Source organism: Roseococcus pinisoli (assembly GCF_018413645.1).
GTDB lineage: Bacteria > Pseudomonadota > Alphaproteobacteria > Acetobacterales > Acetobacteraceae > Roseococcus > Roseococcus pinisoli.
In genome coordinates, this window is record NZ_JAHCDA010000002.1 from 834,936 (window position 1) to 947,890 (window position 112,955).

103 protein-coding genes (1 of these 103 only partly in view) are annotated in these 112,955 nt (G+C 69.7%); 37 read left to right on the top strand and 66 right to left on the bottom strand.

The window, feature by feature from the left end:
- Positions 1-1,788: the 5' portion of a CRISPR-associated helicase Cas3' gene (cas3, locus tag KHU32_RS12700; RefSeq protein ID WP_213670449.1), read on the bottom strand. The gene continues 516 nt to the left of window position 1, outside the view; the window shows 1,788 of its 2,304 coding nt (coding positions 1-1,788); its start codon is at positions 1,786-1,788; the stop codon falls past the left edge of the window.
- Positions 1,789-2,043: 255 nt separating this feature from the next.
- Between cas3 and KHU32_RS12705 the strand changes: the two genes are divergently transcribed.
- Together KHU32_RS12705 and KHU32_RS12710 are read left to right on the top strand one after the other, a co-directional pair.
- Positions 2,044-2,739, top strand: a complete 696-nt coding sequence (locus tag KHU32_RS12705) for a M24 family metallopeptidase (RefSeq protein WP_213670450.1) — start codon at positions 2,044-2,046, stop codon at positions 2,737-2,739.
- 190 nt (positions 2,740-2,929) lie between these two features.
- Positions 2,930-3,286 carry a GNAT family N-acetyltransferase gene (locus tag KHU32_RS12710; protein ID WP_283771069.1) on the top strand — a complete coding sequence of 119 codons (357 nt, stop codon included), beginning with the start codon at positions 2,930-2,932 and terminating at the stop codon, positions 3,284-3,286.
- A gap of 131 nt (positions 3,287-3,417) precedes the next feature.
- Here the strand turns inward: KHU32_RS12710 and KHU32_RS12715 are convergent, their stop codons facing one another.
- Complete coding sequence (locus KHU32_RS12715; protein ID WP_213670452.1) at positions 3,418-4,491, bottom strand: histone deacetylase family protein; 1,074 nt, start codon at positions 4,489-4,491, stop codon at positions 3,418-3,420.
- A gap of 258 nt (positions 4,492-4,749) precedes the next feature.
- Here KHU32_RS12715 and KHU32_RS12720 point away from each other — a divergent pair, with 258 nt between their 5' ends.
- Both KHU32_RS12720 and KHU32_RS12725 read left to right on the top strand, forming a co-directional pair.
- A complete protein-coding gene (locus tag KHU32_RS12720) occupies positions 4,750-6,333 on the top strand; it encodes an ABC transporter substrate-binding protein (protein WP_213670453.1) in 1,584 nt (527 codons plus the stop codon).
- Between the two features lie 112 nt (positions 6,334-6,445).
- Entirely contained in the window at positions 6,446-8,026 is a 1,581-nt protein-coding gene (locus KHU32_RS12725) for an ABC transporter substrate-binding protein (protein WP_213670454.1), read from the top strand.
- Between the two features lie 10 nt (positions 8,027-8,036).
- Here KHU32_RS12725 and KHU32_RS12730 read toward each other — a convergent pair whose 3' ends face one another.
- Positions 8,037-8,489: an Rrf2 family transcriptional regulator gene (locus KHU32_RS12730; RefSeq protein ID WP_213670455.1), complete on the bottom strand. Its 453-nt coding sequence runs from the start codon at positions 8,487-8,489 to the stop codon at positions 8,037-8,039.
- A gap of 341 nt (positions 8,490-8,830) precedes the next feature.
- On the opposite strand from KHU32_RS12730, the gene KHU32_RS12735 reads away from it, so the two are divergent.
- Entirely contained in the window at positions 8,831-10,024 is a 1,194-nt protein-coding gene (locus KHU32_RS12735; protein ID WP_213670456.1) for an acyl-CoA dehydrogenase family protein, read from the top strand.
- Between the two features lie 351 nt (positions 10,025-10,375).
- A complete protein-coding gene (locus tag KHU32_RS12740) occupies positions 10,376-11,950 on the top strand; it encodes an ABC transporter substrate-binding protein (RefSeq protein ID WP_213670457.1) in 1,575 nt (524 codons plus the stop codon).
- Between the two features lie 21 nt (positions 11,951-11,971).
- Here the strand turns inward: KHU32_RS12740 and KHU32_RS12745 are convergent, their stop codons facing one another.
- From KHU32_RS12745 to KHU32_RS12765, 5 genes are read right to left on the bottom strand one after another with little or no spacing between them, the layout of a single operon-like run.
- The gene (locus KHU32_RS12745; protein ID WP_213670458.1) at positions 11,972-12,916 is read right to left on the bottom strand and encodes an ABC transporter ATP-binding protein; all 945 of its coding nucleotides are present in this window, start codon (positions 12,914-12,916) and stop codon (positions 11,972-11,974) included.
- Positions 12,913-13,908 carry an ABC transporter ATP-binding protein gene (locus KHU32_RS12750; protein WP_213670459.1) on the bottom strand — a complete coding sequence of 332 codons (996 nt, stop codon included), beginning with the start codon at positions 13,906-13,908 and terminating at the stop codon, positions 12,913-12,915. The genes KHU32_RS12745 and KHU32_RS12750 overlap by 4 nt, the downstream gene beginning before the upstream one ends.
- Positions 13,909-13,912: 4 nt before the next feature.
- On the bottom strand, positions 13,913-14,791 hold the full coding sequence (locus KHU32_RS12755; RefSeq protein ID WP_213670460.1) for an ABC transporter permease: 879 nt from the start codon (positions 14,789-14,791) through the stop codon (positions 13,913-13,915).
- Positions 14,791-15,801 (bottom strand): ABC transporter permease, encoded by a 1,011-nt coding sequence (locus KHU32_RS12760; protein ID WP_347265548.1) that lies wholly within the window; start codon positions 15,799-15,801, stop codon positions 14,791-14,793. The genes KHU32_RS12755 and KHU32_RS12760 overlap by 1 nt, the downstream gene beginning before the upstream one ends.
- Entirely contained in the window at positions 15,783-17,387 is a 1,605-nt protein-coding gene (locus KHU32_RS12765) for an ABC transporter substrate-binding protein (RefSeq protein WP_213670461.1), read from the bottom strand. Before KHU32_RS12765 ends, KHU32_RS12760 begins: the two co-directional genes overlap by 19 nt.
- A gap of 547 nt (positions 17,388-17,934) precedes the next feature.
- Between KHU32_RS12765 and KHU32_RS12770 the strand changes: the two genes are divergently transcribed.
- Positions 17,935-18,819, top strand: a complete 885-nt coding sequence (locus KHU32_RS12770; RefSeq protein WP_213670462.1) for a sulfurtransferase — start codon at positions 17,935-17,937, stop codon at positions 18,817-18,819.
- Positions 18,820-18,839: 20 nt separating this feature from the next.
- Here the strand turns inward: KHU32_RS12770 and KHU32_RS12775 are convergent, their stop codons facing one another.
- A complete protein-coding gene (locus KHU32_RS12775; protein ID WP_249681006.1) occupies positions 18,840-19,853 on the bottom strand; it encodes an extracellular catalytic domain type 1 short-chain-length polyhydroxyalkanoate depolymerase in 1,014 nt (337 codons plus the stop codon).
- Between the two features lie 127 nt (positions 19,854-19,980).
- Between KHU32_RS12775 and KHU32_RS12780 the strand changes: the two genes are divergently transcribed.
- On the top strand, positions 19,981-20,283 hold the full coding sequence (locus tag KHU32_RS12780) for an alkylphosphonate utilization protein (protein WP_213670463.1): 303 nt from the start codon (positions 19,981-19,983) through the stop codon (positions 20,281-20,283).
- A 101-nt stretch (positions 20,284-20,384) separates the two neighbouring features.
- Complete coding sequence (locus KHU32_RS12785) at positions 20,385-21,386, top strand: Bug family tripartite tricarboxylate transporter substrate binding protein (RefSeq protein WP_213670464.1); 1,002 nt, start codon at positions 20,385-20,387, stop codon at positions 21,384-21,386.
- 7 nt (positions 21,387-21,393) lie between these two features.
- On the opposite strand, the gene KHU32_RS12790 is transcribed toward KHU32_RS12785, so the two are convergent.
- From KHU32_RS12790 to KHU32_RS12800, 3 genes are all read right to left on the bottom strand, one after another.
- Positions 21,394-22,275 (bottom strand): isocitrate lyase/PEP mutase family protein, encoded by an 882-nt coding sequence (locus tag KHU32_RS12790; RefSeq protein ID WP_213670465.1) that lies wholly within the window; start codon positions 22,273-22,275, stop codon positions 21,394-21,396.
- A 171-nt stretch (positions 22,276-22,446) separates the two neighbouring features.
- Positions 22,447-24,027: an ABC transporter substrate-binding protein gene (locus tag KHU32_RS12795; RefSeq protein ID WP_213670466.1), complete on the bottom strand. Its 1,581-nt coding sequence runs from the start codon at positions 24,025-24,027 to the stop codon at positions 22,447-22,449.
- Positions 24,028-24,056: 29 nt separating this feature from the next.
- Positions 24,057-24,983: an amidohydrolase family protein gene (locus tag KHU32_RS12800; RefSeq protein WP_213670467.1), complete on the bottom strand. Its 927-nt coding sequence runs from the start codon at positions 24,981-24,983 to the stop codon at positions 24,057-24,059.
- A 296-nt stretch (positions 24,984-25,279) separates the two neighbouring features.
- On the opposite strand from KHU32_RS12800, the gene KHU32_RS12805 reads away from it, so the two are divergent.
- The 8 genes from KHU32_RS12805 to KHU32_RS12840 are packed head-to-tail and all read left to right on the top strand — an operon-like array spanning position 25,280 to position 31,756.
- Positions 25,280-25,744, top strand: a complete 465-nt coding sequence (locus KHU32_RS12805; protein WP_213670468.1) for an SUF system Fe-S cluster assembly regulator — start codon at positions 25,280-25,282, stop codon at positions 25,742-25,744.
- A 10-nt stretch (positions 25,745-25,754) separates the two neighbouring features.
- Complete coding sequence (sufB, locus tag KHU32_RS12810) at positions 25,755-27,209, top strand: Fe-S cluster assembly protein SufB (RefSeq protein WP_213670469.1); 1,455 nt, start codon at positions 25,755-25,757, stop codon at positions 27,207-27,209.
- A gap of 1 nt (position 27,210) precedes the next feature.
- Positions 27,211-27,951 (top strand): Fe-S cluster assembly ATPase SufC, encoded by a 741-nt coding sequence (gene sufC / locus KHU32_RS12815; RefSeq protein ID WP_213670470.1) that lies wholly within the window; start codon positions 27,211-27,213, stop codon positions 27,949-27,951.
- Positions 27,948-29,243 (top strand): Fe-S cluster assembly protein SufD, encoded by a 1,296-nt coding sequence (sufD, locus tag KHU32_RS12820; protein ID WP_213670471.1) that lies wholly within the window; start codon positions 27,948-27,950, stop codon positions 29,241-29,243. The genes sufC and sufD overlap by 4 nt, the downstream gene beginning before the upstream one ends.
- Positions 29,244-29,245: 2 nt before the next feature.
- Complete coding sequence (locus KHU32_RS12825) at positions 29,246-30,505, top strand: aminotransferase class V-fold PLP-dependent enzyme (RefSeq protein WP_213670472.1); 1,260 nt, start codon at positions 29,246-29,248, stop codon at positions 30,503-30,505.
- Between the two features lie 37 nt (positions 30,506-30,542).
- Positions 30,543-31,016, top strand: a complete 474-nt coding sequence (gene sufU / locus KHU32_RS12830; RefSeq protein ID WP_213670473.1) for a Fe-S cluster assembly sulfur transfer protein SufU — start codon at positions 30,543-30,545, stop codon at positions 31,014-31,016.
- A 43-nt stretch (positions 31,017-31,059) separates the two neighbouring features.
- On the top strand, positions 31,060-31,371 hold the full coding sequence (locus tag KHU32_RS12835) for an SUF system Fe-S cluster assembly protein (protein ID WP_249681181.1): 312 nt from the start codon (positions 31,060-31,062) through the stop codon (positions 31,369-31,371).
- 13 nt (positions 31,372-31,384) lie between these two features.
- Complete coding sequence (locus KHU32_RS12840; RefSeq protein WP_213670475.1) at positions 31,385-31,756, top strand: HesB/IscA family protein; 372 nt, start codon at positions 31,385-31,387, stop codon at positions 31,754-31,756.
- Positions 31,757-31,774: 18 nt separating this feature from the next.
- On the opposite strand, the gene KHU32_RS12845 is transcribed toward KHU32_RS12840, so the two are convergent.
- The 4 genes from KHU32_RS12845 to KHU32_RS12860 are packed head-to-tail and all read right to left on the bottom strand — an operon-like array spanning position 31,775 to position 35,179.
- Positions 31,775-32,626: a metal ABC transporter permease gene (locus KHU32_RS12845; protein ID WP_213670476.1), complete on the bottom strand. Its 852-nt coding sequence runs from the start codon at positions 32,624-32,626 to the stop codon at positions 31,775-31,777.
- Entirely contained in the window at positions 32,623-33,477 is an 855-nt protein-coding gene (locus tag KHU32_RS12850) for a metal ABC transporter permease (RefSeq protein ID WP_213670477.1), read from the bottom strand. The genes KHU32_RS12845 and KHU32_RS12850 overlap by 4 nt, the downstream gene beginning before the upstream one ends.
- Entirely contained in the window at positions 33,477-34,256 is a 780-nt protein-coding gene (locus KHU32_RS12855) for a metal ABC transporter ATP-binding protein (RefSeq protein WP_213670478.1), read from the bottom strand. The genes KHU32_RS12850 and KHU32_RS12855 overlap by 1 nt, the downstream gene beginning before the upstream one ends.
- The gene (locus KHU32_RS12860; protein ID WP_213670479.1) at positions 34,256-35,179 is read right to left on the bottom strand and encodes a metal ABC transporter substrate-binding protein; all 924 of its coding nucleotides are present in this window, start codon (positions 35,177-35,179) and stop codon (positions 34,256-34,258) included. Before KHU32_RS12860 ends, KHU32_RS12855 begins: the two co-directional genes overlap by 1 nt.
- 284 nt (positions 35,180-35,463) lie before the next feature.
- On the opposite strand from KHU32_RS12860, the gene KHU32_RS12865 reads away from it, so the two are divergent.
- From KHU32_RS12865 to KHU32_RS12880, 4 genes are read left to right on the top strand one after another with little or no spacing between them, the layout of a single operon-like run.
- On the top strand, positions 35,464-36,372 hold the full coding sequence (locus tag KHU32_RS12865) for an SDR family NAD(P)-dependent oxidoreductase (protein WP_213670480.1): 909 nt from the start codon (positions 35,464-35,466) through the stop codon (positions 36,370-36,372).
- Between the two features lie 39 nt (positions 36,373-36,411).
- Entirely contained in the window at positions 36,412-38,448 is a 2,037-nt protein-coding gene (locus tag KHU32_RS12870; RefSeq protein ID WP_213670481.1) for an acetate--CoA ligase family protein, read from the top strand.
- Positions 38,445-39,260 (top strand): nitroreductase family protein, encoded by an 816-nt coding sequence (locus KHU32_RS12875; protein WP_213670482.1) that lies wholly within the window; start codon positions 38,445-38,447, stop codon positions 39,258-39,260. Before KHU32_RS12870 ends, KHU32_RS12875 begins: the two co-directional genes overlap by 4 nt.
- 4 nt (positions 39,261-39,264) lie before the next feature.
- Complete coding sequence (locus tag KHU32_RS12880) at positions 39,265-39,993, top strand: NUDIX hydrolase (protein WP_347265549.1); 729 nt, start codon at positions 39,265-39,267, stop codon at positions 39,991-39,993.
- Between the two features lie 15 nt (positions 39,994-40,008).
- Here KHU32_RS12880 and KHU32_RS12885 read toward each other — a convergent pair whose 3' ends face one another.
- From KHU32_RS12885 to KHU32_RS12905, 5 genes are read right to left on the bottom strand one after another with little or no spacing between them, the layout of a single operon-like run.
- Positions 40,009-40,878 carry an MBL fold metallo-hydrolase gene (locus tag KHU32_RS12885; RefSeq protein WP_213670484.1) on the bottom strand — a complete coding sequence of 290 codons (870 nt, stop codon included), beginning with the start codon at positions 40,876-40,878 and terminating at the stop codon, positions 40,009-40,011.
- A complete protein-coding gene (locus KHU32_RS12890) occupies positions 40,875-41,783 on the bottom strand; it encodes a DMT family transporter (protein WP_213670485.1) in 909 nt (302 codons plus the stop codon). Before KHU32_RS12890 ends, KHU32_RS12885 begins: the two co-directional genes overlap by 4 nt.
- A complete protein-coding gene (locus tag KHU32_RS12895; RefSeq protein WP_213670486.1) occupies positions 41,767-42,708 on the bottom strand; it encodes a DMT family transporter in 942 nt (313 codons plus the stop codon). Before KHU32_RS12895 ends, KHU32_RS12890 begins: the two co-directional genes overlap by 17 nt.
- Positions 42,701-43,525: an FAS1-like dehydratase domain-containing protein gene (locus KHU32_RS12900; protein ID WP_213670487.1), complete on the bottom strand. Its 825-nt coding sequence runs from the start codon at positions 43,523-43,525 to the stop codon at positions 42,701-42,703. The genes KHU32_RS12895 and KHU32_RS12900 overlap by 8 nt, the downstream gene beginning before the upstream one ends.
- The gene (locus KHU32_RS12905; RefSeq protein WP_213670488.1) at positions 43,522-45,087 is read right to left on the bottom strand and encodes a hypothetical protein; all 1,566 of its coding nucleotides are present in this window, start codon (positions 45,085-45,087) and stop codon (positions 43,522-43,524) included. Before KHU32_RS12905 ends, KHU32_RS12900 begins: the two co-directional genes overlap by 4 nt.
- A 133-nt stretch (positions 45,088-45,220) precedes the next feature.
- Here KHU32_RS12905 and KHU32_RS12910 point away from each other — a divergent pair, with 133 nt between their 5' ends.
- The 3 genes from KHU32_RS12910 to KHU32_RS12920 are packed head-to-tail and all read left to right on the top strand — an operon-like array spanning position 45,221 to position 47,258.
- The gene (locus KHU32_RS12910) at positions 45,221-45,964 is read left to right on the top strand and encodes a class I SAM-dependent methyltransferase (RefSeq protein WP_213670489.1); all 744 of its coding nucleotides are present in this window, start codon (positions 45,221-45,223) and stop codon (positions 45,962-45,964) included.
- The gene (locus KHU32_RS12915; RefSeq protein WP_213670490.1) at positions 45,961-46,920 is read left to right on the top strand and encodes a glycosyltransferase family 2 protein; all 960 of its coding nucleotides are present in this window, start codon (positions 45,961-45,963) and stop codon (positions 46,918-46,920) included. Before KHU32_RS12910 ends, KHU32_RS12915 begins: the two co-directional genes overlap by 4 nt.
- Complete coding sequence (locus tag KHU32_RS12920; protein WP_213670491.1) at positions 46,917-47,258, top strand: DMT family transporter; 342 nt, start codon at positions 46,917-46,919, stop codon at positions 47,256-47,258. Before KHU32_RS12915 ends, KHU32_RS12920 begins: the two co-directional genes overlap by 4 nt.
- 154 nt (positions 47,259-47,412) lie before the next feature.
- Here the strand turns inward: KHU32_RS12920 and KHU32_RS12925 are convergent, their stop codons facing one another.
- Positions 47,413-47,883: a hypothetical protein gene (locus KHU32_RS12925; RefSeq protein WP_213670492.1), complete on the bottom strand. Its 471-nt coding sequence runs from the start codon at positions 47,881-47,883 to the stop codon at positions 47,413-47,415.
- Between the two features lie 609 nt (positions 47,884-48,492).
- Positions 48,493-49,425 (bottom strand): SphA family protein, encoded by a 933-nt coding sequence (locus tag KHU32_RS12930; protein WP_213670493.1) that lies wholly within the window; start codon positions 49,423-49,425, stop codon positions 48,493-48,495.
- A gap of 210 nt (positions 49,426-49,635) precedes the next feature.
- Here KHU32_RS12930 and KHU32_RS12935 point away from each other — a divergent pair, with 210 nt between their 5' ends.
- Entirely contained in the window at positions 49,636-50,193 is a 558-nt protein-coding gene (locus tag KHU32_RS12935) for a hypothetical protein (protein WP_213670494.1), read from the top strand.
- Positions 50,194-50,197: 4 nt separating this feature from the next.
- Here KHU32_RS12935 and KHU32_RS12940 read toward each other — a convergent pair whose 3' ends face one another.
- Complete coding sequence (locus KHU32_RS12940; protein ID WP_347265550.1) at positions 50,198-50,785, bottom strand: response regulator; 588 nt, start codon at positions 50,783-50,785, stop codon at positions 50,198-50,200.
- Positions 50,786-51,148: 363 nt separating this feature from the next.
- On the opposite strand from KHU32_RS12940, the gene KHU32_RS12945 reads away from it, so the two are divergent.
- Together KHU32_RS12945 and KHU32_RS12950 are read left to right on the top strand one after the other, a co-directional pair.
- A complete protein-coding gene (locus KHU32_RS12945; protein WP_213670496.1) occupies positions 51,149-52,552 on the top strand; it encodes a PAS domain-containing protein in 1,404 nt (467 codons plus the stop codon).
- Between the two features lie 165 nt (positions 52,553-52,717).
- The gene (locus KHU32_RS12950) at positions 52,718-53,386 is read left to right on the top strand and encodes a response regulator (RefSeq protein ID WP_213670497.1); all 669 of its coding nucleotides are present in this window, start codon (positions 52,718-52,720) and stop codon (positions 53,384-53,386) included.
- A gap of 32 nt (positions 53,387-53,418) precedes the next feature.
- On the opposite strand, the gene KHU32_RS12955 is transcribed toward KHU32_RS12950, so the two are convergent.
- From KHU32_RS12955 to KHU32_RS13040, 18 genes are all read right to left on the bottom strand, one after another.
- Positions 53,419-54,417, bottom strand: coding sequence for an HAD family hydrolase (locus KHU32_RS12955; RefSeq protein WP_249681009.1), 999 nt, complete (start codon positions 54,415-54,417; stop codon positions 53,419-53,421).
- Positions 54,418-54,425: 8 nt separating this feature from the next.
- Positions 54,426-55,643, bottom strand: a complete 1,218-nt coding sequence (locus KHU32_RS12960; protein ID WP_213670499.1) for a BatD family protein — start codon at positions 55,641-55,643, stop codon at positions 54,426-54,428.
- On the bottom strand, positions 55,640-57,115 hold the full coding sequence (locus tag KHU32_RS12965; RefSeq protein WP_213670500.1) for a VWA domain-containing protein: 1,476 nt from the start codon (positions 57,113-57,115) through the stop codon (positions 55,640-55,642). The genes KHU32_RS12960 and KHU32_RS12965 overlap by 4 nt, the downstream gene beginning before the upstream one ends.
- Positions 57,112-58,050, bottom strand: a complete 939-nt coding sequence (locus KHU32_RS12970) for a VWA domain-containing protein (protein ID WP_213670501.1) — start codon at positions 58,048-58,050, stop codon at positions 57,112-57,114. The genes KHU32_RS12965 and KHU32_RS12970 overlap by 4 nt, the downstream gene beginning before the upstream one ends.
- Entirely contained in the window at positions 58,034-58,438 is a 405-nt protein-coding gene (locus KHU32_RS12975; protein WP_213670502.1) for a DUF4381 domain-containing protein, read from the bottom strand. The genes KHU32_RS12970 and KHU32_RS12975 overlap by 17 nt, the downstream gene beginning before the upstream one ends.
- A gap of 38 nt (positions 58,439-58,476) precedes the next feature.
- Positions 58,477-59,418 (bottom strand): HlyD family secretion protein, encoded by a 942-nt coding sequence (locus KHU32_RS12980; protein WP_213670503.1) that lies wholly within the window; start codon positions 59,416-59,418, stop codon positions 58,477-58,479.
- Positions 59,415-59,663 carry a DUF3302 domain-containing protein gene (locus KHU32_RS12985; RefSeq protein WP_213670504.1) on the bottom strand — a complete coding sequence of 83 codons (249 nt, stop codon included), beginning with the start codon at positions 59,661-59,663 and terminating at the stop codon, positions 59,415-59,417. Before KHU32_RS12985 ends, KHU32_RS12980 begins: the two co-directional genes overlap by 4 nt.
- A gap of 37 nt (positions 59,664-59,700) precedes the next feature.
- Positions 59,701-61,173 carry a DUF1254 domain-containing protein gene (locus KHU32_RS12990; protein ID WP_213670505.1) on the bottom strand — a complete coding sequence of 491 codons (1,473 nt, stop codon included), beginning with the start codon at positions 61,171-61,173 and terminating at the stop codon, positions 59,701-59,703.
- 30 nt (positions 61,174-61,203) lie between these two features.
- Complete coding sequence (locus KHU32_RS12995) at positions 61,204-62,592, bottom strand: DUF1254 domain-containing protein (RefSeq protein ID WP_213670506.1); 1,389 nt, start codon at positions 62,590-62,592, stop codon at positions 61,204-61,206.
- A 10-nt stretch (positions 62,593-62,602) separates the two neighbouring features.
- Positions 62,603-63,532, bottom strand: coding sequence for a DUF58 domain-containing protein (locus KHU32_RS13000; RefSeq protein ID WP_213670507.1), 930 nt, complete (start codon positions 63,530-63,532; stop codon positions 62,603-62,605).
- 1 nt (position 63,533) lies between these two features.
- Positions 63,534-64,526 (bottom strand): AAA family ATPase, encoded by a 993-nt coding sequence (locus KHU32_RS13005; protein ID WP_456315944.1) that lies wholly within the window; start codon positions 64,524-64,526, stop codon positions 63,534-63,536.
- A gap of 8 nt (positions 64,527-64,534) precedes the next feature.
- A complete protein-coding gene (locus KHU32_RS13010; RefSeq protein ID WP_213670508.1) occupies positions 64,535-64,885 on the bottom strand; it encodes a hypothetical protein in 351 nt (116 codons plus the stop codon).
- Positions 64,882-66,513, bottom strand: coding sequence for an arylsulfatase (locus KHU32_RS13015; RefSeq protein WP_213670509.1), 1,632 nt, complete (start codon positions 66,511-66,513; stop codon positions 64,882-64,884). The genes KHU32_RS13010 and KHU32_RS13015 overlap by 4 nt, the downstream gene beginning before the upstream one ends.
- Before the next feature lie 66 nt (positions 66,514-66,579).
- Positions 66,580-68,223, bottom strand: coding sequence for an arylsulfatase (locus tag KHU32_RS13020; protein ID WP_213670510.1), 1,644 nt, complete (start codon positions 68,221-68,223; stop codon positions 66,580-66,582).
- Positions 68,220-69,200 carry a formylglycine-generating enzyme family protein gene (locus KHU32_RS13025; protein ID WP_213670511.1) on the bottom strand — a complete coding sequence of 327 codons (981 nt, stop codon included), beginning with the start codon at positions 69,198-69,200 and terminating at the stop codon, positions 68,220-68,222. The genes KHU32_RS13020 and KHU32_RS13025 overlap by 4 nt, the downstream gene beginning before the upstream one ends.
- A gap of 146 nt (positions 69,201-69,346) precedes the next feature.
- Positions 69,347-70,342: a hypothetical protein gene (locus tag KHU32_RS13030; RefSeq protein WP_213670512.1), complete on the bottom strand. Its 996-nt coding sequence runs from the start codon at positions 70,340-70,342 to the stop codon at positions 69,347-69,349.
- Positions 70,339-71,076: a DUF2092 domain-containing protein gene (locus KHU32_RS13035; RefSeq protein ID WP_213670513.1), complete on the bottom strand. Its 738-nt coding sequence runs from the start codon at positions 71,074-71,076 to the stop codon at positions 70,339-70,341. Before KHU32_RS13035 ends, KHU32_RS13030 begins: the two co-directional genes overlap by 4 nt.
- Positions 71,077-71,260: 184 nt before the next feature.
- Positions 71,261-72,631, bottom strand: a complete 1,371-nt coding sequence (locus KHU32_RS13040; protein ID WP_249681010.1) for an aminotransferase-like domain-containing protein — start codon at positions 72,629-72,631, stop codon at positions 71,261-71,263.
- Positions 72,632-72,737: 106 nt separating this feature from the next.
- Between KHU32_RS13040 and KHU32_RS13045 the strand changes: the two genes are divergently transcribed.
- A complete protein-coding gene (locus KHU32_RS13045) occupies positions 72,738-73,157 on the top strand; it encodes a DUF983 domain-containing protein (protein ID WP_213670515.1) in 420 nt (139 codons plus the stop codon).
- Between the two features lie 3 nt (positions 73,158-73,160).
- Here KHU32_RS13045 and KHU32_RS13050 read toward each other — a convergent pair whose 3' ends face one another.
- Positions 73,161-73,763 carry a TetR/AcrR family transcriptional regulator gene (locus tag KHU32_RS13050; protein ID WP_213670516.1) on the bottom strand — a complete coding sequence of 201 codons (603 nt, stop codon included), beginning with the start codon at positions 73,761-73,763 and terminating at the stop codon, positions 73,161-73,163.
- A 97-nt stretch (positions 73,764-73,860) separates the two neighbouring features.
- Between KHU32_RS13050 and KHU32_RS13055 the strand changes: the two genes are divergently transcribed.
- Together KHU32_RS13055 and KHU32_RS13060 are read left to right on the top strand one after the other, a co-directional pair.
- A complete protein-coding gene (locus tag KHU32_RS13055) occupies positions 73,861-75,024 on the top strand; it encodes an acetyl-CoA C-acyltransferase (RefSeq protein WP_249681012.1) in 1,164 nt (387 codons plus the stop codon).
- A gap of 1 nt (position 75,025) precedes the next feature.
- Complete coding sequence (locus tag KHU32_RS13060) at positions 75,026-75,949, top strand: ketopantoate reductase family protein (RefSeq protein WP_213670517.1); 924 nt, start codon at positions 75,026-75,028, stop codon at positions 75,947-75,949.
- Between the two features lie 11 nt (positions 75,950-75,960).
- Here KHU32_RS13060 and KHU32_RS13065 read toward each other — a convergent pair whose 3' ends face one another.
- Complete coding sequence (locus KHU32_RS13065; protein ID WP_213670518.1) at positions 75,961-77,346, bottom strand: aminotransferase-like domain-containing protein; 1,386 nt, start codon at positions 77,344-77,346, stop codon at positions 75,961-75,963.
- Positions 77,347-77,410: 64 nt separating this feature from the next.
- Here KHU32_RS13065 and KHU32_RS13070 point away from each other — a divergent pair, with 64 nt between their 5' ends.
- Genes KHU32_RS13070 through KHU32_RS13085 form a run of 4 tightly spaced genes read left to right on the top strand, consistent with a single transcriptional unit; the run spans position 77,411 to position 82,623 of the window.
- Entirely contained in the window at positions 77,411-78,202 is a 792-nt protein-coding gene (locus tag KHU32_RS13070; RefSeq protein WP_213670519.1) for a BtpA/SgcQ family protein, read from the top strand.
- 3 nt (positions 78,203-78,205) lie between these two features.
- On the top strand, positions 78,206-79,714 hold the full coding sequence (locus tag KHU32_RS13075) for an FGGY-family carbohydrate kinase (protein ID WP_213670520.1): 1,509 nt from the start codon (positions 78,206-78,208) through the stop codon (positions 79,712-79,714).
- Between the two features lie 57 nt (positions 79,715-79,771).
- A complete protein-coding gene (locus KHU32_RS13080) occupies positions 79,772-81,364 on the top strand; it encodes an ABC transporter substrate-binding protein (RefSeq protein WP_213670521.1) in 1,593 nt (530 codons plus the stop codon).
- 56 nt (positions 81,365-81,420) lie between these two features.
- Entirely contained in the window at positions 81,421-82,623 is a 1,203-nt protein-coding gene (locus tag KHU32_RS13085) for an LLM class flavin-dependent oxidoreductase (protein WP_213670522.1), read from the top strand.
- A gap of 48 nt (positions 82,624-82,671) precedes the next feature.
- Here the strand turns inward: KHU32_RS13085 and KHU32_RS13090 are convergent, their stop codons facing one another.
- From KHU32_RS13090 to bioB, 8 genes are all read right to left on the bottom strand, one after another.
- A complete protein-coding gene (locus KHU32_RS13090; protein WP_213670523.1) occupies positions 82,672-83,358 on the bottom strand; it encodes a response regulator in 687 nt (228 codons plus the stop codon).
- Positions 83,355-86,027, bottom strand: a complete 2,673-nt coding sequence (locus KHU32_RS13095) for a sensor histidine kinase (RefSeq protein WP_213670524.1) — start codon at positions 86,025-86,027, stop codon at positions 83,355-83,357. Before KHU32_RS13095 ends, KHU32_RS13090 begins: the two co-directional genes overlap by 4 nt.
- A gap of 25 nt (positions 86,028-86,052) precedes the next feature.
- The gene (kdpC, locus tag KHU32_RS13100) at positions 86,053-86,592 is read right to left on the bottom strand and encodes a potassium-transporting ATPase subunit KdpC (RefSeq protein ID WP_213670525.1); all 540 of its coding nucleotides are present in this window, start codon (positions 86,590-86,592) and stop codon (positions 86,053-86,055) included.
- Between the two features lie 3 nt (positions 86,593-86,595).
- Positions 86,596-88,632 (bottom strand): potassium-transporting ATPase subunit KdpB, encoded by a 2,037-nt coding sequence (gene kdpB, locus KHU32_RS13105; RefSeq protein WP_213670526.1) that lies wholly within the window; start codon positions 88,630-88,632, stop codon positions 86,596-86,598.
- Between the two features lie 5 nt (positions 88,633-88,637).
- On the bottom strand, positions 88,638-90,332 hold the full coding sequence (gene kdpA, locus KHU32_RS13110) for a potassium-transporting ATPase subunit KdpA (RefSeq protein ID WP_213670527.1): 1,695 nt from the start codon (positions 90,330-90,332) through the stop codon (positions 88,638-88,640).
- A gap of 1 nt (position 90,333) precedes the next feature.
- A complete protein-coding gene (gene kdpF / locus KHU32_RS13115) occupies positions 90,334-90,423 on the bottom strand; it encodes a K(+)-transporting ATPase subunit F (protein ID WP_213670528.1) in 90 nt (29 codons plus the stop codon).
- Positions 90,424-90,692: 269 nt separating this feature from the next.
- Positions 90,693-91,358 (bottom strand): aspartate/glutamate racemase family protein, encoded by a 666-nt coding sequence (locus KHU32_RS13120; RefSeq protein ID WP_213670529.1) that lies wholly within the window; start codon positions 91,356-91,358, stop codon positions 90,693-90,695.
- 75 nt (positions 91,359-91,433) lie between these two features.
- Positions 91,434-92,414, bottom strand: coding sequence for a biotin synthase BioB (gene bioB, locus KHU32_RS13125; RefSeq protein ID WP_213670530.1), 981 nt, complete (start codon positions 92,412-92,414; stop codon positions 91,434-91,436).
- Between the two features lie 140 nt (positions 92,415-92,554).
- On the opposite strand from bioB, the gene KHU32_RS13130 reads away from it, so the two are divergent.
- The gene (locus KHU32_RS13130; RefSeq protein ID WP_213670531.1) at positions 92,555-93,193 is read left to right on the top strand and encodes a GntR family transcriptional regulator; all 639 of its coding nucleotides are present in this window, start codon (positions 92,555-92,557) and stop codon (positions 93,191-93,193) included.
- 4 nt (positions 93,194-93,197) lie between these two features.
- Here the strand turns inward: KHU32_RS13130 and KHU32_RS13135 are convergent, their stop codons facing one another.
- A complete protein-coding gene (locus KHU32_RS13135; protein WP_213670532.1) occupies positions 93,198-94,589 on the bottom strand; it encodes an amidohydrolase family protein in 1,392 nt (463 codons plus the stop codon).
- Positions 94,590-94,690: 101 nt separating this feature from the next.
- On the opposite strand from KHU32_RS13135, the gene KHU32_RS13140 reads away from it, so the two are divergent.
- Complete coding sequence (locus tag KHU32_RS13140; protein WP_213670533.1) at positions 94,691-95,590, top strand: LysR family transcriptional regulator; 900 nt, start codon at positions 94,691-94,693, stop codon at positions 95,588-95,590.
- Between the two features lie 61 nt (positions 95,591-95,651).
- Here the strand turns inward: KHU32_RS13140 and KHU32_RS13145 are convergent, their stop codons facing one another.
- From KHU32_RS13145 to KHU32_RS13200, 12 genes are all read right to left on the bottom strand, one after another.
- Positions 95,652-97,226, bottom strand: coding sequence for an ABC transporter substrate-binding protein (locus tag KHU32_RS13145; protein ID WP_213670534.1), 1,575 nt, complete (start codon positions 97,224-97,226; stop codon positions 95,652-95,654).
- Positions 97,227-97,292: 66 nt separating this feature from the next.
- On the bottom strand, positions 97,293-98,873 hold the full coding sequence (locus KHU32_RS13150; protein ID WP_249681018.1) for an ABC transporter substrate-binding protein: 1,581 nt from the start codon (positions 98,871-98,873) through the stop codon (positions 97,293-97,295).
- Between the two features lie 14 nt (positions 98,874-98,887).
- On the bottom strand, positions 98,888-100,282 hold the full coding sequence (locus KHU32_RS13155; protein ID WP_213670536.1) for an amidohydrolase family protein: 1,395 nt from the start codon (positions 100,280-100,282) through the stop codon (positions 98,888-98,890).
- Between the two features lie 221 nt (positions 100,283-100,503).
- Positions 100,504-102,135, bottom strand: a complete 1,632-nt coding sequence (gene groL, locus KHU32_RS13160; protein WP_213670537.1) for a chaperonin GroEL — start codon at positions 102,133-102,135, stop codon at positions 100,504-100,506.
- Positions 102,136-102,168: 33 nt separating this feature from the next.
- Entirely contained in the window at positions 102,169-102,489 is a 321-nt protein-coding gene (locus KHU32_RS13165) for a co-chaperone GroES (RefSeq protein WP_213670538.1), read from the bottom strand.
- A gap of 71 nt (positions 102,490-102,560) precedes the next feature.
- On the bottom strand, positions 102,561-103,577 hold the full coding sequence (locus tag KHU32_RS13170) for an alpha/beta hydrolase (RefSeq protein ID WP_213670539.1): 1,017 nt from the start codon (positions 103,575-103,577) through the stop codon (positions 102,561-102,563).
- 445 nt (positions 103,578-104,022) lie between these two features.
- Positions 104,023-104,748 carry an ABC transporter ATP-binding protein gene (locus tag KHU32_RS13175; protein WP_213670540.1) on the bottom strand — a complete coding sequence of 242 codons (726 nt, stop codon included), beginning with the start codon at positions 104,746-104,748 and terminating at the stop codon, positions 104,023-104,025.
- On the bottom strand, positions 104,729-106,510 hold the full coding sequence (locus KHU32_RS13180; protein WP_213670541.1) for a branched-chain amino acid ABC transporter ATP-binding protein/permease: 1,782 nt from the start codon (positions 106,508-106,510) through the stop codon (positions 104,729-104,731). The genes KHU32_RS13175 and KHU32_RS13180 overlap by 20 nt, the downstream gene beginning before the upstream one ends.
- Positions 106,510-107,367, bottom strand: coding sequence for a branched-chain amino acid ABC transporter permease (locus tag KHU32_RS13185; protein WP_213670542.1), 858 nt, complete (start codon positions 107,365-107,367; stop codon positions 106,510-106,512). The genes KHU32_RS13180 and KHU32_RS13185 overlap by 1 nt, the downstream gene beginning before the upstream one ends.
- A gap of 28 nt (positions 107,368-107,395) precedes the next feature.
- Positions 107,396-108,583, bottom strand: a complete 1,188-nt coding sequence (locus KHU32_RS13190) for an ABC transporter substrate-binding protein (RefSeq protein ID WP_213670543.1) — start codon at positions 108,581-108,583, stop codon at positions 107,396-107,398.
- 55 nt (positions 108,584-108,638) lie between these two features.
- A complete protein-coding gene (locus tag KHU32_RS13195) occupies positions 108,639-109,721 on the bottom strand; it encodes a mandelate racemase/muconate lactonizing enzyme family protein (protein WP_213670544.1) in 1,083 nt (360 codons plus the stop codon).
- Positions 109,718-110,848 carry a mandelate racemase/muconate lactonizing enzyme family protein gene (locus KHU32_RS13200; protein ID WP_213670545.1) on the bottom strand — a complete coding sequence of 377 codons (1,131 nt, stop codon included), beginning with the start codon at positions 110,846-110,848 and terminating at the stop codon, positions 109,718-109,720. The genes KHU32_RS13195 and KHU32_RS13200 overlap by 4 nt, the downstream gene beginning before the upstream one ends.
- 123 nt (positions 110,849-110,971) lie before the next feature.
- Here KHU32_RS13200 and KHU32_RS13205 point away from each other — a divergent pair, with 123 nt between their 5' ends.
- Positions 110,972-111,943 carry a LysR substrate-binding domain-containing protein gene (locus KHU32_RS13205; RefSeq protein ID WP_249681020.1) on the top strand — a complete coding sequence of 324 codons (972 nt, stop codon included), beginning with the start codon at positions 110,972-110,974 and terminating at the stop codon, positions 111,941-111,943.
- A gap of 87 nt (positions 111,944-112,030) precedes the next feature.
- Here KHU32_RS13205 and radC read toward each other — a convergent pair whose 3' ends face one another.
- Complete coding sequence (radC, locus tag KHU32_RS13210) at positions 112,031-112,675, bottom strand: RadC family protein (RefSeq protein ID WP_347265551.1); 645 nt, start codon at positions 112,673-112,675, stop codon at positions 112,031-112,033.
- Positions 112,676-112,955: the final 280 nt, after the last annotated feature.

Consider the following 112,955-nt stretch of genomic DNA (forward strand, 5'->3'; position numbering starts at 1 on the left):
GGGCTGCGCCGCCTGCCAGAACTGCGCGATCTCGTGCGGCGGCTTCTTCCCCTCCGCCTCGAAGACCACCACGCGGCCCCTTTCCCGTTCGCCATGCCGGTTGCAGCGGCCGGCCGCCTGGATGATCGAGTCCAGCCCCGCCGAGGCGCGCCAGACCTCGGGAAAGCTGGCATCCACGCCAGCCTCGATGAGGGAGGTGCTCACCACCCGCACCGGCTCGCCTGCCTTCAGCCGCTGCCGCGCCTGCTCCAGCACCTGCCGCCGGTGCCGGGGGCACATCAGCGTGCTGAGATGCGTAGCGCCCGGCAGGTGACGTATCGCCTCGAACAGCTCCCGCGCGTGGGCGCGGCTGTTGACGATGCACAGCATCTGCGGCTGTTCCGCAAAGCGCGCAGCGATGACTTCGTCGGATACCGGCACCGGCAGCCGCTCAACCTCGACGCGCTTCAGCTCCGCGAAAAGCGCCTTCGGTTCCGGCGCCAGCTCCCGCTCCTCGCCGATGGGAAAGCCGCCCGGAAAGCCGTCCTTCTCGCGCAGCGCCGGCTGCGTCGCCGTGCAGAGCACGATGCTGGCGCCGTAGTTGAGCGCGAGCTCCTCCAGCGCTGCCATGCAGGGGCGCAGGAGAGGCAGCGGCAAGGTCTGCGCCTCGTCGAGCACGATGACGGCCTTCGCGAGATTGTGCAGCTTGCGGCAGCGCGAGGTGCGGTTGGCGAAGAGGCTCTCGAAGAACTGCACCGCCGTGGTGACGACGATGGGCGCCGCCCAGTTCTCCGCCGCCTTCTGCAGCTTGGCCAGGCCGTCCCGCCCCTCGTCATCCTCGGCCAGATTGCGCGCCGTCTCCCAGTCGAAGCTCGCGTGGTGCTCCAGCACGTCGTCCTTCGTGCCGAGCGCCTCGCGGAAGACGGCGGCCGTCTGCTCGATGACGGAGGTGAAGGGGATCACATGGACTACCCGGCGCATCCCGTGCCGCAGCGCATGCTCCAGCGCGAAGGAAAGCGAGGTCAGCGTCTTGCCGCCACCGGTGGGCACGGTGAGCGTGAAGAGCCCCGGTGCCAGTTCCGCCCGTTCGACGGCGTGCCGCAGGACACGGCCGCGAAGGGCCTGGACGGAATCCGTGCCCTCGCTGCGGAGACCGCCTGCCATATAGGCGCGCAGGCGGTCGCGGAGCTCAGGCAGCGCGGTGAAGCCCTCACGCTCGACCTCCTCGCCCTTCGACGCCGCGTAGAAGCGCTCCGTCTCCAGGAAATCCGCATCCACGAGGCAGGAGAAGAGCATGCGGGTCAGGAAGGCCTGGCTGAAGCCGGCATGGCGGCCCCGCTGCAGGGGCCGGCGCGGCTTGAGCTCGGTCAGCGGCGGCAGGGGCCCGGCCTGCGCCTCCCAGCCCTGATAGGGCTCGATGCGGCGCTCGGGCCCGAGGCGCTGCTGCAACTCGACCGCATCCGCCAGGCCGGCGTGATGACCGGCAATGGCGAAGGCCATCATCTTGCCGACCATCGGCCCATAGGCCTCGACCGCGATACGCGCGCCGGCGGTGGAATGGTCGGGCCCCTTCACCGTCCTGCCCGGCTCGCGGGGCGTGGCGATATAGGCCTGGTAGCCCTCCGACACCTTGCCGATGTCGTGCAGCAAGCCGATGGCCCGGGCCACGACATCCCAGCCGAAGCTTTCGGCGAAGCCGGCGGCGCGGGTGGCGACGGCGGCAAGATGTTCCGGCAGCGGTTCCCAGCCGCTGCGATCGGCGGTCTCCAGCGAATGGGCGTAGAGAGGCGTGGTCCTCGGGTTGGGCACGACGATCTTCCTCGGCTCAGCTTTGGAAGGTCCATGAAAGGCCATCGCTGGCGCACCCGCCAAACATTCCTATCTTGGTAATTTCTGGTCGCCCGGCCGGCCCTCGCGATCATCGCGAGCTCGCGACGCCATCCTGTCATCTCGCCCGCTGTCCGTGGCTTGACGTTCAAAGCGCCGCCATCGCTATATCCCTTCAAATATAACGGCTGCCGGGCGAGGATTTCGCCCCGCGGCGACTCACGGAAAGGAGCCTCGATGAACGAAGAGAATGTCCGGCTGGCCGCCTTGCGGCACGCGGAGGAGCAGGCCCAGCAGCTCTTCGACGCCATCGAGGCCAAAGGCCTGATTGCGCCGGGCCGCACAGAGCGCGAGGTCGAGAAGGACATCTACGCGCTCGCCGCGCGCGACTTCAATGTGGAGAAGCACTGGCACAAGCGCATCGTCCGCGCCGGCATCAACACGCTCACCATTGCGGCCGATAATCCGCCGGTCATCGACATCCTGGCCGACGACATGGTCTTCGTCGATCTCGGGCCGGTCTTCGAGGAGTGGGAGGCCGATGTCGGCCGCACCTACGTACTTGGCGACGATCCGGTGAAGCATCGCCTCAAGGCGGATCTGCCGCGCCATTTCGAGAAGCTGCGGGCCCATTTCGACGCCCACCAGGACATCACGGGCGCCGAGCTCTTCGCCGCGGCCGAGAAGTTCGCGGCCGAGGATGGCTGGCTCTGGGGCGGCCAGATCGCGGGCCATCTCGTGGGCGAGTTCCCGCATGCCCGCATCCCTGGCGACAAGGACCTCTACCGGATCAGCCCAGACAATCCCTCCCGGATGCGCGATCCGGATGCATCGGGGCAGACGAAGTACTGGATCCTCGAGGTGCATCTCGTGAACCAGGACCGGAGCTGGGGCGGCTTCTACGAAAGGCTACTCCTGCCCGATCCCGTCTGACGGGAAACATGCCTCGCGCGGCGTTGCGGTTATGTATGCCGTCGCGCGGGGCCGATGCCCGTTAGGCGCTCGTCACACCCCTGGAACCGACTTGCCCCCTCCTTCGCCGCCGCCTGTCGCCGTCGCTTCGCCGAGACCTGGCGACACGCCCGTGCTTGCCGAGATCTATGCCACTGTCCGGCGGGAGACGATGCATTGGCTGGACTCGGACCACTTCCGGTTGTCCGATTTTTCCCACGACAGCCAGGGCGAGGACATCCTGGTGGCGCGATCGGCAGCAGACGACATCCTGGGCTTCGTCTCGGTCTGGGCGCCGGACGCCTTCATCCACATGCTCTATGTGCGTCGGGAGTGGCGGGGGATGGGCGTCGGCAAGGCACTCCTGGCCGCCCTGCCCGGATGGCCCGAGCGTTCCTACCGCCTCAAATGCCTCACCAGGAGCACCGAAGCGCGGCTGTTCTATCTCTGCCAAGGCTTCGTCGCGACCGGCTGCGGCACCTCGCCGGAGGGCGACTACGAGGAACTGACCCGGCTGAGGATTGCCTGAGCGGATAACCGGCGCCTCGAAATGAGGTCGAGGCTCGAATTCACCTATATGTATCGTTAATTATCCCCGCCGTGCTCCGATGAGGCAGCATGGGACCGGGCCGGCATGCCCGATCCCTTTCGCCGATCGGACTAGGCGCGCGCGCTCAGAAATCCTTGCAGGAAGGCGGTCAGGTTGGCTTCCAGCTTTTCGATCAGGTAGCCGCCCTCCTGGATGATGACGGTGGGCAAGCCGAGATCCGCAATCCGGCGGCCCGCGCCCCGGAACCCTTCGGCGGTCACCGCGAGGTTGGCGGTGGGATCGCCCGCCTGGGCATCGAAGCCGAGGGAGAGCACTAGCACATCGGGCAGGCCCGGCCGGCGCAGCGCTTCCAGGCCACGCTCGACCGCGTCCAGCCAGGCCTTGTCCGTCGCGCCCGGCGGCAGCGGAAGGTTCAGGTTCCGCCCCGCGCCCGCAGCTGCGCCCGTCTCATCCGCATAGCCCGCATAGAAGGGATAGAGCCCGGCCGGATCGCCATGCACGGAGACGACGTGCACATCCTCGCGCTCGTAGAAGATCGCCTGGGTCCCGTTGCCGTGATGCACGTCGATGTCCAGGAGGCCGACGCGCGCGACGCCGCCGTCGCGCAGCCGCTGCGCCGCGATCGCCGCATTGTTCAGGAAGCAGAAGCCGCCCGCGAGGTCGGCATGTGCGTGATGGCCGGGCGGCCGGGTCAGCGCATAGGCCTGCCGCGCGCCGGCGAGCACGGTGTCCGCCGCCTCCACCGCGGCATGGGCGGAAGCCACCGCCGCGGACCAGCTGTGCTGCAGGAGCGGCGCGCCGTGCCCCGCGAGATACCAGCCCGCCAGGCCCACGACGGAGCTCGGCTTGCGGTGCAGCGGCCGCACGGCGAAGGCAGTGGGCCGCACCACCGGGTCCGAGGCGAAGCCAGGCTCCGCGCGCCAGGCGTCGTAGGCGCTGGCCAGGAAGCGCAGATACCCCTCCTCATGCAGCGCCTCGATGGGCGCCAGCCCGTGGTCGCGCGGAGCTTCCGCCTGCAATCCCGCGGCGGTCACCGCGCGCAGCAGTGCGTCGATGCGGGTCGGACGCTCGAAATAGGGGCGTGCCGCGGCGCCGCTGCCGATCACGCTGTCAGGATCGTGCCGGGCGTGGGCGGGAGGCAGGAAGACGCGCAGGGCTGGCGCCTGCCGGGAGCTGTGGGACATGGAGCCGAGGTCCGTCGAGGTTGTCGGGAAAGTTTTTCACATTTAAAATTCGCATAACAATAGTTGAACTAAAATTATAGGTTGTTATCTTCCCGCTCGTGACCACGCTCCGCCCGGCCCCGATCGCCGTCCCCTCCCAGCCGCTCTTCCCCGCGGCCGACCGGCGATGTCGCGCCCGCGCCTGACGCGCCGATCCGCCTCCCTTCCTCGCCGAACTCATGAGCGCAGCCGCGACCGCCGGCCTGCGAAGGACATCCCATGCCCACCCGACGTTCCGTTCTTCTTTCCGCCGGCAGCGTGCTGGCGGCGCCGACCCTCGCCCAGGCGCAGGACAACCGCGTGCTGCGCTTCGTGCCGCAATCCGATGTGGGCGTGCTCGATCCGGTCTGGACTGGCGCCTATGTCACCCGCAATCACGCGGCCCTGATCTTCGACACGCTCTACGGCCTCGACAGCCAGTTCCGCGTGCAGCCGCAGATGGCCGAGGGCCACACCGTCGAGAATGACGGGAAGCTCTGGACCATCCGCCTGCGCGACGGCCTGCTCTGGCATGACGGCGAGAAGGTGCTGGCGAGCGATGCGGTGGCGAGCATCCGTCGCTGGGCCGTGCGCGATGCCTTCGGCGACGCGCTGATCGCCGCCACCGACGAGCTCTCCGCCCCCGACGACCGTACCATCCGCTTCCGGCTGAAGCGCCCCTTCCCGCTGCTGACCTATGCGCTGGCCAAGCCCGGCTCGCCCCAGGCCTTCATCATGCCGGAGCGAATCGCCCGCACCGATCCCTATCGCCAGATCACCGAGCTGGTGGGCTCGGGCCCCTTCCGCTTCAACACGGCGGAGCGGGTGGTCGGTGCCCGCCTCGTCTACGACCGCAACGATCGCTACCGCCCGCGCGAGGACGGCACGCCCGACTTCCTGGCCGGTCCGAAGCGCGCGCAGATCGAGCGCGTCGAATGGCAGGTGATCCCGGACGCCTCCACCGCGGCCGCCGCCCTTCAGCGCGGCGAGGTGGATTGGTGGGAGGCGCCGGGCTTCGACCTGCTGCCGCTGCTGGGGCGCAACCGGAACATCAGCGTGGCGGTGCAGGATCCCACGGGCTCCATGCTGACGCTGCGCTTCAACCAGCTGCAGCCGCCCTTCAACAATCCCGCGATCCGCCGCGCCATCCTGCCGGCGCTGAACCAGGCCGACTACGTGATGGCCGCCGCCGGCGAGAACAGCGACTACTGGCGCACTGGCGTCGGCGTCTTCCCGCCGGGCACGCCGCTCGCCAACCAGGCCGGCCTCGACGCGCTGGCCGGCCCGCGCGACCTCGACAAGGCGCGCCGCGCGCTGGAGGTGGCGGGCTATCGCGGCGAACGCGTGGCGCTGCTCGTGCCCACGGACCTGCCCGTGCTGAAGGCGGCCGGCGAGATCGGCGCCGATCTCTTCCGCCGCATCGGTTTCAACCTGGACCTTCAGGCCCAGGACTGGGGAACCACGCAGCAGCGGCTGGCCAAGCGCGACCCCGTGGACCAGGGCGGCTGGAGCGCCTTCCACGTCACCTGGGCGGGCGCCGACCAGCTCAACCCCGGCGTCCACCAGTTCCTGCGCGGCAACGGCGCCGCCAGCCGCGTGGGCTGGCCGGACTCGCCGCGGATCGAGGCGCTGCGGGACCAATGGCTCTCAGCGACGGATGATGAGGCGCGGCAGCGCCTCGCCGCCGATCTGCAGCGCCAGGGTCTGGAGGACCTGCCCTATGTCCCGCTCGGCCAGGTGATCCCGCGCACCGCCTATCGCCGGAACATCAGCGGCATCCTGAGCGGCGGATACCCCGTCTTCTGGAACCTCCGGAAGGGATGACCGGACAGGCGCCGCCGTCCCCGACGGCGCGCGCCGCGACCGGCCGCCAGCCCTTCACCTCACCTCCCGCGCGACGCGCGGGCATTCCTCCATGGCATCGATAGGACTCCAGATGCATCGCAGAACCATGTTCCAGCTGGCCGCCGGCGCCGCCTCCGGCGCGCTCGCCGGACCGGCCATCGCGCAGGACCGCCGAACGCGCACGCTGCGCTTCGCGCCCAATGCCAGCGGCCTGACCGCAGCTGATCCGGTATGGACCACCGCCGCCGCCACCGGCACGCATGCCCAGCTCATCTACGACACGCTCTACGGCCTCGATTCCGCCAACCTGCCGAAGCCGCAGGCCGCCGCGGGGCATGAGATCTCCGATGGCGGCCTGCGCTGGACGGTGACGCTGCGCGAAGGCCTCTTCTTCCACGATGGCGAGCCCGTCCGCGCCGTGGATGTGATCGCCTCGCTGCGCCGCTGGGCCCGCCGCGACGGCTTCGGCCAGCGCCTCTTCGCGCAGCTGGACGAACTGAGCGCCCTCGACGACCGGCGGCTGGAATTCCGCCTGAGCCGCCCCTTCCCCCTCCTGCCGGACGCCCTGGCGCGCGCTGCCATCATGCCGGAACGCGTGGCACGGACCGATGCCTTCCAGCAGATCACCGACTATGTCGGCAGCGGCCCCTGGCGCTTCCTGCGTGACGAATGGGTGGTGGGCGGCCGTTCGGCCTATGCACGGTTCGACCGCTACAAGCCCCGCGACGAGCCATCGGACGGCTATACCGGCGGCAAGATCGCGCATTTCGAGCGCATCGAATGGAGCAGCCTGCCTGACCCCGGCACGGCGCTCGCCGCGTTGCAGGCCGGCGAGGTGGACTGGGTGGAACAGCCGCTCTTCGACCTGGTGCCGCGCATCCGCCGCACGCGCGGGCTGCGCCTGGACGTCTTCAACACGCTCGGCCGCATCGGGCTGGTGGCGCTGAACCACCTCCACCCGCCCTTCGACAATCCGGAGATCCGCCGCGCGGCCCTGGCCGCGATCAATCAGGAGGATTACGTCGCGTCGGTGGTCGGCGATGAAAAGGAGTACGGCCAGGCCGGCGTCGGCTACTTCACCCTGGGCAGCCCGCTCGCGAGCCGCGCCGGGCTCGAGGGGCTGTTCACCGGGCCACGCGATCTCGCGGCGCTGCGCGCTCGGGTCCAGCGCGCCGGCTATCGGGGCGAGAAGGTCGTGCTGCTCGCGCCCGCGGACATGGAGAACATCAAGGCGCTGTGCCAGGTGACCGCGGCGACCTTCCAGGCGATCGGCCTCAACGTCGAGTATCTCAGCATGGATTGGGGGTCGCTGCTGACGCGCCGCGCCAATCGCGCCGCGCCGGACCAGGGCGGCTGGAACGCCCATGCGACGACGTGGATCGGCGCCGGCATGCTGAACCCCGCGACCAACACGCCGCTCCGGACCAATGGTCCACAGGCCTGGTCGGGCTGGCCCAACAGCCCCGAGCTCGAGCAGCTGCGCGACCGCTGGTTCGACGCGACCGACCTCGCCGCGCAGCAGGAGGCCGCGAGGCGGCTCCAGCAGGCGGCGGTCGAGGTGGTTCCCTACCTGCCCGTGGGCCAATGGGCGGAGCCCACGGCGTTGCGCACGGACCTGACGGGCCTGGCCAAGACCCCGCTGCCCGCCTTCTGGGGGCTTCGCCGGGGCTGAGCGCCGGCGATCAGATGACGAAGTGCAGCGGTTCGGAGACGGACCGCCGCAGCCCGGCCGCGGCCGCGCGCTTCAGCAGGTCCTGCAGCGAAAGCGATTGCAGCCGCTTGGCCAGCAGCTCGTCGAGCTCCGTCCACAGTGGCAGCGTGACGGCCGCGGCGAGCTTGCCGGGCGGCGGCGGGGCGTCTTCCTCCTCGGTTTCCGTCACGGCGGCGACGATCTCGGAGAGCTTCACCTCGCGTGGCGCGCGGGCCATCCGATAGCCGCCGCGCGGGCCGCGCACGCTGTCCAGCAGGCCGGCACGGACCAGGGCCTGGAGCAGCGGCTCCATCCCCCGGCGGGCGGCGCCCAGTCGATCGGCGATCTCGGCCGCGCCGGTCACCTCGCTGCCGCGCCCGGCGTGGAAGGCGATGTCGAGCGCGATATCGAGCGCCAGCAAGGCGCGGTCTCGCCGAAGGAGCATGGCAACGAATCCCCAATTATTTCATGTGAAATTTGCCAAATGCCGAAGATGAATCCAACCCCTCATTCGCCACGCCTGTAAATTTGCTCCGCGGACATGGAGAACTCTTTCAGGGCCGCTTCCATCCTCTGGGGCTCCCGGGGTGTACCTCCCCATTCGACCCGCCAGCCCCCCAATGGCTCAGCGGCTTACGTTCTTCCGCAGACGGGCGACGCCCGTTGATAAAACATTTATTTATGGTAAATATATAAACAACTATAATTTATGGTGTAAATTATCAGTCATTGGTCTGCACCGTTAGCCTCAGGGCCAAGCCGTATCGACCTGTCGAAGGGGTATCCGTGAGAGCATTTGATGACGACCGCGCCGCGCTCCTGCGGCGAGCGGCGCAGGTAGCCACCGGCCTCGCCGCGACAGCCGCGACCTTCGATCGCACCGCAGCCTTCCCCTTCGAGCATATCGAGGCACTTCATGCCGCCGGGCTTCTGGCGCTGGCTGTCCGGCGCGAGGCCGGCGGCCATGGCGCGGGCCTCGGCACGGCGCAGGCCGTGGTGGGCGAGGTCGCGCGGGGCGATGCCTCGACGGCGCTCTTCCTGGTCAACCACTACATGCTGTACGCCGCCATCGCGAAGCGGGACAACTGGCCCGAGGATCTCGCCAGCCGCCTGGAACGGGAGGCCGCAAACCACCCGGCGCTGATCAACGCCCTGCTCGCCGAGCCGGAGCTGGGCTCCGCCTCGCGCGGCGGCCTGCCGGGAACGCTCGCCCGTCGGGTCGAGGGCGGCTGGCGCCTCTCGGGCCGGAAGGCCTATTGCACCGGCATCCCCGGCCTGGCCTGGCTCTATGTCCTCGCGCGCACCGACGAGGCCGAGACGCGGGTCGGCAACTTCGTTATTCCCGCGCGCTCCCCTGGGATCTCCGTCATCGAGAACTGGGACCATGTCGGGATGCGGGCGACCAACAGCCATGAGGTCGTGCTCGACGACGTCTTCGTGCCGGCCGCCGACGTCACGGTGCTGCGCCCCGCCGGCAGCCCACCGGACCGCGCCAGCACGACCCTGCTCTGGAACGCCGGCCTCCTGGCGGCGCTCTATGATGGGATCGCCCGCGCCGCGCGCGACTGGCTCGTCCGCTTCCTGAACGGCCGCGTGCCGAGCAGTCTCGGCGCGCCCCTCGCCACCTTGCCCCGCATGCAGGAGGCGGTCGGCCGCATCGAGACGCAGCTGTCCCTCAATGCCACGCTGCTGCGACTCTTCGCTCAGGACGTCGATGGCGGCGCGCCGCCCGACGTCACCCTGCCGCTGAGCAATCTGCTCAAGCAGCTCGTCGTCGATACCGCGGCCGAGGTGACAGCCGCGGCGCTCGACCTCACCGGCAATCACGGCCTTTCGCGATCCCATCCGCTCGAGAGGCTGCATCGCGACGCGCTGTGCGGCCGCATCCACGCACCGCATAGCGAGTTGCTCCGCACCACCGCGGGACGCGCGGCGCTCGCCGCGGGACAGCCGGGCCCCGCGCGTATGGCCGCCGAGTAACCGCTTCCCGCCGCGAATAACAACTACTTTGAAATGTTAATTTGGTGTCCGCCCGCTCGGGATTCGAGGGGCACGAACGCCGGCCTTCAGATAGGAAAGCCTTGGGTTTTTCATATTTTATCGTATTTTTTTGCATATTTAACTTTTATACGATTATAAAATGTTGATATCCGTCAGGGCATGTCCGTCGCACCACACCAGAAACGGCGACCGCCCTTCGGCATGGCCGGGATTCGCCGCCGCTGTCGCGGGGCCTCGTGTCTCGCCGGAGCTCCAGCGCGCCTCCGCTAACGGCACCCGACCGGCGCCCCCATCCCGGATACCCCTTCCGCCTCTCACGGAGCCCTCATCATGAACAGGCGACAGCTTCTCGCCACGCCCGCGGCCGCCCTGCTGGCGCGCCCGGCCCTTGCCCAGAACACGCGCAACCGCGTCCTGCGCTTCGTCCCGCAGGCCAATCTCAGCTCGCTCGATCCCATCTGGACCTCCGCCCATATCGCGCGGAACCACGGCTACCTGGTCTACGACACGCTCTACGCCGTGGATCGCGCCTATCAGGTGCATCCGCAGATGGCGGCCGGCCATACGGTCGAGGATGACGGTCGCCGCTGGATCATCACCTTGCGCGAGGGCCTCGTCTTCCATGACGGGGAGCCCGTTCGTGCAAGGGATGCGGTGGCGAGCATCCGCCGCTGGGCGCAGCGCGTGCCCTTCGGCCAGAAGCTGCTCAGCGTGACCGAGGAGCTCTCCGCCCTCGACGACCGGCGGATCCAGTTCCGGCTGCGCAAGCCCTTCCCGCTGCTGCCGAATGCCCTCGCCCTCTCGGGGCAGCCGCCCTTCGTCATGCCCGAGCGCGTCGCGCAGACCGACGCCTTCCGGCAGATCACCGACCCCACGGGTTCCGGCCCCTTCCGGTTCAAGGCCGATGAGTACATCTCCGGCGACCGCGCCATCTATGAGCGCCATGCGGGCTATGTCCCCCGCGAGGACGGCACGCCGAGCTTCGTCTCCGGCCCGAAGCGCGCCTTCCTCGACCGGATCGAGTGGCGCATCATCACCGATGCCGGCACGGCCTCCGCAGCCTTGCAGGCCGGCGAGATCGACTGGTTCGAGCAGCCGCCCTTCGAGCTGACGCAGCTTTTCGCCCGCAACCGCAACATCCGCGTCACGGCGCTGGATTCCGCGGGCAATAACGGCTTCCTGCGCCTTAACCACCTGCACGCGCCCTTCGACGACAAGCGCGTGCGGCAGGCCGTCCTCCTCGCGACCAAGCAGGAGGACTTCCTGATCGCCGATTACGGCACCGACCCGGCCTTCTGGCGGACAGGCACCGGCGTCTTCACGCCCGGCAGCCCGATGGCCAACGACGCCGGCCTGGAATGGGTGCGCGGCCCGGAGATCGACCGCGCCAAGGCCCTGCTGCGCGAAGCCGGCCGCACTGGCGCGCCGGCGCGCCTGCTGGGGGCGACCGACATCCCCTCCATCGCCGCCCGTGGCCCGGTGGCCGCGGATCTGCTCCGGCGCCTGGGCTTCAACCTCGACTTCGCGGAATCCGACTGGGGCACGCTGCTGCAGCGGCGCAACAGCCGCGAGCCGCTGGACAAGGGCGGTTGGTCCGCCTTCTTCAGCGGCTTCACGGCCTATGATTTCGCCGATCCCGCCCAGCATCCCCTGCTGCGCGGCAACGGGACGGAGGGCTATCTCGGCTGGCCGGTGATCCCGGAGCTCGAGAGCCTGCGCGAGCAGTGGTTCGACGCGCCCGACGAGGCCGGACGCAAGGCCATCGCGCGCGACATCCAGCGCGTGGCGCTGGAGGAGGTCTGCTACGTGCCGACGGGCACCGGCCTCTCCCGCACCGCGCTGCGCGCCGACCTGCAGGACCGGCTGGAGGGCTTCCCGATCTTCTGGAACATCCGGCGGGGCTAACCGCCCGGGCCGCCGCCGCCCTCAGGCCAGGTGGCAGGCGACCTCCGTTGCGCCGACCCGGCGCAACGCGGGCGCCTCTTCCCGGCAGCGGGGCTGGGCAAGTGGGCAGCGCGGATGGAAGCGGCAGCCGCGCGGCGGGTCGATCGGGCTTGGCAGGTCGCCCTGCAGCATCAGCCTCTCGCGCCGGCGGGCGGCGGGGCTGGTGCTCGGCGTGGCGGCGATCAGCGCGCGCGTATAGGGGTGCAGCGGCCGGTCCCAGAGGCTGTCGCGATCGGCCTGCTCCACCACCTCGCCCAGATACATCACCGCCACGCGGTCCGACATGTGCCGGACCACCGCGAGATCGTGCGAGATGAAGAGCGCCGCGAGGCCGAGCTCCGCGCGCAGCTCCAGCAACAGGTTCAGCACCTGCGCTCGCACCGAGACGTCCAGCGCGGAGACCGCCTCATCGCAGACGATCATGCGCGGATGCAGGATAAGCGCGCGCGCGATGCCAACGCGCTGGCGCTGCCCGCCGGAGAGCTCATGCGGATAGCGCGCGGCAATCTCCGGCCGCAGGCCCACCCGCTCCAGCAGGGCGTTCACGCGGTCCCGCCGTTCGGCCCGGCCACCGCGCCGATGCACCACCAGCGGCTGCTCCAGGATGCGGCCAATGGTCTCGCGCGGGTTCAGCGAGGCGAAGGGGTCCTGGAAGACCATCTGCAGGCCGGAGCGATACTCCGCCACCGCGGCGCGGTCGGCCGTGGTGAGATCGGTGCCGTCGAAAAGGATGCTCCCGTCGCTCGGCGGGAAAAGCCGCATGACCAGCCGCGCGAGGGTGGACTTGCCGCAGCCGCTCTCGCCGACCAGGCCCAGCGTCTCGCCCGGCGCGACCTGGAGGCTGACATCGTCCACCGCCCGCACCATGCCGCCATTCGCGGGGAAGTGCTTCACCACGCGGCGCATCTCCAGAAGCGGCGCAGTCATGCCGGCACCCTGCCCTCCACCGTGCTGAGCCAGGGGTTGAAGCAGGCGTGCAGGCGCCCTTCCCCACCGGCGCGCATCGCGGGCGGCCCGGCGTCGCAGGCGGGCGTGGCGCGCGGGCAGCGGGGCGCGAAGGCGCAGCCGGGCGGCAGGGCCAGCAGCGAGGGCACCATGCCGGGGATCTCCGGCAGCCGGCTGCCGGGCGGCAGCTCCTCGATCCGCACGGCGTCCAGCAACCCGCGCGTATAGGGATGGGCCGGCGCGTCGAAGAGCGTCTCGACCGGCCCCTGCTCCACCACCCGCCCGGCATAGAGCACCGCGACGCGATCGGCGGTCTCCGCCACCACGCCGAGGTCGTGGGTGATCAGCAGCATCGCCATGCCGAGCCGCCCCTGGAGCTCGCGCAGCAGGTCCAGGATCTGCGCCTGGGTGGTGACGTCCAGCGCCGTGGTCGGCTCGTCGGCGATCAACAGGTCCGGCTCGCAGGCGAGCGCGATGGCGATCATGGCGCGCTGGCGCATGCCGCCGGAAAGCCGGTGCGGATACTCCTCCAGGCGCTCGCGCGGCGAGGGCATGCGCACCAGCTCGAGCAGCTCCACGGCCCTTTCCCGCGCGGCGCGGAGGCCGATGTCGCGATGCAGGCGCAGCGCCTCCACGATCTGCGTGCCGATGCTCTGCACCGGGTTCAGCGCCGACAGCGGCTCCTGAAAGATCATGGCGATGCGGTTGCCGCGCACGGCGCGCAGGCTGGCGAGATCGAGGCGCAGCATGTCGGTGCCGTCGAAGAGCACCTCGCCGCCGGCGATACGGCCGCCCGCCGCCTCGATAAGCCGCAGGACGGAATAGGCGGTGACGGACTTGCCGCTGCCGCTTTCGCCGACCAGCGCCACCGTCTCGCCGCGCTCGATGGAAAGATCCACGCCGTTCACGGCCTTCACCGTGCCGGCGCGCGTCTCGAACCAGGTCTGCAGGCCGCGGATCTCGAGCAAGGGCATGGCGTCAGCGCCTCTGCAGATGCGGGTTGAGGGCGTCGTTCAGCCCCTCGCCCAGCAGGTTGAAGGCGAGCACGGTGACGATGATCGCGATGCCGGGCAGGCCGCAGACGTACCAGGCCTCGGTCAGCTGCTCCCGCCCGCCGCCGATGATGGTGCCCCAGCTCATCACGTTCGGGTCGCCGAGGCCGAGAAAGGAGAGCGCCGCCTCGGTCTGGATGGCATGGGCGATGGTGAGGGTGGACATGGCGATCACCGGCGGCAGCGCATTGGGCAGGATCTGCGTCAGGATCAGGCGCGGGGTGCTCATGCCCAGCGTCTCCGCCGCCAGCACGAATTCGCGGTCGCGCAGCACCAGGAACTGCGCGCGCACCAGACGCGCCGTGGCCGGCCAGGAGACGATGCCGATGGCCAGCACCGCCGTCGTGACCGAAGGGCGGAACACGGCCACCAGCACCACGGCCAGCACGAAGGTCGGCACGGTCTGGAACAGCTCCGTCACGCGCATCAGCACGGCATCGGTGCGGCCGCCGTAGAAGCCGCCCAACGCGCCGAAGAGCGTGCCGATCGTGGCCGCGATCAGCGTGGCGACGAGGCCGATCAGCAGCGAGACGCGCGCGCCGGAGACCAGGCCGGTGGCGAGGTCGCGGCCCATGACGTCGGTGCCGAGCGGATTGGCCATGTCCTCGCCGGGCCAGAGCATGGGCGCGGCCACCATCTCCCAGGGATCGCCGGGCCAGAGCAGAGGGCCGACCACCGCGAAGCCCAGGACCAGGGCCAGCAGCACCCCGCCCAGCGCGGCAGAGCGGTTCCCCGCGAGGCGGCGCAGCAGGCCGGGGCTGTCGGAAGCCGCGGGGGGCGCCGCAGTGAGCGCGATACCGGACATCAGGCCCTCCTCGCCGTCGGGTCCACGCGCGGATCGATCAGCACATAGACCAGGTCCACCAGCAGGTTCACCAGCACCACCACGACGGAGCTGAAGAACAGGATGCCGAGCAGCAGGTTGAGGTCACGGGTGCGGATCGCCTCGAAGGCCAGGCGCCCGAGGCCGGGCCAGGAGAAGACCGTCTCCACCAGCACCGCGCCGCTGAGCATCGATGCCGACTGGTAGGCCAGCATCGTCACCATGGGCAGCAGCGCGTTGCGGAAGGCGTGCACCAGCGTGATGCGCCACTCGCCCGCCCCCTTGGCGCGGGCGGTGCGGATGAAGTCCGCGCCGTAGAGCTCCAGCATGGAACTGCGGACCAGACGGGCATAGACGGCGAGGTAGAAGGTGGAGAGGGTCAGCGCCGGCAGCAGCAGATGCGCGAGCACGTCGCCGACCAGCGCGAAGCCGGTCAGGCCGGCCCCCACGGTGTACATGCCGCCCGAGGGCAGCCAGCCCAGCACGGCCGAGAACAGCACGATGGCCATCAGCCCGAGCCAGAAGGTCGGCACGGCGTAGGTCAGCAGCACGAAGCCGGAGAGCAGCGTATCCACCCAGCTGCGCACCCGCGTCGCCGCCACCACGCCGATCAGCGAGCCCAGCGTCACCGCGATGGCGAGCGCGGCGAGCATCAGCAGCAGCGTCGCCGGCAGCCGGCTCATGATCAGCTCGAGGACGGGCATGTTCTGCCGGAACGAAAAACCGAGATCGAGCGTGACGAGGTTCCAGATGTAATGCGCGAACTGCACGGGCACCGGCTGGTCCAGCCCGAAGGCCGCGCGCAGCTGAGCCATGTATTCCGGCGTGGCCGCGCCGGCCTCGCCGGCCAGCACGTCCACCACATCGCCGGGCGCGACCTGCAGGATCAGGAAGTTCAGCGCGGCGATGCCGAAGAGCACCGGCACCACCTGCCACAGCCGCCGCAGCAGGAAGGACCGCAGGCCGCGCCGCTTCACCGCGGCGCCAGCCACGCATCCTCCAGCCCCGCGAACATGCCGTCCCCCTGCACCCGCTCCTTGCGGAAGCGGGCGGTGGAGACCGTGGTCCAGGTCAGCTCCACCAGGTCGAGGATCGGCGCGTCCTCCTGCACGATCTCCTGCCAGCGGTTCACGAGGTCCCGCCGCTTTGCGAGGTCGCCTTCCGCGGCCGCGGCCTCCATGATCCGGTCGAGCTCGGGGTTCGAGTAGCCAGAGCCGTTGGTCCAGGGCGCGCCGCGGACGATGTTGCGCGTCCAGTAGAGCCGCTGCACGCCGAGCGTCGGGTCCGGCAGCTTGTGCAGGCTGGAGGTCATGATGTCGTAGTCGCCATCGGTGTAGACGCGGCGCAGATAGGCCGCGGAATCCTCGATGATCAGCTCGAGATCGACGCCGATGCGCGCGAAGGCCTGCTTGATGAACTCGCCGGCGCGGCCGGATTCCAGGCTGTTGCCGCTGCCGGACACCAGGTTGATCCGGAAGCGCTTACCGTCCGCCCCGCGCCGCAGACCGGCCTCGTCGAGCAGCTGCTCCGCCCGCCGCGGGTCGTAGGCCTGCGGATTGCCGCGGTGGTAGTATTGCGTGACCGAGGACGGGATCGGCCCGGTCGCGGGCTTGCCGTAGCCCTGCCAGACCAGCCGGACCAGCCCCGCGCGGTCAATGGCGTGGGAGAGCGCCTGGCGGACCCGCTTGTCGCCCAGATGCGGACGGCGAACGTTGATCTGCGCCAGGAAGATCGAGGCGAGGAAGCGCCCGTCATCGGTGTTGATGGTGTACTTCGCCCGGTCCGAGAATCGCCGCAGGCTGGTGACGGGAATGAGCGAGCCGATGGTGACGTCGATCTCCCCGGCCTCCAGCGCCACGCTGCGCGCCACGGCATCGGGGATGAAGCGGAAGATGATGCCGTCGAGATAGGGCTTGCCCGCCTGCCAGTAGTCGGGGTTGCGCTCCAGCACGAGGTGGCTGCCGCGCTGCCATTCCTTGAATCGGAAGGGACCGGTCCCGATCGGCGCGACATTGGCCGGGTTCTTCAGGATGTCCGTGCCCTCGTAGATGTGCCGGGGCAGGATCTGGGCGCCGTAGGTGTTGATGTAGTTGAAGAGGTAGAGCGCAGGCGCGGAGAGCACGACCGTCACCGTGTAGGGATCGGGCGTCTCGACCTCGGTGACATTGGCGAAGACCGCGCGGCCGAAGGGATGCAGCTTCTTCCAGACTTCCAGCAGGCTGAAGCGCACATCGGCGGCGGTGAAGGGCGTGCCGTCATGCCACTTGGCATTCTGGCGCAGGCGGAAGGTGGTGCGCAGGCCGTCCGCGCTCGTCTCCCAGGATTCCGCGAGCGCCGGCACGGGCTTCAGGTCGAGGTCGTAGCTGACGAGGCCCTCGAGGATCTTCGACGAGACCATGCCGATGTTCATCGTGGTGATGAAGGCGGAGGTCAGGATCGGCGGTTCCTCCACCACGATGCGGGCGACACCGCCGCGCGTGGGGGTGACGGGTTGCGCCAGGGCCGTGCCCGGCTCGAAGGTCGGCAGGGCGGCGAGGCCGAGGCCGAGGCCCCCCACCATCAGATCGCGGCGATGCATCGTTGAAATCCGTCGGTTTGAAGTCAGCAGACTTGGGAGGGCGCGAGGGGTGTCGCGGAGCGGCACGGAACGGCGACCGGCATGGACGCCGGGCCGCGACATCGACGTGGCCGGGAATGATCTTCCTGCATGCCGTCAGGGTGATGGAATAAAATACTTTTGTAAAGAGTGATATTTATAAATCACCATATACTAAGAGGTACGCGATCGTTGTGATTTTTGTTGAAATTACAGCCTTTAAACGGCATGGCGAGGCGCCGGAACCGTTCCGCCCTGGATCGCATGCGGTCAACTGCGTAGATGACTTTTAGATTATATACTATTTTTATTAGTGTAATTTGACCTCTGTTCAGCGCTTATCCGCCTGCTCGTCACGACGCCTCAATCGAGCCCGGCAGCCCTCCTTTCCGCGAAGCCTCGCCGCGATCCTGGGCATATGCCCGTGCCACGCGGTTTCGCCTGTTATCGTCGAGCGATGGCGGTGGCAGTCTCGACCGCCCGCACCGGCGCATCGGCCGCGCCCAAGCCCCGTATCGGAGGATCACCCATGTCGACTGCCGCCCATTACGGTCATCCCGAGGCCATCGTCAGCACCCAGTGGCTCGCAGACCATCTGCAAGATCCGTCGCTGCGCGTGTTCGACTGCACGACCTACCTGATCTACGAGGCCAACACGGGGCGCCCCTATCGCGTCGAAAGCGGCCGCAGGGACTACGAGGCGGCGCATATCCCGGGCTCGGCATTCCTGAACCTGCAGGGCGAGCTCTCTGACACGTCGAGCCCGTTCAACTTCACCATGCCGTCCCCGGAGGATCTGGCGGCGCGCCTGGCCGCGAAGGGCATCGGCAGCGGCCATCGGGTCGTGCTCTACGCGCGCAAGAACATGCAATGGGCCACGCGCATCTGGTGGATGCTGCGCGCCATCGGCTTCGACGAGGCGGCGGTGCTCGATGGCGGCTTCGACAAATGGCAGGCCGAAGGACGGCCGACCCAGTCTGAGATTGTCCATTATCCGCCGGCCACGCTCGTCGCTCGGCCGCGCCCAGGCCTGTTCGTGGGCAAGGACGAGGTGAAGGCGGCCATTGGCGATGGCGGCACCTGCACGATCAATGCGCTCGCGCCCGACCTGCATAGCGGGGAAAACCCGCGCTACGGGCGCCCAGGCCGCGTCCCGGGTAGCGTCAACGTGCCGGTGGGCTCCCTGGTGGATGCCAAGTCGATGACCCTGCGGTCGCCGGAAGTGGTTGCCGGGACCTTCGCCGCCGTCGGCGCCGACCGGTCGAAGCGGATCATCCTCTATTGCGGCGGTGGAATCGCGGCCACGCTGGACGCGTTTCTTCTGCACCAGCTCGGTTACTCCGACATCACGGTCTACGACGCCTCCATGAACGAATGGGCGAAGGACGAGACGCTTCCCATCGAAGTGGGATAGCCGGCGGGAGCCGCGGCTTTTTAGCCGTCGCCAAGCCCCCAGAACCCGGCGATGCGGCGTGTCGCCGAGACCCCGGCCTCCACCACCCAGGGGCCGGGACGCCCTTCATCCACCACCGGGTCGATCGGGTAGCCATGGGCCAGCTCCGCCAGGGTCCAGACCTCCACCCGTTCGCCCGACCGCCCGCGCCAGGCTCGGCGTCGTAGCCCCGGCGCGGGCTCGGTGTCCGAAGCGGGCAGCAGCTCCAGCCCATGCACGCCGCTCCATTGCGCGGCGAGCAGCTCGGCATTGGCGGGGTCGACGGTCCGGTCCGCGCTGCCCTGCCAGATGGAGATGCGGGGAAACCGGCCGCCCTTCCGGACAGGCGACGCGGCCTGGACGGCATTGATGAGGGCGGCGCGGCTCCCCAGCGGATCGGCACGGTGCATGCGATGCAGCGCCATGAGAGAACCACTCGCCGCGCCGACGGGCATGCCCGCCACGATCGCCCCGCCGGCGAAGAGGGCCGGATAGGCGGCCAGCATCGCGCCGGCCATCGCCCCGCCGGCCGAAAGCCCCACGACGAAGATGCGCCGGCGGTCGCTGCCGAACCTCCGCGCCGCCAACGCGATCATCTGCCGGATGGAAAGGCTCTCCCCGGCCTGACCGACATCGCCGGGGCGATACCAGTTGAAGCAGCGATTCCGGTGATTGGCGTGCACCTGCTCCGGCAGGACCAGGGGGAAGCCCTGCCGCCGCGCCAGCGCGATCCATCCGGAATGCGTGGCGAAGGAGGCCGCATCCTGCCCGCAGCCGTGGAGCACCACGACGAGCGGCGCCGCTTCCACCAGCTGCGGCGGCGCGTAGACGAACATGCGCAGCGCCCCCGGGTTGGAGCCGAAGCGGCGCAACTCCGTCACGCGATCGGCTGGCGGCGGCGGATCGGCGAGAGGCCGGGCCACGACGCGGCGGGGGCGCGGCGGCAGCTTGAAGACCGAGGCCTGCAGCCGGACCATGCGCCGCATCAACCGGAAGGCTTTGGATAGCCGTGCCATGAGACTCCTCGAGTGGCGGCATTGGAACGCCCGGCCAGGACATCGGTCGCCGGTCCCGGAGACGCGTGCGGCGCGGGGCTGCTAGACCGGCCGTGAACAAGGTTCCCCATTCCCAGGAGAGGCGGACATGCCCGACGACGAATATGTGTATGACGAGGCCACGGGCGAGTGGCGCCCGGCCAGCGAAGTTGCGGCCGCCGCAGCGGCGACCTCGCAGCGGCAGGTCCGCGACGCGGCCGGCAACATCCTGGCCGACGGCGATTCCGTCTCCCTCATCAAGGACCTGAAGGTGAAGGGCGCCAACCAGACCCTGAAGCAGGGCACGGTCATCCGTTCGATCCGCCTCACCGACAATGACGAGGAGATCGACTGCAAGCACGAGAGCATCAAGGGCCTGGTCCTGCGGACGGAATTCGTCCGCAAGCGCTGAGGATGCGATCCCACTTGGCGGGGAGCGTCGCGGGGTGACAAGCTGGGCGGGAGGAAAGCCGACGAACACGGCCATCGGACCCATCAGAGGATTCCGCCAGGATGTTCCATGCCTCCCGCCGCGCCCTGCTCGGCTCCCTGCCCCTGGCCCTGGCATCGCCGCTCCTCCTGCCCGGCCGGGCCAAGGCCGCCTTCCCCGAGCGCGTCGTCACCCTGGTGAATGGCTTCGCGGCCGGCGGCTCCTCGGACATCGCGGCCCGCATCGCGGCACCCCGGATCTCCCAGGCCCTGGGGCAGACCGTGGTGGTGGAGAACCGGCCGGGCGCGGGCGGCGCGCTGGCCCTCGCCTGGATCCGCCGCCAGCCGGCCGACGGCCACACCGTCATCCTCGCCGACCCCTCCTCGCTCGTCATCGCGCCGATGGTGCAGCCCGAGACGGTGACCTACCGGCCCACCGAGGATTTCACGCCCCTCTCGGTCTGGGGCACGACGCCGATGGTGCTGGTGGTCGCGACGGACCACCCGGCGCGCGATGTCGCCGGCCTCGTGGCCTGGATCAGGGCCCAGCAGGGGCGCGCCTCGTATGCCTCCTCCGGCATCGGCTCCACGCCGCAGCTGGCGGCCGAGCTCTTCCTGCAGCGGGCGGGCGGCGACCCGGCCGTAACCCATGTCCCCTATCGCGGCGGCGGCCAGATGCTGGAGGCCGTCATGAAGGATGAATGCGGCTTCGGCTTTCCCGTGCTCAGCAGCGCCGCCGGGCATCTGCGCGGCGGCGTGCTGCGGGCGCTGGCCGTCAGCGGCCCCACCCGCTCGGCTTCCTTTCCCGAAGTACCGACCATGGCCGAGGCAGGGTTCCGGGATTTCGACCTGATCACCTGGTACATGTTGCTGGGCCCGCCGGGCATGGCGCCGGCCGTGCAGTCGGCCTGGTCCGCCGCGATGGCCGCCACCTTGGCCGATGCGGCGACGAAGGAGCGCCTGGAGCAGTCGGGCCTTGACCCGGCCCCGCCCTCGCCTCCTTCGGCCGCCGCGGCCTATCTGGCGCGCGAAACCGCCGGCTACGGCGCCATCATCGCCGCCGCCGGGGCGCGCCTGCGGGGTTGAGCCCCGCCTATTCGGCGGCCTTGCGCTCGATCGGGTCGCGGAAGCGGGTGCGCAGCGCATCCCATTCGTCGGCGCCCCAACGGCGGAAGCGGTCGCGCACGGAGGGAACCCCCACCGAGGAGGGCGGCGCGTCGGTCTCCCGCACCTGCTTCAGCACCTCGTCGCAGGCCATCATGGTGGTGGTGAGCAGCAGGCCGGGCAGGATGGTGAGGCGGTAGCCCATCGCCTCCCCCTCGCCGAGGCTCAGATCGGGCGTCTTCCCGGCCCGGACCATGTTCAGCAGGCAGGGCCCGCGCACCCGCTTCGGGATCTCGGCGAGCTGCTCCAGCGTCCGCGCGGCCTCGACGAAGGCCATGTCCGCGCCCGCCTCCAGCGCGAGGTTCGCCCGCTCGATGGCCTCGTCCCAGCCGATCACGGCTCCCGCATCGGTGCGCGCGATCAGGAGGAAGTCCGGGTCCCGACGGGCGGCGACGGCAGCGCGGATCTTGGCGATGTATTCGTCGCGCGGGATGACCTCCTTGTCGTCGAGATGGCCGCAGCGCTTCGGGAACACCTGGTCCTCGAGATGCAGGCCGGCGAGGCCCGCGCGCTCGTATTCGCGCACGGTGCGGGTGACGTTGAGCTCGTTGCCGTATCCCGTATCGGCATCGGCGATGACCGGCACGCTCACCGAGCGGGTGATCACCGCGCCGGCGCCCGCCATCTCCGACAGGGTGACCAGGCCGAAATCGGGGTAGCCGAGCGAGGCCGAGGTGCCCGCGCCCGTCATATAAAGGGCGGGAAAGCCCGCCTGCTCGGAGAGCTTGGCGGTGATGCCGTCATAGACGCCGGGCGCGCGGATCATGCGCGGTTCGGCCAGCAGGGCGCGGAGCCTGGCGGTCGGGGTCACTCTCGGTCCTCCTTCGCTGCCGGCTTCGGCCGGCTTGCCCGCCATGTTCGGCCCGCGCCAGAGATCCGTCCAGCGATCATGAACCGAAGAGGGCGCGGCCAGCCGACCGCGGCACGGCGCGAGGCCACCGACCTCGCGCCGCGCTGCCGGTATCAGCGCGCCGGGCTAAGCTCAGCCCTTCTCCAGCCCCCAGAACACCGGGAAGCCCTTGCCCACGCCGGTCAGGCTGGTCCGGTAGCTCGTGGCGAAGAGGTACTGCCCGAGCGGGCAATAGGGCACGTCCTGGAAGGCCTGGAGCTGCAGCTCCTCCGCCACGCGGCGCTGCGCCGCGAGGTCGGGCGCATCGATCCAGGCGCTGCGCAGCGCCTCGATGCGCGGGCTGTCCGGCCAGCCGGGAGCAGCGTTGGCGCCGTTGCTCCACAGCGTGGTGTTGGTGACGGGGCTCGCCTGGTCGAGGCCGCCGGTGAAGAAGCTCAGGGCGCTCCAACCGCCGCGCGCGACGGGCTCCTTGCTGGTGCGGCGCTGGATCAGCGTGCCGAAATCCGTCGCGACGTATTCCACGCGGAAACCGAGCCGCGTCAGCAGGTCGCGCGTGACTTGGCCGGCCGCATCGAGGATGGCCAGGTCGGTCGCCGCCAGCACCGTGACCGGCGCGCCGGCGTGACCCGCGGCCGCGATCTCGGCCTTCGCCTTCTCGATGTCGCGCGGACCGGTCAGCGCTTCCATCCCCGCCGCATTGGCCATGGGGGTCTCGGGGCAGAAGAAGCCCACGCCCTCGCGCCAGGCGCTGCGGTCTTCACCCGCGGCGGCCAGCATGAAATCGGCCTGATTGACGACCGACAGCACGGCGCGGCGCACCCGCACATCGTTGAAGGGCGCCTGCAGATGGTTCATGCGCAGCACGCCGATATAGCCGTTCGGATCCTGCACCTCGACCTTCACGTTGCGCGTGCGGCGGAGCATCGGCAGCAGATCGGGCGGCGGCAGTTCCCACCAGTCGATGCCGCCGGAGCGCAGCGCACCTGAAGCACTGCTCGGATCGGGCATGGTGGTCCACTCGACCCGGTCGAGCTTCGCGATCTTCGGGCCGGCGAGGAAGCTCGCCCGACCCTCGCGAGGCACGTAGTCCTCGAAGCGGGTATAGACGTTCGTCGCCCCGGGCACGCGCTCGGCCGCCGCATAGCGGTAGGGTCCGCTGCCGACCATCTCGGTGACCTGGCGGAACGGATCGGTGGCCGCCAGGCGCTCGGGCATCATGACGCAGATGTTGTTGGTTCCCTTGCCCAGCGCTGCCGGGAGCTGGGGGAACGGGCGGCTCAGCCGGAAGAGAATGGTGCGGTCGTCGGGCGCGCTCAGCTCGGCGGTGGCGGCCAGCAGCTGCTGGCCGAAGCCGTCGCGCACGCCCCAGCGCCGGATGCTGGCCACGCAGTCCCTGGCCAGCACGGGCGAACCGTCGTGGAACTTCAGGCCCGTGCGCAGCTTCAGTGCCCAGCGCAGCCCGTCCGCGGCGACGTCGTGACTCTCGACCATCTGGGGCTGGGCCACATAGGCCTCGTCGTGGCCGTACAGCGTGTCGAACACCAGCAGCGCGTGGTTGCGGGTGACGTAGGCCGTGGTCCAGATGGGGTCGAGGACCGCCAGATCGGCAAAGGGCACGAAGCGCAGCGTCCTGCGATCCTGGCCGAGGGCGATGCCGGGGGCGGCGAGCGAGGCGGCGGAAAGGGTGCCGAGCAGGGCACGTCGACGGATCATACTGAGGTCCTTTTGCGGTGGGATAAGGGTCAGCCGGCCTCGATGCCGTAGAGGCGGGCGGCATTGTCATGCAGCAGGGCGCGCTGGGCGGCGGCCGGCAGCGTCGCGATGGCGCGGCGGAAGAGGTCGAGCGTGGCGGCATAGCCGAGCTCGCGCCGGGCGACCGGGTAGTCGGACCCCCAGAGGCAGCGCTCGGCCCCGAAGGCGTCCAGGCAGGGCTGCAGCACCGCACGCGCAGCCTCCGGCGTGAAGGCGGGGGCGTATCGCGCGAGGTTCGACAGCTTCAGATGGATGCTCGGGCGCCGGCCGAGCGCGGCCAGCCCTTCGTGCCAGCGACGGATCCCTGCCTCGTCCCGGTCCATCGGCGAGCAGCAGTGATTCACCACGATCGGCAGGTCGGGGAAGTCGGCGGCCAGCTCGGCGATGGCGGTCGCCTGCCAGGGGTTGGTCAGCACCTCCAGCAGCAGGCCGTGATGCGTCAGCCGTCCGACGCCGCGCCGCCAGGCCGGGTTTTCCAGGAGGTTCTCACCGCCCCAGCGCATCGCCGGGTCGGGATGCCAGCGCAGGGTCTGACGAATGCCCGCGACCCGCGGGTGGCGCGCCTGAGCGGCCAGCACCGTCTCCACATGGGGATCGGCAAGCGGCGCCGCGGCGACGCAGCGCGCGGCGATGCCCGGTGGCAGGGCGAGCGTATCCAGCCAGGCGGTTTCGCCAACCGGATCCGTCTCATCCCACAACGCCTCGACATGGACGGAGGCGACCACACCGGTGCCGGCAATGTCCGCCGCGATCTCCGCCGGCCCATAGTCGCGGCGCAGATAGGCGAGGTCGCCAAGTCCCGCGAGGCCGGCCTCCGGGCTCAGCCAGGCATGTTTGCCGAGCGAGAGGTCCCACAGGTGGTGGTGGCAATCGATGACGGGGCCGCCATCCATCGCCCCTTCGGGCGGAATGGGCATGCGTGTTCTCCAGCGGCAACGCGTCCGTACTGCAATGCAGCACATCCAGAACTACCCGGAACGACCCAGCCTGTCATCAGCGTGAGATATTCAATCGTTATTCACCCGGAGGTTGGGGACGCGGCGCAAGATTACGTCGGGCGGCGAGGCCGCCGCCAGGCCCGCGACTAGGCCCGGTCCCAGCCATGCCTTGAGCCGAAAGGTTTTTTTATTGAAAAGTATGGCTGAGAGCGACTCGCCCCCTTCAAAGCGGACGCAGTTGGTCCTATTTGGAGCTCATCGCAGGAGTATGGGCGGTGCTGAAGCTTTCGAGATTGACCGACTACGCCGTGGTCGTTCTGTCCCGCATGGGCCAGAGCGATGCGCCGCTATTGAGCGCCCCAGGTCTCGCCACCCGGACGGGCCTGGCGGAGCCTACCGTGGCGAAGGTCCTCAAGATACTCGCCCAATCCTGCATCGTCGAGGGGCTGCGCGGCGCGCGCGGCGGCTACCGGCTGACCCGCCCCCTTACCGAGATCAAGCTTTCCGAGGTGATCGTGGCCTTCGACGGCCCGATCGCCCTCACCGCCTGCGTCGAGGGCGGTGCGGGCGGCTGCGAGAGCGAGCATTGCTGCCCCGTCCGCGGCCGATGGGACCCCGTGAACCGCGCCATCCGCGAGGCGCTGGCCAATATCTCCGTCGCCGATCTGGTGGGAGGAGGCTGCCTTGGCGGCTTCATGCCCCTTCCGGCCCCCCACCACCTCGTCGCCAAGTCAAGCTAGGAGCGTCGTAATGGCTGCCGTTGCAGAGACTCTCGAAACCGTCCAGGCCGCGAACGATGGCGGCTACAAGTGGGGCTTCGAGACCGACATCGCGATGGAGTTCGCGCCGAAGGGGCTGAACGAGGATATCGTCCGCTTCATCAGCGCGAAGAAGAACGAGCCGGAATGGCTGCTCGAATGGCGCCTCAAGGCCTATGCGATGTGGCTGAAGATGGAGGAGCCCGAATGGGCCGCCGTCAAATATCCGAAGATCGACTACCAGGACGCCTATTACTACGCCGCACCGAGCAACAAGACCGTGCCGAAGTCGCTGGACGAGGTCGATCCCGAGCTGCTGCGCACCTATGAGAAGCTCGGCATCCCCGTGCAGGAGCAGCAGCGCCTGCAGGGCATCGCCGTCGACATGGTGTTCGACAGCGTCTCGGTGGCGACGACCTTCAAGGATCGCCTCGCCAAGGAAGGCATCATCTTCTGCTCGATCTCCGAGGCGGTGCAGAACCACCCGGAGCTGGTGAAGCAGTATCTGGGCAGCGTGGTGCCGCAGGGCGACAACTACTTCGCCTGCCTGAACTCGGCCGTCTTCACGGATGGAAGCTTCGTCTTCATCCCCAAGGGCGTGCGCTGCCCCATGGAGCTGAGCACCTATTTCCGCATCAACGCGAAGAGCACGGGCCAGTTCGAGCGCACGCTGATCATCGCCGAGGCCGGCAGCCATGTGAGCTACCTCGAGGGCTGCACCGCGCCGATGCGCGACGAGAACCAGATGCACGCCGCCGTCGTCGAACTCGTCGCGATGGACGACGCCACCATCAAGTACAGCACGGTGCAGAACTGGTACCCCGGCGACGCCGAGGGCAAGGGCGGCATCTACAACTTCGTGACCAAGCGCGGCGCCTGCCGCGGCGCGCGGAGCAAGATTTCCTGGACGCAGGTGGAGACCGGTTCGGCCATCACCTGGAAGTATCCGTCCTGCATGCTGCTCGGCGACGACAGCGTGGGCGAGTTCTACTCGGTGGCCATCACCAACAACCACCAGCAGGCCGATACCGGCACGAAGATGTGGCATGTGGGCAAGAACACCCGCAGCACCATCGTCTCGAAGGGCATCAGCGCCGGACAGGGCCAGAACACCTATCGCGGCCTCGTGAAGGTCAGCCCGAAGGCGACCGGCGCGCGCAACTTCACCCAGTGCGACAGCCTGTTGATCGGCGACCAGTGCGGCGCGCATACGGTTCCCTATATCGAGAACCGCTGCGCGACGGCCAAGGTGGAGCACGAGGCCACGACCTCGCGCATCGCCGAGGACCAGCTCTTCTACTGCCGCAGCCGAGGGCTGACGCAGGAGGAGGCAGTGGGCCTCATCGTGAACGGCTTCTGCCGTGAAGTCCTCAAGGAGCTGCCCATGGAATTCGCCGTGGAGGCCCAGAAGCTTCTGGCGATCTCGCTCGAAGGGAGCGTTGGTTAGTATGTTGAAGATCGAAGGCCTCACCGCCGAAATCGATGGCAAGCAGATCCTCAAGGGGATCGACCTCGAGGTGCCGACCGGCGAGATCCACGCCATCATGGGCCCGAACGGCTCTGGCAAGTCCACGCTCTCCTACGTGCTGAGCGGGCGCGAGGGCTATGAGATCACCGGCGGCAGCGCGACCTATAACGGGCTCGACCTCCTGGCCATGGAGCCGGAGGAGCGCGCCGGCTCGGGCGTCTTCCTGGCCTTCCAGTACCCGGTGGAGTTGCCCGGCGTGGGCAATGCCAATTTCCTCCGCACGGCGGTGAATGCGGTGCGCAAGCATCGTGGCGAGCCCGAGGTGGACGCCATGCAGTTCCTCAAGCTGGCGCGTGCCAAGATCAAGGCGCTGCAGATGTCGGACGACATGCTGAAGCGCAACGTGAATGTCGGCTTCTCGGGCGGCGAGAAGAAGCGCAACGAGGTTCTGCAGATGGCGCTCCTCGAGCCCACGCTCGCCATCCTCGACGAGACGGATTCCGGCCTGGACATCGACGCGCTGAAGATCGTGGCGGATGGCGTGAACGCCATGCGCGGCCCGAACTTCTCCTCCCTCGTCATCACGCACTACCAGCGCCTGCTCGACTATATCGTCCCCGACCGCGTCCATGTCCTGATGGGCGGCCGCATCGTGAAGTCCGGTGGACCGGAGCTCGCTCTGGAGCTGGAGGCGGAGGGCTACGCGAAGGTGGCGGCATGAACGCCCAGACCTCCAGCGCCGCCTCTTCCACCGCGGGGGCCTTCCTCGCCCGCTTCGAGGGGCTGCGCGAGCATCTTCCCGGCGGCCGCCTGCCCTGGCTCGCGAAGCTGCGCGCCGAGGCCGCCGCGTTCTTCGCCGCCGCCGGCCTGCCCAACCGCCGCATCGAGGCCTGGCGCTACACCGACCTCGCGCCCATCGCGCAGGCGGGCTTCTCCGAGGCGCTGACGCTCGCGGCCGAGGCTCCGGCCCTGCCCCCGATGCGTGCGCCCTATCGCGCCGTCTTCGTCGATGGCCGCTTTGCGGAAAACCTTTCCGTGATGCCGGAGGCCTATCCCTGCGGCTCGCTGGCCGCCGGGCTCGATGGCACGGAATCCCGCCTCGGCGCGCTGGCCGAGGATCTGCCGCTGGTGGCGCTGAACACCATGCTGTTCGAGGACGGGCTGCTGCTCGACCTCCCGGCCGGCGCCGAGGGCGGCGTGATCGAGATGCTGAGCGTGGCGAGCCATGCCAGCCGCCCCATCGCCTTCCATCCCCGGCACCTGATCCGCCTGGGCGACGGCGCCTCCCTCACTTTGATCGAGACCAGCCTGGGCCCGGCCGAGGCGACCTATCTGCACAACCCGGTCTTCGAGATCGCGGTGGGCGCGGGCGCCACGCTGTCCCATGTGCGCATCCAGCGCGAGGGGCGCGCGGGCTTCCAGCTCTCGACCGTCCATGCGGCGGTGCAGGCGGGCGGCACCTATGACAACTTCACGCTGAACGCCGGCGCGCGCCTCGTCCGCAACGAGATCCATGCCAGCCTTCTCGGGCCCAAGGCGGCCTGTCACATGAACGGCGCGCAGCTCGCCGGCGACGGCCAGCATGCCGACACGACCACCTTCCTCGACCACGCTGCCCCCGACTGCGCCAGCCGCCAGACCTACAAGACGGTGCTGGCCGGCAAGTCGCGCGGCGTGTTCCAGGGGAAGATCCTGGTCCGCCAGGCGGCGCAGCGCACCGACGGCTACCAGATGAACCAGGCCCTCCTCCTCTCCGAGGAGGCCGAGATCGACGCCAAGCCCCAGCTCGAGATCTACGCCGACGACGTGAAGTGCAGCCACGGCGCGACGGTCGGCGCGCTGGACGAGGCGCAGCTCTTCTATCTCCGCGCCCGCGGCATCCCCGCCGAGCAGGCCCGCGCCATGCTGGTGCAGGCCTTCCTGGTGGAAGCCGTGGAAGGTGTCACCGACCCCATCGCCCAGGCCGCCCTGGCCGAGGCGACCGAGGGCTGGTGGGAACGAGAGGCCGCCTGAACATGGACACGATCATCGCCCCCGGGACCGCCGCGACCTTCGACGTCGCGCGCATCCGCCAGGATTTCCCGATCCTGTCGACGACGGTGCACGGCAAGCCGCTCACCTTCCTCGACAGTGGTGCCTCGGCCCAGAAGCCGCGCGCGGTGATCGAGGCGATGACGCGCTGTCTCGAAACCTCCTACGCCAACGTCCATCGCGGCGCCTATGCGCTCAGCGAGGCGGCGACCGAGGCCTATGAGGCCGCGCGCGTGGCGGTGCAGCGCTTCCTCGGCGCGGCCGAGCCGGAGGAGATCGTCTTCACCTCCAACAGCACTGTGGCGATCAACCTTGTGGCGCATAGCTACGGGCGCGGGGTGCTGAAGCCCGGCCAGTTCGTGCTGACCTCCGAGATCGAGCACCACGCCAACATGGTGCCCTGGCAGATGCTGCGCGACGAGAATCGCGGCATCGGCCTGCGCTATGTCCGCGTGAACGACCGTGGCGAGCTGGACCTCGATGACCTCGCGGCCAAGCTGGCGGACGGCAAGGTCGGCCTGGTCGCGGTCACGCATATGTCCAACGTCCTGGGCACGGTGACGCCGGCCGCGCAGATCGCCCGCATGGCGCATGCGGCGGGCGCCAAGGTCCTTTTCGACGGCAGCCAGGCCGCCGTGCACCGCCATGTGGACGTGGCGGCGATCGACGCCGATTTCTACGTCTTCACCGGCCACAAGCTCTACGGCCCGACGGGAATCGGCGTGCTCTACGGCAAGCGCGCGCTGCTCGACGCCATGCCGCCCTTCCTGGGCGGCGGCGACATGATCGGCAGCGTCACCCTCGAGCGCACCACCTATGCCGAGGCCCCTGCCCGCTTCGAGGCTGGCACGCCGCCGATCGTCGAGGCCGTCGGCCTGCATGCCGCGATCGACTACGTGACCACCCTCGGCATGGGCGCCATCGAGGCGCATGAGCGCGCGCTGGTGGACCACGCCATGGCCGTCCTGCCCCGGATCGAGGGGCTGACGCTGATCGGCGGCGCGCAGGATCGCGGCGGCGTCTTCGCCTTCTCCCTGGACGGGGTGCATCCGCACGATCTTTCCACCTATCTCGACCGCCACGGCATCGCCGTGCGGGCCGGCCGCCATTGCGCGGAGCCGCTGCATGCGCGCTTCGGCCTGGAGGGTGGCACGACGCGAGCCTCCTTCGGCCTCTACACGACGGCGGAGGAGATCGACCTCCTGACGGTGAAGCTCACGGAGGCCCGGAAGTTCTTCGCATGACCCCGCCCGATCGCCAGAGCAACCAGGGAGCGGCGCCGTGAACGAGGCGGCCAGCCCCTCCGGTGCCGGCGATATCGCCGACCTCTATTCGCGGACCCTGCGGGAGCTCGCGCGGGATCCGGCCCATCAAGGCAGGCCCGCGAGCTTCGATGCCACGGCGCGCGGCGACAATCCGATGTGCGGCGACCGGGTGGACATCTATGTAAGCCTGGACGGCGAGCGTATCCGCGAAGCGCGCCACGTCGCGCGCGGCTGTGAGATCTGCCAAGCCAGCGCCTCGCTGCTGACGGCGCTGGTCCCCGGCATGACCCGCGCCGAGACCACCGACCTCGGCCGCCGCGCGGCCGGGATCGCGAAGACGGGGATCGGCGATGACAGCAATGATGGGCTTCGCCGCTTGTCTGTCTTCGCTGTCGTGCACAAGTTCCCCAGCAGGGTAAAATGCGTGACCCTGGCCTGGAATGCGCTGGACGCCGCCCTGGCCGGCGTCAAGGAGACGAGCAGTGAGTGAACCGGCCACCACGAACCATGGGAGTTGGACCCCCGAGGGCGAGATGCTCCCGCAGGTCACCGAGGAGGGCGTGATCGCCGCGATCAAGACCGTCTTCGATCCCGAGATTCCGGTCGACGTGTATGAGCTCGGCCTCATCTACGCCATCGAGTTCGACGATGCGGGGAAGGTGAAGGTCGAGATGACGCTGACCACCCCCTCCTGCCCCTCGGCGCAGGAGCTTCCCGGCATGACCGAAGAGGCCATCCGACAGGTGCCCGGCGTCACGGACTGCCAGGTCGAGATCGTCTGGGATCCGCCCTGGGACCAGTCGCGCATGAGCGAAGACGCGCGCCTCGCCCTCAACATGTACTGACAGGAGACACGCGATGAGCATCACCTCCGCCCCCAGCCCGCGGGTCAAGCGCGAACTGCCCCCACTGATGAGCGTCTCCGATGGCGCAGCCGAGCGCCTGCGCGCGCTCTACGCCAAGGCCGAGGCCGGCAAGCTCCTGCATATCGGCGTGAAGACGAAGGGCTGCTCCGGCCTCGCCTACGACCTCAGCTTCGTTGACACCCAGGCGCCCGGCGACGAGCGCGTGACCGACAAGGGCGTGACCATCCTCGTGGACCGCAAGGCCAGCCTCTACCTCATCGGCACGATGATGGACTACGAGGTCCGGGCGATGAGCGCGGGGTTCACCTTCGTGAACCCTAACGAGAAGGGCCGCTGCGGCTGCGGCGAGAGCTTCCACGTCTGACGTGAAGGCCGGTCCGGCTCAGTCCGGATCGGCGATGACCGCGCGCGGGCGCCGGCGCAGCAGGCCGTGGCGCGGCGAGCCCAGCAGGGCCAGGACGAAAAGCCCCGTCAACACCACCACGATCGAGCCCGCCGTCGAGGCATTCATCATGAAGCTCATCTGAATGCCGGCGATGACCGAGAGGCAGGCCGCCGTCACGGCCACCATCACCATATGGCCGAAGCGCACCGTCAGCAGAAGGCCGATCGCGCCCGGCGTGATCAGCAGCGCCACGACCAGGATGACGCCGACGGCCTGAACGGCGGCCACGATGCTGGCGGCCAGCACGACCAGCAGCAGCAGGCGCAGCCGCCCCACATTCAGGCCGATCGCGCGGGCCTGGCCCGGGTCGAAGCAATACAGCACCAGGTCCCGCCCGCGGATGGCCAGGATCAGCAGGGCCGCGGTCGTGATGCCCAGGACCTGCCAGAAATCCTCCTGCTCGATGCCCAGGATGCTCCCGAACAGCACATGCGAGAGATGTACGTTCGACCGCACCTGGGAGAGCATCACCAGGCCCAGGGCGAACATCCCGCTGAAGGCCACGCCCATGGCCGTGTCCTCCTTCACGCGGCTGAACTGCCGGATCGCGCCGGCGCCCAGCGCGCAGGCGAGGCCGGCCACGAAGGCCCCGAGCACCAGTGGGATGCCGAGGAGATAGGCGCCGACGACCCCGGGCAGGATGGCATGGCTGACCGCATCGCCCATGAGCGACCAACCCTTGAGCACGACGAAGCAGGAAAGGATCGCCGACAGCACGGCCACCAGCAACCCGACGACCAACGCCTGCTGCATGAAACCGTGCGTCCAGGGCTCGAGCAGCGCCGTCATGCGGAAAGCGTGCGCCGCACCGCCCGGCGGGAGGCCAGGATGCCGTGCCGGGGCGCAGCGACGAGCGCGACCAGGAAGATCAGCGCCTGGGACACGACGATGACGCCGCCCGTGGAGCCGTCCAGGAAGTAGCTGAGATAGGCGCCCAGCAGGCCGGTGCCCGCGCCGATCGCTGCGGCGATGGCCGTCATCCGGCCGAAGCGGTCTGTCAGCAGGTAGGCCGTGGCGCCGGGGATGACCAACATGCCGATTACCAACACCGCCCCCACCGCCTGCAGCCCGGCCACCGCCGTCGCGGCCAGAAGGGTGAGCAGGAGCAGCCGCATCGCGCCCGGGCTGCCGCCGATGGCGACCAGCTGCACCGGATCGAAGAGCGAGAGCATCAGGTCTCGGCCCTTCACGGCCAGCGCCAGGACCACCATCACCGAGATGATCGCCATCTGCAGGATGTCGAGGTCGGCGATGCCGAGCACGTTGCCGAAGAGGATGGTCTGCAGCCGCACGTTGGACGGGAAGAGCGAGAGCAGGAACAGGCCCGCGCCGAAGAAGCCGGTGAAGACCACGCCGATGACGGCATCCTCGCGCAGCGGCGTGCGGCCGCGCAGGCCGGCCATTGCCGCCGCCGCCAGCAGGCCGGAGGCGAAGGCGCCGATCGCGAAGGGAATGCCGCCCAGCCAGGCCAGCACCACCCCCGGCACCACCGCATGGCTCAACGCATCGCCCATGAGCGACCAGCCCTTGAGCACGACGTAGCAGGAGAGCAGCCCCGCCACGGCGCCGATCAGTGCCGCGATGGCCATCGCGCGCAACATGTAATCGTACTGGAAGGGGATCAGCAGCTCCTCGGCCATCAGGCGGGCTGTCCCTGGATTTCCCGCGGCGCGAGGCCCGGCCGCCGCAGGGCGCTGCCGAAGGCGAGGCGCAGGTTCTCCTCGGTGAAGGCCTCCGCGGTCGGGCCCGCCGCCACCACCGTCCGCTTCACCAGCACGACCCGGTCGCAGAAGGTCGGAATGCTGTCGAGGTCATGCGTGGAGACGAGGACGATGCCCCCTTCCCCGGCAAAAGCGCGCAGCAGGGCGATGATCGCCTGTTCCGTCGTCGCGTCGACGCCGGTGAAGGGCTCGTCCAGCAGCAGCAGCCGTGCGCCCTGCGCCAGGGCGCGTGCCAGGAAGACGCGCTTGCGCTGCCCGCCCGAGAGTTCGCCGATCTGCCGGTCGGCCAAGGTTTCGAGGCCGACCCGCGCCAACGCGGCCGTCACCGCCTCGCGGTCCGCCGCACGGGGAATACGCAGGATGTTCATGTGCCCGTAGCGGCCCATCATCACCACGTCGCGCACGCGCACAGGGAAGGTCCAGTCGACATCCTCACTCTGCGGCACATAAGCCACGCGATTGCGCCGCAGCGCTGCCTCGACCGGCTCGCCCGCGATGAGCACGCGCCCGGCGCTGGGGCGGGCAAGGCCCATGATGGCCTTGAACAGCGTGGACTTGCCGGCGCCGTTCACGCCCACCAGCCCGCAGACCGTGCCGGCGCCGAGACGAAAGCTCGCCTCGCGCAGCGCCGTGTGGCCGTTCGGATAGACGACGGTGAGATCCTCGACGGCGAGGTCGAACGGCCTCTCCGCCGCCATCAGCGGGAGGCCTGCTCGGCGCCGAAAGCCTGGAGGATGGTATCCGCATTGGCCTCAAGCAGCCGCAGATAGGTGGGCGCCGGCCCGTCGGCGGCGGTGAGGCTGTCCACATGCAGCACGCCGCCGAAGCGGGTCCGGGCCTCGCGCGCCACCTGTCGCATCGGCCGATCGTTGACCGTGCTCTCGCAGAAGACGGCGGGCGGGCGGCTGCGGCGCAGCTCGTCGATCAGCGCGCGCACCTGCCGCGGCGTGCCCTCCTCCTCGGCATTGATGGCCCAGAGATAGGCCTCGCGCAGGCCGTAGTCGCGGGTCAGGTAGCTGAAGGCGCCCTCGCAGGTGGCGAGGACGCGCCGCTCCTCCGGAATGGTGGCGAGGCGGGCCTGGAGCGTCGCGTCCAGGGCACGGATGCGCTCGGAATAGGCGGCCGCATTGGCGGCGAAAAGCTCGGCGCGCGCGGGGTCCAGCTCCGTCAGCGCCTTGCGGATATTCTCCACATAGGTCAGCGCGAGGCGCGGCGACATCCAGGCATGCGGGTTGGGCTGGTTCTGATAGGGCCCCTCGCCGATGCCGATGGGCGTTACGCCCTCGGTCAGCACCGCCTGGCGCACCTGGCCCACGCGGCTGAAGAAGCGCTCGAACCAGCGCTCCAGCCCCATGCCGTTCCAGAGCACGAGATCGGCGCCGCGCGCCCGGGCGACGTCCTGCGGCGTCGGGTCATAGTCGTGGATCTCGGCGCCCAGCCGGGTGAGGCTCTCCACGACGGCGCCCTCGCCCGCGACGTTCCGCGCCATGTCGGCCAGGACGGTGAAGGTCGCGACCACGCGCTTGGGGGCGCCAGGGGCCTGGGCGCGCGCCAGGCGCGGGCTGGCGATCCCGGTCAGAAGAGCGCCGAGCAGGACCCGGCGGGAAGCGAACGGCGCCATCACAGTCTCCTATCGCGCCGACCGAACAATCACGCCGCCGGATCACATTCGGGTGAGACAAGCACAATTTAGTTTGTGCTATATTTGGAAGCCGAAGGAAAGCCGTCAAGCGCCCTGGCCTGCCTCGCGCCAGGAAGCGCGGGCGCCGGGCACCCACATTCGCGACCATCCGGCGGTACCGAGCTCCAAACCAGGCGTGGCCGACAAAGCGCCCCCCGGGCCTTCACGCTTCCCGCTCTGCGTTCTAGCTTCCGACCGACCATTCGGTAGGAGGAATCGCGACTATGATGCTCAAGGACAAGGTTGCCGTCGTCACCGGTGCGGGTGGCGGCATCGGGCGTGAGATCGCCATCGCCATGGCCGAGGCCGGCGCGAAGGTCGTCATCAACGACATCGGCGCCTCGCTGGGCGGCGAGGGCTTCTCCGCCTCCCCGGCCGAGCAGACCAAGGCGATCATCGAGCAGAAGGGCGGCCAGGCCGTCATCAACACGGACAGCGTCTCCGAGTGGGACAACGCCAAGAAGATCATCCAGACCGCGATCGACGCCTTCGGCAAGATCGACATCGTGGTGAACAACGCGGGCATCCTGCGCGACCAGATCTTCCACCGCATGACGCCGGAAGAGTGGCTGTCGGTCATCAACGTGCACCTCAACGGCACGTTCTTCATGAGCCGCGCCGCCGCCGAGCATTTCCGCAAGCAGGAAAGCGGCAGCTTCGTCCACATCACCAGCACCTCGGGCCTCATCGGCAACTTCGGCCAGGCGAACTACTCGGCGGCCAAGCTCGGCATCGTCGCGCTGTCGAAGTCCATCGCGCTCGACATGAAGCGCTACAACGTGCGCTCCAACTGCCTGGCGCCCTTCGCCTGGTCGCGCATGACGAGCTCCATCCCGGCCGAGACGCCGGAGCAGAAGGCGCGCGTCGAGCGCATCATGCGCATGGGCCCGGAGAAGAACGCGCCGCTCGCGGTGTTCCTCGCCTCGGACGCCGCGAAGGAGGTCACCGGCCAGATCTTCGCGCCGCGCATGCATGAGCTGTTCCTGTTCAGCCAGAACCGTCCGATCCGCTCCGTGCACAGCGAGCCGGGCTGGACGCCGGAGAAGATTGCCGAGATCGCGCTGCCGGCCTTCCGCTCCAGCTTCGTGCCGATGGAACGCTCGGGTGACGTGTTCAGCTGGGATCCCGTCTGACGTGAGGCCCACGTCCGGGGCGCCGGGGCGCGTTTCGCCATGAGGGCGCTGCTCGCGCCCTCCAGCATCGCGCTCATCGGCGCCTCGGGCGACCCCGCGCGCCTCACGGCGCGCGCACAGATCTACCTGCGCAAGCACGGCTATGGCGGTGCCCTTCACCCGGTCAATCCGCGCGCGTCCGAAGTATTGGGCGAGCGCGCCTTTGCCCGGGTGGAGGACATCCCCGGCTCCATCGACTTCGCCTATATCTTGCTCGGCACCGGGCAGGTGGAATCGCAGATTGCCGCGGTCGCGGCCAAGGGCGCCAAGGTCGCCTGCATCCTGGCCGACGGCTTCGCCGAGGCCGGGCCCGAGGGCCAGGCGCTGCAGGACCGCTGCGTTGCCGCCGCGAAGGCCGCCGGCCTGCGGCTGCTCGGCCCCAATTCCATGGGCATCATCAATATCCCCGAGAAGATCGCGGCCAGCGTGAACGCGGCGCTGGAGGCGGAGACGCTGCCGCCCGGTCGCCTGGCGCTGGTCAGTCAGTCGGGCTCCATGCTCGGCGCGATCATGAGCCGCGGCGCCGCGCGCGGCCTGGGCTTCAGCCACCTGATCGCGACCGGCAACGAGGCCGATCTCACGGCCGGCGAGATCGCCGCCATGCTGGTCCAGGATCCGGGCGTGGATGCCGTGATGCTCTTCCTGGAGGCGATCCGCGCGCCCGAGCATTACGTCGAGGCCGCGCGCCTCGCCCATGCGGCCGGCAAGCCGCTCATCGCCTACAAGCTCGGCCGGTCGAGCTACGGCGCCGAGCTCGCGACGAGCCATACCGGCGCGCTGGCCGGCAGCGATGCCGCGGCCGAGGCCTTCTTCCGTGCCAACGGCATCCTGCGCGCGACCATGCTGGAGAGCTTCCTGGAGCTGCCGGCACTGGTGCTCGGCCGCAAGCCCCTCGCCCAGCCGCATCGCGCCGTCTCGGTCCTGACGACGACGGGCGGCGGCGGCGCCATGGTCGTGGACGCGCTGGGCGTGGCCGGCATCGAGGCGCGCGCGCCGGATGCCGCCGCGACCGAAAAGCTGCACGCCGTCGACATGCATCCGCATGGTCGGCTGCTCGACATGACGCTGGCCGGCACCAGGCCCGAGCGCATCGAGGCCGCCATCACCGCGCTGGCCGCCGCCGGCGATACGGATGCGGTCATCCCCGTCATCGGTTCCTCCGCCCAGTTCCGCCCCGCCGATGCGGTGGCCGGCATTCTGCGCGGCCGCGACGCGGTGGGCGCGGAGAAGCTTGTGGCGGCCTTCCTGGTTCCCCAGGCCGATGCCTCGCTGCGGCTGCTGGCCGAGGCCGGTATCCCCGCTTTCCGCACGCCAGAAAGCCTGGCCGACGCCCTGCGCGCCTATCTCGACTGGCGTGCGCCCGTCCCGGCCGACATCTCGATGCCGCCCTTCTTCGATCTGGCCGAAGCGCCCGACGAGGGCGATGCACGCGACCTCTTCGCCGCGCTGGGCCTCGCCACGCCCTATGCGCGGATGGGCGATGTCGCGGATGTTCCGGAGGGGATGAGCTACCCCGTCGCGTTGAAGATCCTGTCGCCCGATATCGCGCATAAGACCGAGGCCGGCGGCGTCGCGCTGAACCTCCCCGATGCGGAAGCTCTTGCCGAAGCCGCGGCGCGGATGGAAGCGCGCGTGAACGTCGCTGCCCCGGAAGCCCGGCTCACCGGCTTCCTCGTCCAGCCCATGTCGAGCGGCCTGTCCGAGGTGATCCTTGGCTTCCGGCGCGATGCCGAGGTCGGCCCCGTGGTGCTGCTCGGCGCCGGCGGCGTGCTGGCGGAACTGCACCGCGACGTGGCCCTGCGCCTCGCCCCCGTCGACGAGGCGGGCGCGCGCGAGATGATCGCCGAAGTCCGGGCGCTGCGCGTCATCGAGGGCTGGCGCGGCCTGCCGAAGGGCGATGTCGAGGCGCTGGTGAAGGCCATCGTCGCCGTCTCGCGCCTCGCGACCATGCCCGACATCGCCGAGGCAGAGGTCAATCCCCTGATGATTCACGAGAGCGGCGTCACCGTCGCCGATGCCTGGGTGGTACGCGCATGACCGATCCTCGTCCCCTGATCGAGGCCCGCTTCGGCCACCTCCCCTTCGAGCCGCCGGCCGATATCCCGCCCGCGCTGGCCGCGATCCTCGATCGGCGCGTGACGCGCCGCTACAAGCCCGACGCCATCCCGGAGCCGCTGCTCGCCACCGTGCTCGCCGCCGCGCAATCGGCGCCGAGCAAGAGCGACATGCAGCAGCTCTCCATCGTCGTGCTGGAGGACAAGGCCCGCATCGCCGCCATCGCCGACTGGATCGGCAGCATGCCCTGGATCAAGGACGCGCCCGTCCTGCTGATCTTCTGCGCCGATATCCGCCGCAACCGCGACATCACCGCCCGCGCCGGCCGCGAGCACGCGAACGACAACCTCGACACCCTGCTGAACGCGACGGTGGATTCCGCGCTGGCCCTGGGCATGACCATCGCGGCTGCCGAGGCTGCGGGCCTCGGCACCTGCCCCATCAGCTATGTGCGCAACCACCTGGAGAAAGTCGGGCCGCTGCTCTCGCTGCCCAAGGGCGTTTTCCCCATCGCGGGACTGACCCTGGGCTGGCCTTCCGCGCGCAACGAGCCCAGCGCGCGCCTGCCGCCCTCCGTGGTGATCCATCGCGACCGCTACTCGACCGAGGGCGAGGAAGCCGCCCTCGCCGCCTATGACGCGCGGCGCGAGAAGGCCAAACCGCGCTATCCGGAAGTGCATGGCTCGGCGCCGGAAGGCTGCAGCTGGACCGAGAACGTGGCCCGGCAGCTTTCCGTACCGGAGCGGGCGGGGTTCAGGACATGGCTCAGATCGCGTGGCTTCGCGCTTGACTGACCACGTGAAGCAACCCGCCGCCGCCCCGACGCAGGACGACAATCCCGGCGGCGCCGACCAGGGCGGCCGCCCGCCGAGGCGGGCCGTACGGCCCAAGGACGCGGCCAGCCTGATCCTCTGGAAGGATGGCCCGCGCGGCATCGAGATCCTGATGGGCCGGCGGCACCACAATCTGCGCTTCATGCCGGGCGTGCTGGTCTTCCCCGGCGGGCGCGTGGATCACGACGACCACCGCGCGCAGCCGATCAGCGCCCTTTCCGCCGAGACACGCCGCCTGCTGGAGATCAGCGGCACGCCGGCCCGCGCACGGGCGCTCGCCTATTGCGCGCTGCGCGAGCTGCATGAGGAGGCCGGCCTGGTGGTGGGCCGGATGGAGGGCGAAACGCTGCGCCCGGACTTCGCGCCGCTGAGCTATCTGACACGCGCGATCACGCCGGCCGATCGCCCGATGCGCTTCCACGCGCGCTTCCTGATCGCCGAGGCGCGCCACGCGACGGGCGAGATCCGCGGCTCGGGCGAGCTCGAGGAGATCCGCTTCTTCGCGCTGACGGAGCTGCACGCGCAGCCCGTGGCCAAGATCACTGCGATGATCCTCGAGGAATTCGAGGCTTGGCTGGCGACGCCGGCGGCGGAGCGCGTGCACCGCCAGTTCATCCGCATCCAGGGCCGCGATAGTCGCCTCCCTGAAAAAACCCCAGGGTCCAGGGCCAAAAGCCCTGGCAGGGGAGTTTGAGGGGGCAGAGCCCCCTCAATTAAGCTTCCAGACCTCGCCGTCCCTGGCCGCTGCGCCTTCTTCCTCCAGCATGAGGAGCTGCGCCAGCATGCTGCGCCCCGCTGCTGCGACGAGCTTTGGATCGAGCGGGCCGTAGACCGGCCCGACCAGCGCCTCGACCGTGGAGGGCCCACGATCGCGCAGGGCCGCGACGATGCGCTCTTCGCGCTTCTGCCGGTGCGCCGAAAGGCCATCCAGGAAGGGCATCGGGTCCGGCAGGCTCGGGCCATGGCCCGGGAGGTAGAGCGTGTCGATGCCCTCGCGCGCGCGGAGCTTCGCGATGCTGTCCATATAGGCGCGCATGCTGCCATCGGGCGGGCTGACGACGCTGGTGGACCAGGCCATCACGTGGTCGGCGCTGAAGAGGATGCCGGTGCCGTCCAATGCGAAGCAGAGATGGTTGCCACAATGGCCGGGCGTGAACAGCGACGTCACCGCACGGCCGCCGATCTCCGCCGTCTGGCCGTCGGCCAGGCGGATCTCGGGGACGAAGCTCTCGTCGCCGCCGACGCCAGGCGTCGCGTGCGGGCCGTAGCCGTAGGTCGTGGCGCCGGTGATCTCCTTCAGCGGCGCCACGCCGGGCGAATGGTCCCGATGCGTGTGCGAGACGACGATCTGTGTGATGGTCTCGCCGCGCGTGGCGTCCAGGATCGCGGCGAGATGCGCCTCGTTCACCGGCCCAGGATCGAGCACCGCGACGGAGCTGCCGGTGCCGATCAGATAGGTGTTGGTGCCGCGGAAGGTGAAGGCGCTCGGATTATCGCAGAGCAGGCGGCGCACGCCGGGGGCGATGGTCTCCACCTCGCCGGACACCAGCGCGTCCTCGCGCCGGAAGGGAATATTCAAGGCCTGGCTCCTGACTTCTTCTGCGCGGCGCGGATCATCTCGCGGCGCAGGATGTAGAGGGCGGCAAGAACGATCAAGCCCGCGCCCAGGAAGGTCGGCCAGCCGGGCTGCTCGCCGAAGAACAGCCAGCCGATGACCACGGCCCAGAGGATGCCCGTATAGGAATAGGCCCCGAGCGAGGAGACCTGCGCGCTGGCATAGGCTTCCGTCAACATCACCTGCGCCACGCCGCCCACGCCGCCGATAGCGATCAGCACCAGGAAGGTCTCCCACGAAGGCGTCGTCCAGACGAAAGGCAAGGCCAGGGCAGTGAGGGCCGTGGTCAACAGGGACTGCCAGATGACGATGGTGGTCGACCGCTCGGTCCCGGAAAGGGTGCGCACCAGCAGCGTGCTCGAGGCGGAGAAAAGGCCGTGGATGGTGGCGAGGCCCATGCCGATGGCGATCCACGGATCGACCTGCCCGCCGAAAGCCCCCTGCCCCAGCGCGATCACCAGCACGCCCACGAAGCCAAGGCCGACCGCGCTGAACCGGTGCACGCCCACTTTCTCGCCCAGGAAGGGGATGGCCAGCAGCGTCGCGAAGATGGGCGTGGTGTAGGTGAGCGCGGTCTGCTCCGCGAAGGGCAGCAGGGTCAGCGAGTAGAAGGAGCAGGCCATGGCCGCCGCGCCGGTCAGGGCGCGCAGCACATGGGCCGGCAGCCGCTTCGTCGCGAGCTGCGGATTGCCCATGCGCAGCACGATGGCCAGCACCACCGGCATCGCGAAGAGGCTGCGGAAGAACATGATCTCGAAAAAGTGGACGCGGTCGCCGATCAGCTTGATCAGCGCACCCATGATGGTGAAGAGCGCGGTCGCGGCCAGCATGAGCAGCGCGCCGCGGCGCGCGTCATGCCTCAGCGGCACGTTTCGCCCTTTCCTCGGCGCGGCGCACGCGCTCGCGATGAACGTTGTAAATGCCGGCGCAGATAACGATGGCCGCACCGCCGAGCGTGGTCCAAGCCGGGACCTCGCCGAAGATGACGAAGCCCAGGGCCAGGCCCCAGAGGAGCGGCGTGTATTCCAGCGGCGCGAGGGTCGCGACGCTCGCCAGCGCATAGCCGCGCGAGAAGAGCATATGCGCCACCGCGTTGGACGCGCCGAAGAAGCAGAGCAGCAGCACCAGGGTGAAGGACGGGAATAGGTTCGGCCCTCCCCCCACCTCCGGCCAGAAGATCGGGAAGGGCAGCACCGCGAGACCGAAGGGAATGTGGATGAGCATGAGCCAGAAGGCGATGGTGGTGGGGGTGTCGGTGGCGGCCAGCACGCGCGTCCAGATGCGGCTGACGGCCATGGCGCAGACCGCGACGAGCAGCAGCGCCGTCTCCCAGCGCCACAGGTCGCCCCCGGGCTGCAGCATGACCAGCACGCCGCAGAAGCCGACGAGACAGGAGGTCCAGCGCCGCCAGCCCACCTTTTCGCCGAGCATGGGAATGGCGAGCAGCGTCATCAGGAGCGGTGCGGCGGCCGCGACGGCATAGGAATCCGCGAGACGGTAGCCCCGGACCCAGACGACATACCAGATGATGGAGCTCGCGCAGTGCAGCGAGGAACGCAGCAAAATCAGCCGGAGATTGCGCGGCCAGAGGTTGCGCCCACGCGACATCAGCGCAACCGCCGTCGCCCCGGCACACCCACGCCACAGCAGCGCGCCGACAACGCCGATGGTCGGCAGGGCAAATTTCACCGCGACGTCGGCCAGCGTGATGATGACGAAGCCCGTCAGCGCGATGGTGAGGCCTCGGACAGCTGCCTCTCCGCTGGTCGACCGGCCCGGCGCTGCTTCAGCCAAGGACGGCCTCGGCCTGCATACAGATGGCGCCCGTGCCGTCACGCGTCTCGGCCACGGCGCGATCGCCCTCGACGCGCGCGAGCACGCTCAGCGGATTGTCGGCAAAGGCGGGGCGGCGGCCACGGAAGGCGAAGCGCTGCAGCCTAAGGCCGGGTGCCGCCTCCAGGATGGTCTGGGCCAGGAAGGTCGCCTGCAGCGGGCCGTGGACGACGAGGCCGGGATAGCCCTCCTCGCCCGTGGCATAGGGGCGGTCGTAATGGATGCGGTGGCCGTTGCCGGTCAGCGCGGAGTAGCGGAACAGCAGGAGGGCATCGGGCAGGAGATCCAGCCGCGCATCGGCCGCGAAGTCCGGCGCCGCCTCGCCCGCGCGCACGGCCGCGCCCTCGGCACCGCGATAGACGATGTCCTGCTCCTCATGCAGCACCGGGCCGGCGGCGCCGCTGACCTCGTGCCGCACCGTCACGAAGACCAGCCGGCCCGAGCCGCCCGACTTCTCGGAGACCGCGGTGATGGTCGAACGGCGGCGCACCACCTCGTCGGCGCGCAGGGCGTTGGAGGTGAATTCCAGCCTTCCGCCGGCCCACATGCGGCGCGGCAGGTCGTCGACGGGCGGCAAGAAGCCGCCGCGCTTCGGATGGCCGTCGGTCCCGACGCCGTCCGGCCGGCGCCAATCCTGGAAGAGCATCCAATGCCAGAGCGGCGGGATCTCTCCCTCGGGAACCGGCCGGTCGAGCGTGGCGGCCAGGCCGGCGACCAGGCGCGGGTCCAACCGATCCTCCTGGGTTTCGGTGCGGCCGACATAGTCCTGGTAGGTCATGGGTCCTCGCGTTGGAAAATCCGGTAGCCGGCGAAATCGGCCTTCAGGCGGTAGCGTTGCAGCGCCGCGGCGAAGCCCGGATCACGGCCGTAATATTCGAGGTAATCGAAGTCCCGGCCGCAGAAGGGGATGGACGTGTCACGCGCGACCATCAAGGCCTCCGGGGGCCGGTGTGCCATGCCCTGGGTGACGGCATCCCAGATCAGGCGCTCGCCCACGCCCATCTCGCTGGGTTCGCGGTAGCGCGCGCCGTTGGGCAGGCACGTCTCGTTCGCGGCCTGGACCAGCCAGTTGTTGAGAGTCGGCAGGGTCGAAAGCGCATGGGCATAGTTGATCGCCGGAAAGATCGGGTGGATGCCGGGCGCGAGGACGAGCACGCGCCCGCCCGGCGCATCCCTGCCGATCTCCGCCGCGATGACCCCGGGCCAGGAACCCTCGAACGAGACCGCCCGCCAGGTCTCGCCATTCAACAGCGCCTGGAGCGTGAAGAAGCCGGCGGTCAGGGCCGCGAAGCCCGGGGCGGCTCTGGCCGGCGTGCGGAGGTTCGCGTCCAGCCAGCGGCCCGTGAGCTGCGCCGCCAGCAGGCTGCCCAGCAGCTTGAACGGCATGGCGTGGTAGGTCCAACCGCGCATCTGGATGAGCGCCGCGGCCAGCGCCGCCAGCCCCGCAAGCGCCAGCACGGGGGCGAGCCCGCGCGGCCGGCGCAGGGCGATGGCGGCGGCCGGCAGCATGACCAGTATCGAAGGCGCCATCCGTTCGTTCGCCAGCACCCAGGTCAGCCCGCCCGAGCTGTGGTAGAACTCGACCGCCAGCGGCAGCGCGAATTGCGTGTAGGCAGGGAAGGCGAGCTGGATCATCGCGAGATAGGCGATCCAGACGACCGCCATGACCCAGGGCACCGGATCCCGGAAACCCGGCCGGCCCACCCGCCAGAGGACATAGAGCTCGACCAGGGCCGGGATGCCCAGGAAATGCGGCTTGAGCGCGAAGAAGCACGCGGCCAGCACGGCGACGCCGAGCGCCAGCGGGCGGGACGTCGCCACCCCTTCGGCCCGGCGCGTGGCCAGCATGAGATAGGGCAGCGAGGCCGCCAGCATGAGATGCTCGCGCTGGCCGAAATCATAGGCGACGGTGATCAGCAGCAGGGGCAGCCCCACCGCGACCGCGGCGGCCTCGATCGGCCCCTTCGGCAGGTCCCGCCAGAGCCGGAGCGCCAGCGTGGCGCCGATCGCGCAAAGCATCAGCACCGACCACAGGACCGACTGGATCGGCCCGATGCCGAACGCCTCTCCCAGCACGACGGCGCCGCGCGTGAGCATGAAGATGAGCGGCGGATTCATGTCTATGAGGTCGCGATAGAGGACCTCTCCGTTCCGCCAGCGCATGGCGAAGTCGAGCACCGCCGCCACGTCGTGGTTCATGGGCGGCGAGATCACCATCACCAGGAAGGCGAGGACCACGAGCCCGACCAGGATCGGGACCAGCGGCGGCAAGCCGAGGGCGGTTCGCCGTTGCGGTTCCGGATCGATGGAAGGGAGGCCGGGCAGTGTGCTCTGGTTCATTCGCTTAGGCTCGGCCTTTGCCTCGCACCTTAGCCCGTCCTGCGCTGCCATTGCGGCACTTTCCGGGCGATCTGCCCTGCTTCGGACGCAAGGATGACTTGCAGCCGCCGCCCCGGGAGCGGAGAAGACTCCCGTGGAAGCTGCCGAATACAGCCTGATGGACTCGGTCGAGGACCGGATGTGGTGGTATCGCGCCATGCATCGCCACGCGCTCGAGGCGCTGGCGCCGCTGCCGCGCACCGCCCGCGTGCTCGATGCCGGCTGCGGCACCGGCGGGTTCCTGGCGCGCCTGCGGCAGGCCCGGCCCGAGGCCGATCTCTACGGCCTGGAATTCGCCGAGGCCGCGGCTGCCCGCGCCACCGCCAAGGCGAAGGCACGGGTCGCCTGCGGAACGGTGAATGCCCTGCCCTTCCCGGATGCCTGCTTCGATGCCGTCGTCAGCCTCGACGTCATCTGCCATGGCGGCGTGGATCCCGACGCGGCCCTCGCGGAATTCCGCCGCGTCCTGCGGCCGGGCGGCCTGCTCGTGCTCAACCTGCCCGGGCATGAATGGCTGAAGTCGGCCCATGACCTGCGCGTGCACAACGTCCGCCGGTTCGAGCGCGCGGGGGCGAAGGCGATGCTCACCTCCTCGGGCTTCACGGCGCCCGATCCCCGCCATTGGATCAGCCTGCTGCTCCCGCTGATGGTCCTGCAGCGCAAGGTCCTGGCCCGTGGCGAGGAGGATGCCTCCGACGTGATGCCCTACCCCGCCTGGCTCGATGCCAGCCTCTACGCCATCTGCCGCCTCGAGGCCGGGCTGCTGCGCGCCGGGCTCCGCTTCCCGGCCGGCGGCTCGCTCCTCACGACCGCCCTTCGTTCCGAGAACAGTCCATGACCCTTGCAGACCACCCTGTCGGCCTTTCCATCGTCGTGCCGGTCTATCGCGGTGCCGCGACGGTCGGACGGCTCGTCGAGGCCCTCTCCGCGCTCCGCCCCGCCGGCGGGCTCGAGATCGTGCTGGTGAATGACGGAAGCCCGGACAACAGCGGCGACGTCTGCCGCGAGCTGGCCCGGACCGCGACGGTCCCCCTCACCTACATCGAGCACGCCCGGAACTTCGGCGAGCACAATGCGGTGATGACCGGGCTCCGGCACGCGCGCGGCGCCTATGTCATCAACATGGACGACGACCTGCAGAACCCGCCCGAGGAGGTCATCCGCCTCTACGACCATGCGCGGCTGGGCGGCTGGGACGTGGTCTACACGCGCTACGCCAAGAAGGAGCACGAGGGCTGGCGCAACCTGGGCTCGCGCTTCGCGAACTGGGTGGCGGACCAGCTGATGGACAAGCCGAAGGGCCTCTACCTCTCCTCCTTCCGCTGCATGAGCGCGATGGTGGTGCGGGAGGTCGCGCGGTATTCCGGCCCCTATCCCTATATCGACGGCCTGGTCATGCAGGTGACGCAGCGGATCGATTCCATCGAGGTCGCTCATTACGCACGCGTGGAAGGGCGCTCCAACTACACGGTCCGGCGGCTCATCCGCCTCTGGCTGAACCTGGCCACCAACTTCTCGGTCCTGCCGCTGCGCCTCGCCATCTTCGCGGGTGCCGCGATGGGCGCGCTAGGCTTCCTCCTGGCGATCTTCGTCGTCGTCGAGGCCTTCCTGAGCGAGACGCCGTCCGGCTGGGCCTCGAGCATGACGCTGATGCTGCTCATCGCCGGCGTGCAGTTCCTGATCCTGGGCGTGATGGGCGAATATGTCGGCCGCGCCTTCCTCTCGGCCAACGGCAAGCCCCAGGGCGTGGTGCGCGACGTGGTGCGGGCGCATGAGACGGCGGACCGGTCATGACGATGCACTGGATCGCGCTCGCCGCGGCCATCTGCTCCTCGCTGGTGGGGCAGATCCTGCTGAAGGCCGGCGCTGAGTCGCTCGCCGGCGCGGGCTTCGTCGAGCAGATGCTGCGTTGGCAGACCATGCTCGGCCTCTGCTTCTACGGGATGGGCGCAATGCTCTACATCGCGGCGCTGCGGAAGATCCCGATGAGCGTGGCCCTGCCCTGCACGGCCGCGAGCTATGTGGTGATCGCCCTCGTCGGCTGGTGGTTCTTCGGCGAGGCGCTGGGGACACAGAAGGTGGCGGCCATCAGCCTCATCGCGGCCGGCGTCCTCGTGCTGGCGACGGCCTGAAGGCGGCCCAAATCCTTGCGGCGTGGATAGTGACGCGAGTTGCTCCGCGCGGCTTTTCTCGGACCACGCCCAATCCCGCCGCCGCTCCGAGCTGGCCGTCTCACCTAACGGCGGTGAGCACGCGGTCCACCAAACCTGCGCCGCCCGGAAAACCTCAGCGCGCCGGCTCAACCACAGGTGCCACTCTCGGCGCCAATTGACCGGGCGCCCGTTGGCGTGACCCGCCTACCGTGCCCGTCGGTGCCTGCTGGCCCGGCTGGACGTAGGTGATGATCGGCCGTCCATCCGCGCCCGTCCCCGTCACGTAGGGCGTGCCGGTGGGTCCGAGATCGCCGGCTCCTGGCCCCACTCGCGTCACCACGGGCCGTCCGTCTTCCGAGCCGACGACAACGGGCACGCCGGCCGAGGCACCTTCGGAGGTGCGCGGGCCAAGCGTCACCAACTGATCCTGGCCGTTGATATTCAGCCGGACCGCGGTGCCCGGCGGCGCGTTCCGTACGGCCGAGGGCGGGGCATAGGCCACGACGCGTCCCGTGCTGTCCAGCAGGGGATACATCTGGCTCTGCCCGCTCGACCCAGCCGGCATATCGCAGGCGGCGAGGCCCAGCATGGCGGTCATCGCCATCAGTGTCTTTCTATGGAACATCTTCAGACCCCATCCTGCGTCATGCGGGGAAGCTGCCGGTTGCGGGGGCAAGCGGCGCGCACTTTCCCATTGGAGGACCGACCCTGATCCAGGCGGGCCGGCCGGCGGTATCGGTGCAACACCCGGGTCCATTCCGGCCGATCGAGTAGATCGGCATGCTGGCCTCACTCGGGCCGCCAGATACCTTCCCGCCCGTCGATCGGCGCGGCGCAGCAGTTTCCCGGCCGCATGGGCCCGATGGTCGGGCCTTCACCCGATGCCGGCTTGGGCGATGCCCGCCCTAGCCTTCCGGCCTCACGGCGGGGAGAAGAGAGATGCGCCTGCACGCCGCCCCGATCTCCTGGTCCGGCCTCGCCGTTCCGACCCTCGGGATGCGGAATCCGATCCCGGCCCGCTGCATCCCGATGATCGGCGTGGATGGTGAAGTCGCGGCGGATCCCGCTGGGCCGCAGCGCGTGGTGACGGCTCTGGGCCAGCTGCCCTCGGCCTTCCCCGATAGGGCGGAGAGGTGGCGGCGACAACTCGCTGGCCCGGCAGGTGACGCTGCTGGCGCGCCGGCCCCTGTAGCGAAGCCCGCCCGCACGCGGATCAGAAGCGGCCGGAGACCCTGAACTGGAAGGCATTGCCCGTCGGCCGGTTCTCCACGCCGAATTCCGGCGCCCAGGAGAACATGGTCTGCAGATGCGCGCTTCCCAGCTGGAAGTTGTACCGGGCGATGGGCCCCACGGCGAAGGACTGCCCGCGGAAGCCGTTGAGCCGCGCCGCGATGCCTCCCCGATCATCCGCCACCTGGCTCATCATCGAGGCCAGGATGCCCAGGCCGAAGCCCGGCGCCACGTCGTAGATGGCGGTCGCGTCCAGGTGGAACATGGCGCCGCTGGTGTAGCGCGTCTTCGGGTTGCGCGTGTTGAGGTCGATGCCCGCGCCGATCGAGAGGTCGTAGTTCCGGCCGAGGCGGGTGTAAGCGATGGTCGGCACGAAGGACCAATAGTTCATGCCGACATTGGCGATGGACGAGGTGCTGTAGTTCCCGGTGGGCGCGAAGATGTCGAGCCGCGCCTGGAAGAAGTTCTGCCCGCTGCGATAGCCGAGCGCCACCGGCGTGATCACCATGTCGCCGAAGCTCCAGTTGTTCTCGCTGCGCTCGCGCGTGCCGCTGAAGATCCGGGCGTCGAGGTTCTGCAGCGGCAGGGCCACGCTGAAGGCGAGCGAGAAGTTCCCCAGATCCAGCTTGGGCACGTAGAGCCCGGCGATCGCGGTGCTGAAGAACCCCGCCTGCAGGCCGGACTCGATCCGCCCCGCGATGGGCAGCTGGACGGAGCGTCCCAGTGTGCCCTGGTAATAGAGTGTCTGGGAGGCCCAGTAGAGGCCAGGCTCCGGCGGCACGATGCCCGCGCCCGGCGCTGCATTGGCGCCGATGACGTAATGGCCGGCCGCGGCTTCCGTGGCCTGGGCCGCGCCCGGCAGCACGGCGGCGAACAGCGCCATTCCCGTCAGAATGGTCAGGTTGCTGGCGCGCATGCTGTGCTCCTTCGGGCAGGCGGCCGAAGGCTAGGGCGCCGACCCGGCGGCCCGTATCGGGTGGATCACCGAGATCGGCCGCGGCGATCCCATAGGGCGCGGCGGCCTCCGGAATGGCGGGAAGCGATCTCAGGTCTCGGGCCGATGGCTCGCGGCGACCGGCCGGCGCCCGATCATGGCCCAAGGATGGAGGGCATCATGTCCCGAAGAATGACAATCAGTCTGGCGAGCCTCCTGCTGGCCACGGGCCTCATGCTGCCCGGCATGGCGCAGCAGCCCGCCTCGGTGGAACGCACCTTGGAGACGCGGTCCACGGTCGAGACGGTGGATGCGCAGGCGCGCACGATCCTGCTGCGCGACGCGACGGGCGGCCTTTCGACCTATGACATTGACCGGGACGTCCCCGATCTCGCCCGGATCCGTCCTGGCGATCAGGTCGTCGTGAACTACCGGGTGGGGGTGGTCGCCTCGATGGCGCGCCCCGGCAGCAGGCCGGCCATCGACGAGACGGTCAATGTCGATAATCCCCCCCTCGGCACCCGGCCCGGCGAAAGCGTGCAGGACACGGTGCGCATGCAGGTCCGTATCGAGAGCGTGGACCCGGCGACCAGTACGGTCAGCTTCGTCGGCCCGCGCGGCGTGCCGCGCCGCGTGGTGCTGCGCTCGCCCCAGATGCAGGCCTTCGCACGGGACCTGAAGCCGGGCGACGAGGTGGAGGTGGCCTATACCGAGGCGCGAGCCATCCGGATCGAGCCGGTGCGCCCCTGACGCCTCATTCCGGGAGCTGGCCGGCCACGCCGAGCACCGCCAGAACCAATTGCTCGGCCGCCTCCTGCTTGGAGACCCAGGCGTGGACGTCCAGCCCCTCGGCGTCGGTCGTCGGCCCCTCGGGAAGCGGATGAAGCGTGACGATCACGATCCGGGTCTCGGGAAGGGTCGTGCGGATGAGGCGCGCGGCCTCGACGCCGGAGAGAAGCGGCATCGAGAGGTCGAGGACCGCCACGTCCGGCCGCGTCTCGGCCGCCTGCCGCACCGCCTCCTCGCCGTTCTTCGCCTCGGCACAGACCAGGAGGCGGCGATCGGCCTCCAGCATGCGCCGCAGGCTGCGGCGCATGCCGTCGTGATCGTCAGCAAGAAGGACGCGGAGGGGTGGCTTGGCCGGGCCAGCCGGATCACTCTTGGAGGGGTTCGGCATCAGGGTCGGCCGGCACCCGGCATTCCCCGCCGCGGGCGGAGGCGAGCCTTCCGCCATGCGTCGGCAGAAATGCCGTGAGCCACGAAGCCGTTCGCGCTGGGGTCGACCCGAGGCCTGGCTTGGCCAAAGCGGCTCTTTTGTCTCAAAAAATATCCAATCCGGCATTAATGGTTTGATGCGGCCGAAAAGGACGATTTATTGACGCTTCGGCAAGGCGCTTGACATGCTGACGCATGGGTTTGGGGAAAGTTGATTTCTGAATTTATATTAACACATGAACCGGAAGTTGATGCGTAGGGTTACATTCTCAAAACAGGGGGAAACGCCATGCTTTCACCCGCCCCTCCCATGGCCCGGATCGAAGCGTGCCGTTCTGCCTTCCATGAGGGGGCCGTAAGGCCTCCAGCCGTTTCCGCGACGTCCGAAACCGACAGCGTCTCTTTTTTCGGCGGGCGGCACAGGCACCACATCGCCTCCGCCCATTCCACGAGCTTCACGCGTCGACGCCTGGCGCAGGAGGCGGCGGGCATGGGCCATTGGGACTGGAACGTCGAGGCCGATACCCTCGCCCTCTCAAGCGAAGCCGCGGAGATGCTCGGCTTGCCGGCCGGCGCCTCGATGGCGCGGCTGCGCCGGGACTGGCCGCGGATCTGCCACCCGGACGATCTCCAGGAGATGGAGGCGGTGGGCCGCCAGGTCGCCGAAGGCCATTCCCTCATCCTGACCGAAGTGCGCCTCCGCCGATGCGGGGAGCCGGGGGATTACCGCCGCGTGATCATCCGTGGGCGACTGGACCCCATGTCACGCCACCGCTTCATCGGCGAGCTGATCGACGTCACGGAACGGCGCCGGGCCGAGGCGGAGGCCGAAGCCGCCCACGCCATGTTCCGCCGCGTGACCGAGGCCGCGCCCGGGCTGCTCTACGTCCTCGACCTGCGGACCGGCGCGAGCGAGCACCTCAATCGCGGCTACCTCGCCTTCCTGCCCGACACGGGATCCTCGGAGACGGCCGACATGCTCATGTCGCTGGTCCATCCGGACGATCTGCCCAATCTGCTGCAGCATCGCCGCGCCTGCCTCGACCTCGAGGAAGGCGCGGTCGCGGAGATCACCCTGCGCCTTCGCCTCCAGGACGGATCGCAGCGCTGGATCCACAGCCAGCGAAGGGCCATCGCCCGCGGGCCCGATGGCCGGGTGACCCGGCTGGTCTGCTCGGCACAGGACGTGACGGCCATTCACCAATCCGCGGAGACCTTGCGGCGCCTCACCCGCCGGCTGCTGACCATGCAGGATGACGAGCGCCGCCGCATCGCCCGGGATCTGCATGATTCGACCGCGCAGAACCTTCTGGGCGCGTCCCTGGCCATTCGCAGCGCGCAGCGGCAGCTCGAAGACTCGCCGGACCTGGAGGAAGCGCTGAAGCTCATCGACGGCAGCCAGCAGGAAATCCGGACGCTGTCCTACCTGCTCTACCCGCCGCTGCTCGACGAGATGGGCCTGTCGGTGGCCCTCGCCTGGTTCGCCGACGGCTTCTCCAAGCGGACCGGCCTTTCCGTCCGGCTCGATCTGCCGGATGCCCGCGCCGGCCAAGGCCGGCTGCCGCTGTCCCGCGAGGCGGAGACGGCCATGTTCCGCGTGGCACAGGAAGCACTGGCCAATGCCTTCCGCCATGCAGGCGGTACCGGCGTCTCCCTCGGGCTCGGCCTGGCGCGAGCCTATGACGGCGAATGCGTGGCGCGGCTGCGCATCGCCGATGACGGCAAGGGCATGCCTCCACAGCGGCAACGGGCGGGTCTCGGCCTGGTCGGCATGGGCGAGCGGATGCGCGCAGTCGGCGGCACGCTGTCCATCGAATCCCGCCCTGGCAAGGGCACCGTCGTCGAGGCCTCCAGCCGGGTGGAGTTGGCCTCGGGCGCTCCAATGCCGGGTTGACCGGCGCCTTCCCCACCCACGATCTTCCATTGGGCGTGAGGCCGGGCAGGCATCGCCTACAGGCGCTTCCTCCCGCCCTTGCGGGTTCCACCCGATCACATCCCGCCGGCCGGCGACTTAGCGTGGTTTCGGAATCGTCCGTAAATCATGGAGCCCAGCCATCCGATGCGTAGGGAACCGGGTCCGCTTCGCATCCTCCTCGCCGACGACCATGACGTCGTCCGGCACGGGCTTCGGGCCCTGCTGGAGACGCACGAAGGCTGGACCATCTGCGGCGAGGCGCTGAGCGGGCGCCAGGCCGTGGAGATGGCCGAGAAGCTGCAGCCGGACATCGCCATCCTCGATATCTCGATGCCGAGCCTGAACGGGCTGGATGCCACGCGGATCATCCGCCGCTCCTCACCCCGCACCGAGATCCTCATCTTCACCATGCACGAGACGGAGCAGCTGATCCGCGAGGTGCTGGCGGCCGGCGCCAAGGGATACCTGCTGAAGTCCGACGCCGGGCGTTCGGTGATCGCGGCCATCGAGGCGCTCGCGGCGCACCAGCCCTATTTCAACTGGAAGGTCAGCGAGACCATTCTCGACGGCTTCCTCCGCGCCGCCGCGCCGGATGACGGCACCAAAAAGGATCAGGAACCGCTGACGACGCGCGAGCGGGAGATCGTCCAGCTCCTGGCCGAAGGGCTGAGCAACAAGGAGGTCGCCAAGCGCCTGGAGCTCAGCGTGAAGACGGTGGAGACGCACCGCTCCTCCGCGATGCGCAAGCTCGACGTCCATTCCGTCGTGGGGCTGGTGCACTATGCCGTGCGGAACAAGCTGACGCCCATCTGAAGGATTTTCCGCCCTTTCGGGGTCGCTATTCCTCAAACATCGGGAAAGACCCGCGCCCAGTCGTCGCGCATCGAGGTCACAAGCCAGCGCTGCTGCGGCGCCGCCGTCAGCGCGCGGTCCAGCCTGCCGATATGCGACTGGCGATCATAGGCGTATTCGCGCGCCGCATCGTCGTGATGGACGATGAGGCCGAGGCGCCGCCCCGGGCCCGTCGTCGTGTATTCCAGCATCTCGTAATCGCCGTCGGAATTGCCGAAGGCCGCGATCGGCCGGCGGCCGAAGGCGCGCGCGATGCCGGCGGGCTTGCCCGGCCCGTCATCCAGCAGATCGACCTCCGACAGCGTGGTGAGCTCGCCGCGCCCGTTCGCGAGGCCGTAATGCAGCTTGAAGGTCGTGCCCACGATCTGGTCGGGCGGCACGCCATAGGCCTGCTCGGCCCAGGGCCGCATGAACTCCAGCGTGCCGCCGGAGACGATGCAGGTGCGGAAGCCGCGCGCGCGGAACAGCGCCAGCACCTCCAGCATCGGCTGGTAGATGCATTCGGTGTAGGGGCGGGCGAAGCGCGGATGCCGGGCGGTGGCGAGCCAGGCGAGCGCGGTCTGGCGGAAGACCTCCGGCGACATGCCCGTATGCGTGACGGCGATGATCTCGGCGAGGCCGTGCTCCCCGGTCTGGACGAGGGCATGCATGTCATTGGCGAGGACGGCGCGGAAGGGATCGCGCATGGCCCATTCGGGGTGCTGCGGCGCCAGGGCCCGCACCCGGTCCAGCGCGAAGGCGAATTGCGCATAAAGCGGCTGCTCGACCCAGAGCGTGCCGTCATTGTCGAAGACGGCGAGGCGTTCGGCCGGCGCGACGAAATCGGCGCTGCCCGGCGTGGTCGTGGCGCGCAGGAAATCGAGAATGGCGCGTTTCGTTCCGCCCTCGCGCCAGGAGGGCAAGGGGTCGCCCCTGCCCTGCGCCGCCGCGAGGCCGGGCAAGGCGGCGAGGACCAGGGCAGACAGGGCGCGGCGCTGGATCACGGGGGTCATGGCGGGCCTCATCGTTGGGGAGCTGTGGGGTTGAGCTCGGGCAGGAGCTGGGCTTGCGGCCGGCGCACCGCAGGATGAAGCAGCCGGTGCCTGGCGGCTTTCGCGGCGCGCAGCAGGGCGGAACCGCGCCAATCCGACGAAGGCGCCTTGGCGTAGAGCAGGTCTTCGAGCCGGCGTGCCTCCTTCAGGAGCGACGTGGCGTCGGTGGCAGCCCCGCTCACCGGCCGGGCCAGGGTATCGCGCCAGCGATAGAGCGACGCGAAGGCCGCCGGGGCCCGATCGGCACGACAAGCCTCCCGAAGGGCGGCGAAGGCCTCGCGCTCCGGGGCATGCCGCGACCGACGCAGAAAGGGGATGAATCCTCCAATGGCGGCCAGGAAAAGGGCCAGCGCTCCGGCGGCGAGCCAGGGAAAGGGCCGTCCGGACGGAGGCACGGCTTCCGCGGGCAGCGCCTCGAAGCGGATGGGGGCGACGCTCACCGTCTGCATCCGTCCGGCGCGCGGCTCGAACCAGGTGAAGGCGAAGCCCGGCAGTTCCACCGCGCCGGGCCGCTGCGGCACATAGGCCGCGCGCTCCTGACGCGTCGCGCGCAGGTTCCCGCGCGAGGTCTCGTCATGCAGCTCGGGCGGATCGGGATAGACGGCGACGCCTTCAGGCCTTCCCCAGAGCGCGACGGGCAGCAGCATCGAGGCCGTATCGCGCGCCTCCAGCCGCAGCGTGCGCGTGATCGCCTCGCCGACGCGAAGCCCCTCCGGCGGGCGATCGGTCGTCGCCGTCAGCTGGAATTCCGGCGCGACGACCAGGCGCGAGAGGTCCGTGGCCCCGGGCGGCGCGCGAACCTGAATGCGCAGTCCGTCTACTTCCGCCGTGGCCTCCCCCCCATCGCCGACCCGAGCGGACATGCCGATCCGGGGCAGGACGAGCGTGCCGGCCTGGGCAGGGAAAAGATCGTAGCTGTGCTGGAGCGTGACATGGTTCGCGCCGCCGACGCGATCGGAACCCGGTACCGTCGTCCCTTCCGGCAGCACGATCGCCCGGCTCTCCGGCGCAAGCTCCGGGAAGTTCGGCGAGGAGGCGAAGCGTGTGGGCGTCAGGGCCGTCAGCGTCACCGTCACGCGCTGGCCGATCCAGACCGGCCCCTGCGGCGAGACCTCCAGGCGCAGCGCCAGCGGCGCCTCCTGGGCCAGGGCCGGCAAGGCCAGGAACAGAAGCGGCAGGAATCTCATGGCTGGGCCTGCCGCGCGAAGCGCAGCCGCAGGAATTCCCGTGGCGTGCCGCCCACGCGGCGCATCCACATTTCCTGGATCTGGCCATCGGACAAGCCCTGGCCCGCGACGCGATTGGGGCTGGCGTCCTCCTGCTGCTGTGGCCCGGGCGGCGTCTGGTCGATCTGCGTGTCGCCGTCGCCCGGATGCTGCTGCTGGTCCGTCTGGTTGGCGGCGCGCTGGGCCTCGGCGGCCTGCCATTGCGCCCGGAAGGCGATGGCGATGTCGCGGTTGGCGCGGGCCTCGGGAAAATCCGGACGCAGCTGCAGCGCGCGGTCATAGGCGGGGATGGCGTCATCCCATCCCCGAGGGCGCATCATCAGCGCATTGCCGCGGTCGTATTGCGCCTCGGCCGTGTCGCGCAGCGCGAAGGCCGCAGCCGAGCCCTCGTAGTCCCCCGCGCGATAGAGCGCGACGCCGCGCCAGACCGGATCGGTGAAGAGGGCCGCGGCCCCTGCCGCGTCGCCGCGCTCCAGCATCAGCCGTGCCTGCTGGTCCGGCGTCCGCCAGAGGCGGGAGAACCAGCCCGGCTCCGCCGCTTGCGCCGGCAGGATCATGACCGCCGCGACCAGCATCCCGCGACGGGCCCAGGGCAGCGCGAGCGGCACGAGCAGCAGCGCGAGCCAGGGGCCGGCATCCTGCCAGCGCATGGTGGGGTCGTCGGTCGGCGCCGCCGAGAAGTGCCGCTGCGCCCGCGCGACGATTCGCGCCACATCCGCGCCATCGGGCGTGCGCGCGATCACGCCGGCGCCGGGAACGCCCTCGAAGGGGCCGGGCCCGGTCGCCAGGACGAGGGCCGCGTGCCGGGAGCCGCGCATCGCCTCGGCGAAGGCGGCGGCCTCGACGGCCGGCACGGCCGGGGTGACGAGGATCAGCGTGCCCGCGCCCGGCTCGGCATCCAGGACGCGCAGCGCGGTCCGGGCCGCCGCGGCGGCGGACTGGCCATCGCGCGGCATCACCTCCGGCGCGAGGGCGTCGAGATAGGTCTCGATCAGGCGCGGATCGTCGGTCGGCGGCAGCACGGCATGGGCCGTGCCGGCATAGGCCACGAGCCCCGTCCGCGCGCCCCCGCGTGCGGCGACCAGGTCGCGGATCTTGCGCTTGCCCGCCTCCAGCGCCGGCGCCGAGGCGCGAGAGAGGTCGAGCGCCACGACCATGGTCGCGCTGTCGGTCACGAAGGGGCTGCGCTCGTGCCGCCAGGCCGGGCCGGCGAGGCAGACGGCCAGCACGGCCAGCATCGCGGCGGCGAGCATGGCCGGCCGCAGGCGGGAGCGCGTGCCCTGCACCATGAGCAGGGCGTCCAGCAGATGCGGCGCCACGATCCCGCGCCAGCCGCCGGCCTCGCGGTGCCGCACGCGGTCCAGCAGCAGGGGCAGCGGCGCCAGCAGAAGCAGCAGCAGCCACCAGGGCCTCAGGAGATGCAGCTCGCTCACGCCGCCACCTCCCTTCGGGCGCCGCCGAGCGACAGCAGCGCGACCAGCGCCGCGACGCCGGCCAGCGGCCAGACGAAGAGCGGCGTGCGCGGCCGCCAGGACACGTTGCGCGAGATGGTGGGCTCCAGCGCCTCGATACGCCGGTAGATCCCGGTCAGCGCGGCAGGGTCGCCCGCATGGAAATAGGTGCCGCCGGTGCCGGTCGCGATCGCCTCCAGCGTCGCGACGTCCAGCGCCGCCTCGCCCACCGTCGCCGGATCGCCGAGCGAGACGGTGTAGATCCGCACGCCCATCCGCCCCGCGATCTCGGCCGCGCGGGCGGGCGGCACGCGGCTGCCGGTGTCATTGCCGTCGGTGAGCAGGACCATGAGCCGGCCGGCCACCTCGGCGCGCTCGAAGCTCTGCGCGGCGAGGCCGATGGCGTCGCCGATCATGGTCTGCGGGCCGGCCATGCGGGGAAAGGTCTCATCCAGCAGGCCGAGAAGCGCCGTGTGATCCGCCGTGAAGGGCGCGAGCACGAAGGCGGCCGTGCCGAAGACCACCAGACCGATACGGTCGCGCGGTCGGTCGGCGATGAAGCCCTTCAGGACGGCACGCGCCGCGTCGATGCGCGTGGCGCCCGCCATGTCCGGCGTTTCCATGGAACCGGAGAGATCGAGCGCGAGCAGCACGTCGCGCCCGCCCGTCTCCCGTGTCACGGGCGGCTCGATATGGACGGGCGCGGCAAGGGCCAAAACAAGCAGGCCCCAGGCGAAGACCGCCGCCACGCCGCGCCAGGGACGCGGTGCCTCGGCCCCCTGGCTCGCCGGCAGGCGCGCGAGGAAGGGCACACGCAGCGCCACCTGCCGGCCATGCCAGGCGGGCAGAAGCCAGCGCATCAGCCAAGGCAGCGGCAGCAGCGCGAGCGCCCAAGGGTGGTCAAGCCCGAAGGTCATGCCGGCGGATCCAATTTCGCGCCGCGTCCTTCGCGCCCGGCGGCATCACGGGCAGGTAGGCGAGCTCCGCAATGCGTTGCGCCATCGCTTCGGTCAGCCGCGCGCGCGGCGCGGAGGCGCGCAGCCAGGACGCCCACTCGGCACCGGTCAGCGAGGCCACGCTTGCGCGCGGCCAGGCGGCGAGTGCCGTGCGCTTCAGCACGATGGCGATCTCGGCGGGCGCCTGCGCTGCCTCCAGCTCACGCAACGCCTCGCGCCGATAGCTACGCCGCCGCCAGGCCCGCCAGCCGAGCCATGCCAGCCCCAGCAGCACCAGCAGGATCAAGGCGCCCAGCACGTACCAGGCCGGCGTCGCCGGCCAGAGCGAAATCGGAGGCGGCAGGATCATCCCCTGCATCGCCTCCCGGCTGGGACCCGCGGGGTTCATCAGAAGGGCAGCACGTAGTTGAGGATCGCCTGCTGGCGGAGCAGCACGCGGCGGATGACATGGCTGGCGGTCACGTGCTCCGTGAAGATGGCCGCGGTGCCCGTGCTGCCGGCGGGCAGGCTGGCCGCCAGGGCGGCATCGTCCAGGGCCACCCGCACGACGAAGGGCGCGGCCTGTACCGTGCGCGCGCTGGCCGCCTGGCCGGACACCTGCACCTGGCCGGAGGCGATGGCCTGCAGCACGGCCTCCACCCTTCCCGTGACGATGCGGCCGGGCAGGAATTTCAGGGCCATCTCCACCTGCTGCCCCGGCGCGACGTAGCGCGCATCGATCTGCTGGATCTCGATCACGGCGATGGTGCTCGACGTGTCGATGAAGGCCATCACCGGCGAGAGCGGCAGGTTCGCAACACGTGCGCCCTTGCGTAGCGCGACGTTCGTCACGTAGCCGTCGCCCGGGGCGCGCACGGTCGTTTTCTCGAGATTCCAGCGGGCGCCGTCGAGCTCGGCCTGTAGCTGCTGCACCTCCGATTGCCGCTGCTCCACGTCGAAGGCGCGGCCCGCCTGCGAGCGCTGCAGCTGGGTCATCTGCTCCAGGCGAAGCCGTGCGAAGGAGAGCTGGGCCTCCAGCGCCGCGACCTGCGACCGGAAGGGGCGCGGGTCGATCTGGAACAGGATATCGCCGGCCCGCAGCGGCGCGTTCGGCTGAACCGGCACCTCGATCACCTCGCCGGCCACATCCGGCACGATGGCGACCGACATCCGGCCGATGATCGCCGGCCCGGAGGGGGCGCCCCAGCCCATCGGAACGAACAGGCCGACCAGCAGCAGCAGGAGGACCAGGAAGGGCGAGGCCTTCCAGAAGGCGTTGAATCGGATGACCCGCAGCCTGACCAGCAGGAAGAGGACGACGAGATAGACGTTGAGGAGGAAGACAATCATGCGGCGGGCCGCCCCCGCGTTTCGCCCCTGGGCACGTCGACATAGGCCCAGACGAAGGCGACCGGCCACAGCACGAAGCCGAACAATAACGTGATCCAGCCGGCCACCTTCACGGCCTCGGCCCAGGGATGGTTGCGGCGGCTCGCGATATGGCCCGGCAGCCAGCCCGCGATGCACACGACGCCGATGGTGCTGAGCGCCATCACGATCAGCACGATCCAGGCGAAGAGATCCAGGCCGGTCACGGCGTTCCCCCTGCCCTGCGTTTTGCGCTGGACGGGTTCACCGGACGAGCTCGAAGTCGCCGGGCTTCCAGCTCTTGTCGAAGGCGCCCTCGGTCGGCCCGTAGATGCGGATATAGGCGAACCAGCCCCGGCCAGGCGCCGTCTTGATCCACCGCCCTTCCTGGCCGGTCGGCGCGCTGGGGCCGAAATACAGGCCCAGCGGTGCATCGGTCGGCGCGTCACGCAGCTCGAACATGGAGCGGAGCGCCGCCTTGTCCTGATCGGTCTGCACCTGAGACCGCGTGGCGGAATCATACAGCGTGACCGACCAGAACAGCCGCCCCGGCACCGGCTGCGGCAGGGTCAACCGGTAGGGCTTCCCGCCGTCGAGGAAAGCGCCCGAGGCATCGCGCGCGCTGAGCCAATAGAGCGAGCCCGCCCCCGCGGTGCGGCGGAACATCGCCGGCGAGGTGACGATGGCCTGGGCGAACCAGCGGTCCCGCGCCTCGAGATCGATACCGCCCGGCGTCTCGAACTGCGCGCTGTCGGCGACCAAGCCGGCCCATTCCCACCGGCGATCCGGCCAGTTGACGCGATCCGGCCGGTCGCTGTCGAAGGCGGAGACCAGCAGCTGGTCCCGACCGGCGCGTGCGGCCCGTTCCAGGATGCCGCGCATCCGGGCGTCCGGCGCGAACTGCTTGCCTTTCTCGATGCCAAGCGTGGCGAGCAGCCCATACATCGGCAAGAAGCGTTCGGCCGGCGCCTCCGCCTCGGTGATCCGGTGCAGGACCTCCCAGAACTGGAAATTGTCCTCCCAGCGCAGGCAGGTGGAATCCATCCGCCGGTCACTGGTGTCCACGAAATCCAGAAGGCGTGGGCTGGCGGCGCTCGCCAGCGGATAGATCCGGATGCGGCGCAGCGATTCAAGCGCAGCCCGGGTGTCGGCGTTCACCGGCAGCGCACGCACGGCCAGAAGCGCCTTGAAGGAAGCGCATCGGCCCACCTGATGGCCCTCCGGCACCGGCCCCGTGTATCCCGGCGGCAGGATGAGGTGCTTGCCGCCTCGGCCCTCATTGGGTCCGGGCAGCCCCAGATCCAGCACCCAGCCCTGATGGTGGTCGTTGACCAGCCCGATGTAGCCGCCGGGGGGGACCTCGATCACCATCGGCCCGCCGGTCAGGTCCAGCGTGGCCGAGCCGTAGGGCGTGTCGGAATTGAGGGTGAAACCGACCTGGCGCGGCCCGGTGGCGGCGATGCCCATCGCCTTGTTGTCTTCAATGCCGGCCTCGCGACTGCCGTTGAAGATGCCTTCGACCGAGACCGTGGGATACCAGAAGCGATAGGCCGTGACGGCGCGCTGCATATCAGCCTCATCACGGAGCAGGCGGGACGTCTCCGCGGTGGGGTAGCCGCGCTCGAAGGCGGGGGGCCCAGGCTGTGCGGCGGCAGGCCGCGGCAAGACGTCGAGCGCCGCGAGCATGCCGCCGGCAAGAAGGGCGCTGCGTCGGGCGATGAAGGAGTTGCCGTGCATGTTGCGTGTCCTTTCGGTCGGATTCCGGGTTCAGCCCGCCCGCGTGATGGGCGGCATGTGCCACTGCCCGGTCTGCACGGCGGTGCTCGGCCCATACATGCGCAGCACCACGTTGAAGCCGCCGGAAGCGGGAACGGGCAGCCAATTGGCCTCACGCTCAGGGCCCGGCGAGGAGGCCTGCAGGTAGATCGTGACCGACCCGTCCGGGCCCGCCTTCAGCCCCGAGCGATCGCCCAGCGAGTACCGATTGATCGGGTTCGCCACGAGGAAGCGGTCCGGCATGCCGTAGACCGTCGCTGACCAGAAGATGGAGGCCGGCGGCAGGTTCTCGCGCTCGAAACGCAGCGTGTAGCGTTGGGCGCCGTCGAGCGGCCGGTGATCGCCATCCTTGTCGTCGCCCACATAGACTGCCTCTTCCTTCGAGAGGCCGTAGAGGCCCATCGCGGCGGCAACGGCACGCTTCATGTAGTCGTTGCCGAGGTCTTCGCGCGTGCCGAAGAGCCCGAGCGAGGAGGTCGTCGTCGAGATGGCCTGCCGCAGCGCGGCCGCGCCTTGCGCCGCGCCCTGCGTCACCGCCTCACGCTGTGGCTCCGGCAAGGCGGCGAGGTCGAAGGGCCGGCCGCCGCCGATGCCGATCCGGGCGAAGCGCTGGAACAGCGCCGTCTCGCTCGGATGGATGTCCGGATAGAAGCGCAGCAGCAGGTTCAGGTAGGAGACGAAGTCCGGACCCAGCGCGCGGCGCTCATCCCAGGGCAGCCAGTCCACGGCCGGCGCGGGCGGCGGCGCGGCGGTGCCGGTAAAGGCGCTGAGCGGTTGCAGGCGGTAGCCGGCCTGAATGGCGCGCAAGGCGGGGATGTCGTCAGGCCGATGCAGCGCGGTGCGTGTCACCGTGCCGATGATCTGCGTCTCCGGCCGGAAGACCTGCCTGATGCCGGGAGGGACGGTGCCATTCCAGCCAGGACCGGCGAAGAGGAAGTTCCCAGCCTCACGCCCCGTCGTGCGCGTGCCGAAGATCGCGAAGTTGTGGGTGAAGAGATCGAAATAGTGGCAGACGTAGTAGCGGTCGGCCTCGACGGCCGGGACGCTCAGCACCATCGGTTCGGCCCGCAAGTCCAACCAGGCCCAGGAGTAGGGCGTGTCGTTATTGGGCGTGACGACGTCGTGATTGGCGGACGTGAAGAACTGGGCATAGTGACGGAATGTGTTGAAGCCGCCGACATATTCCGGCGCATTCCGATCGACCGTCTGGCGGTACATCGTGCCGTAGCTCATCAGCATGGCGTAGGCGTAGATCCAGGCATCCTTCGCGATGGCCGTGGCGTCCTCCTGCGCGAAGACCGGGCGCGCCAGCGCGAGGCCTCCGGCAGTGCCCATCAGCGCCCGGCGGGGCAGATCGGTTCCGAGGATGCGCGTGTTCATGGCAATCCTTTCAGCGTCGTTTGGGGGCGGCCGCCGCACCCAGCATCCGGCGGAGCTGCGGCGCTGCCTCCTCTTCCGTGCCGACCGGAAGGACCGGCGTCTCGAGCCGCAGGCCGCCCTTGCGGATCGCTTCCAGCCGTTGCGCATAGGCCTCCGGCACCTGCCAGCCGGCGCCGCGCGGATCGATCGTGGCGGTCTGTGCGCCGTCGGTGGCGCGACCGCGCCAGGGCGCCTCCGGCAAGGCGCGCTCCAGCGGGTCGGAGATCGGAACGGCAATGACGTCATTGTGGCGCGCGATCCGGCCGAGGCTGCGCGCCGCAGCCTCATCGGCGGCCTGGATATCGGCGATCACCACCACCATCGCGTCATGCGTCACCAATTCCTCGGCGCGGCGCAGCGCGGCGTTCAGTGCCGAAGGGCCCGCCGGGCGCGGTGGCGCGGCGGCCAGCGCCTCGGCCCGGCGCGCCACCTCGCCCAGGATGCGCATCACTGCGGCACGGCTGCGATGCGCGCGGAACTCCGTCACGCCGTCATCGCCGAAGACCAACGCACCGAGCCGGTCGCCCGCGCGCAGCCCGCGCCAGCAGCAGAGTGCGGCGACCTCGGCCGCGATCGCCGATTTCGTGGCGTGGACGGAGCCGAAGAACATCGCGGCCGTCAGGTCCACGACCAGCAGCGTCGGGCGGTCGCGCTCCTCGGTGAAGACGCGCGTCTGGGTGTCGCCGGTGCGGGCGCTGGCGCGCCAGTCGATGTGGCGGATGTCGTCGCCCGGCCGGTAGGAGCGGATCTCCTCAAAGGCCAAGCCGCGCCCGCGCACGCGGCTCGCTCGGCGGCCGGAGAGCAGCGAATGCACCGGCTGGCGATTCAGGAAGGAAAAGCCGCGCGCCTCGTGCTGCAGCCGGGCCAGGGCGGAGAGGTCCGGGGCGATCCGCGGATCCATCTCACGCCACCGCGACGAGCGAGACCAGGCGCTCCAGCACCGCATCCGGCGCGACGCGGTCGGCCTGGGCCTCGTAGCTGAGCATGAGGCGGTGACGCAGCACGTCGGGCACGACGGCGCGCACGTTTTCCGGCGTCACATGCTCCTGGCCGGAGAGCCAGGCATGCGCGCGCGCCGCGCGGTCGAGGCCGATGGAGCCGCGCGGGCTGCAGCCCACCTCGATCCAGCGGCCGAGATCCTTGTCCAGCACCGAGGCATGGCGCGTCGCCGTGACCAGCGCGACCACGTAGTCGTCGATCGCATCCGCCACATGCAGCCCGGCCATCTCGGCGCGGGCAGCGAAGACAGCATCCTGCGGGATGGGTGCCGGGCGCGGCGGCGGCGCACCGGCCTGGGCCGCCTGCTCTTCCCCGCGCACGAGCCGCAGCACGGCGCGTTCGTCGGCATCGGGCGGGTAGTCGACCTTCACATGCATCAGGAAGCGGTCGAGCTGCGCCTCGGGCAGTGGATAGGTGCCCTCCTGCTCGATCGGGTTCTGCGTCGCCATCACCATGAAGAGCGGCGGCAGCTTGTGCGTGGTACCGGCGACGGTGACCTGCCGCTCCTCCATCGCCTCCAGCAGCGCGGACTGCACCTTGGCGGGCGCGCGGTTGATCTCGTCCACCAGGATGAGGTTGCCGAAGATCGGCCCCGGGTCGAAGCGGAAGCTCCCGCCGCCTTCCTGGTGGTAGACCTCGCTGCCGACCACGTCGGTCGGCAGCAGGTCGGGCGTGAACTGGATGCGGCGGAAATCCGCATCCAGGCTCTGCGCGAGGCTCTTCGCCGCCCGCGTCTTTGCCACCCCGGGCAGGCCTTCCAGCAGCACGTTGCCATCGGCCAGCAGCGCGATGAGCAGGCGCTCGATCACGCGCTCCTGGCCGATGATGGCCTGGCCCATGCGGGCGCGGAGCTCGGTGAAGGCCGCACGGGCCTCCATGACACCCGCTGTGGCCACCGCTGTGCTCATGGCGACGGGGCAACGCAGTCGTTGCCGCGGCTGGTGAAACCTTCGACGCGGCCACCCGTGACCTCAAAGGTCACGTTGCAGTCGAGCGTCATGACATCCACGCCGCCGCCCCGGCCCCAACCCCAGCCACCTACCGAGCTCGCCTGCACGCGCCGTCGCTCGTACTGGATGAAGCGACGGCCCTCCGGCGTCTGGAAGGTCCTCGCGGGCACGCCGAGCGACGCCACCAGGTCACTCTCGCTGCGGCCGACATAGGCCTGCATGCGCTGGTCGAAGCCCGCGGAGCTGGCGCAGCCCGCGAGCATCAGCAGCGCTATCACGGCCAGTTCGAGATGCGCGCGTCTCATCTGGCGCCGCCCGTGGCGCCACGGGTCAGCATCTCCATGTACTGATCCACGTTGAAGGAGGCCGGCCGCTGTCGCGGCGGGAAGTCGCGGAAGGTGCCGAGGAAGGCGGCCGCCACGGGCTGCGCCGCTCCGATGAGGTAGGCGTTCTGGATGGTCCAGTGGAAGTAGTTGTTGGAATCCGTCATCGCGCGCTCGAAGGGATCCATCTTCATGTCGACAAGGTAGGGGATGCGCATGTGGATGAAGGGCTCCATCCATACCTGGAACTGACGCGCCCGCTGGACGGCGAAATGCACCTTCCATCGGCCGTTGCGCAGCGCGACGAGTTCTCCGTCGTCATCAAAGTAGAAGAACTGGTTGCGAGCCGATTCCGGCGCCTGTCCTGTGAGGTAGGGAAGCTGGTTGAAGCCGTCGAGATGGACCTTGTAGGTCATGCTGCCCGCCTGGTGGCCGGCCAGCAGCTTCTCCTTGATATCGGGCACGCCGGCCGCGGCCAGCAGCGTCGGCATCCAGTCATTGGCCTGGACCATCCCGGTGCAGACTTTGGCCGGCTCGATGTGGCCTGGCCAGCGGATGGCGCAGGGCACGCGGAAAGCGCCCTCCCAATTGGTGTTCTTCTCGCTTTTGTAGGGCGTGATCGCCCCGTCCGGCCATTCGTTGAAATGCGGGCCGTTGTCGGTCGAGTAGACGACGATGGTGTTGTCGGCGATGCCGAGGTCGTCGAGCTTCTTCAGCAGCAGCCCGACATGGTCGTCGTGCTGGATCATGCCATCGGCATAGAAGTTCAGCCCACTCCGGCCTTCGTAGTTCGGCGGGATATGGGTGAAGACGTGCATGCGCGTGGCGTTGTGCCAGATGAAGAACGGCTTGTTCGCCGCGTGCTGCCGGTCGATGAAGTCCATTGTGGCGGCGGTGGTCTCGTCGTCGATGGTCTCCATCCGCTTGCGGTTCAGCGGGCCGGTATCCTCGATGCGGCCGTCGGCGAAGCTGCGGATGACGCCGCGGGGCCCGTAACGGCGGCGGAACTCGGGATCGCGCGGGTAGTCGCGGCGCTCAGGTTCCTCCTCGGCGTTGAGGTGGTAGAGGTTGCCGAAGAACTCGTCGAAGCCGTGCGCGGTCGGCAGGAACTCGTCCTTGTCGCCGAGATGGTTCTTGCCGAACTGGCCGGTGGCGTAGCCGAGCGGCTTCAGCAGCTCGGCGATGGTCGGGTCCTCCTTCTGCAGCCCCACATCGGCCCCGGGAATGCCCACCTTGGTGAGGCCCGTGCGCACCGGCGACTGTCCGGTGATGAAGGCGGCGCGGCCGGCGGTGCAGGACTGCTCGCCGTAATAATCCGTGAAGGTCGCGCCCTCGCGGTGGATGCGGTCGATGTTGGGCGTGCTGTAGCCCATGCCGCCACGGTTGTTGTGACTGATGTTCCACAGGCCGATATCGTCGCCGAAGATCACGAGGATGTTGGGGGGCCGGGCCGTTCCGGCGGTCGGCGTGGCCGGCCTTGGCGCGGCGGGCTGCGGCGTTGCGGGCGCGGGCTGGGCCTGTGCCAGCTGGACGCCGCCGCTGGCGACGCCCGCGGCGCCGCCCAGCAGGATATTCCTTCGATTCAGGAGACCCTCGCCATTCCGGTTCATGGATATCGATCCCTTTTTGTTGTTGCGTGACGAAGGCGGCGCGGAGATCCGCGCCGTCGCTGAGGGCTACTGGTTGGGGGCCTGCTGCATGCGCCGCATCACCTCGTCGAGGTTGAACGAGGCCGGGCGCTGGCGGGGCGGGAATTCCCGGAAGGTCGCAAGGAACTCGCCCGCCAGCGCCTGGGTCGGCACCGCCAGGAAGGCATGCGAGATCAACCAGTCGAAGTAGACGTTTGCGTCAGTATTCGCGCGCTCGTAGGGGTCCATGCGCAGGTCGAAGAGCAGTGGCAGCCGGCGCCGCACGAAGGGCTCGGCCCAGACCTCCAGCCGGTGCGCCCGTTGCTCGAGGAACACCTGCTTCCAGCGGCCGTAGCGGATGGCCACCATCTCGCCGTCGTCATTCCAATAGAAAAAGCTTTTGCGCGGGCTCTCCTGCGTTTGCCCCGTCAGCAGCGGCAGGATGTTGTAGCCGTCGAGATGCACCTTGTAGGTCATGCTGCCGGCCTGGTGGCCGGCCAGCAGCTTCTCCTTGATGTCGGGCACACCAACCGCAGCCATCAGCGTGGGCATCCAGTCGTTGGCGCTGACGATCTCGTTGGTGCGGCTGCCCGGCTGGATATGGCCTGGCCAGCGGATGGCGCAGGGAACGCGATAGGCGCCTTCCCAGTTGGTGTTCTTCTCGCTGCGGAAGGGCGTGATCGCGCCGTCCGGCCAGCCGTTGTAGTGCGGGCCGTTGTCGGTGGAGTAGATCAGGATCGTGTTGTCGGCGATGCCGAGGTCGTCGAGCTTCTTCAGCAGGACACCCACCGTGTCGTCATGCTGCATCATGCCGTCGGCGTAGAAGTTGAGCCCGCTGCGGCCTGCATAGTTCGGCGGGACATGCGTTCGCATGTGCATGCGGGTCGCGTTGTACCAGACGAAGAAGGGCTTGGTGGCCGCGTGCTGGCGGTCGATGAAATCCGTGGCGGCGGCAACGGTCTCGTCGTCGATCGTCTCCATCCGCTTGATGTTGAGCGGCCCGGTGTCCTGGATCCGACCATCGGAAAAGCTGTGGATCACGCCGCGGGGGCCGAAGCGCCGGCGGAACTCGGGATCGCGCGGATAGTCGGGGTTCTCGGGCTCCTCCTCGGCATTGAGGTGGTAGAGGTTGCCGAAGAATTCGTCGAAGCCGTGATTGGTCGGCAGGAACTCGTCCCGGTCGCCGAGATGGTTCTTGCCGAACTGCCCTGTGGCGTAGCCGAGCGGCCTCAGCAGCTCGGCGATGGTCGGGTCCTCCTTCTGCAGACCGAGATCGGCACCCGGTAGGCCCACCTTGGTCATGCCCGTACGCACAGGGCACTGGCCGGTGATGAAGGCGGCGCGGCCGGCGGTGCAGGATTGCTCGCCGTAATAGTCAGAGAAGGTCATGCCTTCGCTGTGGATGCGATCGATGTTGGGCGTGGGGTAACCCATCAGCCCGCGGCTGTTGAAATTGATGTTCGACAGGCCGATGTCGTCGCCGAAGATGACGAGGATGTTGGGCTGCCGTGCGGCACCGGCCGGGGCAGCGGCTGGCGCGGGTGCCGGGCGCGGCGGGGGCACGGCGGCTGGCGGCGCTGGCCTGGGCGCCGTCTGTGCCTGCGCATAGGTGGCACCGCCCACGGCAAGCGACGAAGCCCCCAGCAGCATCGACCGCCTGTTCAGCGGCCCCTCACCCGATCGATCCGTCATGGCTGTTCTCCCTTCATGGAAAGAGCCGATGCCGGCGGCGGGCGCCGGACACAGCGGAAGCCGATGTGGCTCATGCCGCTGTCGATCGGCTGCGCATGGCGCGCAGCCGGGCGGTAGCGGCGGCAATAGCCGGGCGCGCAGAGAAAGCTGCCGCCCTTCACCACCTTGCGCGGAATGGGGGAGATTCCGTCGCAGGAGGTGCGGCGGCGCACATCCTCCCGGGCGCCGCAGCAGGTCTTCGGCGCGGGACCCGCGGACCACCAGTCGGCGGTCCATTCCCAGACGTTGCCGATCATGTCGAAGAGGCCGAAGCCGGTCGGCGGAAAGGCGCCGACGGGCGAGGTGCCGGCGAAGCCGTCCTCCTCCGTGTTCCGGCACGGGAAGACACCCTGCCAGGTGTTCGCCCTTTGCCGGCCCTGAGGCGCGAACTCCCCGCCCCAGGCGAATTCCGCGCCCTCGAGCCCGCCGCGTGCGGCGAATTCCCACTCGGCCTCGGTCGGCAGCGCGCGGCCGGCCCAGGCGGCATAGGCCTCGGCATCGGCAAGCGCGATCTGCACGACCGGATGATCCTCACGCCCCTCGATGGAGCTGCCGGGGCCCTCCGGCCGGTGCCAGCAGGCGCCGCGGGTCCAATGCCACCACTGGTGCATGTCGCGCGTGTCGACCGGGCCATCGGTGGGGCGGAAGACCAGGGAACCGGGCACGAGCGCCTCGGGCGAGGTGCCGGGGTAGTCGGCGGGATCGAGCGGGCGCTCGGCGATGGTCACGTAATCGGTCCGCGCGACGAAATCGGCGAAGGCGCGGTTGGTGACGGGGGCGGCGTCGATCCAGAAGCCCTCGACCTCCACGCGACGGGCAGGCGCCTCCTCTGGATAATGGCGGTCGGAGCCCATGGTGAAGGAGCCAGCCGGAATCCAGCGCTGGCCGAAGGGGGTCGCGGTCTCGTCCTGCGGGTCGGGCCAGACGGTGAGGCTCATCCTGCTTCTCCCCTGCCGCGCAAACCGGAAAAGTGCGGGCGGCGCGACGCTAGCGATGCCCCCGGCCCACGCGGCATCGGGCAAACAGCCGAGGGAGCGCGGGTTTTTTGAGGGGCTGGAGGCTTTGCCCAGCGAGGCCCGGACCATCAGCCGCGCGGCGACGGGACCGCGACCCAAAGCACGTTGCCGCCGATCATCACCGGCTGCAGCCAGTCGGCGCCGCAATGATCGAACTGGATGGGACCGATCTGCTCGGAGGAGCAGTCGGGCGGTGGTTCGGCGAGGTGCGAGCCGAGCGCGAAGCGCGCGCCGGGCGGAACCGGCCCGACGGCAGACGCGGGCGCGGGCGGCGGTGCCGGCGCGGGCGTTGTCGGCGCCGCCGGAGGCCCAGATCCTCCGGTCGAGGCAGATTGCCGGGCCTGCCGGGCCGCGGCTTCGGACCGGGCGGCCGCGCGGTTGGCAGCATCGGCAGCGGATTGTGCCGAGGCGGCGTCCGTCGCTGTAGAGGGCGATCCGGCCGGCGGCGGCGTCTCGTAGATCACCGTGGTCTGAGGCGGCGGCGGTACCGGGGTCGCCATGGCGCCGGCGACGAGGCCGGCCGTCGCACCGACCGCGATGCCGCCGACGATCGCCGCGCCCACATCCCATCCCGACGACCCGACATAGGCCGGGTAAGGCACGGCGACGGGCACGGGTCGCGCCCAGCCGCCGGGCGGCGGTGGGGGTGGCGGCCGGCCGCCCTGGGCCGGGCGGACATTGCCGCTGTTCCGGACGTTCGCGTTGTTGATCGTGACCTGGTTGCCGCCGTGAATCTCATTCCGCTGGGCCATGTTCGCGTTGCGGGCTTCGGGCCTCTGGACCCCTTGTCCGCCGCCACCGGGGCGATGCGCCTGGCCCCCGGCAGGCCGTTGGATGCCCTGCCCACCGCCACCGGGTCGCTGGAAGTTGCCGCCGGCCGGACGCTGGAAACCGCCTCCACCCTCCGGCCGGTGAAGGCCGCCGCCCTGAAAGCCGCCGCCACCGCGGAACCCGCCCCCGTGGAAGCCCCCGCCGCCACCGAGATGCGCCTCGGCCAGCGAAGGCAGCGCCACCAGGCTGACGGCGAACAGTAGGCGGGATCGGAAGTCGTTCGAACGGCTCATGGCCCATCGGTCTCCGTGCGCGTCGCGAGCGGCAGGCGGCGGACATTGGGGGGTGGGACGAAGGTGAAGAGGCGGTCCTCGATCTGCGGCCCGAGGCGCCAGTCGTTGAAGCGCAGCAGCGTGCGGTAGCCGCCGCGCCGGATGACGGCCAGCAGCGGCAGCGCCTGCTCCGACTGCTCCACCCAGAGCTCCCAGGACACCTCGCCGCTCTGCAGAATGAGGTGTTCCGCCGGCCGGCCGGAGATGGTGAAGGAGGGTTCCACCTCACCGATCGTGCCCGGCGCCAGCCGCGAATGGGGATCGGCGACCAGCAAGTTGCCGGCCTCCAGCGGCACGCCCAGCCGGTCCGAGAGGAGGGTCAGCGCGCCATCGATGGTGGGGGGCGCTGCGGCCTGGGCATAGGCGTTGTCCAGCGGCGCGTGGATCGTGACCTGCCTGCCATCGTAATAGATGTCGGCCACCACCGCGTCGCCGCGGATATCGGCGCGCAGGCGGTTCGGGCGACGGAGCGCGATGCCGACATCGGACAGCAGCGTGACCGTGCGGCCATCCTCCATGCGCACCTCGCGCAGCACGCCGAGATCGACGGCGAGGCTGGGCGCGCGGGCCAGCGTGTCGGAGAGGCGGCGCAGCAGCGCATCCGCTTCGGGGCGAAGGGTGTCAGGCGCGGCCGAGGCCGGAGCTGCGGCCAGGGCGGAAAGCAGCAGGCCGAGACCGCGGCGCGAGATGTCCATCTCAGCGCGCCCTCGAGCCCGGTAAGGTGTATCCCGCGATTTCCATTGGACTGCCTCCCTCGGCGACGAGGCGAGCCTAGGGCCTCCGCCTGGCGGATGAGGATCAGCCCAACACCTGAGGAGGCAGGGGGAATTCCTGGCCGGGCGTGATCGAAGTCAGCGCCCTGGAGAACAGGTCCCGCGCCTAGACGATCTCCGAATAGGACAGGGGCGCCACGCCCTGCAGCGCGGCCGCGATGGAATGGAGCGCGTGGCGCAGCGCCTCCCGCGTGGGCGCGGCGCCGAGAGCCAGCCGCACCGCCTCCGGCGCCGGGGCCGGCCCCACGGAGAAGGCGTCGCTCGGCACCACGGCGAGGCCCCGCTCCCGGCGCAGATGGGCGATGAAGTCGCGCCGATCCCAGGGCGCCGGCAGGCGGAGCCAGAGATGCAGCCCCTCCGGATGCGCCTGGACCAGCGACGCCGGCAGGATTCCGCGCGCCAGGCTTTGCCGCGCCGTGGCCTCGGCACGGATGCTGCCGAGGATGGCGCCGGACGTCCCGTCCTCATGCCAGCTGGTCACGAGGCCGGTGAGCAGCGGCGAGGCCATCAGGACATTCGCGCGCAGCGCCGTCGCGATCCGGCCCGCCATCGCGACGTCCGGTGCCGTCACATAGGCCAACCGCAAGGCGGGCGAGAGCACCTTGGAAAGCGTCGCGATGTGGAGGGCCCGCTCGGGCACGAAATGCGCGAGCGCGGGGATCGGGTCGGTCGGCAGCAGACCATAGGCATCGTCCTCGATGAGCATGAGCCCCTGCTCGCGAAGGATCGAGGCGATCGCCTGCCGGCGCTCCACCGGCATGGTGATCGCGGCGGGGTTGTGCATCGTGGGCACGCAGTAGAGCGCCTTGGGCCGGTGGTCGCGGCAGGCGGCGGCCAGCGCCTCGGGGTCCAAGCCATGCTCGTCGGAGGGAAGTCCCAGCAGCCGCAGCCCGCGCTGCCCTGCCGCGCTGCGCAGGCCCGGATAGGTGAGTTGGTCGGCGAGGATGAGCTCGCCCGGCTCCGCCAGCAGCCCGAGCGTGGCCAGCAAGGCCGGCTGGGCGCCCGGGGAGAGCACGAGGCGCGCCGGATCGACCTCCCCCAGGCTCGGCCGGACCCAGGCGGCGCCCGCGGCGCGCTCCTCCAGCGTGCCGGCCCCACTGCGATAGGTAAGCAGCGTCGAGGGATCCGCCTGGCCGATGACACGGGCGAAGTCGCGCTGGAGCCGCCCCCGGAGATCGGCCGGCACGGGCGGAAGGTTCATCGCGAGATCGACGGGCCCGGCCTCCTGCGGCCGGGAAAGCGGCGCCGCGGACCGGACGAAGGTTCCCCGGCCGACCGTTGCCTCGAGGAGGCCGCGGCGCCGCGCCTCGGCATAGGCGCGCGTAATGGTCGTGAGGTCGACCCCCAGCGCCTCGGCCAGCGCGCGATGGGTGGGCAGGCGGTCGCCGGGACGGAGCGCGCCCTCGGCGATGGCGGCGGCCATGGCGTCGACGACCGCGAGGTAGATGGGGCCGCCCCTTCCGGCGATGTCGGGCATCCATACGGACATCTTGCGTATCTGCCTTACAATCCATATAATATGGAACATACAGTGTGATTGTATGTAGAACAACTCACATTGTATGGCAATACGGAGAAGAGCGATGAGCGGAAATTCTCAGATCTGGCTCGGCATGAAGCGTGGTCTCGCCTTGCGTTGCCCGCATTGCGGCAAGGGCCATCTGTTCCGCGGCTTCCTGAAGGTGCGCGAGACCTGCGAGGTCTGCGGACACGACAATTCCATCTATCCCGCCGACGATGCCCCTCCCTATTTGACGCTCATGGTGGTGGGGCACGTGGTCGTGCCGCTGGTCTTCTGGTCGGACCGTGTCTGGGAGCCCCCGATGTGGGTCCAGTTCGCGATCTGGCTGCCCTTGATCACCGCCATCACCGTCGCGACGCTGCCCTACATGAAGGGCGCCGTGATCGGCATCGCCTGGGCGACCGGCGTCACCCGCGGCAGCGTGGCGGGGCCGCTGAGCCGGCCCGAAGAGGCCGCTCCTCCCCGCGCCGAACGCCCATAGGCTTCAGCGCGCCGGCTGGCCCTCCCCGGGACCGACCGGCACTTCCGGCGATGGCGAAGCGAGCCATTGCCGCTTCGTGGCGGCCAGCAGCCTGTCGGACAGCTCCGGGTCGTCCACCGCGCGGGCCAGCAGCAGGGCGCCGACCAGGGACGCCGCCGCGGCCAGCCTCTCCTCCTCCGTCGTCTCGGCTTCCCCCCGGTGCGAAGCCAGCTTCGTGCCGACAGAATCCAGGAAGCCCCGCACCCCACCCGTGAAGCTGCTTCGCACGGCCGACGCCCCCCGGGGCATGTCGGCGCAGAGCGCGGCGATGCCGCAGCCCTGGCCAATGGCATCCCGGTGCCGCGGCGACAGGTAGTGGTCCAGGAAGGCGGCGAAGTCCTTCCCCTCATGCGTCTCGCGGCTGCGGCGGAAGGTGGCGGCCAGCGCCTCGACCGCGAGCTGCTCCTTCGAGCCGAACTGGCTGTAGAGGCTGCCATGGGTCAGACCCGCGGCCTCGGCCAGGGCGTCCACGCCGGTCCCCGCAATGCCGCGCTCCCGGAAAAGCCGCCCGGCTTCCGACAGGATGCGCGCGCGGTTCTCCGCCGCCTTCTCCTTCGACACCCTCATTTCCGTTCCTTTCTTCGGCCTTGACAATTTTCATAACGCTCGCAATCAATAAAGTAATTCATAGCGGTCGCCATCAATATATGACCGGGAGGTCATCATGGTTGAAGATGCCATCGTCGTCGCCAGCGCGGTTCGCACCCCGCTCGGCCGTTTCCAGGGCGGGCTGACACATGTCCGTGCCCCGGAGCTCGGCGCGGCCGCCATCCGCGCCGCCGTCGAACGTGCCGGGCTTTCGCCGGACGCCGTCGACGAGGTGCTGATGGGATGCGTGCTGCCCGCCGGCCTCCGCCAGGCCCCTGCCCGCCAGGCGGCGCGCGCCGCCGGCCTGCCCGACGGCACCGGCGCCACCACCGTCAACAAGGTCTGCGGCTCGGGCATGAAGGCGGTCATGCTCGGCCACGACCTGCTGCGGTCCGGCTCGGCCGGGATCGTCGTGGCGGGCGGCATGGAGAGCATGTCCGGCGCGCCCTACCTGCTCGACAAGGCGCGCGGCGGCTATCGCGCCGGCCATGCCACGATCTACGACCACATGGTCCTCGACGGGCTGGAGGACGCCTATGACACCGGGCGCTCCATGGGCAGCTACGGCGAGGCGACGGCCGAGCGCTACCAGTTCTCCCGCGCGCAGCAGGACGCCTATGCCATCGAGACGCTGCGCCGCGCCAAGGAGGCGGTGACCGGCGGCGCCTTCGCGAGCCAGGTCGTCCCCGTGGGCGAGGTCGCGCTGGACGAGATACCGCTGAAGCTCTCGCCCGAGCGCATCCCGACGCTGAAGCCCGCCTTCGCGAAGGACGGCACCCTCACCGCCGCGAGCAGCAGCGCCAATGCCGACGGTGCGGCGGCGCTGGTCCTGACCACGCGCTCGCAGGCGGAAAAGCTAGGCCTGCCCGTGCTTGCCACCCTCCTTGGCCATGCGACGCACAGCCAGGCGCCGGAATGGTTCACCACCGCGCCCGCTCCCGCCATCCGCAAGCTTCTGGACCGGGTGGGCTGGGAAACCGGCGAGGTGGACCTTTTCGAGATCAACGAGGCCTTCGCCGTCGTCACCATGGCCGCGATGCACGACCTCGGCCTGCCGCACGAGAAGGTGAACGTCCATGGCGGTGCCTGCGCGCTGGGCCATCCGATCGGCGCGACGGGCGCGCGCCTCATCGTGACCCTGCTGCACGCGCTGCAGGAGCGCGGGGCCCGAAAGGGCGTGGCGGCGCTTTGCATCGGCGGCGGCGAGGCCACGGCCGTCGCCCTGGAGGTGGTGAACTGACATGCGCATCCTGATTCTCGGCGCCGGCGCGATCGGCGGCTATTACGGCCTGCAGCTGGCAAAGGCCGGTGCGGACGTGACCTTCCTCGTGCGCCCGAAGCGCGCCGAGATCCTCGCGCGCGAAGGGCTCGTGGTGCACAGTCGCGGCGAGGTGCTGCAGCACGAGGCCAGGACCGTCCTGGCCGGCGAATTGCGCGAGCCCTACGATCTCGTCTTCCTGACCTGCAAGGCCTTCGACCTCGACAGCGCGATCGAGGCCATCGCCCCCGCCATCGGCGAGAGCACCGCTCTCCTCCCGATCCTCAACGGCATGGCGCATTTCGATGTGCTGGATGCGCGTTTCGGCGCGGAACGGGTGCTGGGCGGCGTCTGCTACATCGCGACCATGCTCGCCGCCGACGGCGGCATTCGCCATACGAGCCCCTCCGACACCATCCTCTTCGGCCGCCGCGACGGCGCGCCCTCGCCCCAGTCCACGCAACTGGCCGAGGCCTTCGCGCGGACCAAGGTGAATGCCACCGCCACGCCCGAGATCGTGCCGGCACTCTGGGAGAAATGGGCGATGATCGCGGCCGGCGCGGGCCTCACCTCCCTCATGCGCGGGACGGTCGGCGAGATCATGACGACCTCCACCGGGCCCGCCACCACCGAGGGCATCATGGCGGAAACCCTGGCCATCGTGAGCGCCCTGGGCCATCCCCCGCGCCAGCCGGCCCGCGACCAGATGCGCAAGCAGCTCACCGATCCGGCCTCACGCTGGGCCGCCTCGATGATGCGCGACATCGAGCAGAATGCGCCCAGGCTCGAGGTGGATCACATCATCGGTGACCTGCTGCGCCGCGGCGCCGAGGCGGGCGTCCAGGCGCCCATCCTCGCGGCCGCCAACGCCCATCTCCAGCTCTACAACGCCCGCCGCGCCGGCTAGCCGGCGACGTCTCAGGCGCGAAGCGCCACCGGCGGGGGACGCCCCCCCGCCAGGTCGGCTAGGCGACGGCAGGCCTCCTCCAGCTCGGATAGGCCGAAATCGCCGCCCAGGCAGACCCGGACGGCACCGGGCTGCCCGCCCCGCCCAACGTTGAAGGCGCCGGATTCCGCGAGGCGGATGCCGATCACCGAAGACGCCGCAACGAAGGTATCCGGCGTCCATGCGTCGGGCAGCGGCACCCAGGCGTGCCAGCTCCTCGGATGGAGGGCGGCGCCAAAGCGGCCGAAATGCCGGTCGGCCATGGCGGCGCGGCGCGCGCATTCCTCGCGCTGCAGCCCGACGATCCGGTCGATAGAGCCGCTGGAGATCAGCTCCGTCGCCACCGCCGGGATCAGCGGCGTGGTCATGCCGACGGACATCCGGATGCCCGCCGCCAGGCGCTCGAGCAGCTCCTTCGGACCCGCCACATAGGCCACCTTGGCGCCCGGGCCGACGACCTTGCTGAGGCTGGAGACGAAGAGCGTGCGCTCCGGCGCCAGGCTGCGGATGGAGGGCAGCCGATCCTCCAGCAAGGGACCGTAGAGGTCGCTCTCGACGATCACCGCGTCGCAGGCGCGCGCCGCGCGAACCAGGGCCTGCCGGCCGGCCAGATCCATGGTGGCATTGGTGGGGTTGGCGAGGTTGGGCGTCACGACGAGCATGCGCAGGTCCTGGCCACGGACGAAGTCCTCCAGCCTGTCCGTGTCCAGCTGCCAGCCGGTGGCGGGCAGCGGCAGCAGCCGCCGATCGGACAGGGCGGCCACCATGCGGAAGCTGGGATCGGTCAGCGCCTCCGTGCCGATGGCCTCGCCCGGGCGGGTCAGCGAGGCGATGACGACGAGCAGCGCGTGCTGGCTGCCGCCGCAGACCGCGACCTCGGCGGCCTCCGCCACCTCGCCCACCCGTCGCAGCCAGGCGGCGCCGGCGGCACGATCCTCGTCCGTGCCCAGGGCCGGAACCGCCGAAAAGGCGCCGAATCCGCCGAGTCGCGAGACGGCGCGCCGCATCGCTTCCGCCAGCCCGGCATCGTCCGGGGCGATCGGGATGAGGTGCGAGGAGAGATCGCGGACCGTGCCAGGCTTCCGCCGCTTCTGCACGGCCGACGTTCCCAGGGCGGTGACGAAGGTCCCGCGGCCGGGGACCGCCTGCAGCAGTCCCAGCCGCTGCGCTTCCGCGTAGCCCTTGGTCACGGTGGCCAGCGAAACGCCGGTCCGGTCGGCGACCTCTCGATGGGTGGGCAGCCGGTCGCCGTCGCGGAGCGTGCCGTCGCGCAGGGCCGCGGCAATGGCGTCGCTGATGTCGAGATACCGCGCGCGGCGGCCGGAGAAGGTGATGTCGAACATAATGTCATAGGACAATATAGTGAATTGACTCACTTGTCATGCCTATTCTAGCTTCCGCCGCGTTATTCATGGGGTTCCGATGATCGCTCTGACCGGACTGAAGAAGTCAGTTGTCGCAATGGCGCATCTGCCGCCGCTTCCGGGTTCGCCGCTCTACGACCGCGCGGGCGGCATGGCGCGCATCCAGGATCTGATCTGCCGCGACATCGAGGCGCTGCAGGAAGGCGGCGTCGACGCCATCATGTTCGGCAACGAGGGCGACCGCCCCTATCTGCTGAAGTCCACGCCCGAGAGCCTCGCCGCGATGGCCGTCTGCGTCGCGCAGATCCTGCCGACGCTGCGCGTGCCCTTCGGCGTGAACTACCTGTGGGATCCGGTGGCCACCGTCGCCCTCGCCCATGCGACCGGCGCGCGCTTCGCCCGCGAGGTCTTCACCGGCGTCTACGACAGCGACATGGGCCTCTGGCAGCCGGACGCCGCCGCGGCCCTGCGGCTGCGGGCCAATCTCGGCTCCGAGACCAAGCTGCTCTTCAACATCAATGCGGAGTTCGCGGCCCCGCTCGGCCAGCGCGACACCACGGCGAAGGCGCGCAGCGTCGTCTTCTCGTCCCTCGCCGACGCCATCTGCGTCTCCGGCCCGATGACGGGCGAGACGGGTGACGTCAGCACCCTCGCCGCCGTGAAGCGCGCCGTGGGCGATGTGCCGGTCTTCGCCAATACCGGCGTGAACCGCGACAACATCACCGACATCTTCCGCCATGCCGACGGCGTGGTGGTCGGCACGCACCTGAAGCGTGACGGCGTCACCTGGAACGCCGTGGATCCGGAGCGCGTCAAGCGCTTCATGGACGTCGTCGCCGGGCTGCGCTGATCCATGGCGGCGCTCCTCGGCATCGATATCGGGACAACCTCGACGATCGCTGTACTGGTGCGCCCCGACGGCACGAAGCTGGCGGAACGCAGCTTCCCGGTGCGGCTCCACTCCCCGCACCCCGGCTGGTCCGAGGAAGAGCCCGAGCAGTGGTGGGCCAATGCCCGCCAGGCCTGCCGCGAACTTTCCGCCGTGGCCCGGCAGGAGGGCGAGGAGCTCCTCGCCCTCGGCGTCTCGGGAATGGCGCCGGCGCTCGTGGCGCTGGACGCCGCCGGCACGCCGATCCGCCGCAGCATTCAGCAGAGCGATGGCCGCGCGGCCGTGGAGGTCGAGGCCATGAAGGCCTCGGTCAGCGCCGATTTCCACAGCCGCTCGGGCTGCGCCGTCTCGCAGCAGCTGCTCGCGCCGAAGCTGCGCTGGCTGGAGCGGCAAGAGCCGGAGAATTTCGCCCGCATCGCCACCGTGATGGGCTCCTACGACTACATCGCCCATCTCCTGACCGGCGAGCGCGTGGTGGAGGAGAACTGGGCCCTCGAGGCCGGCTTTCTCGACCTCGCCACCCGCCAGGTCGCCCCGGACCTCGTCGCGCTGGGCGGCATCGGCGCCTCCGCCGTGCCCCCGGTCCGTGCGGCGAGCCAGATTGCGGGCCGCATCAGCGAGGAGGCCGCGCGCGAGACGGGGCTGCCCGCCGGCCTGCCGGTCATCGGCGGCATCGCGGACCATGTCTCGGCCGCGCTGATGGCGGGCGTGACGGCGCCGGGCCAGGTGCTCATCAAGTTCGGCGGCGCGGGCGACATCCTGGCCGCGAGCACGACGCCGGTCCTGGATTCCCGCCTCTTCCTCGACATTCATCCGGTGCCCGGGCTCTTCATGCCCAACGGCTGCATGGCGACCTCGGGCACAGCGCTGGACTGGTTCGCCCGCGAATTCGCGCGCGATCTGGGCCAGGGCGGGCATGCCGCCCATGCGGCGCTGGACGAGGCGGCCGCCGCCCTCCCCGCCGCCGATGCGCCCGTCATGCTGCCCTATCTGCTCGGCGAGAAGACGCCGCTGAACGACCCGCGGGCGCGCGGCGTGATCTTCGGGCTCGAGCTCGGCCACACGCGCGCGCATCTCTGGCGTGCCCTGCTGGAAGCCGTCGCCTTCGGCTTCCGCCACCACCTGGACGTCTTCGCCGAGCTCGCCCTGCCGGCGGATCGCCTCATCGCCTCGGACGGCGGTACGCGCAGCGCCGTCTGGATGCAGATCACCGCCGACATCCTGCAGAAGCCGGTGGAGATCGTGGCCGGCCATGCCGGCTCCGCCCTCGGCGCCGCCTATGTGTCCGGCGTGGCCGTCGGCGCGATCCCGGGCTGGGGCGAGACGCATCGCTTCGTCCGCAGCGGCGGGACCGTGCGCCCCAACCCCTCTGCGGCGGCCGCGCATGACCGCGCCTACCGCACCTATCGCGAGCTCTACGACCGGCTCGCACCGGTCTTCACGCCCCAGACGCCCACGACCACGGCCCCGTAGCGAAACCGGCCAGCTGAAGCCGACCGCACTCAACGCAAGAGTTTGGAGAGACCAAGAATGCAAAGACGTACCCTCATGGGAGGCGCGGCCGCGGCCGCCGCCGTCTCGGCCCTGCCGAACTTCTCGATCGCGCAGACCGCGGCACAGCGCGTTCTGCGCTTCGTACCGCAGGCCAATCTCAGCAGCCTCGATCCGCTGGCGACGACGGCCGTGATCACCCGCAACCATGGCTACATGGTCTATGACACGCTCTACGGCATGGACGACCGCTACCAGCCGCAGCCGCAGATGGCGGAAGGCGCGCGCTTCGAGAATGGCGGGCGGACCTGCGACGTCACGCTCCGCGCCGGCCTGAAGTTCCATGACGGCGAGATGGTCCGCGCCCGCGACTGCGTGGCCAGCCTCAACCGCTGGATGAAGCGCAGCCCCATGGGGCAGAAGCTGGAAGCGACGCTGAACTCGCTGACGGCCGTCGACGACCGCACGCTCCGCTTCGACCTCAAGCGGCCCTTCCCCCTGCTCCTCACGGCGCTGGGCAGCCTGAACTCGCCCGTGCCCTTCATCATGCCGGAGCGGCTGGCGGTCACCGACCCCTTCACCAATGTGCGCGAGGCGGTCGGCTCGGGCCCCTTCAAGTTCCTTCCCGCCGAATACAACAACGGCAGCTTCATGGCCTGGGAGCGCTTTGCCGACTACAGCCCCACGCCGGTCGGCCAGCCCAGCCTCACCGCTGGCCCGAAGCTCGCGAAGTTCGAGCGGATCCAGTGGCACGTCATCGCCGACAGCGCGACGGCGACGGCCGCCCTGCAGAACAACGAGGTGGACTGGTTCGAGGAGCCGACGCCCGAGCAGCAGCAGCTCCTGGGCCGGCGACGCGACCTCACGGTGGAGCGGCTGGATCCCGGGCCCTTCTGGTGCCTCATGCGGTTCAACCACCTCCAGGCGCCGTTCAACGACAAGCGCATGCGCCAAGCGCTGCTGCCGGCGCTGAGCCAGTCCGATTTCATGATGGCGATCGTCGGCACCAACCCGAACGACTACGTGGCCGATAGCGGCTTCTTCCTGCCGAACACGCCCTTCGCCACGGATGTCGGCCTCGGCCCGCTGAAGGGGCCGCGCAACCTCGACCGCGCGAAGCAGCTGCTGCGCGAGGCCGGCTACGCGAACCAGCCCGTCCGCCTCATCGGTCCGACCGACGACATGGAGCCGATGATGATGACGCAGGTCGCGGCCGACGTCTTCGGCAAGGTCGGCCTCAACGTCGACCTCGCCATGTCGGACTGGGGCACGGTGCTGCAGCGGCGCAACAACCGCGGCCCGGTCTCCGAGGGCGGCTGGTCGGTCTTCTGCACGGGCGTTTCCAGCTTCGATGCGCTGAACCCGATCGGGCACAACTACATGCGCGGCAACGGGGCGGATGGCTGGTTCGGCTGGCCGGACGCACCGCAGCTGGAAACGCTGCGCAACCAGTGGTTCGACGCGCCCGATTTCGCCGCGCAGAAGCGGATCTCCGACGACATGCAGCGCGTGGCCATGGACGAGCTGCCGGCCGTGCCGATCGGCTGCTTCTATTCGAACACCGCCCTGCGGAAGGATCTGCGGGACCGCGTCCCCGGCTTCTCGATCTTCTGGAACATCCGCCGCGGCTGAGCGGCACGGCCGGCCAGCGATCCCGCTGGCCGGCGTCTTTCTTCAGGATAGAGTCGATGGAACATCGCGGACTGAATTTCGGCGTCTTCATGGGGCCCTTCCACCGGCTGGGCGACAATCCCAGCCTGGCCATGGCGCGCGACCTCGAGATCATCGAGTGGCTGGACCATCTGGGCTATGACGAGGCCTGGATCGGCGAGCACCACTCGGCGGGCTGGGAGCTGATCGCCTCGCCCGAGCTCACCATCGTGGCGGCCGCCGAGCGCACGAAGCACATCCGCCTCGGCTCCGGCGTCACCAGCCTGCCCTACCACCAGCCCTTCCTCGTGGCGCAGCGCTTCGTGCAGCTCGACCACATGACGCGCGGGCGGGTGATGCTCGGCTGCGGCCCCGGCGCCCTGCCTTCCGACGCCTACATGATGGGCATCGAGCCGGTGGATCAGCGGCGGCGGATGATGGAGAGCCTGGACGCCATCATGCAGCTCCTGAAGGGCGAGGAGCCGGTCACGGTGAAGACCGACTGGTTCGAGCTCCGCGAGGCGCGCCTTCACCTCGCCCCCTGGAGCGACCCGCATTTCGAGGTCGTGGTGGCGAGCACCATGAGCCCTTATGGCATGATGGCGGCCGGCCGCCACGGCATCGGCGTCATCTCCACCGGCGCCGGCCTGCCGGGTGGGCCGGAGGCGCTGGCCGGCCACTGGAAGATCGCCGAGGACGAGGCCGCGAAGCACGGCAAGACCGTCAGCCGGAAGAAGTGGCGCATCGCCATCAACATGCACGTCGCCGAGACCGACGAGCAGGCGATGCGCGAGGTCGCGCATGGCGAGCGGCTGGAATCCGTCTCCTATTTCGAGGACATCCTGGCCCGCCCGCCCGGCCGCACGGAGGATCCGCTCGGCGACGGGCTGCGGCGCGGAACGACGCTCGTCGGCTCGCCCGAGACGGTCGCCCAGGGCATCGAGCGGCTGATCGCCGTCAGCGGCGGCGGCTTCGGCGGCATCATGTTCCGCACGCACGACTGGGCCAATCGCGAGCAGACGCTGCGCAGCTACGAGCTCTTCGCACGCTGGGTGATGCCCCGCTTCCAGGGTTCGCTGGACGCGGTGAAAAGCTCGGCCGATTTCGTGCGCGAGAACAGCCGCACAGTGCTCGGCGGGAATGTCGAAGCCATGCGGCGGGCCTTCACGGATACCGGCCGCGCGGTGCCGAAGGAGTTCCAGTCCCGCCTGACCGGCGCCGCCGCCGCGGTGACCGAGTAAATCCTTCGGGGGCGCGGCAGCGCGCCCCCGAAGACTTGCGAGGGCGGCTCAGTCCTCCTCGACGAGTCGGTAGCCGACGCCGGGCTCGGTCCGCAGCAGCCGCGCGGCCTCGCCCAGCTTCTGGCGCAACTGGCCGACATAGACGCGAAGATACTGCGCATCCTCCGCATGCGCTGGGCCCCAGACCGCAGTCAGCAGGTGCCGCTGCGTCACCACCTTGCCCAGGTCCCGCGCCAGGGCGGCCAGCAGGTCCCACTCCCTCGGCGTCACGGCGACCCGGGCACCGGCCACGCGCACCATGCGATGCTCCAGATCGACCTCCAGCGCACCCGTCGTGACGGTCGGCGACGGCGTCTCGGCCTGCAAGGCGCGGCGGGTGGCGGCCCGGAGCCGGGCCAGCAGCTCCGCCAGACCGAAAGGCTTCTCGACGTAATCATCGGCCCCGGCATCGAGTGCGGCGACCTTCTCGGCCTCGCGGTCCCGCGCGCTGACGACGATCACCGGCACGCGGCTGAAGGCGCGCAGCCGCTCGAGCATCTCCTTGCCGTCCATGTCCGGCAGGCCGAGATCGAGCAGGATGCAGTCCGGCCCGCGCGAGGCCGCGAGGCGCAGGCCCTCCCGCGCATTGTCGGCGCGGAGCGGCGCATAGCCCGCGGCCTCCAGCGCAGGGCCGAGGAAGCGGTGGATCTGGGGTTCGTCGTCGATGACGAGGATGATGGGCGCGCCAGGGCTCATGCCGGGAATCTCAGGGTGATGCGCGTGCCGCGGCCCTCGGCGATCGGGCTTTCCGCCGCGATCCGGCCGCCCATGGCGCCCACCAGCCCCTTGCAGATGGAAAGGCCGAGGCCCGAGCCGGCGGCCACGCTGTCCGGCCGATGGACGCGGAAGAAGGCATCGAAGACGCGCGGCAGATCGGCGGGGGGAATGCCCGGTCCGTCATCCTCGACCGTGAGCGCGACCTGCGCGCCTTCCCGCCGGGCGCCCAGGCGCACCCTTCCCTCGGCATACTTCAAGGCATTGTCCACGAGGTTCTCCAGCACGCGGTCCAGCAGCGAGGGGTCGAGACGCGGTCGGGGCAGTCCGTCCGCCACCTCCAATACGACAGGCCGGCCCGGATGGATCTTTTCCGCGCGCGCAGCCGCATTCTCCAGCGCCTCTCGCAGCGCCAGTGGCTCGCGCCGCGGCGTTAGCTGCCCGGTCTCCAGCCGCACAATGTCGAGGATGGCGGACATCCAGCGCGCCAGCCGCGTCGCCTCCTCCTCGATGCTGAGCAGGAGGTCGGCGCGCGTCGCTTCCGGCAGGTTCGAGACCCGCAAGGTTTCGGCCGCACCCCGAATGACGGTAAGCGGGGTGCGCAGGTCGTGCCCCAGGCTGGTCAGCAGCGCGGTGCGCAGCGCCTCGGCCTCGCCGCGGGCGCGGTCCCGCGCCGCGGCCTCGACGAGGCGCGCCCGTTCAAGCGCCACCACGGCCTGATCCACCAGCGCCTCCAGCGCCCGGCCCGCCTCCGGATCGGGGCGGTCCTGCTCGGGCCGGATGCCCAGCAGGCCGAGCATGCTCGCCTCACCATCCCGATGGGCCGTGAGCGGAACGAAGCGCCAGACGCTGGCGGGCAGCGTCGCGGTGCCTCTCCCCGCCTCGCGGCGATTGGCCATGGCCCAGCGCGCCGAGGCCATGGCGCCTTCGTCGAGCACGGCATGGGCCGGCGTGATGGCGCGCAGCACGGGCTCGTCGGTGGCCGCAACCTCGCGCGCGAACTGGCCGGGCAGCGTGGTGGCCAGGGCCTCGTCCAGCGGCAGCAGCAGGCAGGCAGGGCCGCCGGCAATGCGCGACGCCTCCTCGACCACGGCCATCTGCAGCTCGGGCAAGGTGGCCTGGGCGTTCAGCCGACGGGAGAGCGCCGCCAACCGCCGCAGCGCCACCAGCCGCGTCGCCGCCATGCGCACATTGCGCCCGAGCCGGCCGGTCGTGCCCGTCAGCAGCGCGGCGACGACCCCGAACATCACCGCGCCCAGCACATCCTGCGCGGAGGCGATCGTCAGGGTGTAGCGCGGCGGCAGGAACAGGTAGTTCCAGGCCAGGAAGGACAGCACCGCGCCGAGGCTGGCCTGAAGCGGTCCGGTGGCGGCCGCGATGGCCACGATCGCCGCGAGATACACCATGCCGAGCCCCGCATCCGGGACGATGCCGTCCAGCGCGCCGCAAACCAGCGTCGCGGCCCCCACCAGCAGCGGGACGACGAGCCAGCTCGTCCAGGCCGGCGCGGGGCGCGGCGGCGGCGCCGGGCGCGCGGCGGCATCGGCCACGATATGGAGCGTGAATTCCGTGGCGCGGCGGGCCAGCGCCGCGATCAGCGTCCGGCCGAAGAGGCGTCGCCAGAGGGGCGGGTCGCCACGGCCGACGATGATATGCGTCGCGTTCCGCAGCCGGGCATGGGCCAGGATGGCGCCGGGCAGGTCAGTCGCCGTCGTCACCTCGGTCTCGGCACCGAGCTGCTGCGCCAGCGCGAGGCCGGGGCCCGGATCGCCGGACTGCCCCGGCAGCTCCACATGCAGCGCCAGCAAGGGCGCGCGGAGCGCCACGGCGATGCGCCGGGCCTGCTGCAGCACCGCATCGGCCGGCGCATTGCCCGGCACCAGCGCCAGCACGCGATCCCCCACCGGCCAGGGCCCGGCGACCGCGTTGCGCCGCATCCAGTCCGTGACGTCGGCATCGACGCGATCGGCGGTGCGGCGCAGCGCAAGCTCGCGCAACGCGGTGAGCGCGCCCTCCTTGAAGAAGCCGCGCAGGGCGCGCTCGGCCTGCTCCGGCCGGTAGATCTTTCCGGCCCGCATGCGCTCCAGGAGCTCGGTGGGCGGCAGGTCCACCAGCTCGACGGCGTCGGCGCCGGCGAGGACGCTGTCCGGCACCGTCTCGGCCACGCGCACGCCGGTTACCCGCGCGACGGCCTCGGCGCTGCTCTCGAGGTGCTGGACGTTCATGGTGGTCCAGACTTCGATGCCCGCGTCACGCAGCTCCTCGACATCCTGCCAGCGCTTGGGGTGGCGGCTGCCGGGGGCGTTGGTATGCGCGAGCTCGTCGAGCAGCAGGATCGCCGGGTGGCGCGCCAGCGCAGCGTCGAGGTCGAATTCCTGCAGGGCCTGGCCGCGATAGGCCATGGAACGCAGCGGCAGCCGGGGGAGCGTGCCGACCGCCGCCTCGGTCTCGGCCCGGCCGTGCGTCTCGACCAGGCCGACCAGGACATCGCGCCCCGCCTCGTGGACGCGCCGGGCCTCGGCGAGCATCTCGACGGTCTTGCCCACGCCCGGCGCGGCGCCCAGGAAGACCTTGAGGCGCCCGCGCCCCTCGCGCGCGGCCAGCTCGGCCAGGGCGTCGGGGTCGGGGCGGACGGGTTCGGTTTCGGCCATCCGCCCGACTATAGCGCGGGCCGGCTCAGCGGAGGTCCCGCAGCGCGAGGTTGAGGCGCAGCACGTTCACGCGGGGCTCGCCGAGCAGGCCCAGCTCCCGCCCCTCGACGAAGCGGTCCACCAGGGCCGCGATCTGCGGGGCCGGCAGACGGCGCGCCGCCGCAACGCGGACGACCTGCAGGCGGGCATTCTCCGGGCTGATGTGGGGATCGAGCCCCGAGCCGCTGGCCGTCGCGGCATCGGCCGGGACGTGATGGCCCCCGGCCGTCCGCTCCCGGACGGCCGCCAGCAGGGCGGCGCTGGTCGGGCCCTGCTGCGAGGCCGCCGAGGAGGAGGCGTCATAGGGCCGGGCGGAGGTCGCCGAGGGGCGCGAATGGAACCACTCGTCCCCGGGGAAGTCCTGGCCGATCAGGGCGGAGCCGATCACCCGGCCATCCTGCCGGACAAGGCTGCCCTCCGCGCGTCCAGGCATCACGCGCTCCGCGACGGCGGTCATCGCCAGGGGGGTCGCGACGCCCAGCAGCAGCGTCGAGCCGAGCAGCAGGGAAAGAAGGGGGCGCAACATGGTTCAGGCCACTCCAAAGAAGGTGAGGAGCACGTCGATGATCTTGATGCCGATGAACGGCGCGACGAGGCCGCCGAGCCCGTAGATCAGCAGGTTCCGCCGCAGCAGCGCCGCGGCGCCGACGGGCGCATAGGCCACGCCGCGCAGGGCCAGCGGTACCAGCCCCGCGATGATCAGCGCGTTGAAGATGACGGCGGAGAGGATGGCGCTCTGCGGGCTCGTCAGCCGCATCACGTTCAGCGCCATCAGCCCCGGATACTGTGCCACGAAGATCGCGGGCAGGATCGCAAAGTACTTGGCCACGTCGTTGGCGATGGAGAAGGTCGTCAGCGCGCCGCGCGTGATGAGCAGCTGCTTGCCGATCTCCACCACCTCGATGAGCTTGGTGGGGTCGCTGTCGAGGTCGACCATGTTGCCGGCCTCGCGCGCGGCCTGGGTGCCGGTCTGCATGGCCAGGCCCACATCGGCCTGGGCCAGCGCCGGCGCGTCGTTGGTGCCGTCGCCGGCCATGGCGACGAGGCGGCCCTCGCCTTGCTGGGCGCGGATATAGTCCAGCTTGTCCTGCGGCTTGGCCTCGGCGAGGAAGTCGTCGACGCCGGCCTCGGCCGCGATGGCCGCGGCGGTCAGGCGGTTGTCGCCCGTCACCATCACCGTGCGGATGCCCATGCGGCGAAGCTCGGCGAAGCGCTCACGGATGCCGGGCTTCACGATGTCCTTCAGCTCGATGGCGCCGAGGATCCGACCATCCTTCGCCACGGCCAGCGGCGTGGCGCCGGCGCGCGCGATGCGGTCGATGCCCTGCGCCAGCTCCGGCGGCACCGACTGGTTCAGCGCGGCCGAAAGACTGTCCACCGCGCCCTTCCGGAAGGAGCCCTGCGGCAGGTCCATGCCCGAGATCCGCGTCTGCGCAGTGAAGGGAATGGGCGTGGCATCAGCCGGCCGGATGCCCGGGACGTCGATGCCGTACTTCTCCTTCGCGAAAGCGAGGATACTGCGGCCTTCCGGCGTCTCGTCGGCCAGGCTGGCGAGCACGGCGGCCTCGGCCACCTCCTGCAGGTGCACGCCGGGGGCCGTGATGAAGGCGGCGGCCTGGCGGTTGCCGAAGGTGATGGTGCCGGTCTTGTCCAGCAGCAGCACGTCCACGTCGCCCGCCGCCTCCACCGCACGGCCGGAGGTGGCCAGCACGTTAAAGCGCACCAGCCGGTCCATGCCCGCGATGCCGATGGCCGAGAGAAGGCCGCCGATCGTGGTCGGGATCAGCGTGACCAGCAGGGCCGAGAGCACGACCACGGAAGGCGCCGAGCCGCTGTAGCTCGCGAAGCCGACCAGCGTGGCCACGGCGATCAGGAAGACGATCGTCATGCCGGCCAGCAGGATGTCCAGCGCGATCTCGTTCGGCGTCTTCTGGCGCGAGGCCCCCTCCACCATCGCGATCATGCGATCCAAGAAGGTGCTGCCGGGCTCGGAGGTGATGCGGACCAGGATGCGGTCGCTCACCACCAGCGTGCCACCGGTGACAGCGCTGCGGTCGCCGCCGGCCTCGCGGATGACGGGCGCGCTCTCACCGGTCACCGCGCTCTCGTTCACGCTGGCGATGCCCTGCACCACCTCGCCATCCGAGGGGATGATCTCGCCCGCCTCGACGATCACGTGGTCGCCGCGGCGCAGCTCGGAGGCGCTGCGGGGCGCGCTGATGGCGGGATCGTCGGGGTTCGGAACCCAGCGCGCCATCGTCTCGCCGCGCGAGGCGCGGAGCGAGGCGGCACGGGCCTTGCCGCGCCCCTCGGCCACCGCCTCGGCGAAGGTCGCGAAGAGGACGGTGAGCCAGAGCCAGGCCGCGACGCCGGCCTGGAAGCTCCAGGGATTTCCGGACAGGGCATCGCGGAAGGCGAGCAGCGTGACGAGGATGGAGACCACCTCCGTCACGAAGATCACCGGATTACGGACGAGCTGCCGCGGGTTGAGCTTCCTCACCGCCTCGAAGGCGGCCTGCCGGAGGATGGCGCCGTCGAGCAGCGCCGGGGTGCTTGTCATCGTCATGGCTTTCAGAAGGTCGTGCCGGCGAGCATGGAGAAGTGCTCCGCGATGGGGCCGAGGGCGAGCGCGGGCAGGTATTGCAGCCCGCCGAGGATCAGGATCACGCCGGCGAGAAGGCCGGCGAAGAGCGGCCCATGGGTGGGCAGCGTGCCCGGCCCCTCAGGCGTGCGCGGCTTGGCGGCGATGCTGCCGGCGATCGCCAGCACCGGGATCACATAGGCGAAGCGGCCGAGCATCATGGCGATGCCGAGGGTGACGTTCAGCCAGGGCGTGTCCGCCGTCAGACCGCCGAAGGCCGAGCCGTTGTTGCCCGCCGCCGAGGTATAGGCATAGAGCATCTCGGTCAGCCCGTGCGGGCCCGCCGCCGCCAGCGACGAGATGCCCGTGCCGATGTTCAGCGCGACGGCGGCGAAGCCCAGGATCACCGCCGGCAGCACCAGCACGGCGAGCATGGCGAGCTTGATCTCCCGCGCCTGCACCTTCTTGCCGAGGTATTCGGGCGTGCGGCCCACCATCAGCCCGGCGACGAAGACGGACAGCAGCGCGAAGACCAGCATGCCGTAGAGGCCCGAGCCCACGCCGCCCGGCACGACCTCGCCGAGCTGGATGAGGAAGAGCGGGATCATCCCGCCCAGCGGCGTGAAGCTGTCCAGCATCGCGTTCACCGCGCCGCAGGAAGCGCCCGTGGTGGTGGCGGTGAAGAGCGCCGCCAAGGCCTGGCCGAAGCGGACGTCCTTGCCCTCCATGTTGCCGAGCTCCGGCGCCACCCCTGCCGCGAGGTGGAGCGGGTTGCCGCCGGCCTCGGCCGCATAGATGCCGAGCGTGGCGACGAGGACGAAGCCCACCATGACGGCGAGCAGCGCCTGGCCCTGCCGCCTGTCGCCGACGACGCGCCCGAAGGTCAGGCAGAGCCCGAAGGGGATCAGGATCTGGAGGATGATCTGCAAGGCCGTGGCGAGGGCGGAAGGCCCCTCGAAGGGATGCAGCGAATTCACGCCGAAGAAGCCGCCGCCATTGGTGCCGAGGTGCTTGATGGCCAGCTGGAGGCCCACGGGTCCCAGCGGGATCGTCTGCTCCCCACCGCCCAGCGTGGCGGCGGTGACACCGGCGTCCAGCGTCTGCGGCACGCCCATCGCGATGAAGGCGAAGCCGGCGAGGACCGCGCCCGGCAGCAGCACATAGAGCGTGACGCGCGTCGCATCCGCCCAGAAGTTCCCGAGCTCGCGCAGACTGCCCTGCGCGAAGGCGCGCATCACCGCGAAGGCCAGGGCGATGCCCGTCGCCGCGGACAGGAAATTCTGCACCGCGAGGCCGGCCATCTGGCTGAAATGCGACATCGCCACCTCACCGGAATAGGCCTGCCAGTTCGTGTTGGTCACGAAGGAGACGGCGGTGTTGAAGGCGAGGAAGGGCGGGACGCCGTCGAAGCCCTGCGGGTTCAGCGGCAGCACCCCCTGCAGGCGCAGGATCAGGTAGAGCAGCACGAGGCCGGCCGCGTTGAAGGCCAGCATGGCCAGCAGGTAGCGCTGCCAGCCCTGGCCCGCCCCGTCGATGCCGGCGGCGCGCAGCACCCCCCGGTCGAAGCGCGCGAGAAAGCCGAGGCGTCCTTGTGCGATGGCGGCGAGCCATCGGCCGACGGGCACCGCCGCGAGCACGGCGATGCCCAGCACGAGCGCGATCTGCGCCCAGCCATTGAGGGTCATGTCAGAGGCTTTCCGGCCGCAGGAGGGCCCAGAGGAGATAGGCCAGCAGGCCGAGCGCGACGGCGGCGCCGAGCCAGAGTTCGAGCGTCATGGTCACACGCGCCCGCAGGCATGAACGTAGAGGGCGAGCACGGCGAAAAGGCCGAGTCCGCCCAGAAGAAGCAGGATGTCGAGCATGGCTGTCCCTCTTGGGATTGGGCCCCGGACCATGCCGCCACGGCGCGTAGCGTTTCGATGTGAAGGAAGGGGCCGCGGCGTAAGCGCGGCGTAAAGAAGCGGCGGGCGGCGATCCGGAAATCCGCTCCGGACCGCCCTCCTCAGTCGACCGGCAGGTCGTGCCGGGGCCGCTCGCTGGTCAACTCAGGCGGAAAGGGCCGCCGCACGCCGGGCCAGCTCGCCCATCAGCAACTTGGGGCTCGCCAGGACGGGGCAAGGAAGGTCGGCGGCCAGCCCGTCGCGCAGATGCGCCAGCGAAGCCTGGGCCAGGACGACGACATCGACCTCCTTCGCCAGATCGGCGGCGGCCTGGCGCATCAGGCTGTCATGCTGCGCCCGGTCGCCGCTCATCAGGGCGGCATAGGCATCCGGCCGGATGACCGGGGTGATCTCGATCGCCCGCTGCTGCTCCTGGGCATGCGCCCGCAGCAGGGCGCTGCTGGGCGTCACCGTGCTCTCGGCCGTGCAGAGGAGACCGACGCGCCCGCCGAGGCGCACCGCCTCCGCCGCCATCGGGTCGTCGATCTTCAGGATGGGCTGGGACACCAGGCGCCGCGCGATATCCACCGCCGGCGAAGTGGAGGAACAGGTGACCACGATCAGATCGGGCGCGGCCTCCGCAGCCAGGACGATCTGCGCGGTGATGCGCCGGTAGACGAGCGCCTGCGGCTGCCCGCGCAGCAGATCCTGCAGCAGGCTTTCGTTGAGGACATGAAAGCTGTCGGCCTCCGGCAGCTGCTCCTTCATCAAGCGCCGGAATTCCTCGACCAGAAATCCGACGGTGTGAACGAAGGCGATTCTCGGCCGCATCACTTCATCTCCTGCATTTCGAAAGCAGGGTCTTGTCGCCCGACTTCGCCCGGTGGTGAAGAGACCGGAAGCCCTTCAGGCAAGGGTCTCCGCCGTCAGCCCCAGCCGGTCCAGCAGGCGCGTGTCGCGATCGGCGCCGGGATTGGCGGCCGTCAGCAGGGTGTCGCCGATGAAGATCGAGTTGGCGCCCGCGAAGAAGCAGAGGGCCTGCATCTCGTCGCTCATCGCCGTCCGCCCGGCGGTGAGCCGCACATGGGAGGAAGGCATCAGAAGCCGGGCAAGGGCCACGATGCGCACGAAGGCGATCGGGTCGACCGAGCTGGCCTCCGCCATCCGGGAGCCCGGCATCGGGATCAGCATGTTGATCGGCACGCTTTCCGGCGGCTCCGGCAGGTTGGCCAGCGTCACCAGCATGTCGATCCGGTCGTCGGCCGTCTCGCCCAGGCCCAGGATGCCGCCGCTGCAGACCTTGATTCCTGCCTCGCGCACATGGGCCAGCGTCTCCAGCCGGTCGTCGAAGCTGCGCGTGGTCACGACCTCAGGGTAGAAGCGCTCCGAGGTGTCGAGGTTGTGGTTGTAGTAGTCGAGGCCCGCCTCGGCGAAGCGCCGCGCCTGCCCGGGCGACAGCATGCCCAGCGTCATGCAGGTCTCCAGGCCGAGCGCCTTCACCCCCTCCACCATGGCGACGATGGCCGCTTCGTCGCGCGGCTTGGGGCTGCGCCAGGCGGCACCCATGCAGTAGCGTGTCGCGCCGGCCTCCATGGCCTTCCTCGCCTCGGCCATCACCGCTTCCGGCTCCATGAGCTTGGAGGCCTTCAGGCCGGAGGCGTGATGGGCGGATTGGCTGCAATAGCCGCAATCCTCCGGGCATCCGCCGGTCTTGATGTTCAGCAGCTTGCTGAGCTGGACGCGATTGGGATCGAAATTCGCCCGATGGGCGGTCTGGGCCTGGAACAGCAGGTCGTTGAACGGAAGCTCATAGAGCGCCCGGGCCGAGCTCAGCGTCCAGCGAGGGGCGCTGAGACCATCCTTCAGGCTCATTTCGCTTTCCAACATCGGCACACTCCTGAACCAAGCCACGCAATCGAGATGGCTTTAATTATAGATAATCTATGATTATGCTTGAGAGGTTCAGGCTACGGTCTGGATGAATGTCGATCAAATTGAATTATCATAGATAATCTATCGAGAGTGGCATGGCCGAAACCGTCGCTGAGCGCATTGCCCGCGTGATCGGGGAAAGAATTGTCGCGGGCGAGCTCGCCCCCGGCGCGCCGCTCCGCCAGGACCGGATCGCGGAGGAGTTCGAGGCCAGCCACGTGCCGGCCCGCGAAGCCTTCCAGCTCCTCCGCGCCCAGGGGCTGGTGGTCAGCGAGGCCCGGCGCGGCATGCGCGTCGCGCCGCTGGACCCCGGCTCGATCCAGGAGGTCATCGAGATCCGGGCTTCGCTGGAGACACTGGCGCTCCGGCTCGCCGCGCCCCGGATGAACGCCGCTGCCTTCGAGAAGGTCGAACAGGCTTTGTCGGCCGGCGATCAGGCCAGGACCATGGTGGCCTGGGAGCAGGCGAACCGGGCCTTCCACCGGGCGCTCGTCACCCCCTGCCGGATGCCCCGGCTGCTCGCCATGCTGGACGACCTGCAGCTCGCGAATTCGCGCATCATCTTCTCGGCCACGCGCTCCGCGGGCTGGCAGCCGGGCTCCGGCCAGGCCCATCGCCTGATCGTGAGTGCCCTTCGCCGACGCGACACCGGCAGGGCCGTGGCCCTTCTCGACGCCCATATCCGCGGGCTGGAACGCCCGGCGGGTGAAGGGCCTTCGGAGAGACCCGCCTGAGGCGTCAGCCCATGCCGAGCGGCCGCAGGCCCAGCGGCCGCTCGATTTGCGGATTCTCGGCGAAGAGGCGGGCCCAGGCGCGGTCCGCCACCTCCTCCGCCTCGCGGATCACGCGCGCTTCGTCGAGGGTCAGCACCTTGCCGTCCCGCATGATCCAGCGGCCGTCGACCATCACGTCATGGACGTCGCTCGCCTGCCCCTGATGCACGAAGGCCGCGACGGCCCGCAGGAAGGGCGCCAGATGCGGCCGGTCGACCCGGATCATGATGAAATCCGCCAGGTTGCCCTCGGCCAGCCAACCGCCCTTGGGCACGCCCATGGCGCGATAGCCGTTCACCGTCGCCCAGCGCAGCGCCTCCTCCGGCGTCGGGTTGCGCCCGTCGCGGCGGCGGACGCGCTCCATGAAGAGGCCGGTCCGCGTAACCTCCACCATGTCCTCGGCCATGTTGTCGCTGCCCATGCCGACATTGCAGCCGGCCTCGACGAGTTCGCAGATGCGGGGGCTGAGGCCACGCCGCGCCGCGATGGCCGAGTTGAAGGCGATGTTGACGCGATGGCGGCCCAAGATGCCCTCTTCCTCGGCGGTCATGCAGCGGCAATGCGCGGCGATCAGCCGGTCGTTGAGGAAGTCGATGCTCTCCAGGAACTCGCTCGGCAGCATGTTGTGATGCGCCTGCACCGCCGCGACCTCGCCCCAGATCTGGTTCAGGTGGATCGTGCCGATGGTCTCCAGCCGCGCCTGCAGCGCGCGCAACTCGCGCAGCAGTTCGACCGAGCACATGTCCGGCGCCCAGGCGGAGACCCCTACCCGAACGCGTCCCTCGCCCGCCCCGTTCCAGCGCGCATGCAGGCGCTCGATACGCCCGAGCCCCGCCTGGCCCAGCGCCGCATCGCGCCGGAACTCCGAGGGATCGCCGATCGACGCTCCGACACGGTCCCAGGCACGTTCCGCCAGGACCAGGCGCAGCCCCGTCTCCACCATGTCCCCCGCATAATTCTCGATATTGATCGCGTCCTCGAGCAGGGCCGTGGTGCCCGAGCGGATCGCCTCCAGCGCACCCAGCCGGCACATGACCGCCTGCTCGGCCGGCGAGAGAGAGGGCAGCGGGATCGGCGAGAGCCCGCCGCAGAAGGGCGGCTCGTGGGGCGGGGAAAGGTCCTCGAAGACGCCGCGCGCCAGGGTCATCACCAAATGGGTGTGGATATTGGCGAAGCCAGGGAAGATCGCCCGCCCTGCGGCGTCGATCATCTCCGCCTTCTGGAAGCGCGCCGCCATCTCCGCATCCGGCCCGATGGCCGCGATGCGGTTGCCGACGATCGCCAGCGCGGCGCCGTAATGGATGGTGTCCTCGGCATCGCCCGTCACGACGGTCGCATTGCGGATCAGAATGGCCATGGTCGCCGGCACTCCTCGATTTTCGCGCCTCGGTCGTGGACGCGTTCGTTTTTGTCGGTAAACAGCTTCAGAGCGTCATCGAGCCGCAGAGGGCCAAATCCTTGAATCTCCGCGCCCTGGCCCTGTTTCGTGAGATCTACTGGTCCGGCAGCATCACCGGCGGCGCCACGCGCCTGGGCGTCTCGCAACCCTCGGCCAGCCGCATGCTGCGGCACCTCGAGGAGCAGATCGGCTATGCGCTGTTCGAGCGCGCCGATGGCCGCATCCGGCCCACCCGCGAGGCCGAGGTCCTCATCCAGGACGTCGACCAGATCTTCCTCCGCGTCGACCAGACCAGTGCCATGGCGCGACGCCTGGCCCGCGGCGGCGGCGAACGCATGGCGGTGGTCTGCGTGCACATGCTCGCGACCACGCTGCCGCGCGTGATGGGCCGCCTGCTGCGGAAATACCCGGAGCTCGAGCTGGAGCTCGATACCAAGGGCCAGGCCGAGCAGGTGAACACGCTGCTGGGCCGCGGGGCGGATCTCGGCATCGCGACAGGGCAGGAACCGCCCTCCAGCCTCGCCTCCCGGGTCTTCGGGCGATCGCGGCTGATGGCCGTGCTGCCGGCGGCCCATCCCCTCGCGGCGCGGGAGGTCGTGGCGCTGGAAGATTATGCGCACCACCCCTGCCTCCTGGCCTCCGACCGCGATCCCCTCGGCGCGCTGGCGATGGAGCTGTTCAATCGCCATAACATCCGCCCGAAGACGAAGCTGACGATCGGATCGCCGCTCTTCTGCTACGACGCGGTGCGGACCTTCGGGCTCATCGCCATCGCGGGCCCGCTGACGACCGCGGCCATGACCAATCGGTCCGATGTCGTCATCCGTCCGCTCGAGCCGGAGGCCGACTATGCCATCTATGCCCTGTGGAACCCCGGCGCCGCCCCCAGCGCGGCGCGGGAGACGCTCCTCAAATGGCTGGCCGAGGACCTCCGGCCCTTGCTGAACGCCACGCCCTAGGCTGGCCCCGTGGGAGGCACTGGGCAAGTTCCCGCAGGCGGCGCCGATCAGCACGCGCGCGTCACGCCTTCTCGACGTTCCAGTAGAAGACGGCGGGCGCGGGGATCAGCCCGCGCAGCCCTTCGCGATAGGCGATCGCGCTGCGGTACTGGCCGAGCGGAATGGTCGTCACATTCCGGATGTGCAGGCGGTTCAGCTCGGTCATCAGCGATCGCCGGCGGGCTTCGTCGGTTTCGAAGGTCCAGGCCTCGGACATGGCGCTGATCTGCCGGTCGCAGGGCCAGCCGAAGCTCGCCTGCTCGCAGTTGCGCACGAAGTTGTTGGTCAGCGGCGTCGCGATGCCGGTCATGGTCGCGTTGGTGGCGTAGAGGTTCCAGCCGCCCTGATCGACCGGCGCGCGGGAGGAACGACGCGCGACGAGCGCGCTCCAATCCATCGCCAGCAGGTTGACGTTCGCGCCGATGTTCCGAAGCGCCTCCGCCAGAAGAAGCGCGCTGGGATGGAGGGTGGCGAGGTCCGCCGGATCCATGACCAGGACCGGCCGTCCGTCATAGCCCGAGGCCGCGAAGAGGGCGCGGGCGCGCGCCAGGTCGTAGGGCGGCCAGCCGAGCTCCTCCCGCCGCGCGTCCTCCTGGGCCGCACAGCCGAAGACGGCGGCGCATTCCCGCCAGGGGCTCTCATCGCCCACCGTGGCCTGCATGAAATCCGCCTGGCGGATCGCCATCATCAGGGCACGCCGCGCCTCGACCTTGTCGAAGGGCGGATGCAGGTGGTTCAGCACCGCGAAGAGGCCGTAGCCGAGAGGATCGTTGGCGCCCACCTTCACGCCGCGCGCCCGGCGCAGCATGCCCAGGAGATCCGGTGCCGGGGATTCAACGATATCGAACTCGCCCGTCACCAGCCCGCTCGCGGCCGTCGCGGCGTCGGGCGTGTAGGACATCTCCACCCGGTCGACCTTGGCGACCTTGCCGCCGGCCGCGCCGCTGGCGGGCTCCGCGCGGGGCACATATCGATCGAAGCGCTCGTAGACGACCTTCGCGCCCGGCATCCATTCATCGGCCAGGAAGCGGAAGGGGCCGGAGCCGATCATCTCGCGGATCGCCGTATTGGGCGACGTCTGCGCCAGGCGCTCGGGCATCATGAAGGGGACGTTGCTGTCGATCTTGCCCAGGGCCTCGAGAACGAAGGCCACGGGGCGGCTGAGTACGAGGCGGAAGCTCCGCTCGTCCAGGGCCTCCAGCGAGTGCGTGACGGACATCAGCGCCTGGCCCATCCCGTCGCGCGCGCCCCAGCGGCGAATGGAGGCAACGCAGTCGGCGGCGCGTACCGGCCCGCCATCATGCCAGAGCATCCCGGGGCGGAGGGTGAAGTTCCAGGTCAGCCGGTCGGGGCTGACCTCGAAGCTATCCACCATCTGGGGGCGGGGCACGCCTTGCTCGTCCAGGGCGAAGAGCGTGTCCCAGACGAGGTAACCGTGGTTGCGGGTGATGTAGGCCGTGGTCCAGATCGGATCGAGGATGCGCAGATCCCCGATCGGCACGGCGCGGATCACCCGCCTCCCCTGCGCCTGCGATCGTGCGGATAGCAGCGCCGGGCCCGCCAGGGCGCCGAGAACGATGTCACGTCTTGCGATCATTTTCCGTTCCCTTCTCTTCATTTGGCCGGGGGCGTTATCGGCACCCCCGGCAAGCACGGCACTCCGTCAGCGGGCGCCGCGCCGCAGGGACATCGCCATTGTCCGCTCGTCGCTGCGACCCTCGTAGACCAGGCCCGATCGCGCGGCCCACAGATTGACCTGATGGTGCAGCGGCAGGATGGCACGATCACCGATCGCGATCCGGGTGGCCTGGCGGTAGAGATCCTCCCGCGCCGCGGCATCCAGGGTCGACAGCGCCCGGTCCAGCAGCTGGTCCACGGCCGCATTGCTGTAGCCGGAGCGGTTGGACGCCCCACGGCCGCGGGCGGCATCGCGCGTCGCGACCAGCGAGGAGAGCGGACTGTCGGCCTCGCCGGTGCCCGTCCCCCAGCCGAGGAGGCCGATGCTGAACTCGTCGCGGGCCGAGCGGGTAAAGTAGGTGCTGGAGGGCAGTGCCTCCACCCGCGTCCGCACCCCGATGCGCGTCCACATCTGCGCGACGGCCTGCAGGATCTGCGCATCGTTCACATAGCGGTCGTTCGGCCCGTGAAGCGTGACGGAGAAGCCTTCGGGATAGCCTGCCTCGGCCAGCAACCGCCGGGCGGCAGCCATGTCATAGGCATCCGGCGTCAGGCCCGGATCGCTACCCATCGCGCCCTGCGGCAGGAACTGGCCAGAGGGCGAGGCGTAGCCATCCATCACCTGCGCGACGATCCCGGCGCGGTTGATCGCCATGGAAAGCGCCTGCCGCACCCGGGGATCGCGCAGCGGGTTGCTGGCGAGGCGGTTGCCGCGGGCATCGGTGACGAAGGGCGTCTCTTCCCGCAGCAGGTCGAGATGCAGGTAGATGTTCCGCACGCCAGCCTTGCTGAACACTACCAGCCGCGGCTCGGCGGCGAGGCTGCGGGCGTCCCGCGTGGGCACCTGGTCGATCAGGTCGGCGTCGCCGGCCTTCAGCGCCGCGATCCGCGCGCTGTCATTGGCGATGAGGCGGACGGTGACGCGGTTCCACGGCTGCGCGCCGCCCCACCACTGCTCATTGCGCTGGAAGACCGCGCGATCCCCCGCCGTGTAGGAGACGAGGCGATAGGGCCCCGTGCCGATCGCGGCCTGGCCGCTATTGTAGTCGGAGGTCGCGGCCCCTTCCCCATGGCGCCGGCCGATCATCGGCAGCGCGGCCATGAAGGCCGGAATGAGCGGCGCCGGCGCGGCCGTGACCAGCCGCACCGTCTGCGGATTGACCACCACCACCTCCTGCACGGGGCGGGTGTAGATGGCATAGCCGCCCGGCCCGCTCCGCAGTGCCGAGACCCTGGCGAGGGTGAAGGCCACGTCATCGGCCGTGAACGGCGTGCCGTCATGGAAGCGGGCATCGTCGCGCAGGCGGAATTCCCAGACATTCGGCTCCACCGCCGTCCAGGAGGTCGCCAGCGCGGCCTCCGGACGCAGATCCGGGTCGGGATTCACCAGCCGGTCGAAGAGATGCTGGGTCAGCGCGCTATTGGGCGTCAGGTTATGAAAATGCGGATCGAGCGACGTGAAGGCGCCGCCGACCGCGATGGTGACATTGTCGCCCTGGGCGGCGGCCGGCAGGGCCCAGAGGCCCGCCGAGAGCACGACGGCGAGACGGATCGCGGAGCGCGGCATCCTGGCCATCCGCCTCAGACATCCAGCCAGGTGATGCCGCCCGGCGGCGGCGGGATATCGGCGTTCTTGGCCATCATCCGCTTCCAGACGCGCTCGGTGACCTTCTGCGATTCCTTCAGCAGCATCGCCTCGTCGAGGCAGAGCACCTTGCGGTCGCGCATCAGGAAGTTGCCGTCGGTCATCACCGAATGGACGATGCCCGGATGCCCGTAATGGACGATGTTCGAGACGAGCCGGATGACCGGCCGCATCGCGGGCACGTTGAGGTCGATGATGGTCAGGTCGGCCTTCTTGCCGACCTCGATCGTCCCGATCTCGGCCGAGGCGCCCACGGACTGCGCGGCATTGCGGGTCACGCCGTCCAGCAGCGCCTGCGGCTGCGGATTGACGCCGCCCTCCTTGTCCCGGCCGCGGCCGCCGCGGTGCAGGATCAGGCCGATCTTCAGCGCATGGAACATGTCCTCGGTCATGTTGTCCGTGCCGATGGCGACGTTGATGCCGGCATCGCGGATCAGGCCGATGGGCGTCGTATGCGGGCCACGGCGCGAGGAATTCGCCGGGCAATGCACCATCTGCGTCCCCCGCGAGGCCAGCAGCTCGACGTCGGAGGCGGTGCAATAGGTCCAATGCGCGCCGACCAGATCCGGCCCCAGGAAGCCCTCGCGGTCCAGGTATTCGGCCGGCGTCAGGCCGTAGGCCGCCTTGACCGCATGGATCTCCTCGATGCTCTGCGCGAGGTGCACCGTCCGCGTCAGGTCGTGCTTGCGGGCCAGCTGCATCAGCTGGTCGAGCATCCAGGGCGAGCAGTTGTCCGGCGCATGGGCCGCGATCTGGATGCGCAGCCGGTCGTTATGCGTGCCGTGATAGGCCTCGATCCCCTCGATCGTGCGGTCCAGGAAGACCTGGCCGAAGGCGCGGTCGACCGAGTAGTCGCCCTGGCGGATCTTCAGCGTGTTGATGTCCGCACAGTTCTCGGAGACCCAGAGCCGCAGGCCCGTCGCGGCCATGGCGTCCACATAGGTCGGCACGTGGCGGAAGGGATCGACGAGCGTCGCGCAGCCGGCGCGGATGGCCTCGAGGCAGCCCAGCTGCACCATGATCGTCCGTTCCTCGGGCGACATCTCGTAGGAGACGGGCGACATGTAGCCGTAGACGGCATTGCCGTCCCAATCCTCGACGGTCCCGCGCAGGACGGTCAGGGCGGTGTGGGTATGAGCGTTGATGAAGCCCGGCAGCACAGCAAGGCCGCGGGCGGAGAAGCGCTCCAGGTCCGGATAGGCGCGCTCAAGCTCATCCGTAGAGCCGACCGCCGTGATGCGGTTGCCCGTGATGGCGATGGCCCCATGCTCAATGACGCGCCGTTCGTCATCGCAGGTCAGCACCACTGCGTCGGTGATAAGGAGATTCATCGCTGCCGCCGTCCTCTTGATCCAGGCCGTTTCGCGGGCGGCAGCCCATCGGTTTCAGTGCATCGGGTCGCCGCCCCTGCCCTTTCACTGTGCCGTGGGCGGCCATTCGTCCAATACGAAGTTGAGGGAGGGTCATAGCAAAAAGCTATGCATAGGCGGGGGAATGAGCCCGCGGCCTGACCAGTGCCAGGCCGCGGTGGAGATCCGACTGGAATCAGCCCTTAGAAATCGCCTCCCTCGGCCGGAGAGCCTCCCGCACCGCCAGGCGGCTTTTCCGGCCGGTCGGCGATCAGCGCCTCAGTCGTCACCAGAAGGCCCGCGACCGAGGCCGCATCCTGCAAGGCCGTGCGCACGACCTTGGTCGGATCGATGATGCCGGCGGCCACGAGGTCCACGAAAGCACCCTTCTGCGCGTCGAAGCCCCAATTGTACTCGTCCCGGTCGAGCACCTTTCCGGCGATCACGGCACCATCCTCGCCCGCATTCTCGGCGATCTGCCGCAGCGGCGCCTGGATGGCCTTGCGCACGATCTCGATACCGTGGCGCTGATCCGCGTTCTCCGTCGGCAGATCGGCCAGCACCAGCGAGGCGCGTGTCAGCGCAACGCCGCCGCCCGGCACGATGCCCTCCTCGACGGCCGCGCGGGTCGCGTGCAGGGCGTCGTCCACGCGATCCTTGCGCTCCTTCACCTCCACCTCGGTCGAGCCGCCGACGCGGATGACGGCCACGCCGCCGGCCAGCTTCGCCAGCCGCTCCTGCAGCTTCTCACGGTCGTAGTCCGAGGTCGTCTCCTCGATCTGCGCCTTGATCTGGGAGACGCGCTCCTCGATCTCCGCCTTCGCACCCTGCCCCTCGACGATGGTCGTGTTCTCGCGCTCGATGAGGACGCGCTTGGCCTGCCCGAGCTCGCTCAGCTTCACGTTCTCGAGCTTGATGCCCAGATCCTCGCTCACCACGGTGCCGGCCGTTAGGATGGCGATGTCCTCCAGGATGGCCTTGCGTCGATCGCCGAAGCCCGGCGCCTTCACGGCCGCGATCTTCAGGCCGCCGCGCAGCTTGTTGACCACGAGCGTCGCCAGCGCCTCGCCCTCGATGTCCTCCGCGATAATGAGCAGCGGCCGGCCGGACTTCACGGCCTCCTCCAGCAGCGGCAGCAGGGGCTGCAGCGTGGAGAGCTTCTTCTCGTGGATAAGGATGTAGGGGTTCTCGAACTCCACCGTCAGCCGCTCGGCATTCGTCACGAAATAGGGCGAGACATAGCCGCGGTCGAATTGCAGGCCCTCGACGATGTCGAGCTCCGTCGCGACGCCCTTGGCCTCCTCGACGGTGATCACGCCCTCATTGCCGACGCGCTGCACCGCCTCGGAGATGAACTGGCCGATCTCGGCCTCGCCATTGGCCGAGATGGTGCCGACCTGCGCGGTCTCGGCCGGGGTCGTGATCTTCTTCGTCCGCTTCTGCAGCTCATCGACGACGGCGGCGACGGCCTTGTCGATGCCCCGCTTGAGATCGAGCGGATTGACGCCGGCCGCGACGGCCTTCGCCCCTTCGCGGACGATGGCCTGGGCCAGGACCGTCGCCGTGGTGGTGCCGTCGCCGGCCTTGTCGTTTGTCTTGCTCGCCACCTCGCGCAGCAGCTGCGCGCCGAGGTTCTCGAACTTGTCCGAAAGCTCGATCTCCTTGGCGACGGACACGCCGTCCTTGGTGATGCGCGGGGCACCGAAGCTCTTGTCGATGAGCACGTTGCGGCCCTTCGGGCCCAGCGTCACCTTCACCGCATCGGCCAGGATATCGACGCCGCGCAGCAGGCGCTTGCGTCCCTCATCCCCAAATCGCACGTCTTTTGCAGCCATTTTCCGCTCCTCAGGATGTCAGTGTCGTGTGGATCAGGCGGCCTGCTTCGACGGCGCGGCGGCGCCCTCGATCACGCCCAGGATGTCGGCTTCCTTCACGATGAGCAGGTCCTGCCCCTCGATCTTCACCTCGGTGCCGGACCACTTGCCGAAGAGCACGCGGTCGCCCGGCTTCACGTTCAGCGCCGTCACGCGGCCCTGATCGTCCACCGTGCCGGGGCCGACGGCGATCACCTCGGCCTCGCTCGGCTTCTCCTGCGCCGTGTCGGGAATGATGATGCCGCCGGCGGTCTTCTCCTCCGGGGTCAGGCGGCGCAGCAGCACGCGGTCATGCAGGGGGCGGAACTTCGACATGTCAGTCTCTCCTGGAAATCTCCCGGCCCGGGGCCGGGATGGTCTGTCGGCATGGAGGCCGAAAGGCGGGGTCAGTCCTGCTCGAGGAAGCTCTGCACCTCACGATGGAGGGCATCGCGGCCGGTCTCGACCAGGACGAAGTGGCTGGCGCGGGGCAGCTCCACGAGGCGGCGCACCGGCGCGTTGCGCAGCCGGCTGAACAGCGCCTGCGCCTGGCGCAGCGGCGCGAGGCCATCCCATTCGCCGAGGATGATCAGCGTGGGCGCGGTAATGCGCGCCGGATCGTGGAAATCACGGCCCGCGCGCCAATAGGCGGGGCCGTCGGCCAGCACGCCGGCGGGCGAGCGGAAGCGCGGCGGGTTGCTGGCCGCGGCCTCTGGAATGCTTTCCAGCAGCGCGGCCTCCCAGGCGGCACGGGTGGCGGCGGGGAAGATGCGCTCGGCCTCGCCGGCGGGAACGCCCTGCTGCAGGCGGCGCAGCCCGATCTCGGCGGTCCATTCCTGCCAGACGCCGACGGGGGCCGCCGGCGAGGCGGCCGGGGTGCCCTGCTCCGTCCAGGGCGGACCGATCAGCACCAGGCTGGCGACCCGGCCGGGATTTTCCCCGGCATAGGCGCCGGTGATGATCGTGCCCCAGGACCAGCCGATCAGGCTGAGCCTTTCGATGCCGCGGCGGCTGCGGATGAAATCGACCGCCGTGCCGAGATCCCGCACGGCCTCGGCCGTGGTGCCGAAGGGCGCGCCATTGGCCGCCGGCTCGCGGAAGGAGGCCGGGCGCGTGGAGCGGCCATAGCCGCGCACGTCGACGAGCCAGACGTCGAAGCCCCGCGCGGCGATGCGATCGGCCCAGGATTCCCCTTCGATCGGGAGGTCGAAGACGGTCTCGGAAGGCTGGGTGGAGCCGTGGATGTAGAGCACCGTCCGCTCGGGCCGGAAGCTCGTCAGGGTCGCCGGCCGCTTGTTGCGGAGGAAGAGCTCGATGCCGGGGGTGTCGGAGGGGATGCGCAGATCCTCGGCGACGATCCGGGGCGGCTCGGCAGCCAGCGCTGGAGAGACCATGAGCCCGAGCGCAAGCAGGAAGCGTTTCATTCGCTGTATTCCTTGGTGCGGAAAAAGGGATGCGGATGGACGTGACGGCGCGCGACCGGCTCGAGCGCCGGTGGTGTTCCGGGCTCGGGCTTCGCGTGTCAGATCTGGAAGGCAGCCCGCCGGTCAGGCCGATGGAGCGGTGCCTGGCGGGGCATAACGCGTGTCATGCCTGCCGCCGACGCATCCAAGGGCTGTCCGGCTCGGCGCCGGCTAGTTGCCGGCCCGACAGCGGCCCAGGCGGGCGCCGGTACAGTCGAAGGCGCTGCTTGCGCAGCGCGGGGCGGTGAACGGGGTCGGCCACATGCGGACACGATAGGCATGCCTTGCACCGACCATCAACGTGTTTTTCATATTGAACGAAAATTTATGTATTTATGACCCGCTGGCCCAGGACAGGCTTCTGCCTCGGCCAACGGAGGATAGGCTCAGCCTTCAGCAAACTCCCTCAATTTCCGAAATACGTCCGCTCCAGCCGCGCATGCAGGTCGGGCTCCTGCGCCTGTGCTTCCAGCGCGATCTTCCCCTGCACCATGGCGTAGACGCGGTCGGAAACGGCCAGGGATTTCTCCACCAGCTGCTCCACCAGAAGGATGGCCGTGCCCTTCCGCCGCAGGCTCGCGACCACTTCCAGCACGCGGTCCACCAGCACGGGTGAAAGCCCGGCGGAAGGCTCGTCCAGCATCAGCAGGCGCGGCCGCCGCACCAGCCCCTGCGCGACGGCGAGCATCTGCTGCTGGCCGCCGCTCAGCGCCCCGCCGCGATCCTGACGCTTGGCCGCGATCTCGGGGAAGAAGGCCAGCGCTTCATCCACGCGCGCGGCACGCTCGCCGCGCGGCAGGTCGTAGCCGGCGAGCAGCAAATTGTCGTGCACCGAGATCTGCGTGAAGATCCGGTGCCCCTCGACGACATGCACCAGCCCTTCCCGCGCCGCCTCGCGGGGCGAGATGCCGCGCAGGTCCTTGTCGGCAAAACGGGCCTCGCCGCCCGTGATGCCGAGAAGCCCGGAGAGGGAGCGCAGCAGCGTGGTCTTGCCGGCGCCGTTCGGCCCCAGCAGGGCGACGACCTCGCCCGGGTTGATCGTCAGAGTCACGCCATGCAGGACGGCGATCTTGCCATAGCCCGCTTCCAGGCCGCGGACGTCGAGCAAAGCCTCAGGCGCCGAGATAGGCACTGACCACCTCCTTGTGCGCGCGCACCTCGCCCGGCGTTCCGGCGGCGAGGATGGCGCCCAGATTCAGCACCGTGACGTGCTCGCAGATGTCGAAGATGAGATCGGCATGGTGCTCCACGAGCAGGACGCCCGTGCCGCCTTCGCGGATCGCCCGGACGAGGGTGGCGAGGTGCCGGATCTCCTCCGCGGAAAGGCCCGCGGCCGGTTCGTCTAGCAGCAGGAAGGCCGGCCGCTGCATGAGGGCGCGGGCGATCTCCATGAAACGGAGCTCGCTGTGCTGCAGCCGGTCGGCCCGCACCTCCGCCAGGCCGACGAGGCCCACGGCACGCAGGGCCAGCTGCGCGCGCTCGGCCAGTTCGCGCTCCTCGGCGCAATGCCGCGGCAGGCGGAACAGCGCCTCCGCGAAGGTGGAATGGCAATGCGCCGTCCCGCCGATCATGACGTTCTCCAGCACGCTCGCCTCGCCGATCAGGCGCGGCGTCTGGAAGGTGCGGGCGATGCCCCGCGAGGCGCGGTCGGTGGAAACGCCCGCGGGCAGCGGCGCGCCGTCGAGCGCCATGGTGCCCTGCTCCGGCCGGTAGTAGCCGGAGATGACGTTGAGCGTCGTCGTCTTGCCGCTGCCATTGGGGCCGATCAGCCCATGGATCTCCCCTGAGCGGACATCGAGGTCGAGGCCATTGATGGCGCGCACCCCGCCGAAGGACAGCACGATCCCGCGCAGCGACAGCGTGGTCGGCGGATGCGCCTGGTCGCCCAGGCGCCGCACCAGATCGACCTGCGGGGCGATGGTACGGCCCGCCGCCAGCGGCTTGCGGTTCCGGAAATCCAGCAGCGAGGCGATGCCGCCCGGAATGGCCAGCACGATGAGCAGCAGCAGCGCCGCGTAGAGGAAGGTGGACCAAGCCGCGAGCGGCGCCGCGATCTCCGGCAGCACCGTCAGGATGATGGTGCCGATCAGCGGGCCGAGGATGGAGCCGCGCCCGCCGATCAGCACGGCGATGAAGAACAGCAGCGACAGCTCGAAGTTGAAGGCCTCGGGCGTGATGTAGGTCTGCAGCGCGGCGAAGAGGCCGCCGGCCATCGCGGCCAGGGCGCCCGCCAGGATGAAGACCATCACGAGCAGGCGGGGCTTGGAGATGCCGGTCGCCTCCGCCGCCACATCGGCATCGCGCACGGCAACGAGCGCGCGGCCGAAGCGGCTCCTGGCGATATTGGCCGTGATCCAGGTCGCCAGGGCGGCGAAGCCCAGGCAGAAATAGAGCAGCCCCCATTCCGTATCGAAGGGCGCCGGCAGCATCGGGCCGGTCACCCCCATGCCGCCGCCCGTCACATCCTGCCAGGCCAGCGCGATCTGCGTGACGATGGTGGCGAAGCCCAGCGTGGTGATGGCGAAGTAGAAGGTGCGCAGGCGCAGCGCCGGCAGGCCGACCACCACGCCGAACACCGCGCCCACCACCCCGGCGATGGCCAGCGCGGCGAAGGCCGGCACCGGCGGCGTGGCATTGCCCGCCGCCAGCACACTGGTGGTGTAGGCACCGAGCGTGAACAGCGCGACGTAGCCGATGGCGAGCTGCCCAGCATAGCCGACGATGAGGTTCAGCCCTGCGATCAGGATCCAGTAGACCGCGATGCGGGTGACGATGAGGCCCCAGTATTCATTGCCCGTCAGCGGCACCGCGGCCGCGAGGGCCAGGATGACGAGGAACGGCAACACCCGCCCGAAGGAGGACGCAGCTGCCCCCTGAGTATCAGTGGCGGCCATCACACCCTCCGCGACGCGGTGGAACCGAACAGGCCTTGCGGCGCCGCCAGCAGCACGATGATGAACAGGGTGAAGACCGCGACGGAGGAGAAGATGCCGCCCACCAGGAAGTTCGCCGCCTGCTGGAAGAGGCCGAGCGCGATGCCGCCGATGACCGCGCCCCGGTTGTTGCCGAGCCCGCCGAGCGCCACGGGAATGAAGCCGTAGAAGTTCAGCAGCGGTCCATTGGCGAAGAAGGCGAGCAGGAGCTGCCCGCCGGCGAAGCCCGCCAGGCCGCCGATGGCGCCGGCCAGCGCGTAGCTGGCCATGCGCAGGTCCCGCTCCGGCAGGCCGAGGGCGCGCGCCGCGAAGTTATCCTCAGCGATGGCCACGAAGGCCCGGCCCACCAGGGTGCGGCGATAGAGATATTCGAGCCCGACGATGGTGGCCGCGCAGACGACCACCGGCAGCCAGTACTTCTCGTCCCATATGCCGCTGCCGAGACCCAATAGCCGCGGGAAAGGCTGCGGCTCCGTGCCCCATTGGATGGCGGTGAACTGCTGGATCAGCAGCGCGGCCGCGAGCGTCGTCAGCACGTAGAGGTGCTGGTCGAGGCTCTTCAGCACGGGCCGGACCGCGACGATCTCGGTGATGACCCCGATGACGCCGCAGCCGGCGAGGACCAGGAGCAGCGCCACCGGCCAGGGCAGTCCCAGCTTCAGCGTGAAGAGGGAGCCGAGCACGCCACCCAGCATGCCCAGCTGCCCCGCCGTGAAGCTCATGACGCGGGAGGTGGCGAACATCGTGTTGTAGGTGATGCCGATCAACGCATAGATCGCGCCTACCGCCAGACCCGAGGCCAGTATCGAGGCGAGCATCCTTTTTCCTCTCGTGCCGCTCGTCGGTTCAGTAGCCGGGGGCGAGCGCGAAGGCGCCGTCGCGCGCGGAATTAGCGGCGGACATCACCACATCCTCGGTCGGGTAGCCGTTATGTTCGGTCGCGCTGAATGTGTACTCGCCGAAATAGCCCGGATACTTGGTCAGCGTGTTCCAGTGCCGGATGATGGCAGCCTTGTCGCTGCTGCCCGTGGCCTCGACGGCCTTGGCCACCAGATCCACCGCATCGATGCCGTTCGCCACCCACCACAGCAGCGTGTCGCGCAGGTCGACCTTGCCGCGCAGCCGGCCGAGCAGCTCGGTCGTGCGCGGCGGCAGGGCGTCGGAGGCATCGCGGCTGCAGCTGCGATAGCCGACGGCATAGACCTTCTCCCAGTTGGCCGGCCGCTCGATCAGCGTGCCGACCTCGCCCGAGGAGAGCGAGGGATGGCCGACGAAGGGCACATCCCAACCCATGCTGGCACGGGTGTTGAGCATGCGCGCGATCATGCCGGTCGAGACGCTCCAGACCACGATGGCCTGCGCGCCGGCATTGCGGGCGCGCAGCATGTCCGGCGTCATGTCCGGCTGCGTGGCGTCGATATTCGCCTTGTAGACGACCTCGGCGCCGGCGCGCTGGAAGCCCTGGGCCGAGGCATTGGTCGCCGCCACGCCGTAGCCGGTAGTGTCGCCGATCACCGCCACCTTGCGGGCGTTGACCCGGTCCAGGCAGTAGCCGCGCACCGCATCGTCCCACTGCGTGTTGGACGGCGCCATGCGGAAGGCGTTGGGATAGCGGCGCACGTCGATCAGGCTGTCCACCACGCAGGGATGGATGTTCGGCATGCCGGCGCGGGCCATGATGGCGGTGACCGCCAGGGATTCGCCCGAGTTGGTCGGCCCCCAGATGGCGTGGACGCGCGCCTGGCTGATCATCTCCTGCGTGGCGTTCACCGCCTTGGTCGGGTCGCCCTGCGTGTCGCGGGTGACGATCTCGATGCGCCGCCCCCGCACACCGCCCTCCGCGTTGATCGCCTCGGCCGCGAAGACGACGCCGCGGTTGAAGCCGATCGCGGGCGCCGAGCTCGGCCCGGTCATGGCGGCGAGCCAGCCGATGCGGATCGCCTCGTTCTGCGCCAGCGCGGGGCGGGCCAGCCCCGTGGCCGCTGCGACAGCGCCAGCGCCACCGAGGGCGATGTTTCGACGGGTGATGTTCATGTTTCTTCCCTTTCTCGTTGTTTCCCCGGTCTGGATGCCGGGTTGATGCAGATCGTCAGAGGCTGAGATGGGCGATCCGGTCCCGATCGAAGGTGAAGCCCCATCCCGGCCTTTCCGGGACCAGGGCCTCGCCATTCTCGAAAGCCATCGTTTCGCGATAGAGTTGCGAGAACCACGGCATGTATTCGAGGTAGATCGCGTTCGAGAGCGCACCGAGCGCCTGGATGCTCATCTCCGGGAAGAGGTGGCTCGAGACGGGCAGGTCGTGACTCTCGGCCAGGCGGCCGATGCGCATGAACTCGCTCAGGCCGCCGGCCCGCTGCAGGTCGGGCATCAGCACGTCGGCCGAGCGCAGCTCGATCATCCGGCGGAAGCCGTAGCGGGTGTATTCGGTCTCGCCGCTGGCGATCGGGGTATCGAGCGCGGCGGCGACCCGCGCGAGCCCCTCCACGTCCCAGGCGGGCAGCGGCTCCTCGAACCAGGCGAGCCCGCAATCCTCGATCATGCGGCCGAAGCGGATGGCGTCCGTTTCCGTCATGCCCTGGTTGGCATCCGCCATCAGCACGATGTCGGGACCGACCGCTTCGCGCAGCGCGCGGACGCGGGCGGCATCCTCCCGCGGGTCAGGCTTGCCGAGGCGCATCTTCATCGCCCGGAAGCCCTGGGCGATGAAGTCCTGCGCCTGGGCCGCGAGCTCCTCGACCGAGAGCGAAAGCCAGAGCCCCCCGCTGTGATAGGCGGGCACGCGGCTGCGGACGCCACCCAGCATGCGGTAGAGCGGCAGCCCGGCCGCCTTGCCCAGCGCATCCCACAGGGCGCCGTCGATGGCCGAGATGCCCATCACGGTGAGGCCCTTGTGGCCGAAGAAGTTGATGTCCTTCCAGGCGCGCTGCCAGAAGCCGCCGATCAGCCCGGCATCCTGGCCGACGATGAGATCGGCGAGCTCATCCACCATCTGGCGCAGCAGCCGCAGACGGCGCCCGTTCAACGTGAAGACCAGGTTCTCGCCGACGATGCCGTCCTCGGTGCGGAGGCTGACCAGGATGCAGCCCAGCTCGTGGATGGCGCCGAGCGCGCTGCCCAGCGGCGGGTCGATCGGCAGGCGCAGCGGCGTGGTTTCGACGGAGACGACCTTCATGGAGCCGCTCCCAGCGTCAGGCGCGTCGGCGCGTCCTTCGTATATCGTTCGAGCAACGCCGGATCCGGCTCCGCGCCAAGGCCCGGCCCCTGGGGGATGCGCATCCGGCCGTTCTCAGCCCGCGTCCAGGGATCGAAGGGGTTCGCCTCCATCTCCAGCCAGAGGACCTCGACCAGCGGGCGCTCGATCCGGGCGGCGGCGATGTGGAGCGTGGCGACCAGTCCCGGCCCGAAATAGGGGCTGTGCGGCGCGACCTCGACGCCATGGGCCTCGCATAGGTCGATCACGCGCAGCATCTCGCCGATGCCGCCGACCTTGGTCACGCTGGGCTGGGCAATGTCGATGGCGCCGGCCTCGATGAGCGTCTTGAAGCCGAACAGCCCTGCCGTGTTCTCGCCGGCCGAAAGCGGGATGCCGTGGCGGCGCAGGCTGGCGAGGCCATGGGCATCCTCCGGCGGCCAGACCGGCTCCTCGAGCCAGAAGAGCCCATCCCCCGCGAGGGAGGCGGCCATCTCGCGCGCCACGGGCGGCGACCAGGCGCAGTTCACGTCGAGCATGATCCGGGCCTGTTCCGCGCCCGGTGGGCCCTGCGCGACGAGCACCGCCTCGCGCGTCAGCTCATGCAGCTTGATGTGGCGATAGCCGGCGGCACAGGCGGCGGCGGTGTTTTTCCGGACCAGATCGAGGTCGCCGCCATAGCTGAGCAGGCTGGCATAGGCGTCCAGGCTCTCCCGGCGGCTGCCGCCGAGAAGCTGCCAGATGGGCTGCCCGGCCCGCTTGCCGAGCAGATCCCACAAGGCGATCTCGATGCCGGAGAAGCCATAGACGAAGGAGCCGTTCCGCCCCAGCAGATGGGTGCTGTGCAGGACCTGCCGCGTCAGATTGGCGATGTCGCCCTCGTCGCGCCCCAGGACGAGCGGTGCCAGCACCGTGTCGATGGCGGCGCGGGTGGCGGGGATCGCGGCGTGGCCGAAGGCCTCGCCCCAGCCGACGCGCCCGTCATCGGTCTCCAGCCTGACGAGCAGCATCTCCATCAGGTCCCAGGCCTGGCCGGCGAAGGTGGGATGCGGGCCGCCCATGTCGAAGGGCACGGCCAGGACGCGGGTCTCGACCGCGGTGATGGTCATACGGCGTTGTGCAGCGGCATGTGCGGCGACCGGCTCTTCGTTGTGACGTTTCCCTGCCGTAAGGGTGCCCGCCCATAAAATAAGTTCAATCACTATGTTCTTAATTTTATATAAACTGAACTTATGGACCTGACGTTTCGACAGTTGGAGATCGTGCGCGCGGTTTGCCGGGAAGGCTCGGTCACCCAGGCCGCGGCCCTTCTCGGCATCTCCCAGCCGGCGGTCAGCATGACGCTGCGCGAAGCATCCTCGATCACGGGCTTCCCCCTGTTCCTGCGCTTCCAGGGGCGGCTGCGTCCGACCGCCGAGATGCGCCTGCTATTGGCCGAGCTCGACCGCCTTTTCGACGGGGTGGGCCGGGTCAATCGCCTGGTCGAGGACATGCGGCATACCGGGGTCGGCACCGTGCATCTCGCCTCGACGCCCGCTCTGGCCGACAGCCTGGTGCCGGCGGCCATGGTGCGCTTCCGCGAGCTACGCCCGCGCGTGCGTGTCTCCGTCCAGGCGATGGACAATCTCGGCGTGCTGGACGCCGTCACGCGCGAGCGGGTGAATCTGGGCCTCGTGCTGACGCCGATCGAGACTCGTGACCTCCGACGCATGGAGCTGTGCCGCAGCGAACTGATCTGCGTGGTCCGCCCGGATCATCCGCTGGCGGAGCGCGGGCAGGTCAGCCTCGAGGAGATCGACCCATGGCCATTGATTTCCTTCGACGACAACCTGCCGCTGGGTCATCTCGTGAAGCAGCACCATCGCGCCACGGGACGGCCACGCCGGATTGCCCTGGAGGTGAACCAGTCCTCCGTCGCTTGCGCCATGGTAAGGGCGGGCCTCGGCGTGGCGATCATCGATCCCTTTGCCCTGTCGGATGGCGAAGGCCGTGGCGTGGTGGCGCTGCGGCTGACACCGAGCATGCCGATCGGCGTCCTGGCGGTGATGGTCGGCGACGCGCCCCCTTCCCGTCTCACGCTTCTGTTCCTGGCCCATCTGCGGCGCGCGGCGGAAGCCTTCATGTCGCCCCGTGGCGAGAGCGAGACCACCCTTCCTTCCTTGGCCGCAGGTCTTCAGTTGAGCGAAAAGGGCGGCTTGCGGTGAGGGTGCCATGCTTAAGCTGCTTCAAATGCGTAGTGCCGCCTTCCGAAAGGCGACTCTGAATCAGAGCCCACCACCGGTATTTGGAACCTAGAGCAGCCCCTCGCGCCGGAAGCTGACATGCCGGCCGTGGCCCATGATAAGGTGGTCATGCACCACGATATCCAGCGCTGACGCGGCCTGCCTGATCTGCTGCGTCATCTCGATGTCCGCGCGGCTGGGCGTCGGGTCGCCCGACGGGTGATTGTGCACGAGGATCAGCGCCGTGGAGTGCAGCTCCAGCGCCCGCTTCACGACCTCGCGGGGATAGACCGGCGTGTGGTTCACCGTGCCTCGCGCCTGCGCCTCGTCCGCGATCAGCCGGTTCTTTGAATCGAGGAAAAGCACGCGGAACTGCTCGACGCCCTCATTCGCCAGGGCGACGTGGAGGTAGTCGAGCAACGCCGTCCAGCTGTTCAGGATGCTTCCGGTTTCAGCGACCTCGGCCTTCATCATCCGTAGCGCCGCCGCCCGCACCAGCTTCAGCGTCGAGACGGCATGCGGCCCGACCTTCGGTACCTTGAGCAGTTCATGCTCAGGCGCCGCCAGCACCTTCGGGAAGCTGCCGAACCGGTTGATGAGCTCCTTCGCGATGGGCTTGGTGTCGCCGTTCCTGGCGCTGAGGAAGAGCAGCATCTCCAGCAACTCGTAATCGGCCAGGATATCGGTACCGCGCGCCAATACCTTCTCGCGCATCCTGTCGCGATGGCCTTCCGGGCCCGTGGATTTGAAAGGCTTTCCTTTCCGCGGCGGCGCTTTGCCTCCCTCCGAGAGAAGGCTGACGAGGTCGCCCTGATGCATGCCCGGGAAGAGACCAGTGCTTTCGCCGAAACCCTGGGCGCCGTAACGGGATGCCCCCTCCTCGGATGATCTCCGGCGCTTCGCTGGACGGTCCACGAGCCCTCCCCACGCTTCTTATTCCGGGAAGGTTATCAGCGCCCAATTGGCTGACCAAGAACGGTTTTACATAAAATAG

Coding starts and splice junctions, on each gene's coding strand:
- KHU32_RS12920 (WP_213670491.1), top strand. CDS start 46,917: ATGACGATGCACTGGATCGCGCTCGCCGCGGCCATCTGCTCCTCGCTG.
- KHU32_RS12775 (WP_249681006.1), bottom strand. CDS start 19,853: ATGGCACGGCTATCCAAAGCCTTCCGGTTGATGCGGCGCATGGTCCGG.
- KHU32_RS12855 (WP_213670478.1), bottom strand. CDS start 34,256: ATGGCGGCGGAGAGGCCGTTCGACCTCGCCGTCGAGGATCTCACCGTC.
- KHU32_RS13120 (WP_213670529.1), bottom strand. CDS start 91,358: ATGCGGCCGAGAATCGCCTTCGTTCACACCGTCGGATTTCTGGTCGAG.
- KHU32_RS12975 (WP_213670502.1), bottom strand. CDS start 58,438: ATGATCCTGCCGCCTCCGATTTCGCTCTGGCCGGCGACGCCGGCCTGG.
- KHU32_RS13155 (WP_213670536.1), bottom strand. CDS start 100,282: ATGAATCTCCTTATCACCGACGCAGTGGTGCTGACCTGCGATGACGAA.
- KHU32_RS12995 (WP_213670506.1), bottom strand. CDS start 62,592: ATGAACACGCGCATCCTCGGAACCGATCTGCCCCGCCGGGCGCTGATG.
- KHU32_RS12755 (WP_213670460.1), bottom strand. CDS start 14,791: ATGTCCGGTATCGCGCTCACTGCGGCGCCCCCCGCGGCTTCCGACAGC.
- KHU32_RS12870 (WP_213670481.1), top strand. CDS start 36,412: ATGAGGGCGCTGCTCGCGCCCTCCAGCATCGCGCTCATCGGCGCCTCG.
- kdpF (WP_213670528.1), bottom strand. CDS start 90,423: ATGACGCTCGAACTCTGGCTCGGCGCCGCCGTCGCGCTCGGCCTGCTG.
- bioB (WP_213670530.1), bottom strand. CDS start 92,414: ATGTTGGAAAGCGAAATGAGCCTGAAGGATGGTCTCAGCGCCCCTCGC.
- KHU32_RS12970 (WP_213670501.1), bottom strand. CDS start 58,050: ATGACCTTCGGGCTTGACCACCCTTGGGCGCTCGCGCTGCTGCCGCTG.
- KHU32_RS12960 (WP_213670499.1), bottom strand. CDS start 55,643: ATGAGATTCCTGCCGCTTCTGTTCCTGGCCTTGCCGGCCCTGGCCCAG.
- KHU32_RS13020 (WP_213670510.1), bottom strand. CDS start 68,223: ATGACGGATCGATCGGGTGAGGGGCCGCTGAACAGGCGGTCGATGCTG.
- KHU32_RS13040 (WP_249681010.1), bottom strand. CDS start 72,631: ATGCCCGACATCGCCGGAAGGGGCGGCCCCATCTACCTCGCGGTCGTC.
- groL (WP_213670537.1), bottom strand. CDS start 102,135: ATGGCTGCAAAAGACGTGCGATTTGGGGATGAGGGACGCAAGCGCCTG.
- KHU32_RS13060 (WP_213670517.1), top strand. CDS start 75,026: ATGCGCATCCTGATTCTCGGCGCCGGCGCGATCGGCGGCTATTACGGC.
- KHU32_RS13165 (WP_213670538.1), bottom strand. CDS start 102,489: ATGTCGAAGTTCCGCCCCCTGCATGACCGCGTGCTGCTGCGCCGCCTG.
- KHU32_RS13180 (WP_213670541.1), bottom strand. CDS start 106,510: ATGGCCGCCACTGATACTCAGGGGGCAGCTGCGTCCTCCTTCGGGCGG.
- KHU32_RS12860 (WP_213670479.1), bottom strand. CDS start 35,179: ATGGCGCCGTTCGCTTCCCGCCGGGTCCTGCTCGGCGCTCTTCTGACC.
- KHU32_RS12900 (WP_213670487.1), bottom strand. CDS start 43,525: ATGACCTACCAGGACTATGTCGGCCGCACCGAAACCCAGGAGGATCGG.
- sufD (WP_213670471.1), top strand. CDS start 27,948: ATGAACGCCCAGACCTCCAGCGCCGCCTCTTCCACCGCGGGGGCCTTC.
- KHU32_RS12795 (WP_213670466.1), bottom strand. CDS start 24,027: ATGATCCGTCGACGTGCCCTGCTCGGCACCCTTTCCGCCGCCTCGCTC.
- KHU32_RS12865 (WP_213670480.1), top strand. CDS start 35,464: ATGATGCTCAAGGACAAGGTTGCCGTCGTCACCGGTGCGGGTGGCGGC.
- KHU32_RS12720 (WP_213670453.1), top strand. CDS start 4,750: ATGCCCACCCGACGTTCCGTTCTTCTTTCCGCCGGCAGCGTGCTGGCG.
- KHU32_RS12990 (WP_213670505.1), bottom strand. CDS start 61,173: ATGCACGGCAACTCCTTCATCGCCCGACGCAGCGCCCTTCTTGCCGGC.
- KHU32_RS12935 (WP_213670494.1), top strand. CDS start 49,636: ATGACAATCAGTCTGGCGAGCCTCCTGCTGGCCACGGGCCTCATGCTG.
- KHU32_RS13190 (WP_213670543.1), bottom strand. CDS start 108,583: ATGAACATCACCCGTCGAAACATCGCCCTCGGTGGCGCTGGCGCTGTC.
- KHU32_RS13025 (WP_213670511.1), bottom strand. CDS start 69,200: ATGAGCCTCACCGTCTGGCCCGACCCGCAGGACGAGACCGCGACCCCC.
- KHU32_RS13200 (WP_213670545.1), bottom strand. CDS start 110,848: ATGACCATCACCGCGGTCGAGACCCGCGTCCTGGCCGTGCCCTTCGAC.
- KHU32_RS13075 (WP_213670520.1), top strand. CDS start 78,206: ATGGCGGCGCTCCTCGGCATCGATATCGGGACAACCTCGACGATCGCT.
- KHU32_RS13195 (WP_213670544.1), bottom strand. CDS start 109,721: ATGAAGGTCGTCTCCGTCGAAACCACGCCGCTGCGCCTGCCGATCGAC.
- KHU32_RS12710 (WP_283771069.1), top strand. CDS start 2,930: ATGCATTGGCTGGACTCGGACCACTTCCGGTTGTCCGATTTTTCCCAC.
- KHU32_RS12765 (WP_213670461.1), bottom strand. CDS start 17,387: ATGCATCGCCGCGATCTGATGGTGGGGGGCCTCGGCCTCGGCCTCGCC.
- KHU32_RS12955 (WP_249681009.1), bottom strand. CDS start 54,417: ATGACCCCCGTGATCCAGCGCCGCGCCCTGTCTGCCCTGGTCCTCGCC.
- KHU32_RS13090 (WP_213670523.1), bottom strand. CDS start 83,358: ATGAGCCCTGGCGCGCCCATCATCCTCGTCATCGACGACGAACCCCAG.
- kdpA (WP_213670527.1), bottom strand. CDS start 90,332: ATGACCCTCAATGGCTGGGCGCAGATCGCGCTCGTGCTGGGCATCGCC.
- KHU32_RS12730 (WP_213670455.1), bottom strand. CDS start 8,489: ATGCTCCTTCGGCGAGACCGCGCCTTGCTGGCGCTCGATATCGCGCTC.
- KHU32_RS13050 (WP_213670516.1), bottom strand. CDS start 73,763: ATGAGGGTGTCGAAGGAGAAGGCGGCGGAGAACCGCGCGCGCATCCTG.
- KHU32_RS13080 (WP_213670521.1), top strand. CDS start 79,772: ATGCAAAGACGTACCCTCATGGGAGGCGCGGCCGCGGCCGCCGCCGTC.
- KHU32_RS12705 (WP_213670450.1), top strand. CDS start 2,044: ATGAACGAAGAGAATGTCCGGCTGGCCGCCTTGCGGCACGCGGAGGAG.
- KHU32_RS12740 (WP_213670457.1), top strand. CDS start 10,376: ATGAACAGGCGACAGCTTCTCGCCACGCCCGCGGCCGCCCTGCTGGCG.
- KHU32_RS12925 (WP_213670492.1), bottom strand. CDS start 47,883: ATGGCGATGACCGCCATGCTGGGCCTCGCCGCCTGCGATATGCCGGCT.
- KHU32_RS12825 (WP_213670472.1), top strand. CDS start 29,246: ATGGACACGATCATCGCCCCCGGGACCGCCGCGACCTTCGACGTCGCG.
- KHU32_RS12945 (WP_213670496.1), top strand. CDS start 51,149: ATGGGCCATTGGGACTGGAACGTCGAGGCCGATACCCTCGCCCTCTCA.
- KHU32_RS13135 (WP_213670532.1), bottom strand. CDS start 94,589: ATGGCCATTCTGATCCGCAATGCGACCGTCGTGACGGGCGATGCCGAG.
- KHU32_RS12785 (WP_213670464.1), top strand. CDS start 20,385: ATGTTCCATGCCTCCCGCCGCGCCCTGCTCGGCTCCCTGCCCCTGGCC.
- KHU32_RS13170 (WP_213670539.1), bottom strand. CDS start 103,577: ATGAAACGCTTCCTGCTTGCGCTCGGGCTCATGGTCTCTCCAGCGCTG.
- radC (WP_347265551.1), bottom strand. CDS start 112,675: ATGCGCGAGAAGGTATTGGCGCGCGGTACCGATATCCTGGCCGATTAC.
- kdpB (WP_213670526.1), bottom strand. CDS start 88,632: ATGACGATGACAAGCACCCCGGCGCTGCTCGACGGCGCCATCCTCCGG.
- KHU32_RS12940 (WP_347265550.1), bottom strand. CDS start 50,785: ATGCCGGATTGGATATTTTTTGAGACAAAAGAGCCGCTTTGGCCAAGC.
- KHU32_RS13030 (WP_213670512.1), bottom strand. CDS start 70,342: ATGAGCCGTTCGAACGACTTCCGATCCCGCCTACTGTTCGCCGTCAGC.
- KHU32_RS13095 (WP_213670524.1), bottom strand. CDS start 86,027: ATGGCCGAAACCGAACCCGTCCGCCCCGACCCCGACGCCCTGGCCGAG.
- KHU32_RS12980 (WP_213670503.1), bottom strand. CDS start 59,418: ATGATTGTCTTCCTCCTCAACGTCTATCTCGTCGTCCTCTTCCTGCTG.
- KHU32_RS12780 (WP_213670463.1), top strand. CDS start 19,981: ATGCCCGACGACGAATATGTGTATGACGAGGCCACGGGCGAGTGGCGC.
- KHU32_RS12745 (WP_213670458.1), bottom strand. CDS start 12,916: ATGACTGCGCCGCTTCTGGAGATGCGCCGCGTGGTGAAGCACTTCCCC.
- KHU32_RS13085 (WP_213670522.1), top strand. CDS start 81,421: ATGGAACATCGCGGACTGAATTTCGGCGTCTTCATGGGGCCCTTCCAC.
- KHU32_RS13185 (WP_213670542.1), bottom strand. CDS start 107,367: ATGCTCGCCTCGATACTGGCCTCGGGTCTGGCGGTAGGCGCGATCTAT.
- sufC (WP_213670470.1), top strand. CDS start 27,211: ATGTTGAAGATCGAAGGCCTCACCGCCGAAATCGATGGCAAGCAGATC.
- KHU32_RS12715 (WP_213670452.1), bottom strand. CDS start 4,491: ATGTCCCACAGCTCCCGGCAGGCGCCAGCCCTGCGCGTCTTCCTGCCT.
- KHU32_RS12915 (WP_213670490.1), top strand. CDS start 45,961: ATGACCCTTGCAGACCACCCTGTCGGCCTTTCCATCGTCGTGCCGGTC.
- KHU32_RS13205 (WP_249681020.1), top strand. CDS start 110,972: ATGGACCTGACGTTTCGACAGTTGGAGATCGTGCGCGCGGTTTGCCGG.
- KHU32_RS13145 (WP_213670534.1), bottom strand. CDS start 97,226: ATGATCGCAAGACGTGACATCGTTCTCGGCGCCCTGGCGGGCCCGGCG.
- KHU32_RS12835 (WP_249681181.1), top strand. CDS start 31,060: ATGCTCCCGCAGGTCACCGAGGAGGGCGTGATCGCCGCGATCAAGACC.
- kdpC (WP_213670525.1), bottom strand. CDS start 86,592: ATGTTGCGCCCCCTTCTTTCCCTGCTGCTCGGCTCGACGCTGCTGCTG.
- sufB (WP_213670469.1), top strand. CDS start 25,755: ATGGCTGCCGTTGCAGAGACTCTCGAAACCGTCCAGGCCGCGAACGAT.
- KHU32_RS13070 (WP_213670519.1), top strand. CDS start 77,411: ATGATCGCTCTGACCGGACTGAAGAAGTCAGTTGTCGCAATGGCGCAT.
- KHU32_RS13055 (WP_249681012.1), top strand. CDS start 73,861: ATGGTTGAAGATGCCATCGTCGTCGCCAGCGCGGTTCGCACCCCGCTC.
- KHU32_RS12850 (WP_213670477.1), bottom strand. CDS start 33,477: ATGGCCGAGGAGCTGCTGATCCCCTTCCAGTACGATTACATGTTGCGC.
- KHU32_RS12950 (WP_213670497.1), top strand. CDS start 52,718: ATGCGTAGGGAACCGGGTCCGCTTCGCATCCTCCTCGCCGACGACCAT.
- KHU32_RS12840 (WP_213670475.1), top strand. CDS start 31,385: ATGAGCATCACCTCCGCCCCCAGCCCGCGGGTCAAGCGCGAACTGCCC.
- KHU32_RS12930 (WP_213670493.1), bottom strand. CDS start 49,425: ATGCGCGCCAGCAACCTGACCATTCTGACGGGAATGGCGCTGTTCGCC.
- KHU32_RS13150 (WP_249681018.1), bottom strand. CDS start 98,873: ATGCCGCGCTCCGCGATCCGTCTCGCCGTCGTGCTCTCGGCGGGCCTC.
- KHU32_RS12800 (WP_213670467.1), bottom strand. CDS start 24,983: ATGCCCATTCCGCCCGAAGGGGCGATGGATGGCGGCCCCGTCATCGAT.
- KHU32_RS12845 (WP_213670476.1), bottom strand. CDS start 32,626: ATGACGGCGCTGCTCGAGCCCTGGACGCACGGTTTCATGCAGCAGGCG.
- KHU32_RS13130 (WP_213670531.1), top strand. CDS start 92,555: ATGGCCGAAACCGTCGCTGAGCGCATTGCCCGCGTGATCGGGGAAAGA.
- KHU32_RS12725 (WP_213670454.1), top strand. CDS start 6,446: ATGCATCGCAGAACCATGTTCCAGCTGGCCGCCGGCGCCGCCTCCGGC.
- KHU32_RS13045 (WP_213670515.1), top strand. CDS start 72,738: ATGAGCGGAAATTCTCAGATCTGGCTCGGCATGAAGCGTGGTCTCGCC.
- KHU32_RS12770 (WP_213670462.1), top strand. CDS start 17,935: ATGTCGACTGCCGCCCATTACGGTCATCCCGAGGCCATCGTCAGCACC.
- KHU32_RS12875 (WP_213670482.1), top strand. CDS start 38,445: ATGACCGATCCTCGTCCCCTGATCGAGGCCCGCTTCGGCCACCTCCCC.
- KHU32_RS12905 (WP_213670488.1), bottom strand. CDS start 45,087: ATGAACCAGAGCACACTGCCCGGCCTCCCTTCCATCGATCCGGAACCG.
- KHU32_RS13015 (WP_213670509.1), bottom strand. CDS start 66,513: ATGAACCGGAATGGCGAGGGTCTCCTGAATCGAAGGAATATCCTGCTG.
- KHU32_RS12750 (WP_213670459.1), bottom strand. CDS start 13,908: ATGCCCTTGCTCGAGATCCGCGGCCTGCAGACCTGGTTCGAGACGCGC.
- KHU32_RS13010 (WP_213670508.1), bottom strand. CDS start 64,885: ATGAGACGCGCGCATCTCGAACTGGCCGTGATAGCGCTGCTGATGCTC.
- KHU32_RS13000 (WP_213670507.1), bottom strand. CDS start 63,532: ATGGATCCGCGGATCGCCCCGGACCTCTCCGCCCTGGCCCGGCTGCAG.
- KHU32_RS13035 (WP_213670513.1), bottom strand. CDS start 71,076: ATGGACATCTCGCGCCGCGGTCTCGGCCTGCTGCTTTCCGCCCTGGCC.